90 protein-coding genes and 2 pseudogenes (1 of these 92 running past the window's edge) are annotated in these 115,343 nt (G+C 65.1%); 48 read left to right on the forward strand and 44 right to left on the reverse strand.

Annotated features, from left to right (window positions below):
* Positions 1-53 precede the first annotated feature (53 nt).
* Positions 54-563 (forward strand): SUKH-3 domain-containing protein, encoded by a 510-nt coding sequence (locus ON33_RS34120; RefSeq protein WP_040863291.1) that lies wholly within the window; start codon positions 54-56, stop codon positions 561-563.
* Between the two features lie 282 nt (positions 564-845).
* On the opposite strand, the gene ON33_RS34125 is transcribed toward ON33_RS34120, so the two are convergent.
* The 3 genes from ON33_RS34125 to ON33_RS34135 form a co-directional block, all read right to left on the reverse strand.
* On the reverse strand, positions 846-1,472 hold the full coding sequence (locus ON33_RS34125) for a hypothetical protein (RefSeq protein ID WP_051153324.1): 627 nt from the start codon (positions 1,470-1,472) through the stop codon (positions 846-848).
* Between the two features lie 93 nt (positions 1,473-1,565).
* Positions 1,566-2,585, reverse strand: coding sequence for an SEC-C metal-binding domain-containing protein (locus ON33_RS38840; protein WP_051153325.1), 1,020 nt, complete (start codon positions 2,583-2,585; stop codon positions 1,566-1,568).
* A 442-nt stretch (positions 2,586-3,027) separates the two neighbouring features.
* Positions 3,028-4,545, reverse strand: a complete 1,518-nt coding sequence (locus tag ON33_RS34135) for a plasmid pRiA4b ORF-3 family protein (protein ID WP_157184876.1) — start codon at positions 4,543-4,545, stop codon at positions 3,028-3,030.
* Between the two features lie 519 nt (positions 4,546-5,064).
* On the opposite strand from ON33_RS34135, the gene ON33_RS42015 reads away from it, so the two are divergent.
* Complete coding sequence (locus tag ON33_RS42015) at positions 5,065-5,781, forward strand: LppP/LprE family lipoprotein (RefSeq protein WP_063711137.1); 717 nt, start codon at positions 5,065-5,067, stop codon at positions 5,779-5,781.
* A 15-nt stretch (positions 5,782-5,796) separates the two neighbouring features.
* Here the strand turns inward: ON33_RS42015 and ON33_RS34145 are convergent, their stop codons facing one another.
* A complete protein-coding gene (locus tag ON33_RS34145; RefSeq protein ID WP_040863293.1) occupies positions 5,797-6,003 on the reverse strand; it encodes a hypothetical protein in 207 nt (68 codons plus the stop codon).
* 38 nt (positions 6,004-6,041) lie between these two features.
* Here ON33_RS34145 and ON33_RS34150 point away from each other — a divergent pair, with 38 nt between their 5' ends.
* On the forward strand, positions 6,042-6,347 hold the full coding sequence (locus ON33_RS34150; RefSeq protein WP_040863294.1) for a DUF2220 domain-containing protein: 306 nt from the start codon (positions 6,042-6,044) through the stop codon (positions 6,345-6,347).
* A 128-nt stretch (positions 6,348-6,475) separates the two neighbouring features.
* Here the strand turns inward: ON33_RS34150 and ON33_RS34155 are convergent, their stop codons facing one another.
* From ON33_RS34155 to ON33_RS34165, 3 genes are read right to left on the reverse strand one after another with little or no spacing between them, the layout of a single operon-like run.
* Positions 6,476-6,709 carry a hypothetical protein gene (locus ON33_RS34155; RefSeq protein WP_040863295.1) on the reverse strand — a complete coding sequence of 78 codons (234 nt, stop codon included), beginning with the start codon at positions 6,707-6,709 and terminating at the stop codon, positions 6,476-6,478.
* 33 nt (positions 6,710-6,742) lie between these two features.
* Positions 6,743-7,165 (reverse strand): hypothetical protein, encoded by a 423-nt coding sequence (locus ON33_RS34160; protein ID WP_040863296.1) that lies wholly within the window; start codon positions 7,163-7,165, stop codon positions 6,743-6,745.
* On the reverse strand, positions 7,162-7,443 hold the full coding sequence (locus tag ON33_RS34165; RefSeq protein WP_040863297.1) for a hypothetical protein: 282 nt from the start codon (positions 7,441-7,443) through the stop codon (positions 7,162-7,164). Before ON33_RS34165 ends, ON33_RS34160 begins: the two co-directional genes overlap by 4 nt.
* A gap of 371 nt (positions 7,444-7,814) precedes the next feature.
* Between ON33_RS34165 and ON33_RS34170 the strand changes: the two genes are divergently transcribed.
* The 9 genes from ON33_RS34170 to ON33_RS34200 all read left to right on the forward strand — a co-directional run bounded on the left by ON33_RS34170 (position 7,815) and on the right by ON33_RS34200 (position 19,813).
* Complete coding sequence (locus ON33_RS34170; RefSeq protein ID WP_051153327.1) at positions 7,815-8,252, forward strand: hypothetical protein; 438 nt, start codon at positions 7,815-7,817, stop codon at positions 8,250-8,252.
* An 8-nt stretch (positions 8,253-8,260) separates the two neighbouring features.
* Positions 8,261-8,911, forward strand: coding sequence for a hypothetical protein (locus tag ON33_RS34175; protein ID WP_245551055.1), 651 nt, complete (start codon positions 8,261-8,263; stop codon positions 8,909-8,911).
* Positions 8,912-14,632 (forward strand): putative T7SS-secreted protein, encoded by a 5,721-nt coding sequence (locus ON33_RS38845; protein ID WP_051153328.1) that lies wholly within the window; start codon positions 8,912-8,914, stop codon positions 14,630-14,632.
* Positions 14,632-15,009 (forward strand): hypothetical protein, encoded by a 378-nt coding sequence (locus tag ON33_RS34185; protein WP_040863299.1) that lies wholly within the window; start codon positions 14,632-14,634, stop codon positions 15,007-15,009. Before ON33_RS38845 ends, ON33_RS34185 begins: the two co-directional genes overlap by 1 nt.
* On the forward strand, positions 15,010-15,372 hold the full coding sequence (locus tag ON33_RS34190; RefSeq protein ID WP_040863300.1) for a hypothetical protein: 363 nt from the start codon (positions 15,010-15,012) through the stop codon (positions 15,370-15,372).
* Between the two features lie 254 nt (positions 15,373-15,626).
* On the forward strand, positions 15,627-15,992 hold the full coding sequence (locus ON33_RS44570; protein ID WP_169336873.1) for a barstar family protein: 366 nt from the start codon (positions 15,627-15,629) through the stop codon (positions 15,990-15,992).
* A gap of 42 nt (positions 15,993-16,034) precedes the next feature.
* Complete coding sequence (locus tag ON33_RS42020) at positions 16,035-16,439, forward strand: hypothetical protein (RefSeq protein WP_157184877.1); 405 nt, start codon at positions 16,035-16,037, stop codon at positions 16,437-16,439.
* A gap of 287 nt (positions 16,440-16,726) precedes the next feature.
* A complete protein-coding gene (locus ON33_RS44575; RefSeq protein ID WP_373281082.1) occupies positions 16,727-16,990 on the forward strand; it encodes a DUF6959 family protein in 264 nt (87 codons plus the stop codon).
* A 918-nt stretch (positions 16,991-17,908) separates the two neighbouring features.
* Positions 17,909-19,813, forward strand: coding sequence for a DUF2075 domain-containing protein (locus ON33_RS34200; RefSeq protein WP_040863302.1), 1,905 nt, complete (start codon positions 17,909-17,911; stop codon positions 19,811-19,813).
* On the opposite strand, the gene ON33_RS34205 is transcribed toward ON33_RS34200, so the two are convergent.
* The 7 genes from ON33_RS34205 to ON33_RS34235 form a co-directional block, all read right to left on the reverse strand.
* Positions 19,810-20,880, reverse strand: coding sequence for a CBS domain-containing protein (locus tag ON33_RS34205; RefSeq protein ID WP_051153329.1), 1,071 nt, complete (start codon positions 20,878-20,880; stop codon positions 19,810-19,812). The two genes, ON33_RS34200 and ON33_RS34205, sit on opposite strands and share 4 nt — an antisense overlap.
* A 5-nt stretch (positions 20,881-20,885) precedes the next feature.
* Positions 20,886-22,697: a GmrSD restriction endonuclease domain-containing protein gene (locus ON33_RS34210; RefSeq protein ID WP_040863303.1), complete on the reverse strand. Its 1,812-nt coding sequence runs from the start codon at positions 22,695-22,697 to the stop codon at positions 20,886-20,888.
* A gap of 222 nt (positions 22,698-22,919) precedes the next feature.
* Positions 22,920-25,103 carry a DEAD/DEAH box helicase gene (locus ON33_RS34215; protein WP_040863304.1) on the reverse strand — a complete coding sequence of 728 codons (2,184 nt, stop codon included), beginning with the start codon at positions 25,101-25,103 and terminating at the stop codon, positions 22,920-22,922.
* On the reverse strand, positions 25,100-26,407 hold the full coding sequence (brxD, locus tag ON33_RS34220) for a BREX system ATP-binding protein BrxD (protein WP_218001558.1): 1,308 nt from the start codon (positions 26,405-26,407) through the stop codon (positions 25,100-25,102). Before brxD ends, ON33_RS34215 begins: the two co-directional genes overlap by 4 nt.
* 67 nt (positions 26,408-26,474) lie before the next feature.
* Entirely contained in the window at positions 26,475-29,324 is a 2,850-nt protein-coding gene (gene pglZ, locus ON33_RS34225; protein WP_040863306.1) for a BREX-2 system phosphatase PglZ, read from the reverse strand.
* Positions 29,321-33,247 (reverse strand): BREX-2 system ATPase PglY, encoded by a 3,927-nt coding sequence (gene pglY, locus ON33_RS34230; protein ID WP_040863307.1) that lies wholly within the window; start codon positions 33,245-33,247, stop codon positions 29,321-29,323. Before pglY ends, pglZ begins: the two co-directional genes overlap by 4 nt.
* A gap of 534 nt (positions 33,248-33,781) precedes the next feature.
* On the reverse strand, positions 33,782-35,005 hold the full coding sequence (locus tag ON33_RS34235; RefSeq protein ID WP_040863384.1) for a DNA sulfur modification protein DndB: 1,224 nt from the start codon (positions 35,003-35,005) through the stop codon (positions 33,782-33,784).
* 271 nt (positions 35,006-35,276) lie between these two features.
* On the opposite strand from ON33_RS34235, the gene ON33_RS42025 reads away from it, so the two are divergent.
* The 4 genes from ON33_RS42025 to ON33_RS34250 all read left to right on the forward strand — a co-directional run bounded on the left by ON33_RS42025 (position 35,277) and on the right by ON33_RS34250 (position 38,074).
* Entirely contained in the window at positions 35,277-35,519 is a 243-nt protein-coding gene (locus tag ON33_RS42025) for a hypothetical protein (RefSeq protein ID WP_157184878.1), read from the forward strand.
* 597 nt (positions 35,520-36,116) lie between these two features.
* On the forward strand, positions 36,117-36,602 hold the full coding sequence (locus ON33_RS34240) for a hypothetical protein (RefSeq protein ID WP_218001554.1): 486 nt from the start codon (positions 36,117-36,119) through the stop codon (positions 36,600-36,602).
* 408 nt (positions 36,603-37,010) lie between these two features.
* A complete protein-coding gene (locus tag ON33_RS34245) occupies positions 37,011-37,883 on the forward strand; it encodes a helix-turn-helix domain-containing protein (RefSeq protein ID WP_083869527.1) in 873 nt (290 codons plus the stop codon).
* Positions 37,880-38,074, forward strand: a complete 195-nt coding sequence (locus tag ON33_RS34250; RefSeq protein ID WP_040863310.1) for a DUF397 domain-containing protein — start codon at positions 37,880-37,882, stop codon at positions 38,072-38,074. The genes ON33_RS34245 and ON33_RS34250 overlap by 4 nt, the downstream gene beginning before the upstream one ends.
* Positions 38,075-38,146: 72 nt before the next feature.
* Here the strand turns inward: ON33_RS34250 and pglX are convergent, their stop codons facing one another.
* Both pglX and pglW read right to left on the reverse strand, forming a co-directional pair.
* Positions 38,147-41,758 carry a BREX-2 system adenine-specific DNA-methyltransferase PglX gene (gene pglX / locus ON33_RS34255; protein ID WP_040863311.1) on the reverse strand — a complete coding sequence of 1,204 codons (3,612 nt, stop codon included), beginning with the start codon at positions 41,756-41,758 and terminating at the stop codon, positions 38,147-38,149.
* Positions 41,755-46,227: a BREX system serine/threonine kinase PglW gene (pglW, locus tag ON33_RS34260; RefSeq protein WP_040863312.1), complete on the reverse strand. Its 4,473-nt coding sequence runs from the start codon at positions 46,225-46,227 to the stop codon at positions 41,755-41,757. The genes pglX and pglW overlap by 4 nt, the downstream gene beginning before the upstream one ends.
* A gap of 282 nt (positions 46,228-46,509) precedes the next feature.
* Here pglW and ON33_RS38850 point away from each other — a divergent pair, with 282 nt between their 5' ends.
* The 4 genes and pseudogenes from ON33_RS38850 to rnhA all read left to right on the forward strand — a co-directional run.
* Complete coding sequence (locus ON33_RS38850; RefSeq protein WP_157184880.1) at positions 46,510-47,262, forward strand: DUF4365 domain-containing protein; 753 nt, start codon at positions 46,510-46,512, stop codon at positions 47,260-47,262.
* A 161-nt stretch (positions 47,263-47,423) separates the two neighbouring features.
* Positions 47,424-48,425 (forward strand): hypothetical protein, encoded by a 1,002-nt coding sequence (locus ON33_RS42030; RefSeq protein WP_157184881.1) that lies wholly within the window; start codon positions 47,424-47,426, stop codon positions 48,423-48,425.
* A gap of 101 nt (positions 48,426-48,526) precedes the next feature.
* A complete protein-coding gene (locus ON33_RS42435) occupies positions 48,527-48,661 on the forward strand; it encodes a DUF397 domain-containing protein (protein WP_245551057.1) in 135 nt (44 codons plus the stop codon).
* Positions 48,662-49,172: 511 nt separating this feature from the next.
* Positions 49,173-49,640: pseudogene (rnhA, locus tag ON33_RS43745) on the forward strand (ribonuclease HI); the annotation flags it as partial.
* A gap of 389 nt (positions 49,641-50,029) precedes the next feature.
* On the opposite strand, the gene ON33_RS34285 reads toward rnhA, so the two are convergent.
* From ON33_RS34285 to ON33_RS34295, 3 genes are all read right to left on the reverse strand, one after another.
* Positions 50,030-50,710 carry a hypothetical protein gene (locus ON33_RS34285; RefSeq protein WP_157184882.1) on the reverse strand — a complete coding sequence of 227 codons (681 nt, stop codon included), beginning with the start codon at positions 50,708-50,710 and terminating at the stop codon, positions 50,030-50,032.
* Between the two features lie 85 nt (positions 50,711-50,795).
* Positions 50,796-51,221 (reverse strand): hypothetical protein, encoded by a 426-nt coding sequence (locus ON33_RS34290; RefSeq protein WP_157184883.1) that lies wholly within the window; start codon positions 51,219-51,221, stop codon positions 50,796-50,798.
* Positions 51,222-51,698: 477 nt separating this feature from the next.
* Positions 51,699-53,357 carry a hypothetical protein gene (locus ON33_RS34295; protein WP_040863316.1) on the reverse strand — a complete coding sequence of 553 codons (1,659 nt, stop codon included), beginning with the start codon at positions 53,355-53,357 and terminating at the stop codon, positions 51,699-51,701.
* Between the two features lie 132 nt (positions 53,358-53,489).
* Here ON33_RS34295 and ON33_RS34300 point away from each other — a divergent pair, with 132 nt between their 5' ends.
* Both ON33_RS34300 and ON33_RS34305 read left to right on the forward strand, forming a co-directional pair.
* Positions 53,490-53,918: a hypothetical protein gene (locus tag ON33_RS34300; protein WP_157184884.1), complete on the forward strand. Its 429-nt coding sequence runs from the start codon at positions 53,490-53,492 to the stop codon at positions 53,916-53,918.
* A gap of 473 nt (positions 53,919-54,391) precedes the next feature.
* Positions 54,392-56,383, forward strand: a complete 1,992-nt coding sequence (locus ON33_RS34305; RefSeq protein WP_040863318.1) for a DUF2075 domain-containing protein — start codon at positions 54,392-54,394, stop codon at positions 56,381-56,383.
* An 11-nt stretch (positions 56,384-56,394) separates the two neighbouring features.
* On the opposite strand, the gene ON33_RS34310 is transcribed toward ON33_RS34305, so the two are convergent.
* The 5 genes from ON33_RS34310 to ON33_RS34330 all read right to left on the reverse strand — a co-directional run bounded on the left by ON33_RS34310 (position 56,395) and on the right by ON33_RS34330 (position 60,241).
* Positions 56,395-56,754, reverse strand: coding sequence for a nucleotide pyrophosphohydrolase (locus ON33_RS34310; protein WP_040863319.1), 360 nt, complete (start codon positions 56,752-56,754; stop codon positions 56,395-56,397).
* A 395-nt stretch (positions 56,755-57,149) separates the two neighbouring features.
* Positions 57,150-58,007, reverse strand: coding sequence for an immunity 49 family protein (locus ON33_RS34315; RefSeq protein WP_040863320.1), 858 nt, complete (start codon positions 58,005-58,007; stop codon positions 57,150-57,152).
* A gap of 7 nt (positions 58,008-58,014) precedes the next feature.
* Entirely contained in the window at positions 58,015-59,325 is a 1,311-nt protein-coding gene (locus tag ON33_RS34320; RefSeq protein ID WP_157184885.1) for a hypothetical protein, read from the reverse strand.
* Positions 59,307-59,762, reverse strand: a complete 456-nt coding sequence (locus ON33_RS34325) for a hypothetical protein (protein WP_040863322.1) — start codon at positions 59,760-59,762, stop codon at positions 59,307-59,309. Before ON33_RS34325 ends, ON33_RS34320 begins: the two co-directional genes overlap by 19 nt.
* Positions 59,762-60,241 (reverse strand): hypothetical protein, encoded by a 480-nt coding sequence (locus ON33_RS34330; RefSeq protein WP_157184886.1) that lies wholly within the window; start codon positions 60,239-60,241, stop codon positions 59,762-59,764. The genes ON33_RS34325 and ON33_RS34330 overlap by 1 nt, the downstream gene beginning before the upstream one ends.
* 320 nt (positions 60,242-60,561) lie before the next feature.
* On the opposite strand from ON33_RS34330, the gene ON33_RS34335 reads away from it, so the two are divergent.
* Positions 60,562-60,849, forward strand: a complete 288-nt coding sequence (locus ON33_RS34335; protein ID WP_040863324.1) for a Scr1 family TA system antitoxin-like transcriptional regulator — start codon at positions 60,562-60,564, stop codon at positions 60,847-60,849.
* Positions 60,850-61,136: 287 nt separating this feature from the next.
* Complete coding sequence (locus ON33_RS34340; RefSeq protein WP_040863325.1) at positions 61,137-64,172, forward strand: AAA domain-containing protein; 3,036 nt, start codon at positions 61,137-61,139, stop codon at positions 64,170-64,172.
* A 456-nt stretch (positions 64,173-64,628) separates the two neighbouring features.
* Here the strand turns inward: ON33_RS34340 and ON33_RS42040 are convergent, their stop codons facing one another.
* The 4 genes from ON33_RS42040 to ON33_RS42045 all read right to left on the reverse strand — a co-directional run bounded on the left by ON33_RS42040 (position 64,629) and on the right by ON33_RS42045 (position 68,894).
* The gene (locus tag ON33_RS42040) at positions 64,629-64,826 is read right to left on the reverse strand and encodes a hypothetical protein (RefSeq protein WP_157184887.1); all 198 of its coding nucleotides are present in this window, start codon (positions 64,824-64,826) and stop codon (positions 64,629-64,631) included.
* 33 nt (positions 64,827-64,859) lie between these two features.
* The gene (locus ON33_RS34350; protein WP_157184888.1) at positions 64,860-65,678 is read right to left on the reverse strand and encodes a hypothetical protein; all 819 of its coding nucleotides are present in this window, start codon (positions 65,676-65,678) and stop codon (positions 64,860-64,862) included.
* 53 nt (positions 65,679-65,731) lie between these two features.
* A complete protein-coding gene (locus tag ON33_RS34355) occupies positions 65,732-68,446 on the reverse strand; it encodes a TPR repeat domain-containing protein (protein WP_245551059.1) in 2,715 nt (904 codons plus the stop codon).
* 292 nt (positions 68,447-68,738) lie between these two features.
* Positions 68,739-68,894 (reverse strand): hypothetical protein, encoded by a 156-nt coding sequence (locus tag ON33_RS42045; RefSeq protein WP_157184890.1) that lies wholly within the window; start codon positions 68,892-68,894, stop codon positions 68,739-68,741.
* Positions 68,895-68,924: 30 nt separating this feature from the next.
* On the opposite strand from ON33_RS42045, the gene ON33_RS42050 reads away from it, so the two are divergent.
* The gene (locus ON33_RS42050; protein WP_157184891.1) at positions 68,925-69,284 is read left to right on the forward strand and encodes a hypothetical protein; all 360 of its coding nucleotides are present in this window, start codon (positions 68,925-68,927) and stop codon (positions 69,282-69,284) included.
* A 189-nt stretch (positions 69,285-69,473) separates the two neighbouring features.
* On the opposite strand, the gene ON33_RS34370 is transcribed toward ON33_RS42050, so the two are convergent.
* From ON33_RS34370 to ON33_RS34405, 7 genes are all read right to left on the reverse strand, one after another.
* Complete coding sequence (locus tag ON33_RS34370; RefSeq protein ID WP_157184892.1) at positions 69,474-71,246, reverse strand: sensor histidine kinase; 1,773 nt, start codon at positions 71,244-71,246, stop codon at positions 69,474-69,476.
* 455 nt (positions 71,247-71,701) lie between these two features.
* Positions 71,702-72,472 carry a response regulator transcription factor gene (locus ON33_RS34375; protein WP_245551061.1) on the reverse strand — a complete coding sequence of 257 codons (771 nt, stop codon included), beginning with the start codon at positions 72,470-72,472 and terminating at the stop codon, positions 71,702-71,704.
* A gap of 39 nt (positions 72,473-72,511) precedes the next feature.
* Positions 72,512-73,744 (reverse strand): DNA sulfur modification protein DndB, encoded by a 1,233-nt coding sequence (locus ON33_RS34380; protein WP_040863331.1) that lies wholly within the window; start codon positions 73,742-73,744, stop codon positions 72,512-72,514.
* A 745-nt stretch (positions 73,745-74,489) separates the two neighbouring features.
* Positions 74,490-75,107, reverse strand: a complete 618-nt coding sequence (locus ON33_RS34390; protein ID WP_040863333.1) for a DUF4352 domain-containing protein — start codon at positions 75,105-75,107, stop codon at positions 74,490-74,492.
* 301 nt (positions 75,108-75,408) lie between these two features.
* On the reverse strand, positions 75,409-75,738 hold the full coding sequence (locus tag ON33_RS34395; RefSeq protein ID WP_040863334.1) for an Rv1352/Rv1906c domain-containing protein: 330 nt from the start codon (positions 75,736-75,738) through the stop codon (positions 75,409-75,411).
* A gap of 36 nt (positions 75,739-75,774) precedes the next feature.
* The gene (locus ON33_RS34400) at positions 75,775-76,149 is read right to left on the reverse strand and encodes a DUF732 domain-containing protein (protein ID WP_040863335.1); all 375 of its coding nucleotides are present in this window, start codon (positions 76,147-76,149) and stop codon (positions 75,775-75,777) included.
* A 101-nt stretch (positions 76,150-76,250) separates the two neighbouring features.
* Positions 76,251-77,180 carry a YML083C domain-containing protein gene (locus tag ON33_RS34405; RefSeq protein WP_157184893.1) on the reverse strand — a complete coding sequence of 310 codons (930 nt, stop codon included), beginning with the start codon at positions 77,178-77,180 and terminating at the stop codon, positions 76,251-76,253.
* 158 nt (positions 77,181-77,338) lie between these two features.
* On the opposite strand from ON33_RS34405, the gene ON33_RS34410 reads away from it, so the two are divergent.
* The 4 genes from ON33_RS34410 (at position 77,339) to ON33_RS34425 (ending at position 87,453) form a co-directional block, all read left to right on the forward strand.
* The gene (locus ON33_RS34410) at positions 77,339-79,315 is read left to right on the forward strand and encodes an N-6 DNA methylase (RefSeq protein WP_040863337.1); all 1,977 of its coding nucleotides are present in this window, start codon (positions 77,339-77,341) and stop codon (positions 79,313-79,315) included.
* Between the two features lie 96 nt (positions 79,316-79,411).
* A complete protein-coding gene (locus ON33_RS34415) occupies positions 79,412-80,131 on the forward strand; it encodes a restriction endonuclease subunit S domain-containing protein (RefSeq protein ID WP_040863338.1) in 720 nt (239 codons plus the stop codon).
* Between the two features lie 29 nt (positions 80,132-80,160).
* The gene (locus ON33_RS34420; RefSeq protein ID WP_245551063.1) at positions 80,161-81,609 is read left to right on the forward strand and encodes a serine/threonine-protein kinase; all 1,449 of its coding nucleotides are present in this window, start codon (positions 80,161-80,163) and stop codon (positions 81,607-81,609) included.
* Between the two features lie 120 nt (positions 81,610-81,729).
* Complete coding sequence (locus ON33_RS34425; RefSeq protein WP_245551069.1) at positions 81,730-87,453, forward strand: PDDEXK-like endonuclease domain-containing protein; 5,724 nt, start codon at positions 81,730-81,732, stop codon at positions 87,451-87,453.
* Between the two features lie 12 nt (positions 87,454-87,465).
* Here ON33_RS34425 and ON33_RS38855 read toward each other — a convergent pair whose 3' ends face one another.
* Entirely contained in the window at positions 87,466-90,318 is a 2,853-nt protein-coding gene (locus ON33_RS38855) for a DEAD/DEAH box helicase (protein WP_051153335.1), read from the reverse strand.
* A gap of 228 nt (positions 90,319-90,546) precedes the next feature.
* On the opposite strand from ON33_RS38855, the gene ON33_RS34435 reads away from it, so the two are divergent.
* Both ON33_RS34435 and ON33_RS44710 read left to right on the forward strand, forming a co-directional pair.
* Positions 90,547-92,091 (forward strand): DUF262 domain-containing protein, encoded by a 1,545-nt coding sequence (locus ON33_RS34435; RefSeq protein ID WP_218001555.1) that lies wholly within the window; start codon positions 90,547-90,549, stop codon positions 92,089-92,091.
* Positions 92,078-92,389, forward strand: a pseudogene (locus tag ON33_RS44710) (cobaltochelatase subunit CobN); the annotation flags it as partial. The gene ON33_RS34435 and the pseudogene ON33_RS44710, both read left to right, overlap by 14 nt.
* On the opposite strand, the gene ON33_RS34440 reads toward ON33_RS44710, so the two are convergent.
* Positions 92,376-94,214, reverse strand: a complete 1,839-nt coding sequence (locus tag ON33_RS34440; protein WP_040863340.1) for an AMP-dependent synthetase/ligase — start codon at positions 94,212-94,214, stop codon at positions 92,376-92,378. The pseudogene ON33_RS44710 and the gene ON33_RS34440 overlap by 14 nt on opposite strands.
* A 505-nt stretch (positions 94,215-94,719) precedes the next feature.
* Between ON33_RS34440 and ON33_RS34445 the strand changes: the two genes are divergently transcribed.
* From ON33_RS34445 to gcvT, 5 genes are all read left to right on the forward strand, one after another.
* Complete coding sequence (locus ON33_RS34445; protein ID WP_040863341.1) at positions 94,720-95,343, forward strand: antibiotic biosynthesis monooxygenase; 624 nt, start codon at positions 94,720-94,722, stop codon at positions 95,341-95,343.
* Between the two features lie 514 nt (positions 95,344-95,857).
* On the forward strand, positions 95,858-96,385 hold the full coding sequence (locus ON33_RS34450; protein ID WP_040863342.1) for a thiamine pyrophosphate-dependent enzyme: 528 nt from the start codon (positions 95,858-95,860) through the stop codon (positions 96,383-96,385).
* A 2-nt stretch (positions 96,386-96,387) separates the two neighbouring features.
* Positions 96,388-97,653, forward strand: a complete 1,266-nt coding sequence (locus ON33_RS39170) for a 3'-5' exonuclease (protein WP_063711141.1) — start codon at positions 96,388-96,390, stop codon at positions 97,651-97,653.
* Positions 97,654-97,760: 107 nt separating this feature from the next.
* On the forward strand, positions 97,761-98,771 hold the full coding sequence (locus ON33_RS34460) for an alpha/beta hydrolase (RefSeq protein ID WP_040863343.1): 1,011 nt from the start codon (positions 97,761-97,763) through the stop codon (positions 98,769-98,771).
* 78 nt (positions 98,772-98,849) lie between these two features.
* On the forward strand, positions 98,850-99,950 hold the full coding sequence (gcvT, locus tag ON33_RS34465) for a glycine cleavage system aminomethyltransferase GcvT (protein WP_040863394.1): 1,101 nt from the start codon (positions 98,850-98,852) through the stop codon (positions 99,948-99,950).
* Between the two features lie 186 nt (positions 99,951-100,136).
* On the opposite strand, the gene ON33_RS34470 is transcribed toward gcvT, so the two are convergent.
* Positions 100,137-101,048, reverse strand: a complete 912-nt coding sequence (locus ON33_RS34470) for a DUF8017 domain-containing protein (protein ID WP_040863344.1) — start codon at positions 101,046-101,048, stop codon at positions 100,137-100,139.
* 29 nt (positions 101,049-101,077) lie between these two features.
* On the opposite strand from ON33_RS34470, the gene ON33_RS34475 reads away from it, so the two are divergent.
* The gene (locus ON33_RS34475; RefSeq protein WP_040863345.1) at positions 101,078-102,181 is read left to right on the forward strand and encodes a branched-chain amino acid aminotransferase; all 1,104 of its coding nucleotides are present in this window, start codon (positions 101,078-101,080) and stop codon (positions 102,179-102,181) included.
* 95 nt (positions 102,182-102,276) lie between these two features.
* On the opposite strand, the gene ON33_RS34480 is transcribed toward ON33_RS34475, so the two are convergent.
* Positions 102,277-102,990, reverse strand: a complete 714-nt coding sequence (locus ON33_RS34480) for an MBL fold metallo-hydrolase (RefSeq protein WP_040863346.1) — start codon at positions 102,988-102,990, stop codon at positions 102,277-102,279.
* A 115-nt stretch (positions 102,991-103,105) separates the two neighbouring features.
* Here ON33_RS34480 and ON33_RS34485 point away from each other — a divergent pair, with 115 nt between their 5' ends.
* Complete coding sequence (locus tag ON33_RS34485) at positions 103,106-103,981, forward strand: hypothetical protein (protein WP_040863347.1); 876 nt, start codon at positions 103,106-103,108, stop codon at positions 103,979-103,981.
* Between the two features lie 138 nt (positions 103,982-104,119).
* Here ON33_RS34485 and ON33_RS34490 read toward each other — a convergent pair whose 3' ends face one another.
* On the reverse strand, positions 104,120-105,085 hold the full coding sequence (locus ON33_RS34490; RefSeq protein ID WP_040863348.1) for a carbohydrate kinase family protein: 966 nt from the start codon (positions 105,083-105,085) through the stop codon (positions 104,120-104,122).
* 227 nt (positions 105,086-105,312) lie between these two features.
* Entirely contained in the window at positions 105,313-105,663 is a 351-nt protein-coding gene (locus ON33_RS34495) for a HesB/IscA family protein (RefSeq protein WP_033089671.1), read from the reverse strand.
* 213 nt (positions 105,664-105,876) lie between these two features.
* On the opposite strand from ON33_RS34495, the gene ON33_RS34500 reads away from it, so the two are divergent.
* Positions 105,877-106,548: a DUF3043 domain-containing protein gene (locus tag ON33_RS34500; RefSeq protein ID WP_169336875.1), complete on the forward strand. Its 672-nt coding sequence runs from the start codon at positions 105,877-105,879 to the stop codon at positions 106,546-106,548.
* A 50-nt stretch (positions 106,549-106,598) separates the two neighbouring features.
* Here ON33_RS34500 and ON33_RS34505 read toward each other — a convergent pair whose 3' ends face one another.
* Entirely contained in the window at positions 106,599-106,823 is a 225-nt protein-coding gene (locus tag ON33_RS34505) for a hypothetical protein (protein WP_040863350.1), read from the reverse strand.
* On the reverse strand, positions 106,820-106,942 hold the full coding sequence (locus ON33_RS44180) for a hypothetical protein (protein ID WP_281033265.1): 123 nt from the start codon (positions 106,940-106,942) through the stop codon (positions 106,820-106,822). The genes ON33_RS34505 and ON33_RS44180 overlap by 4 nt, the downstream gene beginning before the upstream one ends.
* Positions 106,943-107,028: 86 nt before the next feature.
* Here ON33_RS44180 and ON33_RS34510 point away from each other — a divergent pair, with 86 nt between their 5' ends.
* The 9 genes from ON33_RS34510 (at position 107,029) to ON33_RS34550 (ending at position 114,661) form a co-directional block, all read left to right on the forward strand.
* Positions 107,029-107,994 (forward strand): helix-turn-helix domain-containing protein, encoded by a 966-nt coding sequence (locus ON33_RS34510; RefSeq protein WP_040863351.1) that lies wholly within the window; start codon positions 107,029-107,031, stop codon positions 107,992-107,994.
* Positions 107,995-108,023: 29 nt separating this feature from the next.
* Positions 108,024-108,296, forward strand: coding sequence for an LppU/SCO3897 family protein (locus ON33_RS34515; RefSeq protein WP_157184895.1), 273 nt, complete (start codon positions 108,024-108,026; stop codon positions 108,294-108,296).
* A gap of 96 nt (positions 108,297-108,392) precedes the next feature.
* Positions 108,393-110,435, forward strand: coding sequence for a nicotinate-nucleotide--dimethylbenzimidazole phosphoribosyltransferase (cobT, locus tag ON33_RS40320; protein ID WP_083869521.1), 2,043 nt, complete (start codon positions 108,393-108,395; stop codon positions 110,433-110,435).
* 87 nt (positions 110,436-110,522) lie between these two features.
* On the forward strand, positions 110,523-111,269 hold the full coding sequence (locus tag ON33_RS34525) for an adenosylcobinamide-GDP ribazoletransferase (RefSeq protein ID WP_040863353.1): 747 nt from the start codon (positions 110,523-110,525) through the stop codon (positions 111,267-111,269).
* 434 nt (positions 111,270-111,703) lie between these two features.
* Complete coding sequence (locus tag ON33_RS34530) at positions 111,704-112,078, forward strand: hypothetical protein (RefSeq protein ID WP_040863354.1); 375 nt, start codon at positions 111,704-111,706, stop codon at positions 112,076-112,078.
* A gap of 45 nt (positions 112,079-112,123) precedes the next feature.
* Positions 112,124-112,633 (forward strand): RNA polymerase sigma factor, encoded by a 510-nt coding sequence (locus tag ON33_RS34535; RefSeq protein WP_083869522.1) that lies wholly within the window; start codon positions 112,124-112,126, stop codon positions 112,631-112,633.
* The gene (locus ON33_RS34540) at positions 112,630-113,979 is read left to right on the forward strand and encodes a hypothetical protein (RefSeq protein ID WP_051153337.1); all 1,350 of its coding nucleotides are present in this window, start codon (positions 112,630-112,632) and stop codon (positions 113,977-113,979) included. Before ON33_RS34535 ends, ON33_RS34540 begins: the two co-directional genes overlap by 4 nt.
* A 161-nt stretch (positions 113,980-114,140) precedes the next feature.
* The gene (locus ON33_RS34545) at positions 114,141-114,470 is read left to right on the forward strand and encodes a hypothetical protein (RefSeq protein WP_040863356.1); all 330 of its coding nucleotides are present in this window, start codon (positions 114,141-114,143) and stop codon (positions 114,468-114,470) included.
* Entirely contained in the window at positions 114,464-114,661 is a 198-nt protein-coding gene (locus ON33_RS34550) for a hypothetical protein (RefSeq protein WP_040863357.1), read from the forward strand. Before ON33_RS34545 ends, ON33_RS34550 begins: the two co-directional genes overlap by 7 nt.
* A 7-nt stretch (positions 114,662-114,668) precedes the next feature.
* Here ON33_RS34550 and ON33_RS34555 read toward each other — a convergent pair whose 3' ends face one another.
* Positions 114,669-115,343: the 3' portion of a DUF1254 domain-containing protein gene (locus ON33_RS34555; protein ID WP_245551065.1), read on the reverse strand. The gene runs 753 nt beyond the window's last position; only the last 675 of its 1,428 coding nucleotides appear in the window; the start codon falls outside the window, past its right edge — the gene reads right to left on this strand; the stop codon is at positions 114,669-114,671.

A 115,343-nucleotide genomic window follows, 5' to 3' on the forward strand; every position in this document is an offset into this window, starting at 1 on the left:
CAAGTCAATCAAATCGATACCTGCCCAACGCGATTCAGCACCGAATAGTCTCTATGCGCTTCTATTGGCCGAATCCAATCACGTCCCAAGCTCTCACAGCCGCCGGCTGGTCCCCGCGCCGCCGAGTAGACATCACCGAATGGATCGACCGCCTGGAAGCCGAGGGCTTCCACGTCTCCCGCCCCGCGGCATCAACCCTGGAATCCTTCGGCAACCTCGCCCTCCGCCCCCCAGACCTCGCCGGCGCCCTGTGGCCCTCCGACCCCATCTTCTTCGACCCCATCGACGTAGCCAACGGCATGTACGACCGCTACGCCGACTTCGAATCAGCCCTCGGCCACCGCATGACCCCCCTGGCCGCCAACGCCACCGGCACCACCTTCCTCCTGATGCTCGACAACGGCACCGTCGTCTCCGACGGCATCCACGCCCTCCACCTCCTGGCGCCCACCTTCCCCCAAGCCCTAGACCTCATCCTCCGCCGCCACCGCACCCCCGACCCGATCCTCACCTACCACCGTGGCCGCCCGATCCCCCCATCCCGCCAAACCCGAGCATCCTAGGTCGGCACAAGCGCAGTTGTAGCGCGTCAGCTGAAGGTGCCGCACGGCCCTCTGCGGCTTCGATCGGATGACAACTGCCTATGCCAACGTCTCGGATCTCACTGTGCCGCCAGGTAATGCGACATCAGAGACCTTCCAATGGAGTGAGCGTGACGGCCAAGGGGCAGATGTGCGGCTTGATCGGTGTCGGTCAGCCGTGGTGGCGGGTGCGGTGGGCCCGTCACCAACGTCGATGTCGCCCAGCGCGAGGCTATCTATGCCCGGCACCGTAATCCGGCAGGTTTATGCGGGGTCCTCGAAGAGACTGTCGACGGTGTTGGCTGTGATGGATTTGTCCAGCCAGTCGAGGAGTCGCTCGGGTTCTGTGCAGGACGTGATGCGCTCACGGGCCGCGGCGGTGATGGTGATTCCGTTTCGCTCCAGTGTGTGAATGACGGCTACGGCAAGCCCCTCCGCACGTCCTTCGGCACGTCCCTCAGTCCGGGCCTGGGCGCGCAGGCGCTGGGAGGTTTCGGAGCGGAAAGAGGAGAGGTCCACGGTCATCAACTGCCTCCAGAGTCGTCCGGCCGGGCTTTTGCCCAACCCGAGTTCAGTGAGTTCGGCGAAGATCAGTGCGTCGTCCTCGTCGACTTTCTGCAGTGCGGTGGCCAGCGTTTTCAGCATGTCAACGATGCCGGGGTCGTTGGCATGGGTGATCGCGGAGAGGGTGGCCAGCGGAATGCTGCTGACCGCCTCCTGTAGATCGGTCACCGGCCGCACGTTGTGCGGGCCCAGGACCAGGGGTCGGACGTCGAGGCTGGCCCACTGGCGTGGGCCGATATGTTGTGGACCGGCGGCCCACGCCGCGGTCGCGGCGTCCTGGCATACGACGAGCAAGACCGGGTGCAGGTCGTACTTCGCGATTGGCATTGGGCTCGGCGGGTTGGAGACCGGGTGCCCCGGGAAAGCTTGGGAACGTCCTCTCGCGCTCGTTCCGCGCGTCGAGCGCCCGCCGGCGGGATTTCAGTTCGGTCGCCCGCAGCACTTCTTGTACTTGCGGCCGGAACCGCACCAGCAGGGATCATTTCGGCCGGGAGGCCAGGGTGCGGCGTGGTGGGTATCGACCAACTGCGTCGCGAAGGCGGCCCGGGTGGCAGGCAGTTCGGGGTCCAGGTCGGTTCGGGTCGCGTATTCGGCGAGCTCATCCACTGTCGCGGTGACCACGCGCGGTGACAGTCCCGGTTCGAGTCCGCGCAGCGCGTGTTCCACCGCGGCGCGGTAGGCGTCGAAGCTTTCGTGCATGGCCGGCCATCGTCGAATAGCTTGTGCGAATTCGTTTTCGGGGAAGAACAGGACGGTGGTGCGTACAGGTTGTGGCGGGTGCTCGGACCGCGTCAGGTCGGTGATCAAACGCTCGCGATCCCGGTCCACTCCCAGATCGATCTCATCCTCCGGCAGTCCGAGCAGCTCACGGACGCGGGCACGACCCGCGGCCAGCCTGAAGCGCGCCATCGAGTCCTGAGGGTCGTTGCCCGCCACGGACATTCGCACCCGTTCGAGCCCCGATTCGAACCAGCGCAGCGACTCCTCCCAATCCTCGTGATCCGCGAAGGCCTCGCCCGCGACCTCGTACACCTGGTAGTCATCGGATCCCTCGGTGAACACCACGTCGAGCAGGTTCCGGGCCTCCTCTTCGGCACCGTGCTCGAGCAGGAACGTCGCGTACCAGACCCGCGCGTCGGCGGTGACCGAACCGCCATCGGCGATGGCGTCCAGATATCGCCGCCGGGCTTTGTCGTATTCACCGGCCATCGCCCAATGCGAGGCGGCCTCCGTAAGATTCTGTGCTCGCTCCGACGGTTCACCGGCCGCGGCTTCCCGCTCGAAGTCCTGGGCGATCTCCTCGGGAGGCCGCTGAAAGCCCGCGAATTCCGCCGTGACCGCCGCCAATTCCGCACTCAACCGTGCATTCTCGGCTTCCAGCCGCTCCTTCTTCCGCCGCAGAGCGGCGAGCTGACCGTCGTCGGTCGGTTCGGCGGGCATTCTTCTCCTCTGTCGATCGCGGCGGCTTCGGCTTCCGCCACCAATCGGGGAAGCATAGTGACCGGGGTCGGGTAGCAGTCTCGCCAGCGTGGTGTCCCGAGGCTCGGGATTGCGGCGGGTCAGTCGTGTATGAATCCGATCCAGAGGTAGTCGCGGGCTCGGGTCAGCGCGACCATGCGTTGTCTCGCGGCCAGATCCGCACGGTCGCGTTCGGCTGTCCGCAGTGCGAACTCGCCTGCGGATGCGATGGCCGCGCGTCGCCGGCAAATCCTTGCCGATCGGGAACAGGCGCGGCGCGTGATTCCGCGCCCGCGCACATAGAGGTCGACGCTCGCCCGAATCTGTTCTCCGCCTCGCTGTTCCATTAAGCCCGGGGCCAGGTCCGCGTAGTTGCCGTCTCATTCATCTCGCACAACAAGTGGGGTGACCATTCGTCGGACACCTACCGCAACAGTATCGACCGCGCGAACTCGGCTGCGTGTGAACTGAACTGGCGTCCGAATGTGGTGCGGTTCCGCCGTAAGAGGTTCATCCGCTCGAACACGTCGCTCAGGTGCCCGACCGCGGACGTGATGTCCACCGATTCGAGCGGGGTCCCGTCGGCGAGCCGCCAGCCTGTGGCGGTCAGGATGTCGGCGACCATGCGGTCGACGCCATCGGTTACACCGGCAGCGATTGCCACGAGATACAGCAGGGCTGGCTCGTCCCCGTACTTGCCGATCTGTTCACCGGTCTTCATTGCCAAGTGCCACCACAACGCAATCGGGTCATCGCGGAGTGCACGGCCTTTCGTCGTGGCCGACAGCTTGCCGCGGTATTTGCGCACCAGCCCCATCTGCTGCGCAGACGCTCGCAGCTGTGCCACGGGTGGCGTCAGGTCTTCGCGATTGCCCTTCCCGATCCAGTCCTCGTCCATGTTCAGCTCGCGGAAGATGGACGCCACGACGGCCGGTGGAAGATATCCGGCTCCGGTCAGGGCGATGCCGCTGGTTCCGAGATGCTCGATGAGGCAGCGATAGGGGCGTACCGCGGCGGAAGCGATTTCCTCGTCGATGTGTACCGGGATGCCGAGCTGTACACGATCGATCAGCTGTCGCAATTGATTTCGAGCTGGTGGCGGTGCGGTCCGCTGGAGTATGACGACGTCGCGCATCAGCTCAGGCAGATCGGCGTCGGTGCTGTCGATCGGCCCGGGCTCCCGGTCGGCGGGAATCTCCAGGTTGATGGCGGTGAGGCGCTCGTTGATCGTGTCGGGGTCGAAGGGGACCGGCGAGTAGTAGTTCTGATCGATGTCCTCGCCGTACATACTCCGGAACTCGGCCACCGCCCGACGATGCTCAGCATGTGCGGGATCAGTTGCCGCAATGATCAATTCGTATCCTCCGACACCGCCGCAGTCCTCCGGTGGACCTGGACGTCGGCCGTCCGTGCACACTGCGCGAGCCGCGCCGGGCTCGCGTGGTGACACGGCCTCCAACTCGATGAGGTGCTGCCAGTCGTCGCCGAAGTCGTAGAGGTAGTACAAGATATCGCCGATGTTGACCAGCACCTCATCCAAACGGACTTGCTCTTCGGGGATCCCCGGCTCACCCTCGTCGGCTTGGAACGCGCACAGGTAGTACTCCGTGCGTCGGTCGTAATACGTTGGTCCACTGCCGAACTGATGCAAGTGACTGTCGGTCCAGCCGAACGCGGCCTGGATGGCCGCATGCAGTTCGTCGAGGAACAGTTCGGACGAGAGCTCGAGCCGCCGCCACACGGGCGGTTCGGTATCCGCGAGATCGATGCGAACGCGATAGGTCATCGCCTGCTCCCGCCGCGGTCGGCGTCGAGAGGGCACCGGCACCTCTTCCGCCTCGCGGGGGCTCTCCACCAACTGCCCGATCAGCGTTTTCAGATCATCGGGATGCAGCTGCGCCAGCATTTGCTCGATGACGGGATCCATATCGCGCTGAGGCATAGGGAGCACGCTACCCGGCATCCGGCTGCCCGCTCACCCGTGGACGCTCACGGGGTCCGCCGCCCGGTTTGCGGACCCAATGCCAAGCCTGGCAATCGGCACATCGATCGAACGACAGATCGTAAGATCCTCGAAGGCCGAAGGCACGAGGTGACGGGTGGCCTTGGTGACGAGCGCCGACGCGTTACTGCGCCCACGCGGACGGTGTCGGGTTGCCAGATCCCTTGCGACCAATACGGCTTCCTCCCAGCCGAATACAACCAGCCTGGGGTGTGCGTTAGTGGTTTCGCTCGGGGTGTCCACGACGCGCTGTGGCCGATTGTTTTGTTCGGGATTGACTGTCGTAGCGTCGCTGTCCGAAGTTTCTCAGCCGTCTGGGTGAATTGTGTTCGCGCCCCTGATTTTTGGGGCATTCCGCCCACGAACGCTCCGATAACGCCTGCCTGCCTGGACCCGATGACCAGTTTGTCCTTCCGTTTGGATGGAAGTCGGGGATGGCGTATCGATGCGAGGAGAAATATGAAGGCCAGATCAGTGCTGTTCGCCGCGTTCGCCACCGTCCTCGTGGCGGCCGCGAGCGGATGCTCCGGCAGCTCGTCGACCCAGGCGGGAACAGCGAGCACGACAGTCGCCGCATCCCAGGGGACGACCGTACCGGCGCAGGGTGACCAGTCGGCTCCGCCGCCCGCCCAGGCCCCGGGCGGTCAGGGCGGCAATCCATCTGCGGGCGACGCCAATTCGCCGCCGCCCGCACCTGTCACCAGTGCCGCGACCGACACGTCGCAGCCCACGATCGTGCCGGTGACCACGAATCCGGCACCCAACGGCAGCGGCCACGGACTGTGTTTCGACCTCAATTCCGGGCTCGCCAACTCCGCGATCAAGAGTCTCGCCCCGACCACGAACGGCGGATGGGGCAACCCGTCGGCGAGCAATGACCCGATCTCGGCGGGCTGCGATGGCGTGCTGTCGTGGATGACGGTGGAGTCGGGCAATATTCACCCCTACATCCATGTCCTGTTCTTCACCAACGGCACCTACCTGGGTACCGCGACATCCAACCCCTACGGCTACACCGAGGTGATCGGAAAGACCGCGAATACCGTCTCGGTACAGTACAAGTGGGCGAAATCCAGTGACGCCCTGTGCTGCCCGAGCGGCGGCCCCAGCGTGGTGACCTTCACACTCTCGGGTGGCAAGGTGGTGGCGAAGGGGCAGTTCCCGCCGAGCAATTGAGTGTCAGGCCGATGCTCAGGGCGGGCGGACCGAATCCGGAGCATCGGCGAGTTGGACCAGCAGCGGCGTGCCGTGCAGGGATGTCGGTTCGGGCTTGCCCAGGGCACTGGCGGTGACGCGGGCGATGCCGAGGATCATCAGGCGCGCCCGCACGAAAATGAGGACGGCCAAAAGGATTTCGGCGAGACCCGCCGCCTGCGCGCCCGCGACCAACCCGAACACAACAAGAGCCGAACCGCGCAGGCCACCAGCGAGGAATCTTGGCAGCGTCGCCTCGTCTCCTCTACTGGGGCGACATAGACACCCACGGCTTCGCCATCCTCGACCGCCTGCGCCAGAGTTTCCCGCACACCGAATCCCTGCTGATGGACCGCACCACGTTGCTGGCCCACGAAAACCAATGGGTCCGTGAGGATTCGCCGAGGGTCGCGATCCTGGAACACTTGTACCCTGCCGAGCTGGATCTCTATCGTGATCTGGTCGAGGGCTCGTTCGGGCAGTCGGTGCGACTGGAACAGGAACGCATCAGGTTCTCGGCGGTGGAGGCCGTGCTGCGGGAGGGTTGAGCGGCGGGCGGCGTCGTTGAAATGCCTGCTCTGTGTCTGCCCCGCTGCTGCTCGCGCGCCCTCGTGCAGGTGAAGATCACTGGGCAACGTTCGCGCTGCAAATCCCGGTCGTGAGCATGTGGATCGGCTCAGGTCGGGATGAGTGCCGCCGCGGCCGGGACATGCGCATCATCGATGCCTGCGACGACCATGCACCGGAATTCCAGGCCCTTCATTCGGTGCATGGTGCCCACGGACACCCGGTACGCCGGATGCTGTTCTCGGTTACCGGCACGCCCCATATGCCGATCGAGGAGCTTGAAGGATTTGGTGATGTCGCAGAGCTCGACCTGGTCGTCGCCGACCCGCAGCTCGCGGAACACCCCTCCGAGGACAAGGAGCCGGCACCCAGAAGGTCAGGGTTCGTCGTTGCTGAGTTCCACGAGTTCGATGGGCCAGGGCAGAACCTGTTCCATGGGCTCCCAGCGTTTGCGGTCGTGGGTGATGATCTCCCAGTCGAAATGCCGGGCGACGGCAATGGTTTGCGCGGCAGCGGGATCGGTGTGCTCGGTTGCCGCGAGTATGTCGGCGAGCTCGTTGGTATCGGCCAGGGTCGTCAAACCGGCCAGGGCGACAGCGACGTTGTTGTCGATCATGCCGTCGAGCCCCTCACGCTGCTCCTCGTTGAGGCCGGCTTTCGTCGCGGCCAGCGCCAGCGCGGGTACGGCGATACGGATGTCCCGGTCAGCGAGGTGCGCGATGAGGCTGATGGTGGTGAGTGAGTCGTGAGCGTAGGCATGGAGCACGGTGTCGTCGAGTACGTACCCGGTGTGCGTCATCCGCGGGCAGCCCCCCGCGCGGAGGCACGGTCGGCAAGCATGTCGGCCAGACGGGCGCCGGTTTCCCAGGCTGCGGGATCGGCCTGAGCGGCGGCTTTGCGTGTCTCCCAAGCGGTTCGGGCACGGGTCTTCACCGACTGGGCGATATCCATCAAGCGATTGAGGGTCTGATCGACGGTTTCATCGGGCTCCGCGAAGTCGGCGAAGCGTTCACGTGTGGACGCCAGCGTCGACATGGTGGTCTTGGACCGCTTCGTGTCCCGGTCTTCGGCTGTCATGCTGAAACTATAGCGGTAATGGCGGAAATATTCCTCATTGGTCCGGCCGGATGGTGGTGCTCGCCTGACTGACTACCATCTGGACGAATCTCGTTCTGCGGCTTCAAGACCTGCCCGGATCTCGGTGTAGTCCGCTGCGCCGCGGTCGGCGAGGCCACAGCGCAAACATGGTCGACGCCAGCGCCGACCAATGGCGACTTCGCGATTTCGACAGACCGATCGAACTACCGCTCACCCGCTGAGAACCCGACCTTGCCGGAGCGTGGTACGTTCCCCGAGAACGGGTCGGGACGGACAAGATCAGTCACGTCGATCGACTGCGCGAAATCTGCGCGGTCGATCAAGTTGCAGACGGTCAGGTAGTCTTCGGCGTGCTGCTGTCAGCGGGGGAGTTGCCTGTTCAGGGGGTTGTTTTGACTGAGGTCGGGGATGGTCTGGCCGTGTTGCGGTCGGAGATCGCTGCGTTCTATGCCGGCTTCGGGCAGCCGGATTTGCTGCGCCGCGCCTATGACGATGCGGTGTTGCTGGTGCCGTTGATCGACGATGACAAGGTCTACACCTCGCGGGTTCGGGGAATCGGTTGGATCTGCGCGTTCACCAGCGTCGAGGAATACGCGCGCTACATGGTTGCTCGCAAAGTGCAGGAGGATCAGTCGTACCGATATCAGCTGGTGCTCGGGGCGAGGCTGATCGCATGGGCGACAGCGCGACCCGAGCCAACAGGGGTGTCGATCGACTGCGTGGGGGCGCAGCCGGTGGCGTTCCCGCCCGAGCTGTCGGACGAGGTTATCGAGGGGGCGATGGCGTGACTGATGAGTTGAAGGTCGATCCGGCGGTGCTGACGCAGGCGGCGAACGGGATCAATTCGATCATCGGGGGACTGTCGGATCTGGGGATCAAGGAGACGGGCGCGATGGGGCGCGGGTTCGCTCTGCTGGCGTTGTCGCCGTTGCAGGCGGGTAAGGCGTCGGTGCAGTCGACGTTCGAGACATTCTGTAACCGGTGGTCGTGGGGTGTGCGGTCTTTGGTGCAGTCGGCCAACACCATGGCGCAGGCGGTCGGGTTGGCGGCGGGCCGCTATCAGATGATGGATGAGCAGGCCAAGGATGCGCTCAAGGAGGTGTATTCGCACCTGTTCTCCGATCCGTACCTGACCAAAGATCAGATCGATAAGCGGTCGTTGTCGGAAACGTTGTCCGACAACGGTTTCAATGCGCTGATGCATCCGGATTACAGCGCCCAGTCGTTCCAGGACATGTCCGACAAGATGCGCCTGGACGCCCAGGTCATCAAGACGGTCGCACCGCAGGCGGCAGCCAATGTCGCGGCCCTCGAGAACCCCGGAACGATCGTGGCTCCCACACCCGGCACGACGGCGCCCGGCTGGAATACGGGCGCGCTGCAGCAGGCAGCGCAGATCCTGACTCCCGAGCAGGCGGGGCAGCAGGGCGGTAAGGAAGGCCGGTAGGTGGGGATCGGGGACTGGTTCAACAGTGTCGGGGACTCGATCGAGCACGCTGTCGATGCGGCCGAGACGAAGGCCGGCTCGATCCTGGACAAGGGCGCGCACACGGTCGCGGACTTCGCCCGCGATCACGGGGCGGGTGGGGTCGCCGATGTGCTCGACGATATCGGCGACCAGATCGCCGACGTCTTGGGCGGGGAGATCGTCGAGAAGGAACTCGGCCAGACCAAGGACAAGACCGAGCTGATCCACGGCGAACCCTCGGCCATTCACGATGTCGCCGGCAAGCTGCGATCGATGTCATCGTCGATCGAGTCGACCGGGGATGCGTTGCGCACCATCGATGTCGCGGATTGGATCGGCAAGGGCGCGAGCGCGTTTCACGCCGAGTTCGACAAGCAGCCCAAGCTGTGGTGGACCGCTGGGGATGCATTCACCAAAGCGGCCGCGCACCTGGACAACTGGTACTGGGCGCTGGAGACCGCGCAGGCCAAGGCACAGAACGCGATCGACAAATGGGAAGCTGCGGACAAGGAGGAGACGTCTAAGAAGACGGCGTGGAATGCGTTGTCGGACAAGGACAAGAAGCACACGCCGCTGGTCGACACGTGGACGTCGATGCGCAATGAGGCCCGCACGATCCTGAAGAACGCCCGTTCTCAACGGGACAACATCGCGTCCCAGGTTGTCTCTGGATTGCAGACCGAAACTCAGGAAGCACCGACAGAGCCGCCGCTGTCACAGCGGTTGAGCGCGGACTTCGACGACCTGAAAGGCGTCTACGACCACGGCAAGCTCAGCTTCGAAACCGGTCTGCTGACCTCGTTCTCCTCGATCGTGCAGTTCGCGCGCTCGACCAACATCCTCGACCCGTACAACCTGTCGCATCCGGCCGACTACTTCTCTCACATGGCCGATCTGGGTACCGGGATGGTCACCGCGGCTGCTGATCCGGGCGCGGTGGTCGATGCGATGCTGTCGGACGCGCGCAAGAATCCGTTCGAGACCGGCGGCGCGATCACCGGCAATATCATCCTGACCGTCGCCACCGGCGGCGCGGGCACCGCACCCAAACTTGCCGCGGAGACAGTGGAAGAGGTCACCAACACCGTCAGGGTCACCAAAGTCGCCACCGACGTGCTCAAAGATGCCCCGGGCGCTGTGCCCAAGGGAGTACCGCGCATCGAGGCTCCCTCGATCCCCGGCCGCACCACACCGGGACTGGATCGTCCCGTGGAACCCTCGGGCGGATCGGGAAACCCAGCGACCACTCGACCGAATGCTGTGCAACCGGGCGCTTCTGCACCGCAGTCACCGGGTGCCGGTGTGCCGAAGCCAGACGCTTCTGGCCCCAGCCCTGCCGGAAAGCCAGAGGGCGGTCCGGCGGCGGCTCCGCACCCGGACGGTGCTGCCCCGCAACCGCATCCGGCCGAACCCCATCCCGGAGTCACAGAACCGGCGGGAGCCTCACCGCTCCACGATGATGCGCCAACACATCCCGAAAATACGGTCCCGCAACCTAATCCGTCCTCAGAGCCCCGAACTGTCGATGTCAGTCACGAGCCATCCACCGCGGGTCCACACGCTGACCAGCCAGGGCAACCCGGTCTCGCGGCCGACCAGCCAGGGCAACCGGCCCTGGCGACTGAACGTGTGCCTGGTGACGGATCACCTCCGCCTCACCAACAACCCGAAGGCCTGCGTACCGAGCCCGAACCGGGCCGCCCCCACCCCGATGCTGATCCCGGCGGACCGCACCCGGACAAACCCGGTGACGCACAGCCGGAACGCCCGCATGAACTGGACCAGACAAGCCCACGTCCGGACTCGGACACACCCACGTCTCCTCGCAACGAGCCGAATTCCCATGCACCGCAAAGCGAAACACCCGACACGCCCCACTCGCCTGCTGCCGATGACCGGCAGACCCCTGCCGAGCACGACCCAGCCCACAATAGTGACCCGAACGGAACGCATCCCGGCGGGAACGATCGGCAGCCAGAGCATGTAGCGCCGTCGCATGAACACCAGCCCGAGCCCGTACCCGACGGGCAGCACCCCACCTTTGAAGACCGTGCCGGCGCCGACCAGCATGCCCCGGACCACGCACGCAGCGGCAGTCCCGAAGACACCAGCGATCTGAAGGACAAGACCTGCACCGACGATCCCGTCGATATCGCCACGGGCGCGTTCCTGCTCCCGGAGACCGACATCGACCTGCCCGGCGTGCTCGGCTTGGTGCTGCGGCGCACCCACCGTTCCAGCTACCGCTACGGTCGCTGGTTCGGCCCTTCCTGGTCGTCGACACTCGACATGCGTGTCATCGTCGACCAACAGGGTGTCGTCTTCCTCGGTGAGGACGGTGTGATGCTCGCCTTTTCACACGCCGGGGCCGGGGAGCTGATGCAGCCGGTGTCCGGAGGTCGCGGTTGGACCCTGACGCGCACCGAGGCGGGCAGCTACCAGGTGCGGGATCCCAAGCAGGAGCTGGTCTTCCACTTTGCGGCCGAACCGGGACTCGACGGTCTCGACGCCCGGTTGGGTAACTTCGCCGTGTCAGCGGTCACCGATCGTCACCTCAACCGGATTCGCTTCCACTACAACGCGGACGGTATTCCGACGGCGGTGTCGCACTCCGGCGGTTATCGCGTGAACATCGATACCGCTGCGGGCAGGGTGACCACGTTGACCGTCGTCGGCAGCGACGGAGTTGGAACCGAGATTCACACGCGCGTGCGGGAATTCACCTACAACGCCGGGAACCTGGTCGCGGTGACCAACGCGGTAGGCGCGACCATGCACTACACCTACGACGATCAGGCACACATGCTGTCGTGGACCGATTCCAACGGCAACAGCATGCTCAACACCTACGACCAGGCCGGACGCGTGGTGCGCCAGCGCGGCACCGGTGGATTCCTCAACTGCGACCTGGACTACGGCGACTTCCCAGACGGCACCGGCCAGTTCACCAGTGTCATCGACTCCCTTGGCGCGATGACCACGCACGGTTTCGACCGCGATCTACGGCTGCGCGATGTGGTCGACTCGGCCGGCGGGCACACGCATTTCGATTACAACACCGAACGCGAGCCACTGAAGGTCGTCGGTCCTGACGGTGCGACCACCCACTATGTGTACACCGGTAATGGTGATCTGGCCCGGATCGTGCGTCCAGACGGATCGACGATCGACATCGAGTACGCCCAGCCGAACCGGCCCGCCGCGATCACCGACGCCGACGGTGCCGTGCGTCGGCACGATTGGGACGCGGAAGGAAACCTCGCCGCCGTGATCGGAGCGGACGGTGTGCGCACCGAATACCGCTACCACCTCGGCGGTGCGGCCGCAGAGATCCGTGAATCCACCGGTGCGCGCACGACCATTCAGGTCGACGCAGCTGGATTGCCGATCGCTGTCACTGACCCCGGCGGTGCCACCACCTACCTCGAACGCGACGGTTTCGGACGCACCGTCCAGGTTACTGATCCGCTCGGGGCGGTGACCCGCTACGAATGGTCCGCGAATGGAAAACTGTTGCGTCGCACCGATCCCGATGGCCACGCCGAGTCGTGGACCTGGGACGGTGAAGGCAACCTGCTCACCCACACCGACCGCGCCGACAACATCACTTCCTTTACCTACGGCGCGTTCGACCTACTCGCCTCCCGCGTCGCGCCCGATGGATCGATAACCCGCTACCAGTGGGACACCGAGCGGCGGTTGATTGCCGTCACTAACCCGCTCGGGCATACCTGGAGCTACGAATACGATCGAGCGGGGAGACTCACCGCCGAAACCGACTACAACGATGCCACGACCCGCTACACCCACGACCGTGCCGGGCGCATTGCCAGCGTCACCACAGCGAACGGAGACACTCGCCGACACAGCCATGACGTACTCGGACGGGTGACAGAGATCGCCGCCAGCAGTGGCGAATGGCAACGCTACCTTCACGATCCCGCAGGCCGGGTCCTCACCGCAGTCTCTGGCATCGGTGAAAACACCATCCATACACTGGAATTCAGCTACACCGCGACCGGACAGCTGGCCTCACAACGGCTCGACGACCAGCCCCCAATGGAATTCGTCTACGATACCCACGGTCGTCGCGTCAGTCGCACCACACCGAGCGGTGCGACCACGGTCTGGCAGTGGGACTACACCGGGCGCGTCCGGGGCATTTCGTCCGACGGCCACCACTTGACCTTCGCTTACGACGTAGTCGGCCGACCGACTGGCTGGTGCGTCGGCGAAGTCGCCGTGAACCGCACCCTGTCCGATATCGGCCGTGTCACTGCGCAGCAGGTCGTTGGATTCCCCGGCTCCACCCTGAACCTCGACTCCGCCTCCGTGGCACGGCCCGACCCGCGAGACTTGCGCTACGAGAGCTTTGTCTACCGGCCCGACGGCTACCTCACCAGCCACACGATCCGCCGACCGGGAAGCTCACCGCAACAGCAGGAGTACACACTCGACGTGATCGGCCGGGTCACTGCACTCGCACAGAATGGCTCGCTGACCTCGGCATATTCCTACGACCCGCTCAGTAACATCATCAGCCACGAGCGGTCCGGCGGTTCAGGAAAAGCGGCTGTTGGCGGTACCCGATCCACGGATACACGGATTTCGGAATCCGTTGCCGAACAGACAAACTCGGCGAACGATCGCCGGAATTATCAGCGGAACCTGTTGGTCAGGGACGGACGCACCCGCTACCACTACGACGCCGCGGGCCGACTCGTTCGCAAGGTCACCACCCGGATCTCGCGCAAACCGGACGTCTGGCAGTACCGCTACAACACCTTCGACCAACTCATTGACGTCCGCACGCCCGACGGACAATGGTGGAACTACACCTACGACGCCGCAGGCCGCCGAACCGCCAAGCAACGCCTGAACTCCGACGGCACCGTCAGCGAACGCACCGACTACTCCTGGGACGATATCTATCTCGTCGAACAGGCCACCAAGGAAGCGACCACCCGCTGGCAGTATCAGCCGAACTCGCACACGCCGATCACCCAGACCACCAACCAGGCAGCAGTCGACCAAGAATTCTACGCCATTGTCACCGACCTCGTCGGCACACCGACTGACCTCGTCGATCCCGACACCGCCGAAACAGTCGCCACCGCAACAACCGACCTGTGGGGTGCAACATCGTGGCATGGCAGCATCGACACACCCCTCCGATTCCCGGGTCAAATCCACGACCCGGAGACCGGACTCCACTGCAATCTGTACCGAACATACGATCCGTATACCGGCAGATTCCTTACCAGTGATCCACTCGGGCTGGCGCCGGCCCTAAATCCGAACACCTACCCGTATAACCCCACCGTCTGGAGCGATCCGCTCGGGCTTACGCCGGAATCATGCAAGAAGCCAGAGAAAACCGAACAATCGAGTCCAACGGTAATCGAAAATGAGTATTACGACCCGAAGCCGGTTAAGCCAGACCAAGCACTGAGTCGATGGGATCAGTTCCTTGGTCCGGGTGAGCACACCAGTATTCATCCTCGAACGGGACTCCCTGACCCGAACAGAATCGTCTCGGAAGACCGGCTGCGAAGTATTCGACTCGGTCCGCACGAGATGGGAAGTAAACCGACGAAGTTTCACTACCACGAAGAGGCCTGGCAGTTCGATGCCGACTCGAACACCTGGCATATCGATAACAGAGTTGTCCGCGTCCCCTTCCCGAAAGGTTTATGGTAATGGAGATTCTGCCGATGAAAGACTCCGCTCCAGGCGAGCTGACGACTGTGCGCTCGGAAAGTGGCGAGTGGTTGGCTGTGTGGATGGGTGATCGGGATGCAAAGGCCGGATGTGCATATCAAGTCGAACTAGAAATTGATGAGGTTGAGGAGTGGATCGACGACGACGGTTTGGAATCCTTTAACGGAATTAAGAAGTTCAACGGTTCGACCATGGTGTGCGGAATGGTATCTGCATCCTATGACGACGGGGTGATCGCTCTCGATCTCAACCCTGGATCCGTCATGGTCGAATCAGATTCTGCGCCAAGGATCCAACTAGGAAAGCATGTTTGTATGATTCCGGCATCTATTGCGATCTATCCGACGGATACGTAGGTGGCATCGCCCGAACTGAGGCAGTTCCTGCTGGTGGCCATTGCGAACGGGACCTTGGAAGAAGACGCTCTTACCGGTATCAATGAACAAGCTATCGTTCAGAGCGGCAAGATCGCCACGTCCAACTTGCTGAGCACCTACGCTCGTCGGATAAAACATACGGGCAACAGGCCCGATCTCCTCGCTCAGACAGAGAAACTTGTCAACTCCCTTCGGGCCTATTCTGAAAATGAATTGTCAATGATAAGCGTCTATCTGGACGATGGCGGATATCGGGTGCTGCTCGCGGATTCAGAGGAGGTTGGTGTCATCTACTGGATGAAGATGCTTGACCGTGTCAGCTCGCATCAACACGACAAGTAGTGCGGAGATAACCCGCCAGGAGGACTGTGGCAATTCTGTTCCCGTTCCGTAGGCCAGCACCCGCGTCTCCCATAAACCCGATGTCTGGCGCTACCGTTACGACATCTTCGACCAACTCATCGAGGACGTTCATGCCATGGAATCCATAGCATCAGGTATTGTGTTCACGGCCGACCGGCCGTGGGTTCATTTCCGCGGAAGCGAGCATGTAGAGAACCTTGCTGGTATAACCCCCCGACCTTTCTGGTCTGCGCGTGTTATCGCTGGACGGGTCTGAGATGGGTGACGTAGATGGCGTCTTTGAGCAGTATTATCGAGAGTTTGAGTTTCCGACCTACTTCGGCGGAAACTGGCCAGCATTTGAGGAATGCTTGACATCCCTCGAGAATCTGCCAGCGAGAGGCTACCTCACTGTAATACATAATGCAGAGCGTGTACTCTTCGAAGATCGACTTGACGCGAGTGCGTTTTTGAGAATACTCAATGATGCCGGTCGCTACTGGTCCAACGCCCTCGGCGTGCGTCGCGAACGCGATGGTCGCTCGGTGCCATTTAACACAGTCTTTCTGTCGCAACGGTACGAGGCGGATGAGTTGTTGCTTCTCTTGACTCCACGGTAACGAACAACGCGTCAGCGGAGGAGTTTGGTTAACGTATGCTTGGTGAATTCCAGAAATGGAGAAGCAAATGATGTCGAGGTTCGTGGCATGAGGGAATACGACTCCAATCAGGTGGAAGAGCTGCTTGCGGGTTCCCGATTCATTGAGGATCCGACAGAACGAACCTGCCCGGCCTGCGGGAACCGGGCTGTTCGCACGTATGTTTACCGGAACGTCGCGGCGCATCGGACAACGCGCATCACTTACACGTGGTGTGCAGTTTGCCGACGATTCAAAGGGTGGACCGGTCCAGATCTCGGTGAGCTGGCATTCTCGGACCCACTCGGATCGCTTTCGCCGGCCGATCGGCGTGAAATGGAACAGGGCTTCGATCGATTCTTTGAAACGCTCGACAAACTTTGGAGTGCTGGAGAACTCCCGCAAAAATTTGCGCGACTGCGATCATGAATCGCTTGGTATTTATCGTACCTCACGACAACGATCCAGTGCGCCGTGGTCGACTTATCGATCGCAATGATGGTGGCTTATATGACGGTCGGAGATTTCAGATCGACGCTGTTTCGCGATGCCAGGAAGACCTTGTATCTGGTGGGTGAGGTTGAAAGGCTCGGGGTATATGCCGGGTAGGACGATATGGGTCCACCGCAAGACCCCCCGAATATCATGTGACGTTACAAACCCGAATCGCCGGATTTTGTGGCGATTCTCGAAAACTGAATTGAGAGAAAGTAATCGTGGAGGACAAGGCTCGGATACTGGACACATTGGGAAACTATTCATTGATCAAATGGGAAGGTCGAAAATTTCCTGGGTTGACAATTCAGGGCGATAGCCTTCGTATCCTGCGAGAGGTTTTGGAGAAGGCGGAATCGGAGCTTGCTCGCGGAAGCGTGGCTGATGCTCTGTTCGCTGTCAGGGAGGCTTTGGAGACGGTTGCAGGGATGGATCTCTCATACCAAGAGATGATGGAGAAAAGGGGTCTGAGGATGCCTTATTGATATTGACATGGAACGGATCGGTTGCGGTTCTTGTTGTTTCGAGGTGACGAACCGCGGTTGGACATGCGCAGGCTTTCCGGGGGCAGGAGGCGTTGCGGATGCAGTTGAGGGGAACGGTGGCCCCCGGCCGCGCAGGCCTAGCGGGCGCTCGGGGTGTCGGAGGGGTATTCGTGACTGGCGCAACAGGTTCGCCGCTGGTGGCGGGGAGGGCTTGGAGGCGCAACGACCGGGCCGCCGGTCTAGTGAGAACGCGAAGCTGCGGGCGTCGCATGCCGAGGCGCTGACGGAAGCGTTGATCGTGTTAGCCCCGGAGCAGCTCGAGGTCGGTGGGCTGTTGTGGACGTTGCGCAGGACTGCCGAGCTTGCCGGCGGTTGTTCGAGGCGTTGTTCGCCGAGCAGGACATGGGGAAAGGGCTGCGCCGCATGAGTTCCAGCGCCTGGACTGCCGCGCGCTCGAAGCGAACCCCGAGGCGATGGACGAGCGGGTGGCCCCGAGGAGCTTCTGCGCGAAACCGCGTCTGTCCTCAGCTGGACCCGGGTCGGCCCCGATATCAGGGCAACCCTCACCGCTGATCTTGCCGAACTGATCCGCACCGGGCAGGTGGCCGAAACCGAGAGCCGCCCAACGGTGATAGCAGCGGCCATTGGGGGTGCACTGAGGGCAACTGGCGCGCGGGTGCTGACCATTTGTGCCGGATTTGCAGACGGGCTCCTGCGCACCTTGCTCGACGAGGTCGACAGTGATCAGCTGCGTCGGTTGGCGCGTGGAAGGAAGAACCATTCGGAGAGCGCGGGTTCGGCTGAGTCGACATCTGTTCGGCTATGGTGATTCTCGCGGCCCGCCGGGCACCGAAGTGACGCTTCGTCGCTGCCCCCACCCGCACGTCGATTTCGCGTGCCTTCAGGTGGGGATGACAAGTGGCTCTGGTTCGGCAGGGTGCCGAGTTTTTGTTGGGTGAGGCGACTGCGGGTCGGCTGGCGCAGCAGTTGTCCGATCAGGCGTTGCATCAGTGGGAGCAGCGGATCGGTACAGGCGAGGTGAAATCCTGGATGCACAGTCTGCCGGTGTTTTTGGCGGATCTGGTAGACGCCGGTCTCGGCGATGTCGAGGTCTTGCTGGAGCACAAGCTGCCGCACAGCCCAAAGCGGGTGGATGTGGTGCTGTGTGGTGTACACCCACGTTCCGGTGCACCCAGCTTCGTTATTGTCGAATTGAAGCAGTGGTCGAAGGCGGAAGCGGTTGCTGAGGAGCTTGTCTCGATCGCGGCGTATTCGGAGCCGACCCTGCATCCGGTCGAGCAAGTGCGCGCCTATTGCCAGTATCTGACCGATTCGACGCCGGCCTTGGCGGACCGGCCGGGGCTGTTGCACGGTCTCGCATATCTGCACAATGCGCGCACGGCTGACGTTCAGTCTCTGAAACTATCCAAGGCGGATGATTTCGGCCGCTTGTTCACCATGGACAACAAGGGCGACATGATCCGCCTGCTGCGTTCGCTGCTGCGCACGGATGGCGGCCGGGATGCGGCGCGTTCGGCCGCTGACGAATTCCTCTGCTTCGAGCACGCGCCGTCGAAGCCGTTGCTGGACTTGGCTGCTCGCGAGGTTCAGGAGCGCGAGCAGTATGTGCTGCTGGACGAGCAGCGCGTGGCCTACGAACTGGTGCTGCAGGCGGCGGAGCGGGCGCGGATCGCGCGGCGGCAGACCGCGGTGGTCGTGCTGGGTGGTCCGGGGTCGGGCAAGAGCGTGATCGCGTTGAGCCTGCTCGGCGAGCTGGCGCGGCGCGGTCGCAGGGTCCATCACGCCACCGGCTCGAGCGCGTTCACCAACACCATGCGGAAGGTTGCGGCGAGCCGGAATCCGCGAGTGCGGACGGTGTTCAAGTTCTTCAACTCCTACATGGATTCGCAGCCACGGGAGTTGGATGTGCTGATCTGCGATGAGGCGCATCGGATCCGGGAGACCAGCGTGAACCGCTATACCCGGGCGGCGTTGCGTGAGCGATCACGCCGGCAGATCAGCGAGCTCATCGACGCCGCGTGGGTGCCGGTATTCCTTCTCGACGAGCATCAGATCGTGCGCCCGGGCGAGATGGGTTCGCTGCGCGAGATCCAGGCGGCGGTGACGGCTGCCGACTGTGAGCTCGAGATCGTCCGGCTGGATGGCCAATTCCGTTGTGGCGGTTCGGATGCGTTCGATACGTGGGTTCGGCGGCTGCTCGGTCTGAGCACGCCGGGATCGGCGGTGGAGCCGCCGATCAGTTGGAGCCAACTGACGGCCGGCATCGACGACGATTTCGGTGTCACCAGTGCTGCTTCTCCGATGGGTCTGGAGGCGTGGCTGCAGACGCAGCACGAGACGCACGGCGGCACTGCCCGGATGGCGGCCGGCTACTGCTGGCCGTGGAGCGACCCCGTCCACGATGCGGGCGGTAAGCGGCTGGTGGACGATGTTCGCATCGGAGACTGGAGTCGACCGTGGAATGCCAAGCCGGACAAGCGAGTTCCGGGCGTCCCGGATTCTTTCTATTGGGCTTCCGACGAGCGTGGGTTCGGTCAGGTCGGCTGTGTCTACACGGCGCAGGGATTCGAATACGACTGGGCCGGCATTATTTTCGGCGATGACTTCGTCTGGCGTGGTGATCGCTGGGTGGCGCAGCCGAAGTTCTCGCATGATCCGGCGCTGCGTCGCACCGAGTCGATGAATTTCAGCGCGCTGATCCGCAATACGTACAAGGTGCTGCTCACCCGGGGGATGCAGGGCGCCTGCGTCTATTCGACCGATCCGGAGACGCAGGAGTTTCTCGAGCGGATGGCTCGCTAGGGAATTTCCGGGTTGGGATCCGGTGGCACCGCCTTTGTCTTCAGGCCTCTGAGTAGCGTGGCGAACTGTTCGAGATCACTCAGATCATGCGTGGTCAAGGGTTTGGTGTGGAAATGCGCGACCGAGTTGCGTATTTCTCGGACTCGGTCCAGTAGCCCCAGGAAGATGGCGCGGTCGACATGCCAGCCCAGCCGATCCCAGTTCTCGTCGCCGAGAGGGCTGGCGTCTTTGTGCATCTTCTTGTTCTGCAGTAGCCGAAGGTATTGGCCGAATTGCAGGTCGGAGATCTCGCCGGTGGCCTTCTTCGACGGCTGAACGGTGCTGATCGCTTCCCTGCCGAGGCATGCGAGATGGGCCCGTAGGCGAGCTTCGATTGCGCCGACGACGAAGAACGGTCGTGCGGTTTCGCCGAAGCGGGCTGCGATGTCCGCGAGGGTGATGATTCCGCAGAATTGTCCCGTACTGCGACGGACGAGGATGTATCCGCTGTGGCAGATGCTCGCCAGGTGAGTGAATACCTCGTGATCGGGGTCGGCGACTACCGGTGCAGTGTCGCATGCCTCGGCCACTGTGGGGTAGGCCCCATTGTGGATGTGCGCGGCGGCGAGGGATCGCCAGGTGATGACGCCTTTGAGGTCGACACCGCCGTCGATGATCGGTAGTTGGGAGTAGTCGTGCGCTTCCATCAACGTGATGGCCTGTCGCAGACTGCTGCCGGAAGTGACGCTGATCAATCCATCAGTGGCGGTTCTGATGTCGCGGATCATGAAGGGCCGTTGTGGGAACGGGCTGCCTTCAGCCGTGGAATCCGTGTCGTCGGTCGCTTCCGCTTCGTGCGGCGCTTCGCTCGTCGAGGTGTCGATTTCGACGACAGATAGCTTCTGCCACTGCGGGCAGGTCGCGAACGCCGGTGAGGTGGTGAGGTTTTCGGCGCGCAGTGCGGCTTCGATTGTCAGAATGGATTCGGGGCTGCGATTGAGGTATCCGAAGAAGCGCAGCAAGTCCGGCAGGATGATGCCTGTGTGCTTCAGCTTCAGGATTTCTTCGCTACTGGGCGTGCGTTGCATTGTCACTACTCGGCCGGTCCACGAAACACGGTTCCCTTGCCCATGGCGGAAACGACGAGGTCGAGCAGCTGCCGTGAGCGGTCGGCATAGAAGGCATGGAAGTCGGCGGAGTGCAGGAATCGAGGATCGACAAAATGGGTTGCGACGATATCGTCGAACCATTCCGCACGTGTTCCGGTTTCGCTGGCCAGGACGGGAAGATAGCTGTTGGGTGCGGACACGACGCTGCGGCTCGCCCGTTGGGAGAGCAACGTCTTGTTGACGATCGAACTGGCCATCTTTTTGTCGATCCGATTCCGTTCACACCAGGTCTTCGGGAAGATTTGCTGGATGTCGACCGCATACTGGTCGAAGTCGTCGGGGCGCAATGGCGCTTGGGTGTAGTACCAGTCGATGATGCCCTGTTTGACGAGCAGTGCGTAGATTCCTTTGTAGGCAGCGCTGTTCCGGGTGGTGAGGCTGTCCAGGCGCTCGCTCACGAAGACCGCTTCGGTCACGGTGTCGGGTTGGGATCCACCGGGCTCGGCCCACTCGACAAGTTGTTCGAGGTCGCGGGTGAGTCGGCTTTCCGTTGAGCCGCTGTACATCTCACCAAGGACACCGCACCAGTACCAGCGGGTGATTCTGTCGATGACAGCCGGGTCGTCAGCCTTTTTGCCGAGGATCGTTCGTGCCGCGGCCAATGGCAGGATCTGGGTTCGATAGGGCAGGTCGCGGGCTCGTCCGATGCCTTGCCGGGTGAGGAATTCGCCGACCCAGGCGAATGCCTCCTGCAGGTCGGGTGCGAGCCGGATGAAGTCCTGCAACGGCAGTGTCAGCAGGTCGGGGCGTTTGCAGGAGACGCTCGCGGCGAGACGCTGCTGTTTGCGTTCCCATGTGTAGGCGAGAGTCACGGCCTGCAGGAAGTCCGTGCTGGTGAGGCCGTCGTCGGCGAAGTCGGGGAGGCCGAATACCGGGTATAGGTCGGCGAGATCCTTCTTGATCCGGCGCCATTCGGCCGGCAGGTGGTAGTACGTGCCGTGTTCGCGCTCGTAGTCGCGGTCACCGGCGTAGGTGGCGGTGAGCAGCTCGAAGACGTTGAGCGCCACGCCTCCGGTGTTGACACGTTCGAAGACCGAGCACACCGCGTCGCGGGTGGTCGCGGCCGGAAGTTTGATCATGGGGACGAGGAAGCCGCGGATATTTTCGAGGACCTTTCGCTCGAAGTCGGACCACAGCGGCCAGTTGTCTCGGTCGAGTTCGACGAAGCGCTGTTGCCATTCGTGGACTCGCTGGGTTTCGAAGACGATATTCAGCGGAAAGTGCTTGGCCCTGCACTCCGCTTCGATGTCGCTGAGGTCGATATCGAAGCGGTGCGGGAACCTCCCGCGAATCACCTTGATCTCGTTGGCTTTCGGCTCCGGTACGGAGATGATGGCGTCGTCGCGATCCGCCGGTGCGTTGACCGCCTTCTCCATGTCGATGTAGTACCAGCAACGGAATTCGTCGCCGCGCGAGTCGTAGGTGAGTACCGGGTTGTCGGCTTGCAGTGCCTGGAACAGTGAGGTCAGTCGCTGTTGTCCGTCGAGCAGGAGGAGGCTGGGTTCGGTCTGGGATGCGCTTGTCACGCCGGTGAGCGGCTTCGCGCGGAACCAGGATTTCCCGCCGGTCTCCAGGGTCATGACGACGCCGAGCGGATAGTCCAGTGTGACGGTGGCGACCAGTTCTCGGATCCGCTGATCGTCCCACTTCCAGTCGCGTTGGAAGTCGGGTAGTTGGATGGCGCCGGTCCCCACTTGCACGAGCACATCTTTTAGCCGCGGATTGTCGAGCGCCACATTGCCTCCCCTGGCGAACCGTACGTTGTGAGTTAATACCAACTACCACAATGGGTCTCGCATGGCTACTCGGTCACGATTCGTGCGGTCCATGAAGCCGGATCTGTGGTCCGAACTACCGCGATCTGGTGTCTCTCGGGGCGGTGGAGCTGCGGCGTGATCGTGGGAGGTTTTCACGACCATGACGTCATCCTGCACGTACTTCAACCAAACGAATGGTGTTCAGGGTGTCAGCCAGCGGCGGCGTTCGGTGAGGACGTGCCGGGCGGCGGGAAGATCGGCTAGGCGGGCGGCGATGGTGGCGGCGGCGAGGTGGTCTGGGAGGAGGGTGGAGAATTTGAGCCCGGCGGCGGCGCGGGGGTCTACGCCGGGCAGGGTTAGGGTGTCGGGCGGAGTGGATGCCGTTGCGGCCTGCCAGATTTCGGGCGTTATGTCGGGGCGCAGGCGGATGGTCAGGTCATTGGGGCGTTGGTGGGGGTCGGCTAGGGCTGACAGAGTGGCGGCCAGGGTGGCGTTGGCGCGGTAGCCGGCCCAGGTCCACCAGCGGGCTCCGGTGTCATCACGGGTGATGATGGTGGCGTCGGGGGTGAGCGTGGTGGCGCGTTCGGCGCGTTGGCGGGCCAGTTCGGCGTGGGCGCGGCGGGTGAGGGTCGCGCCGGGGTCGGCACCCAGGGCTACCGCGCGCATGGCGCGGGTGAGCTGGTAAGACAGGCCGCGTACGCCGACGCTGGACCATTTGGCGACGCCGCCGCTGTCGGCGGGTTCGACGAATGCTCGGCGGCGTTTCCAGTCGATGTAGGTGACGCGCCAGCTGCGTCCAGCGAGGAGTAGCAGGCGTGGGCCCGGTCGGTCGTCGGTGAGGACGGAGGGATCGGTTTGACCGATTTCCGCGCGTCCGGCGAGTACGGTGAATTGTGGTGGTGCGGTGAAGGAAGCGGTGAGGTCGAGGAAATTCCTTCGACCGAAGCGTTTTTCGGCTTCGGGTCCGATGAACAGCAGATTCTGGTCGTCGTCGAGAAAGCCGGCGTCGAGCATGTGCCGCAGGATCGGTTGGGCCGAGCGGTCGAAGGGGTGCAGGCCGTTCCACTCTTGTGGCCAGGTCCGGTCGCCGAGCGTGCCGTGCTGCAGGGTCACCGCGAGCAGCTGCTGGGCCACGAGGTGCCGAGGTTCTGGGGGAGCGGTGACGGGTTCGACCCATCCACGACTCCACAGCAGCAGCAGTCCGGCGGCTTGCAGGAACGCGTCCTCGCTGGTGGCGAGGAACAGGCAGTTGCGGATGCTGCCCGCCCGCCGTCCGGTGCGGCCGATGCGCTGCAGGAACGACGCGACTGTGGATGGCGAGTCGATTTGGATCACGCGGTCCAGATCGCCGACGTCGATGCCGAGTTCGAGGGTGGAGGTGGAGACGATGACGCAGTCTCGGGCCTCGGCGAAGGCTTGTTCGGCGCGGGCCCGTTCGTCGGCGGACAGGGAGGCGTGGGAAAGGAACACAGTGATCTCGCGTTCGCGCAGGGCCGCGCCGAGTTGCTCGACCTGGCGTCGGGAATCGCAGAAGACCAGGCGTTTCTCGCCGCGATGCAGTGCGGCGATGACTTTCGCGGCATTCTCGAGTGAGCCAACGTAGTCGAGTTCGACCTCGCCCGGCGGTGGCGGTGTTTTCGGCTTGTCGAGCGAGAACAACTGCGCATCAGCAGGACTCAAGGCATTGGTAGTCGTGATTGGCAGGTCGGGCGCGACCACGGTGCCGCGCCGTGACTCCACGCCTGATCCCTGCAGCCAGGTGAGCAACTCGCGTGGATTGCCCACGGTCGCGGACAATCCCACGCGCTGGATCGGCCGCCCGGTGACCCGCTGCAGCCGCTCCAACACCGCGAGCAGATGCCAGCCCCGGTCGTCTCCGGCGAACGCGTGAACCTCGTCCACGACGATGGTGCGGACCTTGCCGAGCAAATCATCGTGATCGGTTTTGATGCCGATCAGCATGGCTTCCAACGATTCCGGCGTGGTGAGCAGAATGTCGGGCGGTTCGCGGCGAATACGGTTGCGCTGAGATTCGCCGGTGTCGCCGTGCCAGAGCGCTGCCCGCCGGCCGAGCCATTGCGCGTAACCGTCGACGCGCGTCACCAGATTGTTCAGCAGTGCTTTCAGCGGGCACAGGTACAGCACCGACACACCGCGCCAGTCGTCGCGGGTCATTGCGGACAGCAGAGGGAAGCACGCTGCTTCCGTCTTGCCTCCGGCGGTGGGCGCGAGCAGCACCGCGTCATCGCCGCGCAGTAGCGGCTCGATGGCGGCCTTCTGGAGGGGACGCAGGTCCGGCCATCCCAGCGTGTTGACGATGTGGTGCACCACGACCGGGTCGAGCTGGTCGATCGGGTTCGCCGAGGCCTGCGCCGGAGTGCTCACAGATCGAGCTCGATGTCGTCGGCGCTGACGAGATTGCGCTCGGTGTCGGTCAATTCGGTGGTGCTCACAGTGAGCCGGTAGTGCTCGCGGGGATCGAAGTCGGGGAACTGGTCGATGCGGTCGAGCACGTCGCCGACGAGCTTTTTGAGGAAGAGCCGCGGCGCGACGCCGACTTTGCCGCCGAGCGAGCCGCTGACCGCGCGGGCGAGGTCGGCGATGTAGGCGTCGTCGGCCACCGAGATGATCCGCGCCGCGTCGTCGCTGCCGGACGCGAACAGGTCGCGGATCGTGATCCCCAGTGCGATAAGCGAATCTAGCGTGAATCCGGGCAGTCGCAGCTGGACCGCACGCGGATTGTCGAAGCGCGGGTCGGTGGTGAAGTCCGTCGCCAAGCGCTGTGCGAGCGGCGCGAGACGCTGCACTCCCTGCTGTCCATCGAAGAACGCCGGTGTTCCGGTGATCAGCAGATACAGCCCCGGGAAACGGCCGGAGTACACCTCGTCGATGAGCTGGCGCAGGGCGTTCAGAGCCTTGTCTCGCGCGTCGGAGCGCACTCGTTGCAGGGTCTCCACCTCGTCCAAGACAACCAGCAGCCCACGATGGCCGCTGTCGCGCAGTACCGTCAGCAGGCCCTGCAGGAAGCCCAACGCGCCGAAATGGTCGAGGTCGCCCCGCACGCCGGCGGCCCGGCGCGCGGAGGCGGCGACATTCGGTTGCCCGCCGAGCCATGCCAGCACCGCGGCCGCGGTGGCCTCGTCGCCTCGGAGTTCGGCATTGCGGTAGCCGCGCAGGGCGGTCGCGAAAGCCGGTGCGTGCCGCGATACTTCGGCGAGCCGGGCGGTCATGAGCTCGTCCACCGCGGCGGACAGCTCGTCGTCGGAGACACCGTCGGCGAGGGCGTCCTCTTCCAGCGCGTAGAACCAGGCGTCCACGACCGGTCGCAGTGCGCTGGGCGGGAAGCTGGAGGTCGTCAGCCGTTCGGTGAGCCGCCGATAGACCGTCTCCAGTTTGTGCAGCGGCGTCTCGGTCTCGGAGATCTGCACCTCGGCGACGGCGAAGTTGTGTCGTTTGGCGCGTTCGCCGAGCCAGCGCGCGAAGAAGGTCTTACCCGAACCGTATTCACCGCGTACCGCTTTGAAGACCGCGCCGCCGGAGGCGACGGCGTCGAGTTCGGCGGCGATCGCGGTTTCGAATCGGTCGAGGCCGGTGGCGAGCAGGTCCAGGCCGCTGTCGGGGACCGCGCCGCGGCGCAGCGCGTCGAGGACGGCACGGCGGCGGGCCGCGCTCACGGATACGGGCTGCACGTTACTCACGCGCGTCAGTCTCCCATTTCAGCGCGGAGTATTCGCCGATCCCTGTCCGACTGTCCCCTCATCGCAGCTGGAATTGGTCGCGCAGCAGAATGACGTGCAGGCGCAGTGTCCGGCCGTCGGCCATGGTTTCCAGTACCTGCGCGCCGTCGACATTGAGCAGTTGGCCCAGGGTGGCGGCGAAGCCGCGGGCGCGCGAGGCCGGGTCGCCCACCCGCTGGGCGATGGCCGTGGTCGACTGCGGGCCATCCAGCAACGCGCGAATGGCCTTCTCCAGCTTGGTGATCGGGGGCTTGCGTCCGAGCTGCTCGAGCTGGGCCGCGAAGGTCTCGCAAGCGAACAGGCGCGTGATCAGTGTGTCGGCCGGGGACGCCGGGGACGGCGTCGTTTCGATGGCGAGTTCGTCCGGAACCGGAATGTCCAGTGACATCTGGCTCGTCAGCGCTTCGGTCGCCTTCCTGGTAGTCCGTTTGGACCGCTCAGCCGGTGGAGTGGGCACCGGAACCGGAAGCTCGTCCGTTTCATCCTTCCACCAGGTCGGGCGCTCGTCGCCCAGTTCGTGCCATCCCTTGGGCGGTTCGGTGGTGCCGAAGGGCATGAAGGCCAGGATCGGGATGGTGATCTCCGCGAGCGCCGCGCCACCGTGGTAGCCGGCCTTCTGGTCGGTATAGCGAGAGTCGTTGTCCCACAGAGCGACAACGGACGACCCTGGTTCGGGCCAGACTACGCGCGGTCCGTGCAGCGTGATCTCGGTGTCGGCGAGGCGATCGTGCTCGCCGACCGGAACACGGTGCCGGGCCGAGGCGTAGCTGGGCGCGGTGATCTTCTCGCCGTGCCGGTCGATGACATGGCCGTGGTCGCTGGTGATCAGCACGGCCATGCCCAGTCCGGTAGCGACGGTGAGCAGCGCCCTCAGGTCGCCGATCTCCCGCAGCTGCCACTCCGGGTCGCCGAGCTTCTGTTCCTTGGACAGCCGGTCGTCGACAGTGTTGAGCACGACCGCGATATGGCAGTCCGGGTTGTTGAGGGCTGCGTGCAGATCCGCGCCGAACCGGTCGCCGGTCTCGCCGCGCAGATCGTTCTTGTGGAAGATCTTGGCGGATTTGCCGCCGCGGAACCGGTGCTGAGGGAAGAGCCGCTCCTCGTCCTTCTGGTCGCCCTTCATGAGGGTGCCCGCGAACAGCGAGGTGCGCGAGACCGCGGTGAGGCTCGGCAGCGCGGCCGCCATGGTGCGTCGGCGTGGTCCGTCCGAACCTGGCAGCGGGTCATATTCGGCGAAGCTGCCGCGCAATTGGCCGGCCAGTTCAGTGGCGATGGCCGCGCTGAGACCGTCGACGACGATCAGCATGAGCCGGTGCGAGGCGGCGACCGGGCGGGCGACACGGTCGAGGAAGGTCTCGACGGTGATCATCGCGCCTGGCGTGGTGCCGGATTCGGTCCACACCGCAAGGGTTTTCGCGAATTCGCGATCGAATTCGCGGCGTAGTTCGCGGACTCGGGCGCCGATGCTCTGGTAGGCGGTGCGCAGTGCGGGATCGTCGTCACCGCCCGCCTCGAGGTAGTCCGCAGCCCGGTCGACCCAGGCGGTGTCGCGCATCTGGCGATCCAGTGCGGCGGCCACGGTTTCGGCGGTGGGGTCGGGGGCGCTGTGCAGCCACCGGATGAGCCGTTGTGCCATCCGGACACGGCGGTAGCGCACGGTGTGGTCGGGGCGCAGTTCATGGTCGCGCAGCGAGGTGACTGCTTCGTCGATCTCCGCGAGCTGCGCTCGGGTCGGGGTGGCGGTGCCGAGTGCCCGGCCGAGCGCCTGCCCGGCGGCGTGGAAACGTGCGGACAGTCCGGCGCCCAACATCGGGCTCGCGGCCGCGGCATGTTGCGCGCCGAACTGGCGCATGAGCGTTTCTGCCTGCGCCACAACGGTGTCGGCGCTCTTGCGGGCTTGGCGGGCGTGCTCGTCGAGTTCGCCGGTCTCGGAGTCGGCGTCACGGGCTTTCGTCAGCAGCGTGCGCACGTGGTCTTCGCAGGCGCTGCCGAAGTCGGTGAGTAGGAGGTCGAGATTGTTCTGGCCGGCGGCAATCGAGTCGCCGAGCCAGCGCTCCACGCGTCCGCGCACCTGGAACACCTCATTGCTCGGCGCGGCGTGCTGCCACAGGGCCGCGCACAGCAGCCCATAGGCGACGGCTTCGGAACCGTGACCATTGTCGATGAGCGCCAGCAGAATTCGCGCGACAGGCCCGCACTGTTCCTCTTCGCTGAGGAAATCGCCGAGTCCGGCGCGCTCGGGGGCGCGCAGATCGAGCAGTAATCGCGGGCCGCCGGGGCGCTGCGACCAGTCCAGCAGCACGGTGGGCGTGATCCGGTCACCGAAATGGTCGAGCTGGAGGCGGCGGGCCGCGAGAGCGGTCAGTGCGGCGGCCCGTGGCACCGAGCCACCGAACGTCGTCGTCCACCGCCGCGTGCCGGCGGCGTCGAGCAGTGCCTCGCACGCCCAGCCCTCGCGGCGCAGGCGAGCGTCGATCTCCTTCGCGCCGAAGGTTTCCCGGACGATGTCCCAGCGGTCGACGGCGTGCACGTGGTTGCGGTGGGTGCGGGCGAGGATCGCCGGGTCGAGGTCGTGTTCCTCGGTGTCGGTGATTACCACCAGCAAGGCGGGATCCGGTTCGAGCTGCGAGACATGCTTGAGCACCGCCTCGTGCACCGCCAAGGGCGAGGGCGCCGCGACTACCCGGGCGCGGCGGCCATCGCCGAGGGCGAGCATCGGATCGCCCTCCCACGCGGGTTCGCCGCGCAACAGCATGACGTGCGGGGGGCCGGGTGCGGTGAGTTCGGCGATCTTCTTGTACGCGGAAAGGTAGGTGGTGACCGTCGATCTCGACAGGCGCAGCGCCGTCGGCACGGACGTCTGCGTCATTCCACGACCTTCCACGTGAATTCGATCTTGGCTGACGGCTCCAGCTGGGCTAGTTCGGCCAGTTCGGCTTGGAAGTCGGCTACAGCTGTCACTGCCATGGTCCGGCGTATGCCGGAGCGGGTGGTGGCTCGCCTCGTCATGCCGCTGGATTGCCGGTTCGGATCGACGGTCGGGTGGCTCGTGTCCGTGGTGAGATCGATGTCATCGACGCGGACGGGATTCCCGTTTCCGGTCGCGGTCTTGGTCGGAGATGGTTGTGGCGCAATCGTTTCGGTACCTCCCCGCCCCTGCGCCGCCTGCTCCTTCAGCTTGCGCGTCAGCAGCTTGGTGACCTCCGCATCGGTGCGTCGCAGCGCCTCCACCAGGTCGGCGCTGCGCTGATCCGATTGCGCCACCGTCCGCAGCGAGTCCAGCAGTCGCGCGCCCTCGGCACCGAGGTACTTGGCCTGGTTCAGGTTCGCCCAGGCGGCGTGGGTGAGTGCGGAGATGATCTTGTCAGCCGACTTGATCGAGGTGGCGTAGCGGTCCGGGCTGACTTCGCCAAGGTCGAAGCGGGCCAGGGCCTCGACGGTCTTCTTGGCGGCGGAAGCTCCGCCGCCACTGGCCGTCAGCGCGGTCATCAGGTCGGCAGCGCGCCGGGCGATGGCCAGGCGTCCGGTCGGTTCGGTGTCGTCGAGCCCGAGGAACTCGGCGTGCTTTTCGAGCTGCTCGACCAGGCGGGCGGCGGAATCCCCGAAAGACTTGGCCGCAGTGCCGATCTGGCGGGAGAACTGCTGCACGAGCCGGCCTCGGCGCAGGGCCGGGGCTTTCTCGCCGAAGATGGTCTGGAACCGCTCACGGGCCGTGTCCCAGTCCGCTTCCGCGGGCAGCGGCTGGCTGCGCAGCGCGTCGCCGGGCTGGATGCGGTTCAGCTCGGGGGTGTCCATGGGCACGCCGCCGCGCACCCAGACCCGGTCGTCCATTTCAGCGAAGGACGCGATGACGAGGTTCGCGATGTGCGGTTCGAGTCCGCGTTCCTGCGGCAGGTCGGTCCAATCCTTCAACGCGATCACCGACAGGTCGCCGGTTTCGCCGCGGTTCTGCGCGGTCTTGCGGAAGTGGTCGGCCCATCGTCGGTTCAGCTCGAAATAGGCTTCCTTCTGCTCGCCCAGGCCCAGCGATTGCGCCACCCGCCGCATGGTCGGGCGGTCATTCTTTGGCACTTCGACGCGGCTGTCCCGTCCTTCCGAGGCCGAACGCACGTGCGTGAGCACGATTTTGGCATCGGCGAGCTTCACCGCGGTGCCGGTCTGGTCAGGGTCCAGGTTCGGGTGCTCGGGGAACTGGTGGGCCAGCAGTTTGCCCGCGACATCCCGGATCGCTTGCTCCCAGGACGCGCCTACGGGCACCGCGAGCCCCTCGACGTCCTGCAGCGGGTGCAGAGGCTGATCCAGGTCGGTGGTCACGTCGGTGGACTTGCGCTCAGCCAGGCCATAGGCCTGCTTGAACGCACCCAGCACTTGATTGCGCAGCGTCTCGCGTTGCGATTGCAGCAGCTGCCGGGCGGTCGCGCGATTGTCCGGGTTGAGGTGCTGGGCGTACTGGGATTCGAAACGGTAGTCGTCGGCCAGCGCCTTGGTGACGACGAGCAGACGGCGGAAGTCGTCCTTGCGCGGCTTGGTCAGGTGGGTGGGCAACCAGGCCAGCGTGCGGGACTGGTTGTCGCCCTGTTGTTCCCGCAGCCGGCGGATGCGGTCGGCATCGTCCACGGAGGTGTAATTGCCCTCGTCGTAGGGCAGGTCGATGACCATGCGCCAGCGGCCGTCGATCGCGGGCTGCAGATCGTGGGTGGGGAAGTTCTCCTCGTCGGAGACATTGCCGAACACCACTTCGACGGTCCGGTTGGAGCCGCGCCAGACGAAACGCAGTTCATCGGCATCGAAGCGGCCGTCGGTGCGATCGAGGCCGAAGGCTTCGGCGAGTAGATCGCGGGCCAGGGCCGCGCGGTTGGCGGGATTGTCGTTGACCTGGGCGTTGGCCAGCACGCCCTCCACATCGACACCGGAGATTTCGAGGCGCACACCGGGATTGACGTCGGTGCCGGTGAGCTTGAACTCGGGAAAGCGCGAGGCCCAGTCCTCGACCATGCTCTTGATGGGGCCCTCTTCCCGGCCGGGGATCATGGAGATGATCGACCCGTGGTTGAGGGCGTTGAGCCGACGAATGGTCAAGTCCCGCAGGGCCGGAACGCTCGGGGCGAGCGTAGCCAGCAGCACGGTGCAGGCCAGACGGTTCTGGCCGACGAACGTCTTGCAGTTCGCGGCCAGCTTGGTGTCGGTCAAGCTCTCGGGATGATGCAGGTAGGCGTTGACGTCGTCTTCGGTGACGTCGTTGGTGCTGAGCAGATACGGCCGCAGCCGCGTCCGGTAGAGCTTGTCGGCGGACTGGAACAGCACCTTCTTCTCGGAGACGAACGGCCGATCGTCGCCCTTGGTGAGCTGCTCGTACAGATCGCCCAGCGGGACCAGATCGCCCAGACGCAGATCGTCGCGATGGTCGGCGAGCAGCTGCCCCATGAGTTTCAAACCGGTGCGCGAACGCTGCAGGGCAGACGAGATGTGGACCAGGGTATCGAGGAAGGCGGGGGAGAACGGGTAGCTGAGCCGGAAGGACGCCTCGTCCGCGCCGGTGGTGCTCTCATCGGAGCCCAGGAGCGTGTCCCAGATCTTCGGGCTGAGCTTTTTGGTCTTCTCGAACGCCGCGGCGATCTGGGCCTCGGCTGCGGCATCCTTCGGCTTCAGCAGGCGGGCGTGCGCGATCTGCGGCAGGTTGCGGTCCTCGAGAGTGATCAGTTCGAACCGGCCCGAGGCGTGGTTGAGCGCGTCCTGGATCGCGGACTCCGCGGCGCCGGCGAGCTCCTCGCCGACCAGCTCACGCAGGTCGCGCTGGCGGGCGATGAACGAGACGATCGGGATGGCGCGCCGGGCGTCGCCGCCCTCACGGAAGTTGGTGATCTTGCTGGCCTCACGCGCCACCCGCTTCTCGTCATGGATGAGGCTGGCCAACCACAGGATCAGCTCGTCGAGGAACAGCACGATGCCGTCGTAGCCGAGCGATTTGGCATGGGCGGCAATGACACTGAGCCCGGCGTCGAGGGAGATGAATCCGCTCTCGTCTTCCGCCGCGCGCTGGGTGAAACCGGGCAGCAGTGTGGTGGCGGCGTCGTGCACCAGTTTCGCGCGCAGCTCCTGCGGCGTGGTCGGGTTGACGTGGTTGAGCCCGGTGGGGTCCTGGGCTTCGGAGGCCGAAAGCGCGGTGTCGATGCGCTCGCTGGTCCAGAACAGCGCCGACTCGCCCCACTCGTCGTCCTCGTCGGCGGCGTAGTCGCGGTTGAGCGCGGCGAGGAAAGCGCCCTCGCCCATGGTGGTGCGCAGCTGCCGCAGATCGGTGAACAGGGCGTCGGTCCGGTAGACCGCCGGGGTCTGGGCTTCCGGGTGCTTCTTCAGCACGAAGTCGACATAGCCGCCGAGCACGCGCTGCTCCATGGCCTTGGCGTCGATCATGTGATACGGCACCATCAGGAACTTCTTGTCGCCCTGCAGCAGCCAGTCGTGCTTGGTGAGCAACGTGTCGAACTCGGTGCGCGCCCGAGCCGCCGGACTGCCCGACAGCAGCGCGTACAGCACCGCCATGAAGTGCGATTTACCAGCACCGAAGGAACCGTGCAGGAAGGCGGGCTTGGAGGTATTGCCCTCCAACGCCGATTTGATCAGCGACAACGCCTCATCGAAGTTGCCGACCAGGCGCTCGGTGAGCACGTAGTCCTCGACCGCCCTCGCCGCACCGGCATCGGTCACCGCGTCGGCGAGGCTGAGCACATAGTCCGATCCGGAGATGTGCTCTTTGATGTCGATGAGGTCCCGCAGCAGCGGACGCTGATCCATCACCTGTCCCCTCCCGCCGGTCCCGGCGCTGAGCTGTGAGCGTGTGACGGCTGGGCCGTCCGGTCGTCGCAACCTTATCGTGCGGGTCGGACAGGCTGCCCGTGCTCCGGAGGAGTTGGGAGGTGCGGTTGCCCGCGGCCGTGCCGCCCGAACCGGGGCGTGGCAATCTGGTCGACGTCGCCAGCGCCGCTGGCCGACATTCACACCGCAGGACCCTTCGACGGCTGTAAAGCGGCAGGCTTGCCGTGAGAATCGAGGACGATGCGGAATGTTGAATCTGAATATCGTTGATTTGCCCTGGAGTCACACGTATCGCGCGAATCGTATTGGTCTGCGCGTCGGCAGCGCGCAGACCATCGGGTTTCGGACGTTCGGCTTGTGAAGTAGGTGTTCCGAACACTGCCCAGCCCCGCTGAACGTGTGAAGCAAACGCACTAAAGGTCCTTGCCGATCTCGCAACGGTTGATGTCTGAGAACATCACTCATTGCAGCTCGGAAGGAACTCTTCTAATTCGGGAACCGTCTACCTACCGATTAGGTCCACGAATCGAGGCTTGGGGCTGCGATTCCTATTTCCTTCATGACTTTGCCAGCTGCAACTCGACTAGGCCCTCTGGTGGTAGCGATCTTTCCTTCCTCCGAGATGATGTTATGCTTCCAGATTTCTGCGTCACGCCGCCAGTCGATCTTCGTTGCGAGCTCAATATACTTAGACTTGCGCCAGTCGGCATCGCTGTTCTTCTGGATTTCATAGGCTACGTGTCCGAGGATGACAAGCCCTGTTGCTGTCATGTTGACGTAACGTCCGCGCAGGTCGGCGATCTGATTGGCCGGACCGCCCGCGATTGGAAAATCCTGGATTCGATTCCAAGGATCCATGTGTTCTGTGAGCGTATCCATCATTGACAGGGTTTCCTCGATGAATGCGTCCTGGAGATCGTGCGTGCCAATGCGTTGAGCACTTCGGGTTGGAATACTCGACTCGGCCAGTGCGAAATCATGGAAAAGCAGCTCTTTGAGTAGTCCGCGAACCTGGTTGAGGAGGAACATCGCGTGAGAATTTTTGGACAGAGTCTTCGCTGTCTCATCAACTCGCCCGTGAAGTAACCTGGATCCGTCAACAATCTTCGTCAATACGCGATTGAGTGGCTCTCTTGTGTTGAATGCCGCAAGCAGGCTTGGTGGGATTTGCTTGGTTTGTGCCGCGTCGGCAAAGTCTTGGTGAATGCGTGCGATATCTGGCTCGATGACGATAACGACCGAGATTCCGTCATTTCTAAGGTCATTCTCGGATTCTGACGAGTTCTCGAATTGTTTCGCAATTGCTGCTAGTCTATGCTGCCCATCGGTTACTGAAAACTGGGTCTCATCGCCGAACACGAGGAAGCCGGCGGTTGACGCGAAATTCCCCCTGGGGATGTGTATAGCAGGTACTGATCGAACGTTTAGTGTCAGCGGTGGGAGGATGTAGGACTGGGCATTACCTTCAAGGTATTTCGTGATCGCCCGTACATGAGGAACATCTATTGGTCGGTTTATGTGTGCTCGGGGATTGCCCCCCTTGATCGCGGAGTCTGGGACAACATGGCGTACCAGAAAAGGGTACGGAAACGCCGTTGTCAGCATCAGTCGTCCGCCCTGTCTGAATACAACGCATGTGAAGACCCGTCCGGCAGAAGCTGATGCTGCCTCGGCGGCTGCGAGTTGCGCCGCTGTCAGCGAATCATGCTCTGTCAAACCGTATTCCGCGAGTCGCATCGTCACGTCCTATGTTGATCGGGTTTGCCATCGAGTTTGCACTACCCGACTTCGTTACGTCAAAGATTCCGCGTACTACGTGGATTGGAACGCGTAAGAATCGAGACCAAATGGAATGTTTTGAGCTGCTTCGGTTCTAGCCTTGGCCGGAGCACGTCCGCAGCGTACGCTCGGCAGCGGCCTGCAGGGCGGTCCTAACGAGGACGGCCCCCCGGTTGCACCCGGGAGGCCGTCGATTGGTAGCACGCCCAACTATGAACGGAGGACGCACGTGCCTATTGTACGTGCTGCAATTGCTGGCGCCAGAGCTGTTGGTGGTAGCGGGCTCGAGTCGCTTGCCCATCTCGCTCTGTCGGGCGAGCAGGTGCTTTATGGTGCGGGGGGTTTGATTGCACTTACGGTGACGATGATTCTGGTAGCGCTTGTTCCTGCTGCATGGTCGAAAGATCGGCAGAAGCGCTCGGACGCGCGACAGGTGCTCAAGATCATCTTGGGCTTCTTTCGACGCAGGTAGAGGACCTGCAGAATACTGTAACGGCGCTGGACAAGTGAGTGGGTGTCCTCGTCGCCGGTAGTGCGACAGGTGGCTTCGTGTTGGCGGCGACGTCGCCAACACGAAGCCAGGACCAGATGTGGTTAGTGATGTGGAGTGCGGAGAAGGCCAGCGCAATGAGCAGGCGTGGGGATCGCCAGTAGCGTCAGAGAGCGACTATGTCCTCATCGTTGACCGAGTCAAGTGCTGCAGCAAGGCATTTCGACACGGACAGCCAGGCCAGGGCGAGCGTGGACAAATGGCATGGGCGCGCCAGGAACGCACCACCCCGTCCATGTCCCAATCGGCCTTTGCGCAGCAGCCACTGCATCCCGCCGGACACCTCACCAGCCCGTTCTGCAAGTATCCACTCTTCTTGCGTTCCAGTCGTGTGGTCAATCCGATCACATACTCATGCGCGCGAGCCCGCGGCTACGAATCCGCAACCCAGGTCGCGATCCTCGACATCTACGAACCCGACTCGGCTACAACACCATCAATCACCACACCACACATACCAGCGCACGCATCGCCGACTGCCGTTGCAGTACCAGGGTGTGGACATGATTGTGGGCCAGCATGTTCGGGGGTTGGCGGGTCATCACGTTCAATGGCGCACCGGTGCGGGGCTCGCGTGATGTCGTTTCGGGTGAACCGTTGTGCCGCTCTGGCATAGATGGTGTCGGCATAGGCGATGAGGTCGTTCGCATCGATTTCGGTGAGGTGGTCGGCGCTGGGGGTGATGACGGCGTCGGCGTCCTCGCCCCAGACGATCGCTCGGAGTTGGTTGATCACCGCGCCGCGCCTGGATACGTCGTAGACGATCGCGGCGACGACATAGCCGAGTTCGGCTGCGACGCGGTGTATCTCGTCTTCATCTTGCCGCCGGTTTCGGTCCTGATGCCGCGCGGCGGATGTACCCGACGGCGCTGGGTGGATGCGGCGGTTCGATTCGGGGTCGAGGGGTGGTCGGATGCGTCGTCACGATCCCGCCAGCGGTTGAATGCGACAGGTTCGGTTCCCGGCGCGGTGGCGTCCGGTGCGGTGCGGTCCGACGCGTGCTGAGTCGCGGGTGCTCACATCCTTGCGGGAAAGGCGCGGAGATGGAGGGGACGGGGGATGGCCCTCGCGGTAGATGTCTCCGATGGACCAGACGATCACCGCGAGGCAGAGCGCGGTGATGAACAGCAGTGCCCAAGTGTCCCAGTGCATGACGGCCTCCTGAATGGTGTCGCTTCATGGCAGGGGAGCGGAAAGTCCCCAGGAGTGCGTGTGCGCGTGCGAGTCCGGCTCCGAATGCGTCTCGGAGTATTCGATTGTGGGAGCCGGTGTCGATCACTATGTGACACCGGGAGGGGGCATCGTGTGAAGTGAGTGCGCCGCATCGCAGGAAAACTGCGCGTTTTCCCAGCGCGCCATCCGTTCTCGGGGCACACTTGATTCAGTCTCGGAGGCCGACACCAGGAGATGGTCATGTCGAAGCGCTCCACCAATCTGCCGCGCCGCCAACTCGGGCGGTACCTGCGGGAACTGCGTCAAGAGTGCGGGCTGTCCCTCGCGGACGCCGCACGCCTGCTCGACCGTGGGGCGGGCACGCTACAACGTCTGGAAACCGGTGAGACCGAGCGCATACAGCCGGATCTCGTCGAGGAATTGTGTCGAATATACGATTCGCCCGAGTACATCGAGCCGCTGAAAGGGCTGGCGCAGCAGGGGAATATGAAATCGTGGTGGCACGAGTACGGCGATCTGATTCCGGCCGGGTTCAACGTGTATGTGGGATTGGAGTCGGCGGCCGAGCGGTTGACCATCTACCGGCCCGATATGGTGTCCGGATTGTTCCAAACTCCCGACTACGCGCGGGGTTTGGATCGCGTGTACTTCGCGAACGAGCCGGCCGAAGCGTTGGAACGACGGGTGCAGTTGCGGATGCGGCGGCAATCGTTGATCCTGCGGAAGCGGCGGCCGGCCATGGCGCAGTTGGTGCTTGACGAGGCTGTGCTGGGACGGGTGGTCGGCGGGAAGCGGGTGATGGCCGGACAGTTGCGTCATCTGGCAGACCTGCCGGAGAACGTGACGGTGCGGGTGCTGCCCGGGGCGGCGGGGTTTCCGCTGGGGCAGTCGACGGGGCCGTTCACGATTCTGGATTTCGCGGTGAACGATCACGGGGAGCCCAGTGAACCCACCATCGTCTATGTCGAGAGCTACATGGGCGCAATGTACTTCGAGCGCCAAGCGGCGATTGATCTCTATCGGTCTGCGTTCGGCACCTTGGAAAAGGTAGCGTTGAGCGAGACGGACAGCAGGCATCTGCTGCGACGACTGGCGAAGGAGTACTCAGCGTGAAGAGTGAGCTGGCTCGAGCCGAGTGGTTCAAGAGCAGTCATAGTGCCGGTGGGCAGGACTGTGTGGAGGTCGCGTTCCTAGGCAGCGGGCAGGTCGGGGTCCGGGATTCGAAGCAATCGGCTGGACCTGCACTGGTGTTCTCCAGTAAGCAGTGGGACGACTTCCTGTCCAGCGGCGTTTGGGATTACTGAGCTGGCTCAGCTGCGAAAAGCCCTGCGTGGGTAGTGCCTTCGCCATGTGAAGGCACTACCGACATTCCGCTCTTACTCCTCCGCTGCCGGTTCGGCTGCCTTCTTCTTCGTGGCGCGTCGGCCACCGCCCCTGGTCGCGGGCTGCGGTTTCCAGTTGCGCAGATCGTCGTCGGTCAGGCTGTGCTCACCCTGCCTGTTACGACGGTCGTCCGCGAGGAAGGCGGCGGGGGACGTGCCGTACATGGGGTCGACGCCGTTGTGCCACTGGTCGAGCCAGGGTTGGAGTTCGAGCAGCCCGGCCAGGAATGGGGTGATCTCCTCGGTGGAGAGGCTGTGTTCGGCCAGGTAGATGGCGATGGCCATGGCCTGTTCGCGGTGGTCCCAGCCGGCCCAGCCGTAGAGGTCGGGGGTGGCGACGTTCGCGGAGCCGTAGGAGATGAAGCGTTCCTTGGGCACGTCGAGTTTGCCGCGTGCCTGCCAGAAGGAGGTGCGCAGGAAGTCCGCGGAGGTGTATTTGGGCGGCACCGGGATCGACTCGCGGATCTTGCGTTTCGCGGGCTCGTCGGGTGCGGCGTCTTCTTGGCGCTGCAGGTCCCAGACAGCTTCCCAGTCCTTGCGCTTCTTCAGGCCGGAAGGCTTGTAGCGCAGGGCAGAAATGAACGGTACGTGTTCGTCCGTGATCAGCTCGGCTACGACCTTTGCGAGGTCTACGCGTGGAGCGTAGAGAGCGGCAACCGAAACAAAGTCAGCGTCGCTTGCGAGGCGGTCGGTAAGACGGGAGAGGGTGACTATGTTCGGTTGGTCGTTATCGTCGAACCAGAAGTCACGAGATTCCATGCGCTGCAGCAGCCATGCGCGGAGTGCCTGCTCCTGCAGAGAATCCCAGCCCTCAGTTGACCAGCGGCGTTTGTAATCGGGGCGCTCGATCATGCCTATTGCGCGGTTGGACTCGATGACATCGATCCGACGTTGCACAACTTGTTTATAGGAGTCCGGCCAGTGTGTCGGAATATCGGTGATGGGCGTCGCCCGGTGTCGGGTGAACCAGTCGTCAGGCGCCTCGCCTTTGGCGACACGCCGGGCGAGCACAATCTCGAATGCGCGCTCGCCGAATCGAAGCGGGGGGACTTCTTCGCTCGACGCGCACAAGTCATCATTCAGCAACTTGTAGATCGAGTATGTGCGCCAATCAAGTTCCTCCTGAAGGCTGATCATGCGGGAGCGGATGGCTTCCCAAGTATCGCGGCCTTCGCGGAGGAGTCCGGCAGTCGGTGTCTCGTTGGTTGCATACGCTTCTGGAGACGCAGCCGAAAGCTCATTGGCCAGCGAATCGAGCAAGGTGGCCAGTTCCAGCGGGTATTCATCGGGTAGTGGGAACTGTTCGAGCTTTGTGCCGGTGAACTCGTAGAAGTCATCGAACGGAACGCGAGACTGCCGTGCGCCCTTTGAATCCACCGTGCTGCCCTTGTTGTGGCTCACCATCTTGAGCCAGAAGCAGGCGGTGGAGCTGTTGAGCAGCCCGAGCAGCCGCAGATGCTCCTCCTCGCTCGCCCCCTCCGGCAACTTGATCACCGGCGCGGACTGCTTGAAGACCTTTCCGCCGCGGTCCAGGACGAAATGGTTGTGGGTTGCGACGAAGGCGAAGGTGATCGATAGTGGTGTGCGATATGCAGATGGGGTGAACTGCATATACTCGATCCAGCTCAGGCCCGCATCTGCCATATCACCTTGGAAAGTGCGACGGGCTTCCAATACGCGGCGAAGCGACCACAAGTCGCGCTCGATGTCCCTTGTTGCCTGGCCGTAGGGGAAGAAGATTCGCTCGGCGCTCGGTGCCGACCAGTCACGAACTATGTCCCCTGTGATTAAAGGGCGAAGGGCTGCGGCATCGGCTACTGTCCGGAAAGTTGTCCGATTCGGTCGGATGTAAGCTTCGTCTGCACCTGCTCGAATCGCCCGTCCAATAGGCGGCTCGATCAACCCGCGGAGCCGTTTCACCCCTTTGGGTTCCAGTTTTTCAACAAGCTCAAGACCGCCATCCGTAAGGATCCATGGCTGCCGCCCGAAGTAGCGATCGCGTTCGAGATCTCCAACTGAGATCCATCCGCTACTCGTGTCGGGCCTGTCGATCTGGTCGACGATTGCGCGCCACACGTATCCATCTTCGGGATCATCTGGAGCGGATGGCTCTCCCTGGATACTGCGAGCTGTACGGATAGTGGGAGAACGTCGTTTTCCGGAGCGACGCGTGCCAATGAGGATGACGGTAGGGGTTCCGTGACCAGGAATATATGCCCCCGAAGTGTCGATTACCTCAGTTAATTCTACGGTGTTGGAGAAGAAATCGGAGATTAGTTTCGTACCAAACTCGCGTTTCATAAATGAGTTGGACGTGATTTGCCCAACTCGGCCAAATTTGCTCCCGTCGAGGTCGCCCAGCTTGGCAAGTTCAAAGAATCTTTCAGCGAAAGGAACAGATAATGCGTAGGTTCCACCGCACGAGTTGTACCGCTCTCGGTATGCTTCGTTAAGTTTCTTGTCTTTCACTGTGATATAGGGTGGGTTACCTACCACCACATTGTATCGGCCCGGTTCGAGGATACGCGGATAGTCGTGCACATCTTCTGTGGCGTAGGAGAATTCAGCCAGTGGATCACCTTTCTCACCATCAAATGTCAGCTCAAGCTGTCGTGCCTTCATTAGCGAGTCGCCCACGGCGAGTTGGATTGGCCACTCGTACCGTGCAGCTTCGGCGAGGGTCCGAACATTTGCCGCAGCCATGGCTGCAACAAGCAACCGGAACCGTGCGATGGCGATGGCGAACGGGTTGATGTCGACACCGTGGACGGATTCGAGGGCGGCGCGGACACGCTCATGGCGGTCCTTACCCGGCTGTTCGTCGGCCCAGCGCTTGGTCAAGCGCCTGAACGCTCCGAGTACGAAGTGGCCTGATCCGCAAGTGGGATCGATGAGTTCGATCTTTTCGTACCCGAATTCGCGGATGGCGGGTTCGAGGGTGCGGTCGAGGATGAATTCTTCTACGAACTCCGGGGTTTGGAGGAGTGCGTAGTTCTTGCGGGCGGCTTCGGAGAGGTCTTGGTAGAGGTCGCCGAGGAAGCGGGTGTCCCAGCCGGTGATGCCGTCGGCGTCGAGGGGGTCGGTGAAGTCGTGGATCAGGACGCCGGATTCGTCGCGCTTGCGCCAGAATTCGATGAGGTCGCGGGCGCCCTCGTGGGAGACGGGGATTTGGTAGAGGGGGTTGTGGGATGGGTCGAAGAGGAGTTTGCCGGCTTGGCCGGAGCCGAGTTCGGCGAAGGCGCGTTCGAGCCAGCCGCGGTAGGTGGGGTCCGGGTCGGTTTCGACGTAGGCGTCGTAGCGGGCCTGGGCCAGTTCGCGGCGGTCGGTGGTGGGGGCGGTGAGGTAGGGCTCGGGGATGAGGTGGTTGTCCTCGCAGAAGCGGACGAAGACGGTGCCCAGCACCCAGGCGACGGCGACCTGGGTGACTCGTTCACCTACCCAGGAGGTTTCGGTGGCGGCAGTGCGGTTGAGTTTGCGGGCGCGCGACCATTCGTCGTGCAGGCGCGCCTTCACCTCCGGTAGGACTCGCAGTTGGCCGTCCAGATTCGATTCGACCGCGTCGACCTGCTTCTTCAGGTCGGAAAGCAATGCGGCGCGGTCGATCATGCGATGGCTCCTGTGTCGGTCGAGGTTTCGGAAGCGGTGGCGCGGTGTTTGTTGCGGACCCACGCCTCGGGCACGGTGATCCACTCGTTGAGAGCGGACTGGTACGGCACGGCCATCACGCCCAGGCGGGGTTGGCGGGCCGGATCGGGCTGCGGGCACAGCAGCCACAGGCCGCCGCGGCCACGGCGGGCCAGTTCCGCCAGCCGGCTCAGCACGCCCATGGCGTCGTAGCGGGCGAAGACGGCGGTGTCGTGCAGCAGCAGGGGGCCGGCGCCGTCGAGATCGGCGGCGATCTCCGGTTCGATCCGACCCCAGGCGGTGTGCGCGTACTCGGAGAACTTCAGTGCCGCACGGGAACCGGGCTTGGCGGCGTCGGCGCGCACGATGGTCTCCCACGTGGGCTTGCCGTGTGGGGGGAGTAGCTCGCGCATGGTCTCGACGAACCGGGCCGTCACCGAGCGGGGGCGGGCATCGAAGCGGTCGCGCAGTTCCTTGATCGTCGCCATGGCATCCGTCGACCGGACGGTCAGCACCCGGAAGCCGTCCCGGTGCATGGCGCCGGACAGCCACTCCTCGACCCGCGTCGCCTCGGCCACTTCCGGGTCGTCGGCGTAACGGCCCGCCGCGTGCGAGGTGGCGGTGATGGTGGACCAGCGGCGTGCGGTGGAGGTGACGCTTGAGAACTGATCGGACTGCTCGGGCAGGTAGCGAGGCTTACGGGTGTCCGGATGCGTGGCGACGGTCAGCGCGAAACCCGCATCCTTCAATGCTCTCGTGAGCTCCGCGGTCGGCTTGTCCTGGGTGCTTCCTGCGATGGTCAGCTCCGGGAAGCGGGCCAGAATTCGTTCGAAGATCTGGTCGGCCCGCAAACCGGGCTGCCGCTCATAGGGCAGATTCGGGGTGAGCGTCATCAGACCCGCCTGGGTCAGGCGCACCGCACGGACCAGCGGCAGATCGCGGGGGTAGATCTCCAGTCGAGGGGTCACCGCCGCATTGCGAGACGCGCCGACCGCGATCTGCACCAGGCGGCGCTCGTCCCACGTCGTCCTGCCCTGCGGTGGGTCGACTGCTGTGAGCCGATCCAACACCGTCGTCGCCGAGGGCAAAGATGCCTGTGACGCCAGATCGTCTGCCACTTCACCCAGGCTCAGGGCGTATCCCATGAGGCCCTTCGCACCCGGTGTGTCAGGGGCGTCCTCGTCGAGGATCTCGAGCGCCAGCATCACCACGGGATTCGTTCCGGCATCACGCTTCTCGCCCACATAGATGCGGGCCTCGTCAGGCGTCAGCCGTTCCACTTCGTAGAGCACTCGAAGCGCGGCCAGACCGAGTGCGCGGCGCTGCTCTCGATCATCGAGGCGGCTGCCACGCTGGCGGATGAGAGCGTCAGCGAGCTCGGTCGCCGAGGCGATCCGGTTGAAACCCTCCAGCAGCACCACGACCTGATCGCGCAAGTCCGCGACCGCGGGATCCTTCTTCCACAGCTGGCGTTGCGGTTTCAACAGCTGCGCCACGCGGCCCGCGGTCAGACCCATCGAGTCCGCGACCGCCTTCTGCGTCGGCCACATGCCCAGCCCGGGCGCCGCGGCCTCACCCGGAATGCCCAGCAGGCGAATCACCGCCTCCACCTTCGAGGCGTTGGACCCGTTGTTGTTGCGCTCGGGAACGAAACGGTCGACCAGCGTATCCAAACTCAATGTCCGCAGCCCGCTGTCCGAATCGGCCTCGGCGGCGCGGATCTCCTGCTTGGCCTCTTGACGACTCTCGGGCGTCAGCGGGGGCGCGGCCTTACCCAGCGTGCGCCACAGCCGTTGCCGCTCCTGAATCTCCCGCCGGGTCCGGGCGCCCAGACCGGGGGCGTTGTAGAGGGCCTTGTTGTCGATGAACTCCCCGACCGTCGTGATGCCCTGCGCATACAGGAACTGCTCGGCCGCCGCAGTGAAACCCGCTGCGGACAAATGGGTTTCGCGGGTCGCTGCCTCGGCGGCGGCGCGGCGCACCTGCTCCGGGGTGACCTCGTCCACATCCGGCGGCACCTCGGCGTGCTTGCTCAGCGGCCGGGACGGGACCGTGCGGGTCAGGTCCAGGAACACCTTGTTCCAGGCGTCGCGCATCGGCTTGAGGTCCGAGAACCGTTGCGCCACATCACGATGCAAGGCGCGGCGGAAGAACTCCACCAGGCCGTCGCGCACCGAGGGGTCGAAGGCGTCCGCGGCGATCTGCGGGTACGGGAACTCCGCAGGATCCAACTGGCTGGGCAGCACACTGCCGTCGCCCCACTTCGGGATCTCGCCCGACGCCATCTCGTGCAAGGTGACGGCCAGGGCGTAGCGCTCGGCCTGCGCGTCGTACCGGCCGCGCGTCACCACATGCAGGAACGGGTCCAGATAGCCGTCGGTGCCCGCCTCGATGTTCTGGACCGGATACCCGGCCAGCGAGAAATCGATCAGCACCGGCTCTCGAGTCCGATTGGGACGCACCCGAATAGCGATATTGTCCGGCTTGAGGTCGCGATGCCACAGGCCCTCGCCCTCGAGGAAGTCGACCGCGGCGAACAGGTAATCGCTGTAGCGTTCCAGGCGGGCCACCGGCAGGCGGCCGTTGTCGCGCAACTCGCGCGCCACCGTCTCCTCGGTGCGCTTGGCGGATCTCGACTCCAGACCCTGCTCGTCGCCGACGTATTCGAGAACGAGGGTCGTCCGGCCGCCCAAGGTCACCATGCCCGGCTCGACCAGATTGATGACGCCGGAATGGTGACGCAGCCGGCGCAGCGACTCGGCCTCACGGACGAGGATGTCGCCGCGATCGTCGGACAACGCGACCTTCAGCACCACATACGGTTTCGCGCCCCGCTGTGTGTCGTCGAACTGCTGATCGCGCACCAGCAGCGCGCGGCTCGTCGAACCGGTGCCCAGGCGGCGGTGCACCTGCCAGCGACCGCCCAGAACATCACCGGGCACGGCTTCGAGGGGATCCTTCTCGTCCTCTGTCGGCGCGGGTTCTTCCGGCTTGGCGATCGCACCCTCGACGTCCTCGAGCAGCTCGAGGAATTCGTCGATCGAGGTGAGCCGATCAGACGGGCGGAAGGCGGTGGCGAACTCGACCAGCATGTCCAGATCCGGATGCAGAGCATCGACGAACGCGCTGGGCCGCAGCGCGTCCTCGGACTCGAAACGCGCCAGTAATTCGGCTTTGCTTGCGGCAGGGGCCTTTCCGGTGAGCAGCAGATAGGTGAGCATGCCCAGCCCGTACACGTCCATGGCGATCGGGTCGGGGGAGGTCGCCGCCATCTCCGGCGCGAAGTAAACATCCGAACCCGATGACAGATGTTGCGCCGACAAAGCGGTCGGGGCGTGCCGGGTCATGGTCGTGGCCGTGCCCGCCGCACGCTGCGTGGCGACCTGCCAATCGGAGATCTGCAGTAACGGGCGACGCCAGCGATCGGCCTCGGATTCACCCCGACTCGGAATCACGTGCACCGCATGCGCGGCCAGACCGCGGTGATACAAGCGGGCCGAATGCGCCGACTTGAGTGTCTCGGCGAGCTGACGCACCAGCGCGATCCGGTCGTCGAGCTCGAGCACGTCACCGTACCGGTTGAGATAGTGATTCAGGTGCAGGGTTTCCGGGTGGTAGCGGAAAATCAGCGCCGGTCCGGCCGAATGCCCGGACGGGTCGAACAGCTTCAGCTGCACCACACCCGGATGCCGGAACCGGTCCAGCACCGCGGCCTCCCGCCGCGCCGCCGCGTCCACCGATTTGCGGATCTCCGTGTCCGCGCCGCGCTCGCGCAGATAGATTCGGACGCGCACCTGCTCACGTAGTTCATTGTGCTTGGCCAGGTAATCCTGCCAGGTCGGGCCGGCGTCGAAAGGCTTGCGGTCCAACGTGTATGGGCCCACGACGAACTCGGCGTCGCTGCGCCGGATACCGACACGCTCGAGCGCCGCCTTGATGCGTTTGGCGCGCTGGGTGTCGATACGGTGGCGCTCCTCGTTCACCGGAGCGTTGAGACGGGCGATCAGCTCCTTGACCGTGTGCGTGCCCGTCCGGTCGCCGACCGGAAGCTCGAAACGCAACGTCGAGTTGGTGAGGCACACAGCCGCGCCCACGAACACCCGTTCGCCGCTGTCGGCGAGCAGACCGGCTAGCTCCTTGCTCTTCTGATTCACTAGATGCAGCGGATTGTTGTGGACCCGTCGGCCGCCATCGGGGAACTCTTGCACCCAGGTGCCGTTCTGCGAGGACAGCCTGCCTCGCCAGTCCTTGAGTTCGATCATGTGCACGCCGTTGGGGGAGATCACCAGCAGATCGACCTCACGGACATGTCCGGTGCGCGCGGTGAAAGTGAAGTTCGACCAGGCATACCACGGGTCCAGATCGGGCAGCCGCGTGCGGATCGCTTCCAGCCCACGCTGCTCATGCTCGAAGCTCGATTCGGTGACCGCAATCCACCGACCGTCATCCATGCGCGCGGGTTCCTGTTCTCGTGGTGACATGCCTGCCGGTCCACTCCGTTGCGGAGTGGGCTGTGCAATCCAATCGATTGGATTGCATTGAAGCAACACTATCGCGTGGACGGGACCGGCTAGGCCCACTCCGAGGCCGGTCATCGGGCAAACGGCTCACCCAGTTTCGGGTGCCTGTCCGGGCACTCATCAGCGGCCTGGCGATACGGCGTTCCGGGGCCACGTCCCCAGGGAGTCCCGATTGCCGCCACTGGCCGTGAAGGGTGGACACAACGGCTGAGTGTGTCGGGTATCGGCGTCCGGTTGCGCGTGATGGATTTCCGGAGGTCGTCGCGCGGGCATGGTGGGCGGGATCCGGGTGCCTTCCCGGCGCGACTTCTGGGACCGATCAACCGGCAAACGCTCATGAGCCTGGGTTGCGTCGTGATTGAATTGGGTCATGAGGGGGCATCGGTCGAGGGGGTGGTGGTGATGGCTTCCGCACTCTCCCATGAACTTCCGGAAGGCTCGCTGCCGGTCAGCGCGATGAAGGAGGAGATCAGCGTCGCCTACGTCCATATGCTGGCCAGCGCGTGCGGGCTGAGCGTTGGACAGTGGACGCAGGACTACGACTGCAAGGATGTCACGCTGAGCTCGAGCGTAGACTACTGTCCACACCAGTACGGGCCGAAGATCGACATCCAGCTCAAGTGCTCGGGCCAGGAATCAATCGATCGCCACGATACGATCGCCTGGTCCCTGGATTCGCGGTCGTATGACAAAATGTCTCGCCGCAATCGTTCGACACCCGCTCTGTTCTGTGTTCTGGTCGTGCCCTCAGAAGTCGGTCACTGGCTCCGGGCCGATCATGAGGGGCTGCTGGCGCGCAGCCATATGTATTGGATGTGGGGACACGAACTTCCCGCGCATCAGAAGCATCAACAGTCCCAAACTGTTCACCTGCCGAAGATTAATCTGCTTACACCGCAGTCCCTGCTGGTACTGATGGAGGAGGCGAGTAAATGGCAACCGGTACCGATTTCTTCGATTCACTGATCGAGCACGGTGAGGTGCTGACTCCCTCGAACATTGCCCAGTTCCTCGCGACGCACAACTGGACCTGCCGGGCAGATCGACAGTTCGATCAGGTGTGGGTGTTCGGTGAGCAGGTCGATGGCCGGCCCGCCTCGGTCCTGTTGCCGCGGGAGCCGTCGTTCGTGGACTACCAGAAGCGACTTCGGGAGGCGCTGGTCGAGGTCTCGCGGATCTATGACCTCGCTATTCCACAGTTGGCGGAGAAGGTCGCCTCGGTGCGAGCGGACCTGTTCCTGGTGCGAGTCGATCAGGCCATGCCGGATGGGACGATTCCACTTCGGCAGGCGACCGCCCTGCTCGAGAGCATCGACCAGATGATGCGCGTTTCCGCCATGGCGGCATACAACCCGCAGTCGACGGGGCGCGGTCGAGTACCGGACGTGGTCTCGGACTTTCTCAACGACGACGTCAGGATGGGCCACACCAAGAAGGGCAGCTTCATTGTCACAGTCGCCGCCCGCATCGATGATTCCGATTGGCGTCGTGGGGGTTCGACGACCGGGGCAGCCGCGACGCCTGATCATCGGCCGAGTTTCACTCGTCAAGTGATGACGAAGCTCGCGCAAAGTTTGGAGACGACAAGACAATTCGCTGCGGACAGCGATGCCTTTGCTGATGTCGACGACGCTATCGGACAGGGGCTGCGCCTCCCGATGGTGCAGGCATTGCAGGAGATCGGTGGTGCAGACGGGCTGCGCGCTCTGGACTTGTCATTCGAATGGGCCGCGGCCGAACCTCAACGAAGCCTGGTGCCGACACGAGTGACCCTCGACCGGGCGGTGATCGATGTACTTCCCGAGATCGAGATGCGATTGGCCCGGAAATACGAGCCCGAGCGCCTCACCGTGGTCGGTCCGGTACTGGAACTCAAGCGAGCCGACGAGATAGTCGAAGCAGCCGAGGGCGTTCAGGGCGAGATAGTTCTTCGTGCCGATGTCGGCGGACGTTCCCGGAGGATCACGGTCCCGTTGATCGGAGCGGACTACGACTGGGCGGTCCGTGCACACTTGGCGCGCCTGCCCTTCACCGCCACGGGCGAATTGGGGAAGAAGGGCAATGCCTGGCGGCTCAACGACCCGATCGAGGTGGATCGATCGTTCCTGGAGTTCCGGCTCGGGGGATGATCGAACGGCGGCTCGACATGATCACGGTGTTCGATCGTTCGCTCTGCTCGAATTCCCGCCGCTGCCAGGCAAGTTGGTCGAGCCGCCCATCGTCTATGTCGATGGCTACGAGGATCGCCTTCCTCGGAGGCTGCGCGCGCTCGGTCGGGGTTGGGGACTCGAAAGATCCGACCGGTCCCGAGCTGGTGTTCTCCGCAGACCAGTGGGACAGCTTCCTCGCCAGCGGGATCTGGTGAGGCTGACCGGGTTTCGCGACCGAACTGATGCCGATATGTGGTGGCGGCGCATGAGTGCCGACCTATGCGAGGACGAGATGGCGCGCGACGCGAACGAATCGTTCCCAGGCTGCAACGCTGCGCAGCAATCAGCGGGTTCAGCGTTGTCCGTGGCTGAGGGCCCGAAACCTTGCGTTCGTTGTGGATCAGGATCAGGTCGATGACCTCGGCGAATCCTTGACGGGTGTCGTCAACGATCCGGGCGAATGCCTCTCTGTGCTCGCCGGTCAGCTGGCGTGCTTTCCCCATGGTTCCCCGTTTCGTAAGCACCGATCGGTCGAGTGCATGCGCGACGAGGCCGTAGCAAATCGATGTGCCTGTTGTAGAGCACTTTTGGAACTGCCGTATCTCGGCGGGGGAGTTCGCGTCGCAGTGCGCCGGAACGCGAGTGGAACGAGTGGTCTGGATGCCCGAATGACGCGGAATACGCTGTCTCCGAGCGATTTCGGATGCGTGACGCTAGCCTGATGACGTGGAGGTCGAGATCTATACCGATGGCGCGTGTAGTCCGAATCCGGGTCCGGGCGGGTGGGGTGCCGTGCTTCGGTTCGGTAGCCACGAAAAGGACATCTACGGTGGGGATCCGGGGCCGACGACCAACAACCGGATGGAATTGACGGCGCCGATCGAAGCGCTCGAGCGGCTTACACGCGCCTCGAAGGTCCGGGTGTACACCGATAGCACGTACGTCCGCGACGGCATCACCGCGTGGGTACGGAAATGGCAGGCCAACGGGTGGATGACTGCGAAGAAGGAGCCTGTCAAGAATGCCGACCTGTGGCAGCGGCTGGCGGCTGCCTGCGCGCCACACGAGGTCGAGTGGGAATGGGTGAAGGGGCATGCTGGGCACCCCGAGAACGAACGGGCTGACCGACTGGCCGTTCGCGGTGCACAGGAGGCCGGCGCGGTCGGCGAGCAGCCAGCCAAGACCGTCCGCCGAGATCGCGCGGTCCGCAAACCCACCACAGTGACCGGTGAGCGCTGTCGGGCCACCACCAAGGCAGGCGTTCCCTGTCCGACCGACGCGGGATCGTCGGGGCTGTGCCACATTCACGACCCCGCTCTGCAGTGCGGGGCCAGGAATGCGAAGGGACGGCCCTGCGGTATCGCGACTGGCGGCGGCCGATGCAAGAGCCACCAGGGGGCTGAGCGCATGCCTGAAGTCGATGCCCAGCCAGAACTCGGCCTACTTGATCTCTAGAGTGATCGCCTTCGTTTGGGGCGTGAGTGCTGAGAACTCCTGCGTGGCGCCGGAAGGCAGCCTCCTCCGCGGCTTCGGGTGCATGTCGCTACCTTTCGCTTCCCGCCGGTGCTGTGGCGCAGCGTATTTCAGTTCTGCATGAGGCTGCGGAGGTTGTCGAGCCCGATCTTGGCGTCGGGGAGATTCCTGAATGCGAGAATATTCCTCGTCTGTACGGTGATCGGTTCGATGCCCTCGAGTTGGTTTCTCTGAACTCGTCTTCGATCTCGTTCCTCGTTGTCGAGCTCCTCATCGAGTTTCCAGACGACCTGGTCGAGCCGGTCCTTCGCCTCGATCAGGTCGAGTACGCCGTCGGCCTCGGCACGGGCGATGATCGCCTCGTAATCCGGGACCGCGCCAGCGGCGGCACACTCCGATTCGATTGCCGAATCGAGTTCGGCGAGTTCGGAATCGGCGCCTTCGATGTGCTCCCGCAGTTCAGCGATCTGCGTCTGGTAGGCAGGGAGTTGCCGGAGGGCGGCCTCGGCGAGCGCGATGCGTTGGGTGAATCGGCCCGCGTCGGCGTCGACACTTTCCAGCTCGTCTCCGAGCTCCGTGATGGCGGCCATGTTCTTCTCGATGGCGTCGACCACGCCGGCCAGGCTTGGGCACTCGGCGAAGTTCTGATCGAGCTCAGCCCTTCTCCGCGGCAGCCGTGTTCGGCGGTCCTGTTCTGGCCTGCGAGCAAGATCGAGCTCGCGGCTGGGCTGTAAGTCGGTCGGACGGCGTGATCGTCGAAAGCCGTTGCAGCCCTGGGGCTCAAGCGACACAGCGCAGCGCGGGACAGGTGTGGGTGTACCGGGTCCGGGACGATCACGGTTCAGTGGTATGGCGCAGTCAGAAGACGACATCAAGTCAGCGCGACATGCAACCATGACAGGTCGGGAGGCCATCCTCGGGTGCGCGCAGCGACCCGCAATAGCGGCAGTAGCCGAAGGTGCTACGGCGGATCTTGAGCAGGGAGGCGATCTGTGGGCGCAGCCTCGCCACGTCGACCGGTGCATGGATTGGGACCTCATTCGTGACGCTCAGGACACGGACAAACCCGTGCCACTCGAAAATGGTTGTGCCGAGGGAGATCGCGGTATTCGATGGTGTCGCGCTGACTTTGAAGGCCAACTGCGCAGGGGCGCCGAACAAGAAGATAGATGCATGTGTCGAATCCGCACCCTGATCGAAGGCCGCGGCATGCGCGGTCGAGAAGCCGGAGTTCCGCTGGTCCGCGTTCGTCCAATGCACACCGAACAGGTCTATGAAGGTTTGCTTATCGAGATCGGTCAATTCGGTGAGTACGGCAAGGGGTGTGTCCCCGGCATCTGGCGGCAGTATGACGACTCCGGGTTAGTGTGGGCGGCAGTCGATTTCGACATCGGAATCGTATGAGGTTGAGGTGTGCGGCTGTCCGGTTCAGGCCACCTACGAATCGGCTCGGGGATCGGAGTCGGCAACTCCAACGACCAAGCCTGGCACCACCGCTACGATGCGGCTGGTCGTCTCGTCTCTTAAACGGACAACACCGGCGCGACCACCGACTACACCGGCATATTCCCTGGTGAACACCAGTTCGCCCGAGCCTGCAACAATCTTGATCGGACCCGATAGCCGAAGTCACCCATTACCCCGGCCTGGACCGGCCATACGGGCGGTCGAGGTGGCTGAGGCGTATGACCACCGGTCGAGTTTCACTCGCCAATTGATGACGAAGCTCGACATGGATCGATCGTTTCGGGCGTTCGGCTTCGGGGATGGCCGATCGGATCAGCAACCATCCTGGGCCACGACCACGCGATACGGCAGATTGCTCGGAACCACGCGAATCCTGCTGATTGTCGTATGGTTCGAATCGCTGATCGTCCGGTCGCCGATGAGGAGTTGGCGAGTGGTCTGGCCGATGATCCAGATCGGCTGGTCCACGTTGTTGACGGTTATGCAGGCCGGGTAGCGGGTGCCGCCAGCCGTGGTGGTCTGTTCGACGGTGATGATCTGGGCTGTTCGGAGCGACGGGCCGAGACCGGCGAGGACCATGGCTGCGGCGGCGAAGGTGAGCACCATCGCGAATCCGGACCGGGTGAATCGGGGCAGCCGTGGCGAGTACAACCAGCACAGACCCAGCGGCAGCGCCGACAATGCCAGGCACACCAGGAAGACCGACGCGTTGACGAGGGCGTCATGCCAACCGATCTCGAACGCGAGCCCCGGATAGCCCAGCTTCTTGTAGAAGAGGTACGACGGCATCCGGAGGATGACACCGCCGAGCCCAGTCAGGACGATCGACAAACCGACGCGCTGGACCAGTCGTCGCACTTCGGAGCGTGGCCGAGCACGCCACATGTCGGCGGCCAATACCCAGAGCAGCAGGAGCCCGGCGGTGATCATGAGTGAGACGATGTCCTGGCGCCCGTACCAGAGATCGCTGCCAAGCACGGCCAGGACCGTGCCGGCCAGCACAGCGCAGATGGTCCCGCATAACAGCGTCCCGAGCGCCCAGCACACCATGATCGCCCGATGCCGTCTGCGGCCTATGAACATCTCGGCGTCAGCCGGGTCGGCAGCTTCCCAGAGTGAGGTTTGCCAGCGCGAGTACCCGCATGGCAGATCGGCGTCGAAGCGGTGAACCAGGATGCGGGTGAACATATTCGTTGTTCCGAGGACTGCAGCCAAGAGGGCGATGCCTCCGATCAGTACGATCAGGATCAGTCCGTCGGACTGGGGCAGACCGCTCGATCGCGTTATCCGCACACGCCACACGAAGGTGACAGCGAGGCTCAGCACGAAAACCATGAGCAGCAAGGTCAGGCGATACCGCAGGAATCCAGCGGCCTCCTTATCGACGAACGTGCGGCCTATCCTCCCGGCCCATGCCGGAACACAGCGTCGCGACCAGCCCGCGATCCACAAAGCGCCCGTTTCGAGCTTGCCGCAGAGCTTGTCGAAGCCATCCAGGACGTTGCGTGCCGCTGCCCGGCGCAGTCTGTCGAGGACGGTTTCCTCGCCCGTCGGTGAGAGCGGCGCGGGCGCAACCGCTTCCGACCTCACCACGGACACATCCGCGAGCACCGCGACCGGCCGCTCGTCGTAGACAAGCCCCTGGAGCGTGGGACTCTCGTAGGCGAATCGCATCGATGCGTATCGAATTCGTTCCAGAGCCACGCGCTCGATGGTTGCCGCCGAGTGGCAGTCGGCCAGGGCGACCTGAAGCCGCTGCGAGATCTCCTCCGCGGTCGCCCGCGTCGCGGTACCACGGACCACGCGCACGTATCTGTCCGGATTCGCACGGGACTCGTTCAGCCACACCCACCCGAGGGCCGTCAGCCGCTCACGCGCGCGGCCGCGATCGGCAGCTGATCCCGAAATCTCAACGTGGCAGCGGATTCTTGCCAGCAGCATGTCGATCAGATAATGGCCGTCATAGGCCATCGTGTTCCGAAATCCGTTGAGCCCCACTTCTCCCCCTGGGTCCTGTCGCGATCTGGGGTTCGTTTCGCAGAGGTTATGCGCAGCCACCGACAACCGGCTCGCCGCCTGCCATGAGCAGGCAGGAGCCGCAGCGTGGACCGGCAGGCGGCGACGGGCTGTGCGGCGCGCGTGCCTCCTGTGATGTCCTGTGCCGCAGGTGATGTCTGCCACACTGGTAGCGGCTCTGAAGGTGCGCTCGGGGAGGTTGTGTTGGCGGAATTCTGCGCTGTGCCGTCGGAGGCGGCGGACGAGAGGGTACTGCTCGAGTTTGCTCACACGTACGACCTGTACCGGCAGGGCCGTGGTCTCGGTGATGTCGAGGTGATCGTGCGGGAGTTGCGGGTCGCTTGGGAAAGGACGCGGGAACTGCCGGACGATCTGTCCGTGCTGCGCGGATGCCTGTTCTATCAGGCCAAGGCGCACTACTTCGACGGTGGATTGACCCGCTTCGACACACCATTCGTGCGTGGTCTCGTGGGCCGAATCCGAGCGCTCGCGGGAGATACGGTGGAGGTCTGCTAGCCGCCGCAGCGACTCCTCAGCGCTTGACGGAGTGAGCAGTGCTGTTGTGCGTGCGGACCACGGTGCGGGCGCCATGGGATTTGTGGCGCCGGTAGTTGTTCTCGCGCTCGATGCGGGAGGTGATGGCCGCCACGGTCCATGCGGCGGGCGGGGGGCGGAGGGCGGGTGAGGAGCGGCAGGAACCAGGTCAGGGCGCTGGTCAGGAAGTCCAGGTTCTCCACCGGTTCGACCAGGCAGAGCGCCGGGTTGTTCGGGTTGGGCGGAGACTATGCGGGTTCGCCCGCCGAGGGACCAGCGTGGATCGCGCGCATCCGGGCGGGCCGCGCTGAACCACGACCACCCATGGCTCCGCTGCGCGGCGATGTCGCACCCCTCCGCTACTGTGATCCACGCGGCCCGCCGGGCACCGAAGTCAGCTTCGTCGCTGCCCCCACCCGCACGCCGATTTCGCGTGCCTAAGTGGGGAATACAAGGTGGCATTGGTCCGGGGAAGTGCCGGTAAACTGCTCAATGATGCACAGCAGGGTCAACTTTCGCAGCAGCTGGTCGAACTGGCCGGATATCAATGGGGTCAGAAGATATCCGCTGGTGAGGTGAACTCCTGGCTGCGCAGCCTGCCGCAATTTCTGTCGGATCTGGTGGACGCGGGACTCGGCGAGGTCGAGGTGCTGCTCGAGCATCGGCTGCCGCACAGCCCCAAACGGGTCGACGTGATCCTGTGCGGGGTCCATCCGCGGACCGGTGCGGCCAGCTATGTGCTGGTCGAGCTGAAGCAGTGGTCCAAGGCGGAACTCATTGCCGCAGACCTCGTTTCGGCGACCGATGGCACCGACTCGGACGCGGCCGCGCAGCCGCCCGCCGACGATTCGGCCGCCGAGGACACCGCTCTGTGTGCCGCCACGTCGGAGCCCGCCGCCGTGTGGAACGGCAAGTACACCGCCCTGCACCCCGCAGCGCAGGTGAGTGCCTACTGCCAGTATCTGGTGGACGCCACCCCGGCGCTCGCCGAACGGCGCGACTGCGTCTTCGGCATCGCCTACCTGCACAACGCCCACGAAGCCGACATCCGATCCCTGCTGCAGCATCCGCCGACCGACTTCGGGCAAATGTTCACCATGGACAATCGGGCCGCCATGGTCGACCGACTACGCGCGTTGCTGTCGGTCGACGCCGGACGCGACCCAGCGCGCTCGGCCGCCGACGACTTCCTGAACTTCCACCACGCACCCAGCAAAGCGCTGCTAACCCTGGCAGCCAAGGAGATTCAGGACCGCGAGCAGTTCGTGTTGCTCGACGAGCAGCGCATCGCCTACCAGATCGTGCTGCAGGCCGTCGCCAGAGCTCGGGCCGCACGCACCCAGACAGTGGTCGTGGTGCTCGGCGGCCCCGGATCCGGCAAGAGCGTCATCGCGTTGAGCTTGCTCGGCGAGCTCGCCCGCACCGGCCGCACCGTGCACCACGCCACCGGCTCGAAAGCCTTCACCAAGACCATGCGGCGGGTGGCCGGTAGCCGGAACACGCGCGTGCAGGGCCTTTTCAAGTACTTCAACAACTACATCGGTGCCGACCCCCGCGCGCTCGACGTGATCATCTGCGATGAGGCGCACCGACTCCGCGAAACCAGTGTCAACCGGTACACCACCGCCGAAATGCGTGCGAAAGCCGGCCCTCAGATCGAAGAACTCATCAACGTGGCGTCGGTGCCGGTCTTCCTGCTCGACGAGAATCAGATCGTGCGGCCCGGCGAGATGGGATCGCTCGAGGATATTCGCGCCGCCTCGGCCGCCGCCGGATGCGAGCTCGAGGTGGTCCACCTCGACGGCCAATTCCGGTGCGGCGGATCAGAAGCCTTCGACTCCTGGGTCGCCCGACTACTCGGCCTGCACCCGCAGCCGCCGATCCCGTGGAGCACCCTGATCGCTGGCAGCGACGACGACTTCCAGGTCACCACGGCAGCCTCTGCACCCGCGCTGGAATCCTGGTTGATCACCCAGCAGAAGAAGGAAGGCGGCACCGCGCGTGTCGCCGCCGGTTACTGCTGGCCGTGGAGCGACCCCGTCGACACCCCCACCGGACGGCGACTGGTCGACGACGTCGAAATCGGCGACTGGCGTCGCCCGTGGAATGCCAGGGAAGGCAAGAAAGTACCCGACGTACCCATCTCGGACTTCTGGGCCTCCGACGAGCGAGGGTTCGGCCAGGTCGGCTGCGTCTACACCGCGCAGGGCTTCGAATACGACTGGGCCGGAGTCATTTTCGGCCCGGACTTCGTGCGCCGCGGTGACAGCTGGGAAGCACGCCAGAAGTTCTCCTACGACCCCGCCGTGAAAAGAGCTGACACACTGCACTTCGCGGGCCTGATCCGCAACACATACAAGGTGCTGCTGACCCGCGGCATGGAGGGCGTATGCCTGTACTCCACCGACCCTGAGACACAGGAGTTCCTGGAGCGAATGACCCGCTGACACACGGTGACTCAGGGCCGGTGCAACTCGGTGTACTTCACCGCCCGGCCCTTCACCGCCGCCACTGGATACCGCTCTTCGTTCTTCCTCAGCTTCTCTTCCACCGCTGCCCCGAGGTCAATGCCCAGCACATCGACCAGCCGCAAAAGGTAGATGAAGACATCGGCGACCTCCTCCTCGACACGTTTGCGGCGGCCGTCGTCTTCACATACCGCGGAACTCTCTTCCGCCGTGAGCCATTGGAACAATTCCGACAGCTCGCCGACCTCTCCGGTCAAAGCCATCACCAGGTTCTTCGGCGTATGGAACCGCTCCCACTCCCGGCGGGCGGCGAACTCGGCGACCAGTTGCTGGAGGCGTTCTACAGTCATCGCTTCTGTCTATCAGGTGGGCGCTACTCGATGCCGGACACTCGGATATCCCACCGCTTGATGATCCGATGGTGGCCGAAAGCATCGTCGATCAGGCCGTGCTCGAGCTCCATGAGGATGCTGCGCGCTCTGGTCGACCAGTAGAGCCAACATCGTCGATCGGAGGCCTTACGACGGTTGATCGAGAATGGTCCGTTTGAACGTTGAACTGCTCATGACGTTTTGCGGCTACCGCGAAGCTTTACGTGGTCTGCCCCGTGCGACTTTGGCGGGTCGCCACATACGCAGATCATTGTCGGTCAGCCCGTGCTCGCCCTGCATGGTGCGGCGGTCGGGATCGGAAGCTCACAGCATGACAACCGTCACTGGGGAGGGACTACACCCAGAAAAGCTCATCACAGCGTGAGCATCCAATCCGGGTGATCGATGAATCCCTGTGGGATGTATTCGGATTCGACGTCGATGCGCATTCCGCGGTCGTGGGCCCAGCAGGTGAGGGCGAGCAGCGGGACCGATACGAACCCGTCCGGACCGCCGCGGCGCTTCGCTGTGTCGAAGTACTTCCGATGTCGTTTGAGGGCCTTCGCCAGTTCTTTAGCAAAGACTTTCTCGTCGTCGGCGGCTATGGCCGTGAAGACGTCGATCGTCGGCTTGATCAGATGATCGATGACCGTCTGAGCGCCGATCTTGCTTGTGGTGTCGAGGCTCTTCGCGCGGTCGGCGAGGCTACCGAGGTCGTCGCGCCAGGCCGTTTGCAGAAGATCGACCCATTCGTACTGGAATTCGTCGGCGACGCCGCCGTCTCCCGTATCGCGCAAACGCTCCACAGGGTACCGGGCGAGCATGTCGCCGGCTTCGGTGTCGCGGGCGACCGTCGCCCACCAGAAGGCGGTCAACCAGCGCCCGGTGTCCGCAGCCTGGTTGGGACCCGTCGGCACCCGGTAGGCCTCGCCGCCGAACCCCAGATCTACCGAATCGCGCTCGCCTGTGACGAAACCATCGACTACCCGGAACAATCCCGTCGCAGCCTGTTCGGCAAGCTGTGCGGCCTCGAGGGTCGCGGTTGAGTCGGCGGTCGGGTCCTCGATGAGGAGAACACCGAGAAGCGCCCGTGCGAGGGTCTCGACGAAGAAAAGGTTGTCGGGGCGCTCCGGGAGCCGGGGAATATGGTCGCCGAGGTATCCCCGGTATTCGTCGGCGCGGCCCTCGAATGTCTTGGCGTCGATTGCGTGCCGTGGCACCACCGCGGTCACAGCTGGTTCACTTCCCTAGGTCGAAGGTCTTTGTCGCGTACCCACCGTACTGTTCGCCGACGACTTGCCCGTTCTTCTTCAGATCCTGGACGCGAGCGCGGACCAGGACGTATTCGATGTTGGCAGGGTTCGTTGTCAGCAGTCTGTTGGCGAGGGTTCGCTCGATCGCGGTTCCGTTGTTGGCCATTTCGGTGATGATGGCGCGGTAGTAGCCGCTGGTGCCCTGTTCGTAGCGCTTGGCGTCATCGCCGATGCGCGAGCCGAGCCGCGCCTGGGGACTCTTCTCCTCCACGATCACGATCTTGGTTTGGTTGGTCGCCTTGTCGGTGACTTCGTAGACCTTGTCGAAGCTGCCGGGGCCGGCGCGAGCCGGATCGCTGATCAGGTTGACGTTGTAGGCGCTGGACGGGTAGATGTCATCCAGGTACTGCTTGCCAGCGATATTGCCCAGCCCTTCGCCCGCATCGCGTTGCGCGACATACGCATTGGTCAAATCGGTGGCTGTCTGGTCGCTGACCTTGCCCGTCGCGGCTTTCTCGCTATCGGCCTTCGTGGACAGGGCCTGCACAAGCTGGACGGACATGTACCGTTTGACAACGTCGCGCATGGCGTCCATACGCATTTGAATGCCGGCGGGTTGCTTCTTCTCGGTGCCGGGTTTGAAGGTGGCGCCGATGAGGTTTTCATCGACAATCTCGTATTGGTTTGTCGTGGAGTTCAGTTGGATCTGGGGAACCGGGACACCGTTGAAGTCGACGGCGTGGGCGTCCTTGCGCCGGAACTCACCCAGCGAAGGGTAGAGGTTGTAGTAGGCGGCCTGGTAGCCCGAATCCTTGATCTTGTCCGTCAGCGGTAGGTTGCGGAGTTCGACCTCGGTCGGCCCGGGCGGTGCGCGCGGGGCGGAGGATGCGGCCGCCGCGGTCGTCGCGGGTGTCTGCTTGTCGCCGTTGGGCTTTGCGGATTGCGAGGGCGCAGGCGCCACGTTGGCGCCGGTGAGGATGCACGATTGAGCCTTCGCCTGGATCGCAGCGCCTTCCGAGTCGAGCTGGTCGGCTTCGGTGTTGTAGCTGTCGACTGCGGCGACGTTGGTGTTGTCGATCGTCGGCGCCGCGTTGTTGTGGGTGTCGGCGCGCTGTTCCCACGCCTGCTCTTCGGCGAGGACCTGCATGCAATCCGCGGGCCCGCCCGGCTGGGCGAAGACGACGCCGGAGGAGCCGAGGACCACAGCAACGATGGCAGTGAACAGCACCGCCAGTATTCGCGGCAACGTCGACCACATGCGTTCGGCAGATGCCCCCATCATCGGGTGTAGCGCCACTTGCCACCTTCTTTGACCAGGTAGAACATCGTGGTTTCCTCCGCCAGATCCGGAAAGCGGACTGTCACATCTGCATTCGCGAGATCACCGGCGATGAGGACGTTGCTGACGAACAGGACCTTGCCCTGATCGGATCGGATGCCCGCGGGCGGCAGGTTCGCGTTTTCGTACCGCTGCCGCAAGGTGTTGCTGTAAAGGTCGAGCACCTTTTTCGGATCGTCGGTCTCGAGCACACTGCGCAGGACAGTCTCGATTTCGGCCTCGTCGCGAGCCCGTTGGGCAGCGGGATCGGTATGGCCTCCGACCATGACGAACACCCCGATTCCGATCGCGGCGGCCACCACTGCGATGGCCACTCCGAGAAGAAGAAACTTCTTCCGCGGGCCACGCGCGCGGGGCACCGCCTGCGGATCGAATCCGCTGGGCGCGGCAGCCATCACTTCGTCGGATGAGTCGAGGCCGGAATGCCCAGGTCAGGGCAGTACTTCCATTCCCCGCTTTCCTTCTTGAAGCTGACCGGGCCGGTGTAGTCGTCGCCGCTTTCGGACTTGCCGACGGCTTCGGCGGTGGCGCTGTCGCCAGTGATCTCGACCTTGTCAAGCTTGGTGAGCTTGCCCTTCGGGCGGGTGGTCGACGCGTTCGCCATCATCTCGGCAGGCACCGACTTGATCAGATCGCTGAACTGCGTGCAGAACTTGTCCGCGACGTCACTGGGATTCTTGGCGCTCATCACAGCCCGCAGATTCGACTCCATCTGCGCCTGTTCAGGGTTCGCCGAGGTGCCGCCGGTGCTGTCACCCCCACCGCAGCCCGCGATCACTCCGGCGAGCGACACCGCACCGACCAGCGCGCCGAGCGTGCGCAGGCTGCGCGGACGTGGCTGTACTACAAGCAAATTCATAATGATTCTCCCCACTGATGCCCCCTCCGGCTCAGGATGCTAAATGACCTGCTCCTGATTTGCGATCTCGGACAGGGCGATTCCCCGCCGCGATGGTGTGATGTTCAGCACGCGCCTGAGGTCAATGGCCTTGCCTACCAGAGCTATTGGCCACACTCGTGCAATGCGGTGAGGAAGGGCGCCACGGCGCACTCGCGGCTCGTCCGCCACGGGGTCGCGACTCCGTGCGCCGCCCTGAACGTCGCCACCGGTGAGAATCCAAGCACTGCGGAAGCTACGCGGCTGCCCGCACAAGGCCGGAGCTCGACATCGACGCGCTGTGCAAGCTCTACGGTGTGCCGGAGGAGCGCACGCGGCAGATGAAGCCCCCTGCGCTGCAGGCGGATCGCCGCACTCGGCCGACTGACGAATCCCATTGGTGGGCAACGTATGAGGATCTGATTCCGGCCGAGTTCGAGACCTACATGTCGTTGGAGATGGCGGCCGAGCGGATGATCACCTACCAACCCGACACGGTGCCTGGCATCGTCCAGACCGCCGACTACGCGAGGGAGTTGAATCGAGTGTTCTTCGCCTCCGACACGGCTGAAGACCGCCTACGACCTCATCAAGTCGAATGGTGAGGATCGAACCACGCCGGGTAGGGCAGCTAGGAAACCAACCGATTGGAACTTGGGCTCGTTGGCCAGGTGCGTCAGGCTGGGGTGACTAGCTCGGCCGGGCGAGCGTCGGTGCAGGGACCGGATAGTCGCGATACCGGCATTCCGGCTTCGGTCGCGGCGATGTCCAGAAGATCGGGATATCGTTGTGCGAGTGGGGATCCCGTTGACAGAGACCATTAATCAGCGATTCGTTGCGAGAGCCGAGGCCCGGGAGTGCGTGCGGCTCGGGATCTTCGGAGGGTAACGAAATGGTCGACGAAATTCCGTTTCCGGTAGCGGATCTGATGCGTGCGGTGCGGGCCGAGATCACCGCGGATCTCCGCGGCGATGGTGGAAATGCCCGCACCGTGGCACTGCGCAATGGCTGCCATGTCGAAAGCGGCGGAGGTCGATACGAGTACACCTTCGAGACCAGAGTCGAGCAGAGTCCACTCAACAGCCCTCAGATACTGCTGCGGAGCGGGATGGCGAAGGAATGGTCTCGCGGTGAGGCTGTGTGGGAGGCCGATCGCAAAGTCCGCGTGACCACCGCGACCGACCTGGGGTCGCGGATTCGCGAACTCACGATCCGGGACGACGAGACCGCCGGGCTCGAGCAGCTGATCGAGAAGTTGAAACTCGTGGGTCGGAACGGGAGCCTCGATCTCGAGAAGTCCGGCTGGATGATGGGTGAAGGCAGCCCGGTCGTCGGTCAGGAGCGGCGGCCAGAACAGTTCGTGGCGGGCTACCGGACGCTGTCGCTGAACAACTTTCAACGTCACGCGATCGAACAGGCGTTGGGCAGTGACGCGACATTCATCTGGGGGCCGCCGGGTACCGGGAAAACGGAGGTCGTCGGCAGGATCATCGAAGGCTGCTATCGGCAAGGGCTGACGACGCTGTTTCTCGCCCCGACCAATGTCGCCGTCGACCAGGCGCTGGAGCGAATGTGCGAGTTGCTGTGCCGGGAAGCGGGTTTCGAGTTCGGCCTGGTCCAGCGAGCCGGAAAGGTCGGGACCGCGTCACTGAGCACCAGATTCGGCGACGCCATCATCACCGAGCGGGTGGTGAGCCGACTCTCGGAAGCGCTCGTCCAGCAGCAGGCCGCGGTCGCGAAGCAGCTGGAGGAGGCGCACGCCGTGCTCGCGATTCACGATAGGGCGGTCGAACTCGTGCAGGAGCAGGCGAGATTACGGGCGGTGCTCGCGACGACGCCAGGTGAAAAGGACGATGCGGCGCAACAGCACGCGAAATGCATCGCGGAAATCAACCGGTCGCGACGCAAGCGGGATCAGCTCGGAATCCCGAGCGGGATCTTCGCTCAGCGAACACAGAGCAAGCTCGACGAGCTGAATCGGGCGATTGCGGAGAAGGAGGGCGAGGCTGCCGGATGGGCTTCGCGAATCAAGGACCTGGGCCGGGATCTTGACCGTGCGGGCACTCGCCTCGATCGGGTGACGCTGGAGCTGCGATCGGTCGAGCGTCTCAGGGTCGGGTTGGTTCCCCACGCCGAGGCGCGCGCGACCGTGGACGAACTGACAGAGCAGCACCGGCAACTTGGGGAACAGCTGTCGAAGATCGAAGACGTCGTCCGAGCCGCATGCCGCGTGCTCGGCACGACAGTGGCCAAAGCCGTGCAGTCACGAAAACTACTCGACGCCATTGATGTCGTGGTGATCGATGAGGCGGGCATGGTAAACCTGCCGTCGGCCTGGTATGTTGCCGGACTCGCGCGGAAACGGATCGTGGTCGCCGGGGATTTCCGGCAATTACCCGCCGTGACACAGGGATCCGGTAACGAGAACGCGGCGCCCGCGGACCGCGCACACTCCGAGAAATGGATGGACCGCGACGTCTTTCATGCGGCTGGCCTGGTGGACAGTGCCGGGTCGGTACGCCAAGATCGGCGGCTGGTTCGGCTTGCCGAGCAGTACCGTATGCGCCCTGCGATCTGCGCACTCGTCAACCGGGTGGCCTACCGTGATGCGCCGTTGACCACCGGTCGCGACGACCGCAGCAAGGTGCCACCTTCACCGCTGTTGGAGAGCCCCTTGGTTCTGGTGGATACAAGTGATCAACGTAAGGCATTGGGGGAGCGGTCAATTCGTGGCGGCCATCGAACCAATGCCGTGCATGAGGGAGTCATCCACGAACTGGTGCGCGCGCTGCAATCGGACGGTGTGCTCCCCGCCTTTCAGGGTCGCGCGGAAGGGTCTCCCGTTGATCGGCTGGCCGTCATCGCTCCGTATCGTGACCAGGTGACAGTGCTGCAGAAGAGCATTTCGCACCGTTTCGGGGTCGGCTTCGATGGGCTCGTCGACACCGTCCACAGGTTCCAGGGCAGCCAGAGACCTGTCGTCATTATCGATACGGTGGCAGGAGCCTCCGATAGGGCAGGCCGCTTCTACGAAGGCGTCGGTCCGTCATCTCAGACAACCCGGCTGCTGAACGTCGCGCTGAGCCGGGCGCAAGATCATCTGATCGTCGTTGCCGACGTCGAGTTTCTCGAGCGCTCGCTCCCGGCGGGCAGCGAAACGGTTCAGATGCTCGCGCATCTGCGAGAGCACGCGCACATACTGCCGGTTTCCGATCTGGTGCCCGTTCGGATGGCGTCGGACTTGGTGCGGCTCTCCGATCGAGAGCTGGTCAGGCCCGCCTTCTTCCCGAAGGATGAAGTCCAGCGGGCCGTCGAATGGGACGTCGACCGAGCCATACGCAGCATCGAAATCTATTGTGCGTTCCTGGATCCCGATCCAGTCGACTTCTGGCTCGAGCGATTTCGAAAGAAGCTGTTCTCCGGGGTCAAGGTCGTTGTTCACACACGGGATCAAAAAGGAGGGTCGAAGGGCGAGAAGGCGGCTATTCGCCTGCGAGATGCCGGCTGTGAGGTCGACGCTCGCCCGTACATGCACGAGAAGGTCGTGATCATCGACGACGAGGTGCTCTGGCACGGATCGCTGAATCTGCTTGCCGGCAGCGGACCTACGGACCTGATGATGCGGATCACCAGCCGCGCGTCCTGTGCGCGAGTGCAAAAGATCATGGCCAGAGCCAGATCCGAACTCCAGTTCTCCCGAACGACATCCCCGGCGAAGAATGCAGGGCCGATCGAAGCGGCGGCACGAAACAGAAGATCGGCGGTACCGGTCAAATCGTCTGGGCCGCAGACGAATAGGTACGAGAGCAGCTGTGTGGACTGCGGTGAGCGGGTTCCGGCCGGGGGCGGTGAGCTGATCCGTAAAGTCGGGAAGAACTGGATGGTTCGCTGCCTCTCGTGTGCCCGATCGGATCCGCACAGCAGGTAGGATCGTCAAGCCGTGCGCAGCCGTCGCCTTTATCTGGGCAACGGCCCGGCACCAGCACCCGAACTGCGAAGCCAATCATGTTGCCCCGGGTGCGCATCAGCGCCTCTGCGACAACCAGCCCGCGTCGATCAACTGCTGTGCCAGGTCGTCTGCCTGGCACATGCCTGGTTGGAACGCTTCCGGCCAGCTCGCGAGAACACCGGGATCGGTTGCGTACGAGTTGAATACGACGATCGTGGTCCGCGTTGGGCTGAACTGCACGACGGCATCGGCTCCCGTCTGCTGCCCACCCCGGGGTGCGCGGACACTCATGTCAAGTTGTTGAGGCCAACCAACTATCCCGGACTATTTACGAAGGCGCCGAACAGGATTCGAATTGCATTCCCGGTCGGTGCGAAGAGTAGTGCAAGTCAGGTTGTCAACTATTCGCGCAGCAGTCCCAGCGCCGGATGCTCATCACCACGGCGGCGCCAGGATTGTCCACTCACGGTTGCGCTTCCAGTCCTCATAGCTGATGGCGTTGGTGAATTCCGGTGCCCCGATGTTGTTCTGGCCTTCGTCGTCGGTATCCGTAGTATTCGGCGAGTTACTCGATACCCCAGGGGGTTTCGTGAGGGCGGCTCTGATCTCTTCCGGTAGATTCAACCAGCTCACTGCACGCTCCGAACGAGTGACTTTGCTGATGGGCTACTGTTTGCTCCCCGGCCAGCCTGGATACGGGTCGAGTGTGGGCGCAGGCACGTCGGATCCCGTACGGGAGTCCCGGCCTCGTAATGCGGCGGGCACGGGGTTGTCGGGGCGATCGGCACAGAGGTTCTGTTCGCCATGGGAATTGGTTCCCGGGTCGGTCATCTTCGCGTCGGTGATTTTCCAGTGGCCGAACACGTCGGTGGTCGGATACCGTGCCGGACCCTCACCGGCGGAGAGACGTGTCGGCTGGCCGGTTGGCGGTGGCTGCATGGCGAGTCGAACAGTGCGGCCGCCATCTGGCAGGGTCCCGGCACCGCTGACATTCACGAATGGGTGATACTGACCATTGAACGGATCCTTCTCGGCTGGAGACGATTTCAAGTCCAGTCCGTCGACCCAGACGCACATCACGGCATGCCAGGTAGGTTGGGCCGACTGCGACTGCGACTCCGGCGGATGCGCGGAGTCGTCCGGCTTCAGCTCCAGTACATGCGCATAGAAGGTGCCCAGCGTGTGTGTGTCGCGAGGCTCGTCGAAGGGCATCGACATGCCGTCCAGGCGCATATCGGGCTTACCGCGTTGTGGAGCTGCCCGGTCGTAACCCGGGTAGGAAAACTTGTCCGGCGTCGGCCATGGGTTGCCGGTTGGATCTGTGCGGTAGGAGATGAACGCCGACTCCATGTAGGCGCGGGCGATGACCGCCGCATCAGAGGTCAGCACGATTCCCGGCACCGCGGACCAGCGAAAGCTGAACTCGAACCGGTCTGGGATTCGATACCCGGGTGTGCTCGTCGTACAGGCCACCAATATCGCCATTAGGCCCAGGCCGACCGTCGCACGTCGACAAGTTCGCAGGAAGCCCGAGGCACTCATCGTGGATGCTGCTCCGATTGGCTGTGCCCGCTGTTCCATCCGTCGTCGTAGGCGAGGAGGCCGGGAAGAAAATCTTTCATCTTCTCTTTGAACATCGGAAGACTATTCGCTCCGTTCATGCCATCGAGCCGCTTGATGTCGTAGAACGACATCAAATTGCCGTTGCTGTCGAAGTAACGGCCTATGTTCGGGTCTTTCGAGTAGTCGGGGTGGTCGGAGGTCAGCGTCATGCCTTGAAGAATGTTGTAGAACCGTTTCGACTGACTGCCGTATCCATCCAGGTCGGCGTTCGGCCCGAGCTCGGGCACGGCCCCGAACAACCAGTTCTTCACCTCCGGAGCCGCGACCTTGACACCCAGCTCGGTGAAGTCGCTGATACTGAATCCCATTGGCAGACTATTCGATCCGCCGAGCGCAGGTATACCGAGGCGGGGGATGTGCTTGCCTCCGAACGCGGCGATGTCCTTCACCGAATCGAAGATCGTCTGCTCGTATTTGAGCTGGGTGGCCTGATCCATTTTCCGGCCGTCGAGTTCGAGCTGCATGCCGGACTGGGCGGCGGCATCGATTCTTCCGGCCCATTCGCCGAGCGCGTAGTTGGTGCCGCCGTGCGCCCCGAAGGCCTGGTTCATCTGCGCGATCGACACGTACGCGGCGCGGTTGAAGTCGACGGCGGCATCCTTGTTGGAATCGATGACAGCGAAGATGTTCTTCACATTCGCCTGGTCGATCGCACCGAAACCGTGTGTGCCGAAGGCGCCCTCGGTAGTGCCGACCATGTCAGGAATATACGACGCCAGGGTTTGGCCGAGCGCCTTGGTCATCTTCGGGTCCACCATCCCGATCGACTGATCACCGCCGTCGAGGTGGAGCAGGTCGTGGGCGTGGGTGCTCGCATAGTTCGCCAGCGCCCAGGATGCCTCGCCCGATTGCTGATTCAGGGTGGGATCAGCCGAGGTGGCATATCGGCCGGCAGACTCGATGACCTTGCTGACGCCGTCCTCGTGACCGTGCCAGTCCCGACCGAGCAGGTCGGCCACGTGCGAGGGTGCGTCGTAGTGCCCGCCGTCGGTGACCGTGCACTGCATATTGGTGCCGTACAGCAGGTCGTGGACGGCCAGCCGGTCACCGCCGGCCTGATTCAGCATGCGGTCGGCGAGGTCGGTCGCGCCGTGTGGTTTCGGCTCCAGCACAAGGTTGTTCGCGGTCGCCGCGCCGATCTCCGCGCCCTGTTTCAGCAGCCCACGGTCGAGGTCGCTGCCCTGGGCCAATCCCGGATTCCCCTTACCCAGCAGATCGACGAACGTGTTGAAGTCGCCTTCGTGCGGGATGTCGATGAAATTGGCGGCGAACTCGCTGGCCGGGGCTTTCTCGCTGCGCCGGACCGGGTTCTCCTTCAGCAGTGTTTGCACCTGGGTGGGCAGCTGAATCATCCCGCCTTGGTCCTCGACCTTATCGTCGCCGACAGTCTTGATCTGAGGGTTCGACATCAGCTGCATCGCGTCGACCAAGCCCGTCTCGAGCGTTCCCCGCTTGTCCGCCGGTAGTTTGTCACCGAACTGCGAGATGTCGGAGACGCTCATCCCGTCCATGCCTCGCATCAGGGAGCGCAGGTAGTCGAATCGCTCCTGCGGCAGATCCACATCCTTGCCGTTGAGTAGATCCTGGAGCTGGTCGGGAGTCAGCTGGGTCGCCAGCTGCAGCCGCTCGAGCTGATCAGGGGTCGCCTTCCCGTTCTTCCACGCGTCCAGATCCTGCTGTGCAGCTACGGGATTCAGCCCCGCCGAGGCCGGAGTCAGCTGCTCGATCGAGGCCAGCGCCGTGCTCAGCGCGGTGGCGATGGCGTCATCGGCCGCCCCGATATCGGCCGCCAGCCGTTGCAGGGCGACCGTCTGATTCGCCGCCTCGTTCTTCCGGTCGATCTGCAACTGATTGATCTGGTCCTTCACTTGCTGGCTTCCGGCCAGGAGCAGAGCTTCCGCGTAGTTGTATGTGTCCTCGACGTACCAATCCTCGGAGACCTTGTAGAAGTCGCCATTCAGGTGGGTCACCGTTTGGCGGGCCGAGGCGACCATCGGTTCCAACGCCGACTGACCGTTTCTACACGCCGTCGCAAGATCGTCGAAGGCGTCCGCGACCACGCCCATCTGCTGGCGTTCTCGATCGACCCGTCCGTCAGCGCCGTCACGCCCTTTTCCGGACCAGTTCATGCCATCGATGGTTTTGTGCATCGACGAGGCGTTGTCCCTGACGCCCTTCGCGATCGACTCGATCGTCGGCGCGAGATTCCCGAGGTCGACGAGCCAGCCCATCACCGTAGATTTGCTGGGCGTGGCCATGCTCAGCGCGTCCCGCTGTTGAGATCTCCAAGAGCTGCGAACCGGGCTGCGGCATCCTCGTCGGTGTCGTGATAGGTGTCGGCAGACGTGCGCAGCAGCCCGGCGAATTCCTGATAGCGGCCCTTCACCACACCCATCGCTTTGGACCGCACCGCCTCGACCCTGTCGAGCTGGACCGCGGTCGCCGATCCCGCCAGATCCGAGCCCAAGGTACCCAGGAGCCCTGAGGGAGCAAACAGACCGCCGAAAGTGGGTAGCTTCCCCACCGCGTCTGCGAACCCGTCGATCGTCGTCGCGGCATCCCGCAACTCCTGCGCCGACACCTCCATGCCGCCCCCTTGTCATATTGCGTTCACCCGCAACGCTTTTCACGCATGAGCAAGATCAATCGAGCTGGAACTTTACCAGGAATCGATCACCCAGAGCCTCGGACTGGCCTGGCCGAGTGCCAATTCCCTACCGGGCAGTGGGCTCGCGGTGTCTGACCGGTTGCACCGCGGCCGATCCTGCAGAGCCGCTGAGGCTTTCGGCGGCCTGGTCATGCCCCGCGGTCTCGGATGAACTTCACCGACCGCGGAAGGTTGGCCCCGCCACCGTGCCGGCTCGCGACCCGCAAGGCGCGGTCGAGGATGCCGGCAGGGCGCGGTCTCGGTCCGCCGGCGACTCAGCGGCCCTTGATCGCCTCGCGTGCGAGATTTCCGAGTGGGCCGGCAATGCGTGCGAAATCGTTGACTACCTTCCAGTCTTCCTTGGTCGCATTCGCGGGCGAGTTTTTCACGCGAGCGATTGCGTTGCGGACGTCTTGCTCGGATTGGGCCATTTCATTCTCTCCTTTTCGCAGTCCATTTCGATGAGTCTCGACGTATCGGTCAGAGCCTGCGCCTACGGTAGGGTCGGGGCATCGACCGGGATTCCGATGCAAAGTTCATATGTCTTCGATGAAGCGCACACCTCGGCGCTTGGCCTCGATGTGCCTTTCGTGAGTGCATGGCTCCGGGTTCGCCATGGAAGGCACCGCCAGCAACAGTGGCCAAATGAACGCACGGGGCATGATCGAGATGGCGATGTTGAAAGGATTCGCGGCTACGAACATGCGAACCCGAAGGCCGTGTCGCTTCTGGTAGTTGTTATTGGCAACAACGACTCCTACCAGCAGATAGGTGACTATGAAGATGAATACGGCAAACATTCCTTCACCATCCTCGCGTGATGAGTTTTGTCGAGTTCCACAGAGTCGCGCCGACCGATCTGCGACACGCAAGTCCTCGAAACAGGGCGACGGATGCTGCCGCCTCGATTGCGCACATGCGCCCATGGTGGCCTGTGCTCTGGGCCGATGTCTGTCGGGTGTTGACCCGACAGACATCGGTTTGACGCCGGCGCAACGTGATCGGGGGGCTCACCGTCGTCGCGCGCGAACCTGAACCCAGATCTGGTCGTCGGTGTCGAGCACCGTGAGATCGCTGATCTTGCCGAGAGCGTCGAGCTGTCGGCGTGCTTTGGCGGGCTGGTCGCCGACGATGCTCACTATGACATCGAATTCGTTCGCCGAGACCACCAGTCGGGCAGTGGACGTGCTGGTGGACAAGACAATTCGGGGGCAGGCCACGAGATGGTGATCGGCGGCGACGTCAGGGAGCCCGGGGGCGACAGCGATATCGACGGTGACGCCCCGGTACTCGGCGGACTCGATATCGGTGTGAAGTTCGCGCAGCACAGGATGGTCGAGGACATCGGCCAGGACGAACAGCCGACGCAACCGGGATGCTTCCACGAGGCACGTAGCCTGCACGGCAGGGTCTTTCGGTGAGACTCTCCGGGCGGCGAAGCTTTGCAAGAGCGGTGTCACCCGCGCCATGATCTCTTCGTTGCGCCGCTGAAATCGGCGGGTCAATGCTAGATGGACGGCTTGTCGACGTGTGAGTTCGGCGTGTTCGTCTGCGAGGGCCTGGGCAGCCGTCGTTGCCCGCCGGATCGAGGTGAGGAATGTGATCGCGAGTGCCTGCATCACCGCGACGCTCGCCACGAGATAGGTGAGTCTGATCAGGTTTTCGCCGGTGGGGCTGTGCAGCAGCAGTGTGGTCCCCGAGATGAGCCAGGATAGGCCCAGTGTGCCGTAGAGGACCGCCGGGCGAGCACGGACCATCAGCGCGACGACCGTCCACCCGATATCGGCCAGTGCCCAGTTCACGCCACCGAATACATCGCCGGCGGGAAGAATCAGTATCTGGATCGGCGCGATGGCAATCACCACCGCGACAGCGAATCCTGACCACGGGATTCTCCATCGGATATTCAGTCCGGCGACGCACCCGCAGACCAGATGCCCGATGACCAACGCCAGTTGTGTGGGGAGGTGCGGCGGATGGGCAAACGGCATTCGCGCGATCGCGGTGATTGTGAGGGTGATCGAGATGGCGACCAGACCATACCCGTAGCTGGTGCGAAGTCGGACGATCTTTTGGGCTGTGCGCGATGGATCCGTTGCTGGGATCTGGCATGGTGCTGCCGCCGGCCAGGTCAGTGTGACGGTGGTACCAGCGGCCGAGGAGGCGAGGGTTGCATCGCCGCCGATGTCGCGTATGCGCGCGATGATCGACTGCCGTACGCCGTGACGTCCGCGGGCGCCGTCGGAGGATGCTGTGAGCCCAGTCCCGTTGTCGGTGATGGCGAGTCGCCCCGATTCGACGGTGACGATGACCGCGGTCGCATTGGCGTGGCGTTCCACATTGGTCAGCGCTTCTCGTGTCGCCGCAGTCAGCGCGTGGGCCGTGCGGTGGTCGACGAGTACCAGCGCACCGAGAAGGGATACGGGTAGGGCTGGTTCGGCGCAGATCGGTGCCAGCGCATCGGTGAGGTCGACGTCGGTGTGATCGTGGGGCACGGGACTGCGGGCCAGAGCGGCCAGGTCGCGCTCGGCTTGGCGAGCCAGCCGGTCGGTGTCGGACGCCGCATCGTGACCGACCATCAGCAGGGTCGCGGTGGCAGTGTCGTGCAGGAGCCGGCGTTGCTCGCAGTCATAGCTGTAGAGCTCGTCGGCCACCGCCGCCGCGAGTTGTGCGTCGTGCAGGCGGTCTTCCTCGTCGTCGACGGTATGGGCGACCCGAATCATCAAGCGGCGCAAGATAACCGCTAACACCCATTGAACGGCGAGAAAATAGATCGAGAGCACCGAGAACGGATGGGCCAGGCCATCGAGGGTGTAGCCGAGCAGGCAAGCGAGACCGGTGGCGATGAGCGTGGCCGAACCGGCGGCGCCGATGATGCCGATCCCCGTTGACACCGCGGATTGTCCGGCGACGATCTGCGCGGCATTCGGGGTGTTCGGGTCCGACAGTTCGGAACTGGCGACGACGAACGGGGTGCACACCAGGTAGGCGAGGACCGCGATGATGTCAGCGAGAACCCAGGCCGATCCGCGGCGCCGGGTCCAGAGCCGAAACGCTGACCAACTCCCGAAACCGGTGTTGAGCAGCAATCCCACCGGAGTGTGCTCCGGCTGCAGCGGGTAGATGACCGCAGCCAAGAGAAACGGTAGATGGCGCAGCAGCAGCGCCGACAGCGCGATCTCATCGGTGAGCCTGGTCGTCATCAGCTGCGGTTCGACCGCGTCACCCGCGGAACCGGTCATGGCAATTCGTCGGGACTCACGATGCCGTCCTGGATGGCTCGTGTCACGAGGGCGGCCTTGGTACCCGCGGGCCGGCCGACCGCCGCGTATTTGGCGCGAACGCGGGCGATATAGGTTTCGACGGCACTCTCGGAAAGGTATAGCTGTATGGCGACAAGGGATTTCGATCCCGACTGGAACCAGAGCAGAAGAACCTGCTGCTCGCGTGCGGACAGCCGCGGACGCACCGGCATCGACACCGACGACATCGCGTTGGCCATCGTCAAAGTCATATGCAGTTCCGCGCCGGCCGCAGCACGGACCGCTTTCAGAAGTGGTTCGCGTCCCTCGGTTTTCGCCACATAGCTCGCAACCCCTGCCTCGAGGCAGTTGCCCACCAGCCGCGCGTCGGTGTGCTGGCTGTAGATCACGACTCGATGCCCCCGATCACATAGGTCCGTCACCGAACGCAGGTGGGGCGCGCCGGTGCCGAACTGCAGGTCCAGGATGACCACATCGACCGAGCCCGCGTCATCGGTGAACTCCGTCGGCGATTGATATTCACCGACGACGCGGATGGGTGGATCGGCCACGGCGCACCAACTGGAGATGCCCTCGTGGATTACGTCATGGTCGTCAATGAGAGCGACCCGGATGATTGAGTTCAACTCTGCTGGCACAGCCTTCCTCCACCGACGGTGCGACAGTATGGCATTGAACATCGCTGTGCTGGCGTAATGGAACATTCGCCGGGTTCGCCTGGCATCGCGACCGACGATGGCGCCCATTGGTCAGACCCGCGAATCTCGTTTCCCGAACCGGATTCGCTACAGGCCCACATCCACCTGCAGGCCCAGCTGTTCCATGACGCGGTTCGCCGCATCCCGGACCGGACCACGCTGGGTCGCGACCTTGCCGTCCGCCGAGATGATGGTGTTGAGCCAGATCGACGCGCCCCGACGCCAATCGATCTCCGTGGCGAGGCGCTTGTACTGTTCCAGTCGCCAGTCGAGATCCGGGCTCTTGCGGATCTCGTAGGCGACCCGGCCGATGACGACGAGTCCGGTCGCGGTCAGGTTGATGTACTTCTGCCGGAAGTCGGCGACCTGGTTCGCGGGTCCACCGGTGGTGGGCAGCTCACAGATCTCACGCCAAGGATCCATGTGCTCGGAGAGAATATCAATGAGAGTTACTGCGTCCGTGACGAATTCGTTGCGTGCCGTCTTGTCATTGATCAGCTGTGCGCTCTGCTTGGCGACCGACTCCTCACTGAGGGCGTAGTCGTTGAACAGCAGCTCCTTGACGAACTGGCGAACCTGGTTGAGCAGGAATACCGCCTGCGACGCCTTGGGCAGTTTGCTGGAAGTGGCATCGACCCGGCCCCGGAACAGGCGCGTCTGGTCGACGAGATCGGCGAGGACGCCGTTGATGGGTTCGCGGGTGTTGTAGACCGCGAGCAGGCTCGCCGGAATCTGTTTGGTCTGTGCGGCATCCGCGAAATCCTGATGGATGCGCTTGAGGTCGTCTTCGACAACGATGAGCACAGCGAGACTGTCGTCCTCGAAACCGATTTCCAGGTCGAGCAGACCGGGGATAGCGCTGCGGCCGGTGCCGTGCCCCTTGATCGCGGTGATCCGGTGCTGGCCGTCGGTGACATAGAACCGCACGCTGTCGCCGACCACCATGAAACCGAGGCGATTCTTGAAGTTGCCCCGGGGTACGTGCAGTGCCGGCAGCTGGCGGGCGTTCAAGGTGACCGGCGGAAGGATGTAGTTGCCTCGGTTCTCGCGGACGTAGTGGTTGATGCTCTTGACGTGGTCGGTCATCAGCGGGCGGTTCGTCGTATTCGCGGGATCACCACCCTTGTCGGCGGATTCGGCGACCACCTGACGGGTGAGGAACGAATACGGGAAGGAGGTCGAGATCATCGTCCGAACGCCCTGCTGGAAGACGGTGCACGGGAAGACGCGAGCGCCGGCCGCGGCGGCATCGGCGGATGCGGCCGCCAGTGCGTGATCGAGGCCATCGTGCTCCATCAATCCCATAGGGTTGCCGGTCATCGAGAGTCCTTTCGTTCGGGAGTAATTGGGTGCACCGGTTCGGGCCGGCGTGGGTTGTTCAATCGGGGTCCGGTTCCAGCCGTTCGCTCGGCAGCACGCCGACGATCAGGTCTCCGGTTGAATTGCGGTAGCGGACTATTGCGAACCATCGACGGTCCGGCGTCTCGCGCCAGCGCACGATGCTCCCGTACCGCGTGCCCTCGTGGGTAGCGATCGTGCAGTCCCGTAGCAAGGATTCGTCGGTCCGACTGCGATCGCACACGGGGCAGGCGAGCGGTGTTGCGCGAGAACATACTTTCTTGTACCGGCGAAGTTCGATGGCTGGGCTGCCGCCGCAACGGTGAGCCAGGGCGCGGTCGACTGCGAGAACATCGCAGTCCCGAGCGGAATGGTGTACAGCGACGGCGGGAAAGCCCGGGTCTACCAGTACCCACACCACCTCGTCGGGAGAGATCGGATTGGCATGGGTGGGCCGGTAGTTTCCGAGGTCGCGTCTCGAATAGCCCCACCGTCCCGACACATACGGGCCCCAATCCTCGGGAGGTCTCCAACCCGGACCTGATACGTCCGCCCAATGATCCATCGGATGCGCCTCACGGTGAAATGTCAAGGTTGTGCAATAGTCACTGGCAGACTGAATGAAACTTCTTGCGTCGCAGTATGTTCTGAACAGCTCAGCTCTATAGATGGTCGTGAGCCGAGTTCGCCGGTGCCTTGGATGAGTTATTTCGCTGCGGCTTTGCCGCTACCGCAGCGACACCGTCGCCCCGCCGGAGAACATCGAGTCGTGCAGGACGATGTGGTCCGGGGTGGAGTCGGCGGGAAGGTCGTAGACCACCTGGGCGGTGATGGAATTGCCCGGGTTGAGGTTGGCGTAGAGGCTGGTGTCGGACTGGAGGTTCATGGCGGCTGCTGCGTCGTTGGAGAACTTGCGGTTCTGGGCGTCGTAGACGTCCTGGTCGGAGGGGGAGAAGCCGTAGGGGACCTTGCCGATATTGCGGACGGTGAGTGAGATGATGGTGTAGCTGCCCTGGGCGGTTTTGCGAAGGTAAGGGTTGGTGCCGACTTCCTTTATGCCGGTTTGGATGTCGGTGACGGTGAACTCGAATTTGCCGTCGCGGACTGGGGTGTTGAGGCCGGGCGCGGGGGGCTTTTCGGTGGTGGGGGCGGGTGCGCCCGCGGCGGGTGCCGGGGCGTTGCCGGCGGGACCGGGGGACCTGGTTGCCGAAGTCGACGGGGGCTGGGCCGTTTTGGTGTCCTTGCCGCCGAGCACTCCGCCGATGCCGCAGAGGGCGACGATGCCCGCGATGATCAGCAAGATGATCTTGAGAGCATTCGACTTCTTGGGCGGGGTCGGCGCCATGGGGTACTGCGGTGGGTACTGCCCAGGGAATGGCGCCTGGGGGTAGGGCCGTGCGGCCTGGTAGGGAGGGGGTGTGGCCGGATAGGGTCCTGGCGTGGGCTCGTTGGGCGATGGCGGGGGCTGGTAAGTCATTGGCGTTCCTGGCATTTCGGTGGATGGGCGAGGCGGGAAAAGCGGTGGTGACCGCACTTCCCGCCTCGAATGCGGGTGGGACGGATGCGGGGTGGGACGACGGATTCGCCGCAACCAACGGACATCACGGCTACGTGAGGCGCTTGGTTGTCGGAGAGGCGGGACGCCGCTATTCGAGGGTCCAGACGCAGCCTTCGACGGTGATCACGTCGCCGGCATTCAGGCGCACGTAGGACGCACCGGAGTAGGACTGGACGTCGGTGGCCTCGGAGTCCTTGGCGCCCTTGTAGGGCAGCCAGGTGATGAAGCAGTAGCCGTAGTCCTGGTCGCGAGGGCCCGGCGTGGAGTATGTGCCGGGCGCGACATCCTGTCCGACCACCTGCATGCCCTCGTGGAGCCGGGTGGCGGGGTCGGCGTGGGCGGTGCCGATGGTGGCGAGCACGGTGCAGGTCGCGGCGAGGGTGGCCGTGGACAACGTGGTGATGAGGTTGTGGCGCATGGCGTTTCAGCTCTTTCGTGTGGTTGCGGGTAAGGGTCAGAGCTTGTACTGCGGGCAGTACGCGCTGATGGCGGCGTCGAGGAAGGTGTAGGGGTACTTCAAGGTGTTGCGGGCCTTCTCGGCGAGCACGATCTGGTTGTGCGCGGAGTTGCCGTAGGCGTCGAGCCACTGGCACTGAGCCTGGGCGAGGCTGATGGCCCGGTCCTGGACTGTGCAGCTGTTTTCGTTCTCGTGGGAGGCCCGCAGGAAGCGCAGGTCGGCGGCGCTGCGGGGGCCGCAGCCGGGGCTCGAGGAGCCGTTGGAGGAGCCGCTTGCGGAGCCGGTGTCGGGAGCGGCCAGGGCGGCGGGCGCCGCGGCGGAGAGGGCGACGGCGGTGGCGCTTGCGGCGAGCAAGGTCGAGAGGGTGCGCATGATTCCTTCGTGAAACGGGGTTGATGGGGGATCGCGACGCCCGACGGGCGTGCGGGGTCGCCGCGGCCGGGAGCGCCGGCCGCGGGACGTGAGATAGCGATTCAGCTGTGGCGGAGTCGCCGCACGAGGCGGCGCAGCATGGCGCGCAGCATGTTTCGAGGCTTGGTGGGAGCAGGAGCCGGGTTCCGCTGTGTGGCAGCAGCGTTCGCCTTCGCGGTCGCCTCGGCCTGTTGGCGGGCCACCTCCGCCCGCTTGATCGGCACCGTGCGTGCGGCCACCTCGGCAGGTGATGGCACGGTGCGCGGAGGCAGAACGACATGCCCTGGCGCTGCGTTCGGTAGCGGCATTGCTGACTGCAATGAGGGCGGTGCTGCAGGTGAGGGCGACACCTCGGCAGGCACGGCAGGCGCCCGCGCCACAGTCTCGAGCGGCGTACGTGGCGTGAGCTCGGGCGATGCAGTCATCGCGAACTCGGGCCGTTCCGTTGTCGCGGACTCGAGGGGTCCAGTCGTCGTGGGCTTGGGCGGTGCGGCAGGTCCGGGCACGAGCAGCTCCGCCAGCCCTGTCTCGATCGGCGCGCAAGCGGTTCGCATGGCTACCTCGGCCGGCGTCGGGACGGCGGCAGTGTCTGCCGCGATGCTGCTCAGATTCAGTGGCTCCCTGGTGATTTCCGACGCTGGAACGTACTCCGAGAGAGGGAAAACGCGGTAGTGCGAGGCCGAGAACGCGACGGCCACATAGTCGCTGTGCTCCGCGGTCGCCCAGCTGGTGAGATGCCAGCCGTCGCACGCGGTGCACAGGTACGAATTCTTCTCCCGCCGTGCCGGATTGGTGCGGTCCAAGGTTGCCAGGACGAGATCGGCCTCGCGCTGGGTGGAGTAGCGGATCTTGCCGCAGTCGGCGCAGCGGGGGATCGCGGTGTAGTCGGGCTGAACGTTGTGAGTGCCGGCAACTCGGAGGGATAGCTCGCGGCCGTGGGCCCGGGTCACTCGGCGGTGAGCGCGGTTGCGGAGATGGCGTTGCCGAGTCATGTCTTCCTCCCCGATCGGCGAGCGGTGGTTTCACCGAGCTTGATGTGGGTGCGATGCAAAACACTAAAAGCGAGTGAAAGCATTGTCAACCAGAATCTTGAGATTGCTTTTTGCTCATCGGTCGACCAGGGTGGAGGAAGGTACACGAGAGGAGGGGCATGCCGAAGCCCGTGTCAACAGTCAGCGCTGCGGAGATCTCCCGGCTGGCGGGCGTCACCCGCGCCACTGTCAGCAACTGGCGTCGACGGCACGCCGACTTTCCAAAGTCCATCGCGGGCACTGAGGCTCGTCCGGAGTTCGACCTGCACGAGGTCCAGCAATGGCTGGCCGATCATCGGCTCGGCTCCGAAACGTCGGCGGTGAACGAGCTGCGTGCGTTTGCCCGCGCACGCACCACACCCGACGCGGCCATGCGTGTGCTGGAAGCACTGAGTCCTACCGGGGCAGGCTGGGCAGCCCCCGATCTCACGGAGGACTTCGCTGACGAGGCGGTGGACATCTTCGAGCGCGCGGCGGACACGGAAGGTGCCCGAACGGCCATCGACATCCTGGGAGAGCGAGCGCTCGAGGACACCACGGCGACCGGCTTGTATGTAACCCCGCCCCGGGTGGCGGAATTGCTGGCAGCACTGGCGAATTCCCCAGGGACGGGTGCCGCGCACGTCGTGCTGGATCCGGCTTGCGGCAGCGGCTCGGTACTGCTCGCGGCCGCCCAGGCCGGTGCGAGTGAGCTCTACGGGCAGGACGCCCTGCCGGTGCAGGTGCAGCGCACCCGGCTGCTACTGGAGGCGGAAGCCAGCGCGCGGCTGGTGGTGCGAGCAGGCGACAGCCTCACCGCCGACGCCTTTCCTGACCTGCGCGCTGATGCCGTGTTGTGCAATCCGCCGTACGGTCAACGTGACTGGGGATCAACGGAGCTGGCCTTCGACCCGCGATGGGATTATGGCCTGCCTCCCCGGGCGGAGTCGGAGCTCGCCTGGGTTCAGCACGCGCTCGCGCACCTACGTCCGGACGGGACCGCCGTCCTGTTGCTCCCGCCCGCCGTGGCGACGCGTGGATCCGGCCGCAAGATCCGTGCCAACCTGGTGCGCACCGGCGCCTTGCGCGCCGTGATCGGCCTGGCTCCGGGTGCCGCCCAGCCTTGGCATGTGGGCCTGCAGATCTGGATCCTGCGTCGCCCGCAACCGGGAGCGCCGGTGCCGGATTCAGTGCTGTTCGTCGACACCACCCGCCTTCCCTCGAGCACGGATAGTGAGGACCGCGCGCTCGGCGACGCAGTGCTCAGGGCCTGGCGAGCCTTCGGTGGCCCCAGGCCAGAGGATGCGACCGAATCGGGTTTGGCGGTCCCGGTCCGACTGGTGGATGTGCTGACCGAAGAGGTCGACCTCACGCCCGCCAGATATATGAGATCCTCGCTGGACGCGGATACCGTCTCCGATGAGGTCGAGGAGGCGATTCGCCGACTCGATAGCACGGCGTCGGAATTGTCCTCGGTGACAGGCGACTTGGGTGGATGGTCGGCCTCGCCAGGCAAGTCGTGGCGCTATATGACCATTGCCGACCTGTCGAATCACGGTCAGCTGGAATGGATTCGGTCCGAACCGCCGAGCCCGGAACCTGCAGTGCCGGACGATCAGCGCCGTATCCTCACTGCCCCTGACATCGCGACCGGCGTCCCGGCCTCGGGTACCGCAGCGTCCTCCGCACCGGCGACCAACGTTGATGTCGAAATCGGCGACGTCCTGATTCCAACCGTGCGGAGCGACCGCACCGGCGGGCGTAGCGCCCGGGTGGCAACCGCGGAGGATGCGGGGTCGATCCGTGGCCCGCACATCCACACCTTGCGAGTTGATCCGGACCGGCTCGATCCCTGGTTCCTCGCCGGATTCCTGACCGGCGCCGAGAATGTCTCGGCGACACGGACATCCACCGTTCGTTTCGATCCGTCCCGGTTGCGCATCCCGGTGCTGGGACTGGCCGAGCAGCAACGCTACGGCGAGATGTTTCGGCTACTGTTCCTGCTGCGCACCGCCGCGCGGCGTGCTACCTACGCTGCTGAGAACGTCGCGGAACTCGTGACCACGGGACTCACCGCCGGAGCGCTGCTTCCCGAGGGTGCCGAGGACCGACAATAAGTGCCATCCATCGCGCGTACCCGACGCGTGGGCTACACCGCTGCTACCGTTACTGCTGGTCGGACAGTTGATGTGGGGGTGGGGAGAGCGGCGGTCATGATGCGCGAGGCCGCGGGGCAGCAGCACCGCACCGTTGTCGAAGGTGAAGACGGTGACGCATCCGAGATTGCCCGCCGCCCGGACCCGTACGACGAGTACGCCATCTGCTGCTCGGCATTGCTGGGGCAATCAGCGTGGAGGCCACCGGTATTGGAACCGGACCCCGATTCGCATCCGTCGATTCCCCTGGAAGATCTCGTCGAGGCGGGCGTGATCGACCTCCACGAAGCACCGCCGACCGTCGGGGCCACCGGCGGAGACACTCCCATGTTGTCAGCCAAGGATGTTCGGCTCGGCCGTGCGCCGTCGCGCTGGGGTGATGCCTGCGCGCCGGGCGCGATCGAAATCCGCGTCGGCGATATCGCGGTGGCAATCAGCACCGAGCCGGCCGTCCGGGTCTGTACCGACAATGGTGTGCTGCTCGGGCCGGGCATTCGCCTGGTGCGCGCCGACTCCGACGCCATCGATCCTTATTTCCTGGCGGGGATCCTACGGGCGGCAGTCGAAGCGGCCGACGGGAACCACATCGACATCTACGAAGTCGCCGTTCCGCGCATCCCACTGGCCGAGCAACATCGGTACGGCAAGGCATTCGAGCAGTTGACCGCCCTCGAGGCCGCCTTGCAGAGGCAACGGGCGAATATCGGACTATTGGTACGAACCGGATTCGGTGGGCTGGCTCAGGGCAAGCTCCGCCCCGTAGCTGGCGACGAGTAGGTTGGCGTGTCGGCTTGTCAGGAGTCACGGTGGTAGAAGCGGTGCAACCGCAGGTTGTGGGCGGCCGGTACGAGTTGCTCGACGAGATCGGGGCGGGCGGCATGGGGCAGGTCTACGAGGGGTTCGACCGTCACCTCAAGCGCCGTATCGCCGTGAAATTCACCCACCCGAGCCTCGATCATGATCCTGACTGGGACAAGCGCTTCTTCCGGGAAGCGGAGTTGATGGCCAGGTTCAATCATCCGGGGCTACCGGTGATTCATGATGCCGGGACCGGCTCGCCGACTCCAGGTGGACCCGAACGTCCCTATCTCGTTATGGAATTCATCGAGGGCAAGACTCTCGACAAGCTGCTGGCCGAACGTGGACCGCAACCGGTCGGAGTCGTCGCCAACCTGGGTGGGCAGGCTGCGGCGGTGCTTGCGGCGGCACACCGCAACCGCATCTTTCACCGGGACCTGAAGCCGTCCAACCTGATGCTGTGCGCCGACGGCACGGTGAAGGTGCTGGATTTCGGTCTTGCGGTCGCGCCCGATTCGGATATGACCCGCTACACCATGACCGGTCATACCCTCGGTACCCCGGCGTTCATGGCTCCCGAGCAGGTCGAGGGCGGTGAGGTGGTGCCGCAGACCGACCTCTACGCACTGGGACTCGTCCTGCACGAGCTGCTCACCGGCGACCGGGTGATGACGGGCAGTTCGCCGTATGCGGTGTGGCAGAACCAGGTTCATCTGCAACCGCTCGATATCCGGCACGAGCGCCCCGAGGTACCGGTCGAGATGGCCCGGCTGATCATGAGCATGCTGGCCAAGTCGCCGGACCGGCGGCCCGACGGTGCCGCGTCGGTGCACGCGGTGTTGGTCCGGCACGCGACCGATCTCGGTGAGCTACCCGAGGTCAACGACAATCACAGCCCCGCACGAATGTACGCCCTCGCCGTCGGCTCGATGGTTTCCGCGCGCACGGCCATGACCCTGGTCACCCCCACCCACCAGCTGCCCAAACCCGAGGCGCCCCAGCCCCTTTTCGCCCCGGTAGGCGATTTCAGCAGAGCCGACCTGCAGCGGGCCGTGCGCCGGGCACGCGATTTCGCCGACGAATCCCGCTACGACCCGGCGATCCACGAGTTGCAGACCGTGATGGAAGCGGCTGTCCCGCTGCTGGGTTCGCGCGACGCGGATGTGGTCGAGGCCCGGGTGAAACTGGCCGATCTGCGTTTCGAGAGCGGCGACTACTCGTCGGCCGCTGATATGTACCGCGCGCTGATCGACGATCTGACCGCCGAGCGCGGCCCCTATGACGACCAGGTCATGTACTGCCAACGGCAGCTCGCCACCTGTCATGTGCAGCTCGGCGACACCCGCAATGCCCTGACCCGGTTGAAGCGGTTGCACAGCCAAATGGCCGTCCGTTACGGCGAACAGGATCGCCGCGTGATCGAGCTCGCCGGGCAGATAAGCCACATAAAGCCGTAGCGCAGAGAATTCGGTAGTTCCGGACCGAGCGGACATGCCGATTAGCGGATGCGCGGCGACCGTCGATAGCTTGCCGTGGCCGCGATTTCAGGGAAGTTGATGGAGGAGCAGGTGCCGAGTATGGGAGCGGACCGGACGCCCGTCATGAACGATCTCGCCGATCGCGGCGCGCGATTGTTCGAATATCTGGCGAAAGCCCAGACGCTGCGCATGTCCCGCATTCAGGACATTGCCGCGTATCAGCGGGACGGCGAGGTCATCTGGGTCGCCGAACTGCCCGAACATCCGGCCGTCAGCTATCAGCAGGCCGATCCGGGCAAGCCGTTTCTCATGGTGCAGAAGGTGACGATCGTTTCCGCACCGGAACCCGATTCGCAGCTTGCCCGCTGGCTCGACAAAGCATGGGACAACCCGGAACGTGAGCCGGGATTGCGCCTCACCCGGGATGGTGAAGCGGGCGAGGTGCTTCGGCTCGACGACCATCCCGAGATTCGCACAGCCTTCGGAGAATGGTTGCCGCGCTGGCAGGAATGGGCGCGGGAGGCGCTGCCCAAAGTGGCTGTGCGGCGTCTCTATCAGACGATGTACGAGATGTACACCCGCTACGGCGGGGCCACTGAAACCCTCGAAGCCGTTCTTGCCCTGGGCTTTCTGACCTGGCGCAACAGCGAGGTCGGTCTCGTGCGCCGGCATGTGCTCACGATGCCGGTGGTACTGGGGTTCGATTCCGACTACGGCGCGATCTCGGCATCGATCGATCCGGGCGTCACCGGGTACACCGCTGAGTTGCAGGAGATCCTCGACCCGTCGCAGATGTCGGCCGCGAGCGATCTGCAGCGTGCCGAGGCCGAGGCGCGCGACGGTCAGATCGACCCCTTCGATCGGGAGAACGTCGGTGCGCTGGTGCGCATGTTCATCAACTGCATCAACCCGGACGCGGTGTACGCCGATGACATTCGACCCGGAGATGCGGTGGCGCATCCGACGGCCGGTTATGCACCGGCTGTCATCCTCCGCAAACGTGGCAATCGGGGCATGGTGACCGCGCTGCGCACCATCGCGGAGACTATTCGGGCCACCGGTGAACTGCCCTCGGGCATCCACAATCTGGTCGACCCGAACTTCGAGCCCGTGCCGGCGCCCACCGCGGGCGATGGCGCGATCGTGCGTGACGGCGCGGATCAGTTTCTCCCCTTGCAGCTCAACGATGTTCAGCTGCGGATCCTCGAGCACGTGGACAAGCACGCGCACACGCTGGTGCAGGGTCCGCCTGGGACCGGTAAGACCCACACCGCGGCGGCCCTCATCACACACTTACTCGCACAGGGCAAGCGGGTCTTGATCACCGCGCACACCGACCGCGCCCTGCACGAGGTGCGCGCCAAACTGCCCGACCAGATCAAACCGCTGTCCGTCGCGGTGGTCGGCGACTCGCGGCGCGAACTCGAGGACCTCAAGGCCTCGGTCAATCGCATCTCACACGCCGCCGACGAGCATGATCCGGCGGCCGGTGCGGCCGCGGTCGCCGCCAACGACCAGGCGATCGCGCTGGCACGGCAGCGGCGGGCGGCAATCCAGCAGGAACTGCTGACGCTGCGTGAGCGCGATGTCACGACACACTCGGTCGGGGGCTATACCGGAACCATCGCCGATATCGCACTGCGTTGGCGCGACGCACGATCGGAGTTCGGCTGGATTTCCGAGCTGGTAGTCGACGAGGTCGAGCAGGATTGCCCGATTGCCGGCGAACTTGTCACCGAATGGCGAACGTTGTTGCTGGACAATAATCTCGACGATCCGGAAGTCGCCGCACCCGACATCGTCGCAGCCACGGCGCTGCCGCCGGCGGATCTGTTCGGCCAATGGTGCTCGGCCGAAAAGCAAGCGGCGCAATACCGCCACGGCTACGCGCACTACGACGCCGACCCGGCCGCCGCGCGGATAGCCGGGCTGTCCGGCGACGAACGCCGCCGGGTGTGCGCACTGCTCGACGAGCTCGCCGACCGGTTACGGCACCTGAGCCACCGGACCGAACCCTGGACCGCCACCGCCCTCGCCGATATACACAGCGGACGTGACTTCGAATGGCGTTCGCGGGCCGCGGCTATCGCGGATCTGCTCACGCAGGCCGACGTGGTGGTGGCCGCGCTCGCGTACGCGACCGTCCAGGTGACCGTCGATGACCCGGCAACGCTGCTCGGCCTTGCCGAAAACCTGAAGTCGCACATTGAAACCCATGGCGCACTGAAACTCCATCCCGACGGCCGCCCGAAGACCGGGCTGACTGCGCCTCGCGTGGTCAAGCTCTCCGAGCCGCTGTTCGAACAGGTCCGGATCGACGGTCGCATCCCCGTCACCGTCGAACAGCTCACCCATTTCCTGAACGCACAACTTGGTCAGCGACTCCTCGAGCAGCTCGACCTGGCCTGGCCGGGCGGCGGGCACGCTTCCGGGCCGGGTGTGCTGCGCGACCGCGTCGCCCGGCATCGTGCGGCATTCGCGGTGCTGGCACAGGTACTGGATTACGCTGGCAGGCTCGATCACACCGTGACCTGCCTGCGGGATCTCGCACTACCCGTACCGGATTGGGCCGACCCGATCGGCGTGCGCGGCGCGCGGGAAGCATTCGACGCGGTGGCCGCGCGGGAGGCGCTCGATCGCGCGGTCGTGCCACTCGACGAGCTGACCCGTCGGCTGGACGCGCTGCGCGAGGATCCCCGGGCCACCGCGACCGTGGATCAGCTCGCTGCCGCCGCCCACGACCGGGACACGGCAGCCTACCGTCAGGCCCACGACCGGCTGGCCGAGCTGAATCAATTGCGCCGCAGGCTCGCTCGCAGGCACGAGATCGACGTGGATCTGACCGCCCTGCCACTGCTGCGCGACGCGATCACTGCCGATCCCGCGGACCCGGACTGGGATGTGCGGCTCGCCGGCTTCGAAATGGCCTGGCGCTGGGCCACGGTCGGGCGCTGGTTGACCACCAACAATGTTGGCGGAGTCAACGAATTGTGCCGCCGCCTGGACGATGTCGAGGCCGAGCTACGTGAGCTGGCGGCCGCGCGTGCGGCCACCACCGCGTGGGATCTGGCGGTCGGGCGGCTGACCAATCGCGCCCGGGCAGACCTGCGGCATTACGCGCAACTTGTGAAGAGGCTCGGCCGCGGCACCGGCAAGTACGCCGACCGCGATCGGGCCGATATTCAGCGGGCGCTGGGCAACTGCCGTGCCGCGGTGCCGGTGTGGATCATGCCGATCTACCGTGTGGTCGAACAGTTCTCGGTCACCGCCGACATGTTCGACGTGGTGGTGGTCGATGAGGCCTCACAGGCCGGGGCGGAGGCGGTGTTCCTGCAGTACCTCGCCCCGCGCATCGTCGTGATCGGCGACGACAAGCAGGTGTCGCCCTCGGCGGTCGGCATCGATGCGGGCGAGCTGGAACGGCTGGCCAAGCAGTACCTCTACGACGACACGTACCTGTCTTCGTGGTACAACACCAAGCTCAGCCTGTTCGACGACGCATCCATGCGATACCCGAAGAAGCTCACACTGATCGAGCACCGCCGCTGCGTGCCCGAGATCATCGGATTCTCGAACAAGATTGCCTACGAGCCGGAGGGCGTGCCGCTCGTGCCGGTGCGCCGCTACGGTAGCGATCGGCTCGACCCGATTCGCACCGTGCATGTGGCCGACGGCCATGAGGTGTCCAGCCAGGTCAATCCGGCCGAGGCCGATCGGATCGTCGAGCAGATCGAGCGCTGCCTCGCCGATCCGCGCTACGACGGCAAATCCATCGGCGTCATCTCGCTGCTGGGTACCTCACAGGCCAAGCACATCGCGCAGAAACTCGTCGCGCGCATCGGCCCGGAGGAGATGCAGCGGCGCGAGCTGCACTGCGGCGACGCGGCCGACTTCCAGGGCGCGGAACGTGACGTGATCTTCCTGTCGCTGGTGGCCGCGCCTGGCCCGGACCGACGGCTGGCGGCGCAGACCACCGACAGCGCCGCGCAGCGCTACAACGTCGCTGTGTCGCGTGCCCGTGACCAGTTGTGGCTGTACCACTCGGTGACTGCAGAGCATCTACACAACAGCGCAGATCTCCGGCTGCGGCTGCTCGAATACTGCCAGGGCATCGAAGCCCGCACCCACGTGGACGCCGAACCGCCGCAACGGTTTTCCGACGGTTACCTTGTCGAGCCGTTCGAGTATCTGTTCGAGCAGCAGGTCTACAACCGCATCGTCGACCGCGGTTACCGAGTCACCCCGCACTACACCGAAACCGGCTACGACATCGATATGGTCGTCACAGGCGGAGGCGGCCAGCTCGCCGTGCATTGCGACGGCGATCATTGGAACGGTCCCGACCAGTATCGGGAGGATCTTGCCAGGCAACGCGATCTGGAACGGTGCGGCTGGCCGTTTCATCGAATCCGCTTGGCGGACTTCATCGTCGACCCGGATACCTGTTTGGAAGAGCTCTGGTTGCTGCTGGAGGACCAGGGGATCTATCCGATAGCCGAGGAGGAACAGCGTCGCCTGGCCAAATTGCTGGCCGCCGCCGGTCCGGAGCCGGTCGAACCGGCAAGTCCCGAGCTGCGAGAACGAGTGTCGCTGGTACCGGTCGAATCAGTGTGGACGACGGAGGAACTTGTCGATTCACGTCTGACGGTGCGGTTGGGAAGCAAGGAGGAGGCCGACCGGTCGGGCGATGATCCGGCTCCTTCCGGACTCCATCGTGAGGCATCCACCGGGTATGCAGAACCTCCGAAGACTGGCGAGCTGGACGCGTTCGATGGCGATTGGACAGTGCCAGAGGCGAGTTCGCTATCGGCCAACCAGCCAGGGGATCGGGGAGACGACGCAGATTCGATTCCCTCGTCGGTAGAAGCACCGGCTACCGGGACGGTGGGAGGCGATACTGCCGAGCCAGCGCTTCAGATGAGTGAGACCGCCGAGCCGGTAGGTGAATCCCCGGCATTCGCTTCTGCTGGCTCGAGCGGAACCGGCACATATGCGTCAGCTCGTGGTTCGTCGGAGATCGATTCCGCACCGTCGATCGTCGCCGTAGCGCTCGGCAACGTGCCCTTGGCGGCGAATGGCTGGGCCGGTTCGACGGATGAGTTTCCCGAAAGAGCATCGAGAAACGGCGGGGCTGCGGATCGTAGTGGTGAAACCACGGCGAACGGCCACAACGGTCCGATTTCGGACGGTCGGATCGACCCGGTTATGGCTGGGCACAACGGATTCGCCGACGACCACGAGCCGGTGGCCGGTCCGGGCGGTCTCGGCTCGGCAGCGAACGGTGCAATGCCGGATGGGCGGCGGCTCGTCATCGAATCCTATGTTGCCTTCGCCGAGCAGCTGAAGAGCCCGACCAGCGCCGACCATGCCACGATCGTCGGAGACTTCCTGCGCATCGTGGCCGTCGAGGGCCCGGTGACCGCGGCGCGATTGCGGGCCGCCTACGTGGCCTCGGCCCGGACCCGGGAACGGGACCACGTTCGCAAGAAGCTGGATATCGCGCTGCGCGCGGCGGTCGCCCGGGGAAACCTGGTGGTGGACAACGCGCTCGAGCTGGACGACCCGGCGCTGCTGACCTATCGGCTGCCCGAGCAGCCGGCATCCCGCTGGCGTGGACTGGGCCCCCGCAAGGTCGAGCAGATTCCGCCGCTCGAACTGGCGGAGGTGATGGCTCATCAGGCCGAGCGCCACGGATGGTCCGATCGCGCAACACTGTTCCGCGCGGTCATCAACGCCGTCGGGCAGACCCGCTTGACCGACAACACCATTGCCGCGCTCGCATTGGTGGTGCCGTTGGCGCGGCGGCTCGGCACGAACGACTGAATCGAGCTCGCGCTAGAGCAAGTCCGCCAGCACGCGTCCGCGCATGGTGGCCGCGAACCGCAGCAGCTCCGTCCGATTCGGCCCGACCTCGCTTACGGCCCGAGACACCTCGAGGAAGGTGTCGATCGGGTCGGCGGGCGAGGCCGCCCAATCGATGATGGCGCGCATGGTCCGCCGCCAGGTTGCGGTGTCGCCATCCCACGGACGCGACAGGTAATAGAGGGTGTCGGCCTGCCACTCCACGAAGCTGTCGAAGTCTGCCCGCGAGAAGGAATGGCCCGCATCTTTCCAGTAGCCGGCCACGTCGGGCACGCCCAGAAGCTCGGCCACACGCTCGCGATATGGTGGCCCGGAGGGCACCGGCCCGGCAGGAGCAATGGGCTGCGTTGACGGTCCAGACCCTCTGTACGTGTGCGAATCGGACACGACCGGAAACGAATCCGCTGCATCATTCTCGGCGTCGGCCCGGTGTGGCGCTGGGGTGTCGCAGGTAGTGGGTGGACTCACTGCGGAACGATGCGCGGTCGGTTCGTCGGCCCGATCGGCGGACGCGGCATCGGAGATTTCTGCGCCCGATTGGGATTCGAACTCCGCTGCGTGGGCTGTCTTCGTGTTTGTCCGAGTTTCGAACGCCGCCGCGGCGGCACCGGCTGCGTCGATGGCTGCGGAAGATGAGGCAGTGGAGGTTCCAGCGCCCAGTGCCTCGACCTCGCTGGTTTCGGGAACACCTGTCGCGGACCCGGTTTCGGTCCGATGAAGTGGCGGACTGAAGACAGGTGCACGTGGGTCTGTCGGCGGGGCCTTCGGTATTTGTGCTGCGGGTGGCTGTGGCGCTTGCCGGTCACCGGAGAGGTACCGCCGCGTCGGCATCTTGGCCATTGCGTCGAGCGGTGTGGGCACGCCGGCGTGCACATCGGCTGCGGGTGGGGTCGGCGCTTGTTCCCAGGGAGCACTCGTCGGTTGTTGCGGGCGGCGAGGAACTTCGCGTACCGGTGTGCGCAAGTCGGCGGGGATCGGACGCGGGGTCCGGCGCGGTTCGCCTGGGGCCGTGCCGGATTCGGTAGAAGGCTGGGGCCCGGTTGTAGGCGTCGCCGATTCGAAGGTGTGTCGAGAATCGGTGGCAGCGGTCTGCTGGGCACTCGAGTCCGACAGCCAGGAACGCAGGATCGCCGGGAGTCCGGCGGCATCGGTGGTGACGCGTTCCTCGGCAACGGATTCCAGATCGCCCAGGAACGCCTCATGCGCGCCCAGCGCGGGGTCCTCGGGTGTGCCGTAGACGTAGGCCACCACGAAAAGTGCAGCACTGCCGGTGGATTTGGGGCGTACCACCCGGCCCATGCGTTGGATAATCTGCCGTCTGCTGCGACTGGCGGCCAACACCATGCCCAGTTGGGCGTCGGGGATGTCGATGCCCTCATCGAGGACGCGTGGTGCGGCCAGCGCACGGAGTTCTCCACGCCGGAAATCGGCGATGATCCGTTCGCGCTCGGTGGGCTGCAGACCGGACCCGACGAATCCGCACGAAAGGTCCAACTGTTGGAGCGTGGACTGGATCTGCCCGGCTGTCGAAGTCCGCTCGGCGAAGAAGATCGATTGGGTAGCACGGAGTTCCGTAATGGGCAGGACGCTGACCAGATCGAGCTTGCCCTGGCAGTCGGCCAGCACCTCGCGACGTTCGGCGAAGTACTTCAGGAAGCGCTGTGCCTGGCGCGCCGCCTCACCGGTCTTCTGCTCGGCCAGGCGCTGTGCGAAGGCCATGAATTCACCGAAGGAATCCTCCGGTGCGCCGTACGCGTCGATGAGCACCGATTTGGCCTTACGTGCCGCCTCGTCCGCGCGGTCGTACCTGGCGCGTTCGCGCGGGGTGAAATGGACACCCGACAGCGCAAGGCGCACAGGTGCGAGAATGCCGTCCGCACGGGCGCGCTCGTAATCGCAGCCGGGTATCAGGCCGCCGAAATAGGGGAGCAGGATCTGCTCCACCGCGTTGTCGTTGCGTTCGAGCGTGGCGGTCAGGCCCAGCCGCCATTCATAGTGCTCGGTCAGGGCTTTCGCGTAACTTCCCGCACCGTAACGGTGCACCTCGTCGGCCACCAGCAGTGCGCCGGGCGGGACTTTGAGCGCGGTGCTGGACACCGTCTGTACCGTCGCCACCAGGACATCCCACTGCGCCGGCGGCCGAGCCGGGCCCTTGCCGCCGACCCGGTCGATCCGGTGCCCGGGCAGCGCCGAGCGCAGGCGCTCCAACCACTGGGTCTGCAGGTCGATACCGGGCACGAGGACCACGGCCTGCCGGCCCTCGTCCAGTGCGGTGGCGGCAGCATGGATCCCGACCGCGGTTTTGCCCGACCCGGTGACCGCCTCGACGATTCCACGTCGGTCCCGCCGCGCCCACTCCGTCAGGGCCTCCGATTGCCAAGCGCGCAAGGGCGGCCCAGCGTAGCGGGTCCGCGGGGCGGCCAGGGTGGCTTGCTCCGAATCCGGTTGGGGTGTAACTGATCGCGGTGTCTCCGGTTGCGCCCATTGCGTGACCAATTCGGCGGCTGCCTCACGAACTGCCCAGATCGCGGGCTGCTCGGGACCCAGGATCTCGAAGATATTCGGTTCGCTGTAGAGCAGCTGGGTCACCACGGTGGGAGTGAGGTCCGTCAGGCCAAGGCTGACGCTGAGTTGTTGCGCAGACTGGCACGGCGTGCCCAGCAGTGCGACCGCGATCCGGCGCGTCAGGGCTGCTCTCGCAGTGTTCTCGGCGGCGTGCCGCACCGTGATCTCCGGGACCATGTTCACCTTTTTCCGCCGCCGGACAACTACGCGAATACTAGCGTTGGTGAAATCGACCGATACAGCGACCGATTCGGCGACCACGCTCCCGAACTGGTGTTTTCCGGCCAGCGGTAGTCGGAAGCCACCGAATGCCCGGCAGCCTCGGTAGGGTGGTTCGGCGGACCGCTCGAACCATAAGGAAGCTTGGTGTTCTCTCCCGATCAGCTGGTTGTCGTGATACCCCGTGAGGATATCGAAAGGGGGGACCTGGGGCCCGCCCTCGAGGCCCTCAACTCGTGCTTCGTTTCGCCGGAACGCGCCCGAACCGCTATGGGCGCAGTTGAACTGGTCATCGAGGGCTACGAGCACATCCCGACCGAACTGTTCGAGATGGAACCGGTCCGTCAGTTCGTGCGACGGCTCGACGGCGAGTTTCCGTACTGGTTGTATTTCCTCGGTCTGGGTGGGCCCTCGCTGCGGCTGATCTTCGGCTGCTTCCTGCCGCCGTTCCTCGACGAGGTCGAGCGGCACCAGCAGTTCGCGCACCGTCTGGGGGCGGTGATGGAGAACCGGTGGCTGCCGGCCATGGGTGACGTCGCCGCGTTCGCCGTGCTCGGCGCGGCCGAGCTGGACGCCCGCACCGCCGATGTCTTCGACCACTACGTCCGTTCCAGCGCACCGGCAGTCGCGACATCGCCGGCCGACACCACCGTGACCTTCCGCGATCAGGCCGCGGCCGTGGTGGAGGAAGTCTTCTACGGTGAGCCGACCGGCGTCGAAATCGAGCGGGACGACGACCCGTTCGACGGACGCCCGGCGACACCCTGGGATCCCGAACAGATTCGGATCTCCACCCGCACGTTCTCCCTGCGCAATGTCCTCGACATGATCGACGACGGCGATCTCGAATTGGCCCCCGATTTTCAACGCAACCGAGTGTGGAAGGGGCGCCAGAAGTCTCGGCTCATCGAGAGCCTGCTCCTGCAGATTCCCTTGCCCGCCTTCTATTTCGCCGAGGACCGCGGCGGGATGTTCCGTGTGGTGGACGGCCTGCAGCGGCTGTCCACCGTGCACGAGTTCGTGAAGGGCGGGTTCGCTCTCGACGAGCTCGAATACCTCGACGGCGAGCGCGAGAAGACCTTCGCGGAACTGGATCCGCCACTGCGCCGCCGCCTGCACAACGCCCAGATCGTGGTGCACGTCATCGAGCCGTCCACGCCCAACCGCGTCAAGTACGACATCTTCAAGCGCATCAACACCGGTGGAGAGCCGTTGAACGCCATGGAGATTCGGCACTGCATGAGCAGCGCGCGCAGCCGGAATCTGCTCAAGCGGTGTGCCTCCGCCGAGGCCTTCCATGCGGCGACCGGCGGCGTGCTGCGAAATCACGTCCGCATGAACGACCGCGAGGCCGTCCTGCGTTTCCTGGCCTTCTACACCCTTCCGGATCTGCAGGAGTACGACTCCTACGGGTCGCTGGAAAACCTGCTCGACGCCACCACCGAGCTCATCGACGACGTCGGCCAGATCTCCGACGCGCACCTCGAATCCTGGTTCGCGGCCTTCGAACGCGGCATGATCAACGCGCGAATCATTTTCGGCGACTATGCCTTCCGGCGCTGGCCGACCGGCAACGATCGGCGCTCCCCGATCAACCGGGCGCTGCTGGAAAGCTGGGGCGTCGTCCTGTCCGGCTACCACCCCGAACAGCTCGAGCGCGCTCGGCCCCGAATCGTCGCCGAGGCTCGCGCCGCCATGGCGAACAACAACGAATACGTCGCCGCGATCAGCGCCTCCACCGCCGACCCCAAACGCGTGCGGGTCCGCTTCGAGGTTCCGCGCCGCATTGTCGAGGACGCGGTTGCGCTCTTGTAGACGCGGTGTCCGTGGTGGCGGTAGATCGGCACCACGATCGACCGCGGAGCTGACGTGCTTCGCGCGAGATCCTGTTGAGCGACTGGACAACCCGACCCGACGGCATCGTCGAAGGGTTCAGGAATGCGAAGCGAAGGTCATGCGCGCGGCCAAGATGGACCACCATCTGGGCCTGACCGAGCGGCCTGACGAGGAATCCTTCGACGACATGCTGCTACACGTCGACTGCCGGCTGTGCGAGATCAAGGACGTGCAGATCCGCTACGGCCTGCACTCGATCGGCTTCAGTGATAGAGGGCTTCGATACTGTCGGCGAGGTTCTCGATGACTATCTTGCGGCGCAGTTTCATGCTCGGTGTGAGATCGCCGGTCTCGACGGACAATTCGTGGTCGATGATCTCGAATTTCTTGATCTGTTCCCAGCGATTGAGTTGGGAGTTGAGGTGGGCGATGTAGGCCTCGATCTCGTTGTGGGTCTGCTCGTCCCGCGCGATTTCGGCGAGTGATTTGTCTGCCAGGCCGTGCTTGCCGGCCCATTCGGTGATGCTCTGCGTGTCGAGGCCGACCAAGGCGACGCAGTAGGGTCGTGTCTCTCCGTAGACGATGAATTCCGCTGCGTACGGGCACATTGCCTTGAACGTGGCGGCAATCGCGGAGGGCGCGACGTACTTGCCCTGCGAGGTCTTGAACAAGTCCTTCTTGCGGTCGGTGATGTGCAGGAATCCTTCTGCGTCGATCTCGCCGATATCGCCGGTGCGGAACCAGCCGTCCGCGTCCAGAGCCTCGGCGGTGGCCTCCGGGCGGTCGTGATAGCCGCTCATCACGCCGGGACTTCTGAGCAGGATCTCGCCGTCCTCGGCGATCTGGACCTCGGTGCCGGGGAATGGTTTGCCGACGGTTCCGAACCGGTATGCCTCGGGGCGGTTGATGAACGAGGCGGCGGCGGTCTCGGTCAGGCCGTAGCCTTCGAGCACGATGATGCCGACCGCATCGAACCACTGCGCGAGATCGCGGTCCAGAGGGGCCGCTGCCGAAACGAAGAACCGCAGCCGGCCGCCGAAGCGGGCCCGGACCTTGGAAAGCACCAGCCAGTCGGCGACCTTGTGCTGCAGGGAAACCAGCAACGATGGATGCCTGCCCGCCTGCCTGGCACGCGAGACCTGCAGGCCGACTCCGACCGCCCAGTCGAAGAGCTTCTTCTTGATCCCGCCTTCCTCGGCCATCATGCCCTCGATTCGGGCGTGCGCTTTCTCGAAGATGCGCGGGGCGGCCGCCACGATGGTGGGGCGCAGGATCGTGAGGTTGTCCACGATCTTGTCGACCCGGCCATCGATCGCCGTGGGAAAGCCGATCAGCGGTGACAGCGCCAACATCACCTTGCCGAAAGCATGGGACAGCGGCAGCCACAGGAAGTTCAGGTCGTCGGGGCTGAGAACATGCAACGCGTCGATTGCCGCGGCGCTGTACGTCCATGCGGAATGCGGCAGCCGAACACCCTTCGGGACGCCGGTCGTCCCGGAGGTGTACATGATGCTGCCCAGGTGCTCGGGCCGGATGCCGCGGATGCGGTCGGCGACCGCGTCGGGGGACGCGGCGAGCAGTCCGCGTCCGAGCTCTTCGAGGTCGTCGAGAGTGATCACCCAGTCCCCGTCGCCCTCGCCATCGATGATCACCACCTTCTGCACGTCGGGCAACTCGGCGCGATGCTCGATCAACTTGTCGACCTGCGCCTGATCCTCGGCAATCACGATGCGGCTGCCCGAGTTGGCGACGATGAACGCGACGCCGGGTGCGTTGGTGGTGGGGTACACGGTGGTGGTGGCCGCGCCTGCGCACATCACGGCGAAGTCGGCGAGCACCCACTCGTAGCGTGTGGATGACGCCAGCGCTACCCGTTCTTCGGCCTGGACTCCCAGGGCGATCAGCCCGGCGGCGAGTAGGTCGACGCGGTGACCGAACTGCTTCCAGGACACGCTGGCCCAGGCGTCACCATCGCGGAATCGGAACGCCTCCGCCGTTGGAGTCTCGGCGACGCGGTCGACAAGTATCTGGGCAACCGATGACGCCCGGCCCTCGATCTTGCTGAGATCGGGAAGTTCCTCGGGTTGCCGGAGGAACATCATCAACCAATTCTACGGAGTTCCCGGCCGATTGATGTGGCGCTTCGACGAGAAAAGGGCGTCGGGTCTTCGCCATGCGGGTCGCAGTGCACGGGGAGGGACCCGGCCTGATTCCCGAGCCGCTCCGGACCGGAAAAGTTTGGCCGAGTACAAGGGCGAGGACGGTGATCGAGTGGCCGGAGCGCCCGATCGCGGAGGTCGCGCGCGACTCGGTCACCAACTCCGAGAAACCGACGAATTATGTTGCGGTGCAGCGGCAGCGAAATTCGGTCGCCGAGTAACCGTTGACGATGCCGGAGCGCGCGGTGCCGCGGGAGCTGGAACTCGAGATTCATCGGCCACAGCGACGGTAGTCGATACAGGTCGTGGCGCCGGAGATCAGGCCGTCATGGGGCCGCCCGATGAGTGTGGGGCCGGCCCGCTATTGCCCTGATGATCGAGAGGGGGCACTGTGAGAGGCACCGGTGGCGCCGCCGGGCGCTGCCTCTGTGCAGAAAGGAGGTGGATCGTGTTCGCACGGTCTACCACAGTTCAGGCGCAACTTTCCGCTCTGGACTCCGGGATCGCATATGTGCGGGACGAGGTTATGCCGGAGCTGAAGGACATTCCCGGCTGTATCGGGCTTTCATTGCTCGTCGATCGGCGCACTGGCCGCTGCATCGTGACGACCTCATGGGAATCCGAGGACGCCATGCGGGCGAGTGCCGAGCAGGTTATCCCGATTCGCGATCGCGCGGCCGGGAAATTCGGCGGCAGTCCGATGGTCGAGGAGTGGGAGATCGCGGCCATGCATCGCACGCACCCGACGCCGCAGGGCGCGTGTGCGCGGGTCACCTGGGTGAAGACCGATCCCAGCAGGATCGACAGCGCCATCGAGGTCTACCGGGACCGCACCTTGCCCGGTATGGAACAGCAGCTCGATGGATTCTGCAGCGCGAGCCTGATGGTGAACAGATCGTCGGGCCGTGCCGTCTCCTGCAGCGTCTACGACAATGCCGAGGCGATGGAACGCAGCCGGATCGCGTCGGCCGCGTTGCGCGTGGACGCCGCCCGGCAGGCGCGCGTCGAGGCAGTCGACGTCCGCGAATTCGAGTTGGCCTTGGCGCATCTGCGCGTCCCGGAACTGGTCTGACTGACCGGTTCGACGCGGTACCCGGAGGATGATCTCGGCTCCAGCCGGTCCGGGACCTCCGAGGTTTCATGACGAACTCATAGCTGCCCGACTGTGCGCCGTCCGATCCCGCGCTCAGCGCGTCCGGTTCGGCGAGAACGTCGGTTGCGGCCCAGACCCGGTTGCGCTTGCTCTCCGACAGTAGCTCCAGAATCCCCGCATCGGTCAACCTTCCCAATGCCCGGTAAGTGCTGGCTTCGGTCGTGCCAGAGATTTGTTGTGCGGTGTCGGCGTTGAGGATCGGGGTTTCGAGCAATGCGGCCAGCAGGGACTCGTCCGCTGAGTTCGCGCGCGAGCGTCGTTCGGATCGGCTAGGTCGAGGGCCCCGTGCGGGTGAGCCGGATCCTGGCGGTTCGCAAACCCGGTCGGTTGGAACGCTTTGGCTCCGTTGATGATTCGCGTGGGGTTCGCGGAAGTTTGTCGGGGGGATGCTCTAACGTAACCCGGTATCTGTCCGCTACGACCGTGGAGCGTTATGGCTGCCTCGTTCGATCTTCAGACCCTCGTGGTGCTCGGTGGTGAGGGGGATCGGCTGGTCATCTGGCATGTGAATGTGGGGGCCGCGCTGGGGGAGTCGCGGCTATCGGGCGCTTGGGTGCTCGATTCTTCGCAGGCTGACGAGGTTGAGAGTCTCACGGCTGGATACACGGTCGTGCTGGCGGGTGACGACGCTGGAGCCGATGGGACCGTCGATGTGGCTGCCACGGTCGAAACCGTGCGTGCCGCAATCGAATCGGCTGACAGGCGGTTCACCGAGCATCAGGATGCGACGGGCGGGAAACTCGTCCGGCCGGAGTGGCCGGTGATCGTGCCGCCGGATGAGGCTGCGTCGCCGCGCCATCCGATCGACGATGAACAGATCCTGCAGGTGCTGACGCTGGCGCGGGGGATCGCGGAGCTCGCCGACGCGTGGGCGGCGTTCGAGTCGCTGAGACTTGCCCGGCCCTTTCTGGAGGACCTCGGTGGCCGGGCCGCACGGCCGTTGCCGCTCGCGGTGCGGTGAGTATGGCGGGACTGTCGTTCGCCGCCATCGATGTCGAAACCGCAAATTCCGCGCGCGGGAGTATCTGCGCGGTCGGCGTCACCATCGTGCGGGACGGGCGGCGCGGCGAGAGCGCGTCGTGGCTGTGCCGTCCACCCGCGGGACTGGACTCCTTCAACCGGCACAACACTCGCGTGCACGGGATATCCCCGGCGATGGTCGCCGGCAAGCCGGAGTTCGCGCAGCGCTGGCCGGAGGTGGAGAGCCTGGTGGGTGAGCTGCCCGTCATCGCCCACAATGTCGGATTCGACAGCAGTGCGATACGGGAAGCCTGCGCGCGCAGCGGAATTCGGATACCCACCTGGTCCTACAGCTGCAGCCTCGCCCTGTCCCGCCGCCACCTGAACCTGGACAGCTACCGCCTGCCGAACGTGGCGGCCGCGCTTGACATCGACTTCGCCGACCACCACGACGCCGGCGCCGACGCCGCCGCGGCGGCCGACATCGTGATCGCGCTGGCCGCCCGCGCCGGTGTCGATTCCCTGTCGGCGCTCGAACGCATGGTGACCGACCGCACCCTGCGAACCGATCGACCATCGCGAAAATCGATGGCCGACAAGCTGATACCCGTGGACGGGCGACGAACGACGCCGGTGTCCGGGGACCGGACGATGGAGCTGGGGTCAGCGGGCGAGCTGATCGCGACGCCAAGACTTGCGGGCCGCGCTGCGAAGGCACGGGGGCCTGCCGGGCGCGCGGTTGAGATGTCACGGGATACAGACTCGGTGGCCGGGATGTTGGGCGCGACCGGTCTGGCGGCGGGGAGTACCGGCGCTACTGGGTCGGCCGCGGAGGCGCCGGGGCCCGCAGAGCGGATTGCGCGGGCATCGGCGTCGTACGGGCAGGTCGCGTCGACTGCCGCGGAACCCCGTTCGCGCCGACCATGGTTCGGCCGTGCGGAATTGGTGCTGCCGACCGTGACCGGCACGGACCCATCTCATCCGCTGTATGGCGAAATCATCGTATTCACTGGTGATCTCGCGGCCATGACGCGGCAGGAGGCGTGGGATGCCATCGCCGCATGCGGGGCGACTCCCGCGCGGAACGTCACTCGGCGGACGACGCGGCTGGTCATCGGCGATGGATTCAAGGGCGCGGATCCTGGTGCGTTCACGACGACGAAGGCGCGTCGGGTTGCGGAGCTGCGGACGCGTGGTCAGACGATCGAGGTGATGGACGAGGCCGCGTTCGTGTCCTGTGTGGGTGGCGAGGCCGGGATGCGTGAATAGTCCGAGGCGATGGGCGACAGGTTGGGTGAGAGCAGCGCGTTGTTGCGCGGTCATGACCGGCTCGGTAAAGAGGGTGAGGGGATTCGTTGGATGAGTCAGAGGCGGATATGACGAGTGGACGCGGCCGGGGCCGGTGGGTTGCAGCGGGTTTCGCCCTGGTGGCGGGGGCTTTCTGCGGGATGCCGGGGGCTGCGGCGGAGCCGGTGGATTCCGGGACGGTGTTCGCGGCCGATGGGTCGCACATTGACCAGGTGATGCAGCGGGACGAGCGCAAATCGACCGTGTACGTGTATTCGGCGGCCATGAACCGGGTAGTCACGGTTTCGGTCATTCGTGCGGCCGACAATTCCGCGCCGCGTCCGACGATGTATCTGCTCAATGGCGCTGAGGATGGTGTAGACGGGAATGGCAATGAGGTGTCATGGGAGACCCGCACCGATGTCGTCGACTTCCTGGCCGACCAGAACGTGAACGTGGTGAACATCCTTGATGGTCGCTACACCTATTACACGGACTGGCAGTCCGACGACCTCAGGCTCGGCCGCAACAAGTGGACCACCTTCCTCACCCGGGAACTTCCGCCCGTCATGGACGCGGCCCTCGGCGCTTCCGGCCGCAATGCCATTGCAGGAGTGTCGATGTCGGCAACCTCCGCACTCGCGCTCGCCGAATCCGCCCCGAGCCTCTATCGAAGCGTCGGCTCCTTCAGCGGCTGCGCCCAGACCAGCACCGACCCCGGCCGCCGCTATATGCAGGCCGTGGTCCTCTCCGGCGGCGGCAACCCCTGGAACATCTGGGGTGTCGACGGCTCCCCGGCGTGGACGGCCAATGACCCGTCCACGCCCGCCAATCTCGAGAAGCTCGGTGGCACGAACCTCTTCATCGCCGCCGGAACCGGTGCGAATCCCGCCGCGGCGGGTGGCGGGCAGGTCGGCGCGTCCAGCACCGCGCTGGAATCCACTGTCGAAACCTGCACCCGCGCTCTGCAATCCAGCATCGAGGACCTGAACATCCCGGCGACGTTCGACTATCTCCCCGGTGGCGCCCACAATTGGCCGTCCTGGCAGATCGACTTTCACCATGCCTGGCCGGGGATCGCGCGCAGCCTCGGAGTGTGAATCGGTCACCACGCGGGTGTGACCGGCCATTCGGTTCCCCTGTCACCGGCCCGGCGCAGGACCGATAAGCTGCTTCGGGTGACCGACGAGAAACTGCTGCAGGGACCCATCCACGCTGTTCATGTCGAATTGGGGGCTACCTTCGCTCCGTTCGGGGGGTGGGAGATGCCGGTTTCGTACGCGGGCACAGTGGGGGAGCACACCGCCGTGCGCACCACCGTGGGACTTTTCGACGTCAGTCACCTCGGCAAGGCGACGGTCCAGGGGCCGGGGGCGGCGGCCTTCGTCAACTCGGCGCTCACCAATGACCTGAATCGGATTCGCCCCGGGAAAGCGCAGTACACGCTGTGCTGCACCCCCGAAGGCGGGGTCATCGACGACCTCATCGCCTACTACGTGAGCGATGACGAGATCTTCCTCGTGCCCAATGCGGCGAACACCGCCGCCGTGGTCGCGGAGCTGCAGAAGGTCGCGCCGGAGGGCATCACCGTCACCGACGAGCACCGGGGTTACGCGGTCTTCGCCGTGCAGGGCCCGCGGTCCGCGGAGGTGCTCGCCAAGCTCGGTCTGCCCACCGACATGGAGTACATGGCCTACGCCGACGCGGAATGGGACGGCCGCCCGATCCGCGTCTGCCGCACCGGCTACACCGGTGAGCACGGCTACGAGCTGCTGCCTCGCTGGGATGACGCCGAGGCAGTCTTCCGCGCACTGGTCAGCGAGGTGCAGGCCGCCGGTGGTCAGGCCGCCGGACTCGGCGCGCGCGACACCCTCCGTACCGAGATGGGCTACCCGCTGCACGGACACGAACTGTCCCTGGACATTTCGCCGCTGCAGGCCCGCACCGGCTGGGCCGTCGGCTGGAAGAAGCCGGAGTTCTGGGGCAAGTCGGCGCTCGAGGCCGAGAAGGCCGCGGGACCGCGTCGAATCCTGCTGGGGCTCGCGGCGATCGACAAGGGCGTGCTGCGTCAGGGCCAGTCTGTGATGCGAGGCGACGTCCAGGTCGGCGAAACCACCTCCGGTACTTTCTCTCCCACCCTCAAGGTCGGCATCGCCCTCGCGCTGCTGGACACCGCCGCGGGCATCGAGCCGGGCGACGAGGTCGAGGTCGACGTCCGCGGCCGTCGGCTGCGCTGCGAGGTCATCCGCCCGCCGTTCGTCGAAACGCGCACTGCCTGAGCAGGTTTGCCCGCCGATCGTAAACCGGATCGTCCGCAAAGCACACTGAACCGCTGATCCGCCGGGCGGTTCCGTGTGCGAGGTTCGGCGCACGGTTACCGTGCCGCACGACGAGAATCTCAGCCGGACCGGAGTCCGCGCTGTGTCAGCAGACACGGATATCTCAGCGGCCCAGCCGTCGGAGCCTCAGCCGCACCAGGTTCCGACGACCTCGTTGTCCTGTTTGCAGGCGGCGGCGTCGAGGCCGGCGGGGCGGAGGGTGGTGTACATCGTGCGGATGGTGTCGTCGGTGGCGATTCCGTCGGTGCCCTGGTCGGCGTAGAAGACCATGACCACCGATTGGCCCTTGTTGCCGGGGACCGCGATGGCGTGGACTACCGAGGCGGCCGGGTGGGAGCAGTCGTTGGGGCCCGGGTTGGCGAGGGTCGCGGTGACGTGAGCGGCGGGTTTGCCCTGGACTGTAAGGGTTTCGACATTACCGAGGGTGTAGGTGGAGTTGGGGCGGTCGTCGTTGGCGCCGGCGACGGTGGCCCAGTTGCCGGCCACGTCCTTGGCCGCCGCGGAGAGGTCGCCCAGTGTGGAGCCGGTCACGCCCGCGATGGCTTTCGAGTGCTTGCCGTCGCACGACTTGGGCGAGAGTTCCGCCGCACCGCTCATCACCACGCGACCGCCGCCACCCTCGAAGCCGACGATGGTGGTCGGGGTCGGCACGGTCCACTCCTTCGGCACGTCGTATACCGCGTTGCGGGAGACGGAGTAGGAGGTTTGCCAACCCGGAGTGAGCGACGCGATGGTGGCCTTGGGCGCCCCGGCCGTGGTGGTCGGCAAGGGTTTGGTGCGGGTCACGGTGTCCTGCGGCCCGTATTGGTCTGCGGGCAGCGCGGTTCCGGTCACGGTGTGTGCGGGCGTCAGCGCCGCCACCACGAGGATGGCGACGAGCCCCAGCACGCTCACGGCGATCAACGCGATCACCAGGGGCCGGTGGGTACTGGGTGGCTTCGACAGCGGATGCTCCGGGTACACGCTGTCCACCCTATCCAGGGGCGTGGACGACGGCCGGTCGGCGAACTGGTCGGTAGAGGTATCCGGCCCCAGCATGCCGATGGCGGCGAATTAGACTCCCGGTCATGACACTTGCCGCGCAGTTCACCCGTGTTCCGCATCCCGCGCCTGTCCCGGCGCAGCGGCGGCAGGAGATTCTCGCGGAGCCCGGGTTCGGGCGGTACTTCACCGATCACATGGTGTCGCTGGATTATGTGGACGGGCAGTGGACCAACGGCCGCGTCGAGCCCTACGGACCGTTGGCCATGGACCCGGCCACCATGGTGTTCCACTACGGCCAGGCCATCTTCGAGGGGCTGAAGGCCTACCGGCAGGCCGACGGCAGCATCGCCACCTTCCGGGTGGACGCCAATGCCGCGCGTTTCCGCCGCTCCGCCGCGCGCATGGCGATGGCGCAGCTGCCCGACGAGCTGTTCATCGAATCGATCCGTCAGCTGCTCGAGGTGGACGCCGACTGGGTGCCCGCGGCCGGCGGCGAGGACTCGCTGTACCTGCGACCCTTCATGTTCTCCACCGAGGTCGGCCTGGGCGTGAAGCCGGCCGCCGCCTACAAGTACCTGCTGCTCGGCGGTCCCGCCGGCGCGTACTTCCCGCGCGGTCTGAAGCCGGTCAAGGTGTGGCTGTCCACCGAATACGTGCGCGCGGCCCCCGGCGGCACCGGCGAGGCCAAGGTGGCGGGCAACTACGCCGCCTCGCTGCTGGCCCAGCAGCAGGCCGCCGAGAAGGGCTGCGACCAGGTGGTGTGGCTGGACGCCTGCGAGCACCGGTACGTGGAGGAAATGGGCACCAACAACCTCTTCTTCGTGTTCGGCAGCGGCTCCGACGCCCGCCTGGTGACCCCGGAGCTGTCCGGCTCGCTGCTGCCGGGTATCACCCGCGACTCGCTCATCACCCTGGCCGCCGACTCCGGCTACAAGGTCGAGGAGCGCAGGGTCTCCGTCGACGAATGGAAGAGCGGCGTCGAATCCGGGGAGATCACCGAGGTTTTCGGGTGCGGCACCGCCGCCGTGGTCATTCCGGTCGGCTCGGTCCGCTCCGCCGACGGCGAATTCATCATCGGCAACAATGGCGAACCCGGCGAGGTGACCATGGCGCTGCGCGAGAGCCTCACCGGCATCCAGCGTGGCACCTTCGCCGACACTCACGGCTGGCTGCGCACCATGGTCTGAGGCCCGTGAAGCGAAAAGCGCCCGCCCCGAACGAATTCGGGGCGGGCGCTCGGCATTTCGGGTGCGGATCCACATGATCCGCCCATGCGATCGGATCAGCTGGGCATGAACATGTGCCACTGCTCCAGCGTCTGCGGCCGCATCACGTAGTTGTTCTCTTTGATGTGGGTCAGCGTGGCGCTGGGCTCCTCCGAGTACCAGTGACCCGGGTACACGGTCGGGTTGGACTTCAGATCGGCCAGGTAGCGCAGGCTGCGGAACATGGCATCGGAGTCGCCGCCGGGGAAATCGGTGCGGCCGCAACCGTCGACGAACAGCGTGTCGCCCGCGATCAGCCGGTCCTCGAACAGGAAGCACTGACTACCCGGCGTGTGCCCGGGCGTGTGCAGCAGTTCGATCTCGAACCCGCCGACCGCGACCTTGTCGCCGTGCGCGTGCCCGGTCAGCTCACTGGGCGCGATGCCGGTGACATTGGCGACCCAGGGCAGTTCCTCGGCATTGACGTGCACCGCCACATCGGTCTTCTCCAGCAGCTCCTTCACCCCGCGCAGGGTGAAGCCCATCATCGTGCCGCCGACATGGTCGGGGTGGTGGTGGGTGGCCAGAACGCCGGTCAGCCGCATGCCATCCGCCTCCGCGATGTCGGCCAGCTGCCCGGCCTCGTAAGCGGGGTCGACGACCACGGCTTCACCACTGTCCCGATCCCCGATCAGGTAGGCGAAGTTGCGCATCTGCGTGGCGATCGGGTCGCCCACCGCCCAGTCGCGGCCGGACAGCAATTGGCGGAAATACAAACGGTCGGAGGCCATACCTGACAGCGTATTGCCCACGTGGCGTACATCGGCATCCGGATCCTGCCCATTTGCCCGAAATGGCTGTTTGACCAGCAGATTTCCTGTCGGGCCCAGCTGCTAACTTCCCCCCATGCCCACGGTCCTCCACGAAGTACTCATCGACCTGTTCCGGCACCGCCCGCAACTGGTCGCCGACCTACTGCCGTTGGTGACCGACACCCCACTACCCGAATTCGACCATGCCCGACTGGAATCCGGCGACTGTCCCGACATCAACCCCACGGAGTATCGGGCCGATATCGTGGTGGTCCTGGCAAACGGGGCTCATCCGGAAATGGCCGTGGTGGTGGAAGTCCAACTGCGGCCGGACCCGGGCAAGAACTGGAGTTGGCCCGTCTATCTCACCACGCTCCGTGCCCGATTGCGTTGCTGCACGCTGCTGCTCGTGATGTGCCCGGACAAGCACACGGCCGCATACTGCCGAAGGCCGATTCCCGTCGCGCCGGGGTTCACCCTGACACCCGTTGTCATCAGCGCGTCGGACGTGCCGGTGGTGACTGACACCGACACCGCGGCGGCAAATCCGGAACTGACTGTCCTCTCGGCGATCGCGCACCGTAACGATCGGCATCGGGACGCCATTCTGACCGCGCTCGCTACCAACGTGGTCGACGCGCCGAACGGTGAAATGTACATTGACCTGGTAATGGCCGTCTTGCCACGGGCGGCCCGGCACTTCTTGGAGAGCCTTATGACCGCCGGAACATACGAGTACAAGAGCGAGTTCGCTCGGCGTTACTTCAGTCAGGGCGAAGCAGAGGGGGAGGTCAAGGGAGAGGCCAAGGGGGAGGCGAAGGCGCTGCTGGCGGTCCTGCGGAGCAGGGGGATCGCCGTGGACGAGTCGACTGTTGCGCGCGTCGGGGCGTGCACCGATATCGAGCAGCTCGACGTGTGGCTCGACAGGGCAGCGACAGCGTGCTTCGCCAACGAGGTGTTCGGGGACTGACGGACCGGGTGCACTCGAGACTCCGGTGTCGACCCTCGTCCTCCGCGGTCGGTGAAGAGGGCGGACGTCCTTGCCGAGACACGAGTCTGCACGCCGATCACATGATCGGCGTGCAGACTCGGAGATTGTGGTAGTCGGTCAGCGCAGAATGGCTTCGATCTCGTCCGCGGCCTCGGTGCCGTACGCCTCGCGCAGGCGCTTCATCGCGACGTCGTGGTCGAGGCTCCAGTCCTGCGGCCCAACGGTTTCCAGGACGAGCACGGCGACCAGCGAGCCGAGCTGGGCCGAGCGCTCCAGGGACAGGCCCGCGGACTGGCCGGTGAGGAAGCCGGCGCGGAAGCCGTCGCCGACGCCGGTCGGATCGACCTTGGCGTTGTCGGGGACCACATCCACGTGTAGCTCGGTGCCGTCGCGGTCGACGATCTTGGCGCCCTTCGAGCCCAGGGTGGTGACGCGAATGCCCACGCGCTCACCGACTTCCGCCTCGCTCAGGCCGGTCTTCTGGAGCAGGATGCCCCACTCGTACTCATTGGTGAACAGGTAGTCGGCGCCGTCGATGAGACGCAGGATGGTCTCGCCGTCCACCAGCGCCAGCTGCTGGGAGGGGTCGGCGGCGAAGCGGATTCCGGCGGCGCGGCACTGATCGGTGTGGCGCAGCATGGCTTCCGGGTCGTCGGCGCCGATGAGCACCATCTCCAGATCGCGGCCCAGCGCGGTGACGTCGATCTCGCGGGCCTCGGTCATGGCGCCCGGATAGAACGAGGCGATCTGCGCCATGGTCTCGTCGGTGGTGCAGACGAAGCGCGCGGTGTGGGCCTCGGTGGAGACGCGCACGGCCGAGCAGTCGACGCCGTTGTCCTCCAACCACTTCCGGTACTCGCCCCAGTCCTGGCCGACGGCGCCGACCAGCAGCGGGGTGCGGCCCAGCACGCCCATGGCGTAACTGATGTTGCCGGCCACGCCGCCCCTGCGGATGACCAGATCATCGACGAGGAAGCTGAGCGACACGTGCTGCAGCTGGTCCGCCAGCAGCACATCGGAGAACTTGCCCGGGAAACGCATGAGGTGATCGGTTGCGATGGAGGCGGACACGGCGATGGTCACTGGGTCGATCCTTCGGTGACGTGCGGCTGCGCACCGGGATGCGGAGATGACAGACGCGGGGGGCCGGCGGTGGATTGTGCGGCCGAGGGGGCCGCAATTCGAAACTACTCTGTCCGAGACAGGGTATTCCAGATCCCGGACGACTCAGCGCTCACCACGACAGAGTGAGCACACACGACAGCGCGGAACATCCGGGGGTCGGACGTTCCGCGCTGGCGGGCGCTATGTCAGTTGAAGCTGTCGCCGCAGGCGCAGGAGCCGGTGGCGTTCGGGTTGTCGATGGTGAAACCCTGCTTCTCGATGGTGTCGACGAAGTCGATCGACGCGCCCTGCACGTAGGGGGCGCTCATCCGGTCGACCGCGAGCTTGACGCCGCCGAACTCCACGACCAGGTCGCCGTCGAGGCTCCGGTCGTCGAAGAAGAGCTGGTAGCGGAGGCCCGCGCAGCCACCGGGCTGGACCGCGATGCGAAGGGCGAGATCGTCGCGGCCTTCCTGATCCAGCAGCGCCTTGGCCTTCGAGGCGGCGGCGTCGGTCAGAGTCACACCGTGAGTGGTGGTCTCGTTCTGCACAGTCATGAACTCTCCTAAGGGACCTGTTTTCAACCCGTGAAGGCATGGCCACCGCCTCCCCGGGCCCGTCTCGATGGCTACCAACACCTGTCGGCAGGCGACTATTCCCCATCCTACGCGGCGCGTATTCCCCGGACGGCCCAGGTTGTGCAGTCGCTGACAGATAGCTGGCGAAGTGTGCGACACAACAATCCGGGAGACCGGGATTTTCCGGCGGACATGTCATCGAATAGCCTGGTCGGCGTGAAGTTCCTGCGCCGTGGCGAGTCCACCTCCACCCCCGACAGCTCCAGCACCGATGCCGTCGCCGCGGTGGAGGACAAGAACGTCACCCTGGGCAAGGGGCGTCCCACTCCGTCCCGGCGGGACGCCGAGGGTCGCCGCCGCGGTCCGGTGGCGCCCGCGCCGAGGACCGCCAAGGAGGCCCGTGCCCGCCGCAAGGCGCTGCGCGGATCCAAGGAGGACCGCAAGGCGTCCTCGGCCGAGCGCAAGGCCGATATGAACGACCGCCGCTCCCGCATGCTTGCCGGTGAGGAGCAGTTCCTGCTCCCGCGCGACAAGGGCCCGGTCAAGAAGTACGTGCGCGACATCGTGGACGCGCGCCGCAATCTGCTCGGCCTGTTCATGCCGCTGGCGCTGGTGCTGATCCTCAGCATGATCCTGTCGCCGGCGCTGCAGGCGATCGTCACGCTGGCCATGCTGGTGATGATGCTGTTCATGATCATCGAGGGCGTCGTCCTCGGCCGGATCGTGAACAAGCGGGTGCGGGAGCGCTTCCCGGAGAGCGTCGATTCCTCCTTCTCGCTGGGCTGGTACGCCTTCGTGCGCGCCTCGCAGGTGCGCCGCATGCGCGCGCCGAAGCCGCAGGTGAGCCCGGGCGACGCGGTCTGAGCGACCGCTGCTGGTAGTTGTCCACTGACGGGCGGGTTTCGACCCGCCCGTCAGTTGTGTTCGCGGTAGGTCGACAGGGCGCGGATCTCGAGTGCGACACGGTCGCGGTCACGGTCGATGACGTTCGTGGAACCCGCGAATTCCCAGTTGTGCTCGCGGTGGAAGGGGACCGCGCGGCCGGCCGCGGCCAGCAGGGCGACGATGCGGCGGAACATGGTCACTGCCTCGGGGGAGCCGGTGGTGGTGTGGAAGCGGCCGGGGGTGATGGCGGTCATGCGCGGGCCTCGCTCTCCTCGGTGGGGTCGGTGGTGTCTCCGGTCATGAAGCCGAAGGTCAGGGTGCCGAGCGCTGTCATGGCGGTTCCGGCTGCGACGATTGCGGACAGTGCTTGCATGGCAGTAAGTTTTCTCTAGGGAAATTTCGGCCAACAGTGGCTGTTCTGACATTGTTCGCAAATATCCGGCCAGAGAGGATCGGGTCATGCTCTCGAAGGTCGCCGTCGTGCTCAACGACAACCTCGCCATGTTCGAATTCGGCGTCGTCTGTGAGGTTTTCGGGCTCGACCGGACCACGGACGGGCTGCCCGCCTTCGACTACCGGGTCTGCGGCGTCGAGCCCGGGAAGCCGCTGAAGTCCAGCTCACCGGGCATACACGTGACCCCGGAGTACGGGCTGGAGGAGCTGCGCGACGCGGATCTGGTTGCCATTCCGGCCTTGCCGATCTTCGCGGGCAACCCCATCGACCCGCGCGTGGTGGATGCCGTGCGAGACGCGGCGGAAGCCGGCGCCACCGTGCTGACCGTGTGTTCGGGGGCCTTTCTGGCGGGCGCGGCGGGACTGCTCGACGGACGGAAGTGCACCACGCACTGGCGGTATGTCGATCTGCTGGCGGAACAGTTTCCGGCGGCCACCGTCGATCCGGATGTGCTGTTCGTGGACGAGGGCAATCTGATCACCAGCGCCGGGACCGCGGCGGGCATCGACGCCTGTCTGCACCTGGTGCGGCGCGAATTGGGCAGCAGCGTCGCCAATGCCATCGCACGGCGCATGGTGGTGCCGCCGCAGCGGGACGGCGGGCAGCGGCAGTTCATCGAACGGCCGGTGGTGGACTGCAGTTCCGACAGCCTCAGCGAGACCCTGCACTGGATGGGCGAGCATCTGGAGCTGCCGCACACCGTCGAGGCGCTGGCCGCGCGGAGTTCCATGTCGACGCGCACCTTCGCGCGGCGCTTCGCCGCCGAGACCGGGACGACGCCGGTGAAATGGCTGACCGGGCAGCGGGTGCTGCTGGCCAAACAGTTGCTGGAGGATACCGACCTGGATCTCGAATCCCTCGCTCACCGTTGCGGGTTCGGGTCGGGGGCGCTGCTGCGGCATCACTTCCAGCGGGTGGTGGGGATCGCGCCGGTCGAATACCGTCGCCGGTTCGGCGCTCGCGTGTCCTGAATCGGGGCTTGCGGTTACGATGCGCAACCGTGCGTCGGGGAATGATGATCGCGGTCGTGCCGTTGGTGGTGCTGATCGCCGGTGGGGTCGCCGGGTGCAAGGATCCGCGGAATGCGGCGGGGGGCTGTGTGGTGGGGACCTCGCCCGATTCGCAGGTGAAGCCGGCGGACTGTTCGAAGCCGCACGACGGCAGGATCGTCGCGAGCGTGGACCATCGCTCGGACTGCCCGCAGGGCACGGATTGGTCGTATACGGCCAAGGACCTGAAGGTCAATTGCGTGCACAACGAGAAGAGCTCCTGAGCCGCACTCGGTCGCGGGCAGCGGGACTCGGCCCGGCGCCCTGTGATGGTCGTGCCTACTCGGCCGGAGTACCGGTGCAGTTGATACCGTGCTGACGTGTCGCACACTGCTCAGACAACCGATCGGCCGCTGCGGACCCTGGTGCTCGGTGGCGCCCGGTCCGGGAAGTCGGCTTACGCGGAACAGTTGGTCGCGTCGGAGGCGGTGCGGTACGTAGCCACCGCGGTGGCCGACCCCGCCGACGCCGACTTCGCCGAACGCATTGCGGCGCACCGGGCTCGGCGTCCCGCGAACTGGACGATCGTGGAGGGCGACGCCGTCGCCGCACTCGCCGAAGCCACCCCTGTCACCCTGGTCGACGACCTCGGCACCTGGCTGACCGCGCGCCTGGACGCGCGTGCCGCCTGGGAGTCGCCGCGCGGAATCGTCGCGCCGGATATCGACGCGCTCGTCGACGCGGTGGCCGGATACCCGCAGCGCCTGATCATCGTCAGCCCCGAGGTGGGGCTCGGGGTCATCCCGGCCACCGCCTCCGGCCGGCTCTTCCGCGACGAGATCGGCACCCTGAACCAGCGGCTCGCGCAGGTCTGCGACGAGGTCTTCCTGGTGGTGGCCGGGCAGCCGGTACGAATCAAGCCGGACCTCGCCGCCATGCTCGCGACCGCGAATTCCGGCGCCGCAGTGGCGACTTCGGGCCAGGTGACCGACGCCGCCGCAGAAGGCACTGAGGTGCAGCCGGTTTCGGCCGCCGTTGCCGCCGCAAGCAGTGCGGTTTCGGCCTCTTCAGCGGCCGGGACGGGCGACGTGTCCGCTGCGGCTGCGCCGGGTGAAGGCGCGGCTGTTCTCGGAAGTGGTCCTGACAACACGGAACTCGGGATGACGGCCGCCGGGGCGATGACCGCGGCCGCTCTGGGCGCCACGGTGTCTGACGGCGCTGTCACTGCGCACGGCAACGCCGCGGCGGTCGAAGAGAGCTCCTCGACCGGCGATGCAGGTGCCACGCCAGTCGGCGCGGACGGGGCCGCGAGCATGCCCGGTGGGGCCTCTGACAGCCCGGTTCTCACCAAGCCCGTGCGGATTTCGTTCGGTCCGGTGCTGGGGCCGGATACGGCGGTGCGGCGGGCTGCCGAGGAGCGGCAGTTGCAGTTGACCAAGCCGGCGGGAGCGTTGGGGCGGTTGGAGAAGCTGGCGAACTGGGTGGCGGCGTGCCAGGGGGTGTGTCCGCCCAAGCAGTTCGAGCGGGCTCGGGTGGTGGTGTTCGCGGGTGATCACGGGGTGGCTCAGCACGGGGTGTCGGCGTATCCGAGTGAGGTGACCGGGCAGATGGTCGCCAACTTCCTGCACGGTGGGGCCGCGGTGAATGTGCTGGCGCGCTTGGCCGACGCGACGGTGCGGGTCGAGGACATCGCGGTGGATTCGGAGACCGCGCCGGAGATCTCGCGGCACAAGGTGCGGCGGTCCAGCGGCTCCATCGATCGGGAGGACGCGCTGACCGAGGCCGAGGTGCAGGCGGCCCTGGCGGCGGGCGCGACCATCGCCGACCAGGAAATCGATTCCGGCGCAGACCTTCTCATCGCCGGTGACATGGGCATCGGCAACACCACGCCCGCCACCGTGCTGATCGCGGCCATCACCGACACCGAGCCGGTGATCGCGGTGGGCCGCGGCACCGGTGTCGACGACGCCGGGTGGATCCGCAAGACCGCCGCCGTTCGCGACGCCATGTGGCGGGCGCGCCCGGTGGTCAAGGATCCGGTTGCCCTGCTGCGCACCGCATCCGGCGCCGACTTCGCCGCGATGGCGGGCTTCCTCGCCCGCGCCGCGGCCCGCCGCACCCCGGTCATCCTGGACGGCGTCGTCGTCACCGCGGCCGCTCTGGTCGCCGACCAGCTGGCTCCGGGCGCCCGCGCCTGGTGGGTGGCCGGTCACCGCTCCAGCGAGCCCTCCCACACCATCGCCCTCCAGCGCCTCGACCTCGAGCCCCTGGTCGACATGAGCATGCGCCTGGGGGAGGGTTCCGGTGCGGTCGCGGCCCTGCCGCTGCTCCGCGCCGCCGTCGCCACCCTCGGCGAAATGGCGACCTTCGACTCCGCCGGAGTCAGCACCGCCGACACGGGCACCGAAGCCGCCGGTGCCTAGCTACCCGCCGATCGCGGCATCGAGTCACGCAACGCGAGACGCGATGCCGCACAACCCGGCCGGGCGCGCCGGACTCCGGGTGACCCCGTGAACGGGGTCCGGCTGGCGGTCTCGTGGTTGACCGTGTTGCCGGTGCGGGGGCCCGAGGAGGTGGATCGTGCGGTTGCCGGGCGCGCGATCGGCTGGGCGCCGCTGGTCGGGGTATTGCTCGGGGCTGGGGCTGCCGGATCGCTGTGGGGGCTGGGCGAGTTGGGGGCCTCGGGGCTGCTGGCCGGGTTCGTGGTGGTGGCCGGGCTGGCTTTGATCACGCGGGGGATGCATATCGACGGGCTGGCCGACACCATGGACGGGCTCGGGAGTTACGGGCCGCCGGAGCGGGCCCGGGAGATCATGAAGAGCGGTGGGGCGGGGCCGTTCGGGGTGGCGGCGCTGGTGTTCGCGCTCGGGATTCAAGCGGTTTCGCTGGGAGCCTTGGCCGCGAACAGCCGGTGGCTCGCCGTGGTGATCGCGGTCGCCGTGGGGCGAGTCGCGGTGGTGCTGGCCGGTCGGCGCGGAATCGACGCCGCGCCGGGAGCCGGATTCGGAGCGCTGGTGGCTGGGACGCAGCATCCCGCGCTGGGATTCGTCTGGGGCGGGATCGCATGTCTCGCCGCGATATTCGCGACCGGAAATCCGTGGCAGGGGCCGCTGGCCGTGTTCGTGGCGCTGGCGGCTTCGATGCTGCTGGCACGGCACTGTGTCCGGCGATTCGGCGGCCTCAATGGCGATGTGCTCGGTGCCGCCCTCGAAGTGAGCGTCACCATCGCCGCCGCGGTGTTGTCCTTCGCCCGCTAGCCGCAGGCTCGCGGGGCGGTTGCCGACCGCAGGGGCCAGATCGTCGAGGTTCCGAAGGACACGCGGCGATGGTCGGGCGCGTCGGCGAGCCGGGCCGGAACCGGTGCGGAGGCGGCGCAGATCGTGCACTGCCGCGTTCGGCGATCTCCCTCCGAGGGCGCCCTGCCCAGCCGGCCTGGATCAGCCCTGCGACGGGGAGTGGGTCAATTCGATCAGCGGTGGGGCGGGTGGCACGAGTTGTCGGGCCTGGCGTGCACGCGTCGGCACGAGCGCGAGCGACAGCGGCACTTGCCCGGATCGACGGGTTGCCGGGATGCACGAATTCGAGGGAAACGCGGTGCGGGTTGCCGGCCAGAAGGAGGTAGAGGCGCGAATCCATCGCGCCGCCTCACTCCTAGGAGCTCACCATGGTACGGATGCGAGCGGGTTTGGCAGTGGTCGCGATCGCCGGGGCGGTCGTCGCGGGGGCTGGGTCCGCGTTGGCGGATACGCCCTCCTCGGGCGACACGGTCGTTCTGGTTCCGGGTGGTCAGGAGGTGCGGCCCGACTCGGTCGAGCTGACCCCGGCCGATGCGGGGGATCTTGTCACCGGCATCACCTGGGTGTACTGGGGTCACGGCAATGCGTTCGGCGTGGGGACCGAGACCGTCAAGACGTGCCGGCCCAGTTGTGTGGACGGCGGTTCCACCAGGGCGCCCGTGGTGATCAGGTTGAGTGACGCGAAGCCGCTCGCGGATCAGGGAAACAAGTACTTCGCGCGGGCTACGGTTTATGGTGTGTTCGATAGCCACAGTGTTGCTCTGCGGTAGGAGCCGGCCGCCCGAGACCCAGGACCCCCGAGCCAGGAGGCGCAGGTGCATGTTCCGGATTCGGAGCATGACTTCTTCGCGGTGGTGTTCGACGCGCACTACCGGCGCATCGTGGCGTACGCCCGTCGCCGCGTCGATGCCGCGGTCGCCGATGACATTGCGGCGGAGACGTTTCTGCGGGTCTGGCGCAAGCTCGACGACGTGCCGCGCGACGACTTTCCGGTGGGCGCCCTGCCCTGGATCTACGGCATCGCACGGCACGTCCTGCTGGAATCCGCGCGGGGCGAGCGCCGCCGTGACGGTCTGGCCGCACGCATCGGCACGGTGGATCCGCCTCGCGCCGTGCACGATCCGGCCACCGAGGACGCCATCGTCGTCGGCCGCGCCCTGCGCTCACTGCCCGAACTCGACCGGGAGATCCTGCGTCTGCACGCCTGGGAGGACCTCGATGCCGCCGAGATCGCCGCGGTCCTCGGCTGCCCGGTGACCACCGCCCGGGTACGCCTGCACCGCGCCCGCAAGCGCCTGGCCCAGCGGCTGAAGGAGACCTCGTGAACGACCGGGACCACGGCCGGAACGACTCGGACCACGGCCTCGATGACAGCGTCCTCGACCGGCTGCGTCGAGCCGATCCACTCGCCGGCACGAATCTGGACACTCCGGCCGATCGTGACCGTGCCGCAGCGCTTTTCGCCCGGATCACCGCTGAGTCCCGTGCGGCAGGCGAAGGGCCGCGGTCCGAGGGGGACGGCGACGAGCTGTCGCGGCGGCGGGGTGCGCGGTCGTCATGGGTGCTGGGGCTGGCGGCGGCTGTGGTGGTGATCGCGGTGGCGGTGGCGTTCCTGGTGTTGCCGAATCTGTTCCGGGACAACACCGCCACCGCGTCGGCGGCGGAACTGTTGCGGGACGCGGCGACGGCTACCGCGTCGAATCCGGCTGGTTTTCAGCGGATTCCGGGGCAGGCAAGTGCGTATCAGCAGGTGATGCACAGTACGGTCCACCAAGGGCCGGGGTATCGGTACAGCATCGACTCCACGGTGCGGACCGAGGTTCGTGCGGGTGGCCAGGCTGTTATCGAAACCACCACGGGGGAACCGCATTTCGTCGACGAGGCCTCTCGCAAGGCGTGGGTGGCCGCGGGGAGCCCGCCATTGACCGGGCCGGTTCCGGGTACGAGCACCGTGACGCAGCCGCTGGTGTACCAACTCGGCGGGCAGATGCTGTCCTGGGCGCAGCTCGGGGCGCTGCCGACCGGCGTGGTGACGCTTGTCGGAGCGCTGACGGCGACCGCGCTGCAGCAGTCCGTGTACCGATCGGCGGTGCAGTTGCTGCAAGCGCCCGCGGTGCCGGCGGCGCTGCAGGCGGCGTTGTATCGGGTGCTCGCGGAGCAGCCGGGGCTGACAGCAACCGAACATGCTGGGGCGGTGAGCATTTCGCGGGCGGGCGAACCCGCCTTTACCTTCGACCGGGCCACCGGGCAGCTGCTGCGCGTCGATCGGTCCACGCCCTCGGATCCGAGCACCGTCATCCAGTCGGCGGGTCTGACTCCCTGCGTCGCACCGTTGTCGGCCCCGGCACCGTCCGAGATCTACATCGGATGTGCCACTGGCGCATACATTCTCGACAAGCTGCACTGGACCGGCTGGGGCGAGAACCAGGCCACCGCCACCGGCACCGCGGGCCTGCGCGACTGCACGCCGAACTGTGCCGCCGGCCCGACCACTGTCACTCCGGTCGAGGTCACCATCGGTCAACCGCAAACCTGTGGCTACAACTTGCGCATCTACACGCGCGTGGATATGCGCTATCCGAAACCTGTCAAGGGGCTCGTGAACGGCGGTACCGGACCCGATCGTTCCGGTACCGCGGATTGGTGGAATCTGGCCTGCCCCAAGGGATGATCATGGTCGGCGTTCGTTCGTAGAACTTCGCTGGACCGGCGAACGGAACACATTCGGATGCAACGGATCTCACGATTCCCGCGCCGAACCCGACCCCGCTCGCGGTCGGGCCCGCCGCGACGCCGGCCGCCGGGCCCAATGCGCTCGGCGGCCTGCTCGGCGTGAACTCGGGCAGCGCGCTCACCGCCTGCGCGGGCAGCGCCGTGGTCGGCAGTGCCGCACTGGGATTGGGCATCCTCGCCGGCAGCGGCATGGGATCCGGCCTGATCGGCCCCGGTTTCGTGCCCGGCTCCAGCGGCCTGGCAGGTCCCGGATCGGCCGGTGCGGGCAGCGTGATGGCGGGTAGCGCCGCGACCGGCAGCGCTCTCCTGACCTGCATGCTCCTGCTGCCCGTCCCGATGCCGCCGGAACCCGGTATCCCCCTGGAGATTCCGAGCCCCCGGCCGTCGTCCCGGCCGCCGCGCCGATCCTCGCACCCGTCCCCGTGGTGATTCCACCCGCCCCCGCGCCGATTCCGCCGCTCCCACCGCCACCGCCACTCCGGGTCGAGTACGCAGCCCCCGCCCCATCGGAGCAGCGGATCCCCCTGACCGCCCTCCAGGTCATGACGGTCATGATCATCACCATCATCGCCGGTGCGCGCGCCCGTCTCGCTCGCGCGCACCGCGGCGCGGTCGGCTAACCGGAAGTCAGGAGAGCTTCTCCAGTTTCGGAACCTGCCACTTCCCGTTCAGCACCTCGTCTTTCGGCGCGTACAGCCGCAGGGTCAGCGAGAACGGGCCGGACTCCGGAATCGGCAGCCAGTGCCCGGCCGGGACGCCGGCCCCGGGTTCGGCGTTCTGGACGGCGATCTCGACGTTGCCGTCGGAGTCCGGGGTGAGCGGGACCTTGTGCCCGACCGTGTAGATGCCCGCCGGGTTCTGCGCCAGATAGCTCTCGCCGTCATAGGCGGTGAGCGACCAGAAGGCACCGACCGGCGGCAGCTCGTCCTGGGCGAAGGTCAGCCGGAAGCGGTCGCCGCTCTCGGCGGTCGCGTTGATCGTCGGATACACGGCGTCCCGGGGCAGATTCGCGCCCAGGCCGACCGAGGCGACCAGCGCGCGCAGCGCGTAATCGGTCCCGTAGGCCCCGACATTGAGGTCGAAGGTCCAGCCGTTCTGGTTCTGGGCCTTGGGATCCCGATAGGCGGCGATGCGCTTGCGGGCCTCGGTGACCGCGGCGGTCAGCACGTTCACCGTGTTCGCGGAGACCGTGCCGCCCGGTTTGATGCCGATGGCGGCGAACCGCTTCAGCACGGGGCTGTCCTCGGCCGCGGGCGGATCGAGCGCCATGAGCGCGCACATGCGGTTGAAGAACGTGGGGCC

Source organism: Nocardia niigatensis NBRC 100131, from assembly GCF_000308655.1.
GTDB classification, from domain to species: Bacteria; Actinomycetota; Actinomycetes; order Mycobacteriales; family Mycobacteriaceae; genus Nocardia; species Nocardia niigatensis.

Excerpts from the sequence above, each read along its gene's own strand:
- ON33_RS34415 (WP_040863338.1), top strand. The coding sequence starts at position 79,412 with ATGATGCGCGAGGCCGCGGGGCAGCAGCACCGCACCGTTGTCGAAGGT.
- ON33_RS34390 (WP_040863333.1), bottom strand. The coding sequence starts at position 75,107 with ATGGCGCCGACCCCGCCCAAGAAGTCGAATGCTCTCAAGATCATCTTG.
- ON33_RS34135 (WP_157184876.1), bottom strand. The coding sequence starts at position 4,545 with ATGCCTCAGCGCGATATGGATCCCGTCATCGAGCAAATGCTGGCGCAG.
- ON33_RS34165 (WP_040863297.1), bottom strand. The coding sequence starts at position 7,443 with ATGACAGCCGAAGACCGGGACACGAAGCGGTCCAAGACCACCATGTCG.
- ON33_RS34205 (WP_051153329.1), bottom strand. The coding sequence starts at position 20,880 with ATGCAACGCACGCCCAGTAGCGAAGAAATCCTGAAGCTGAAGCACACA.
- ON33_RS34500 (WP_169336875.1), top strand. The coding sequence starts at position 105,877 with ATGTCATCGAATAGCCTGGTCGGCGTGAAGTTCCTGCGCCGTGGCGAG.
- ON33_RS34495 (WP_033089671.1), bottom strand. The coding sequence starts at position 105,663 with ATGACTGTGCAGAACGAGACCACCACTCACGGTGTGACTCTGACCGAC.
- ON33_RS34450 (WP_040863342.1), top strand. The coding sequence starts at position 95,858 with ATGGCTGCCTCGTTCGATCTTCAGACCCTCGTGGTGCTCGGTGGTGAG.
- ON33_RS34310 (WP_040863319.1), bottom strand. The coding sequence starts at position 56,754 with ATGACTGTAGAACGCCTCCAGCAACTGGTCGCCGAGTTCGCCGCCCGC.
- ON33_RS34245 (WP_083869527.1), top strand. The coding sequence starts at position 37,011 with ATGTCGAAGCGCTCCACCAATCTGCCGCGCCGCCAACTCGGGCGGTAC.
- ON33_RS44180 (WP_281033265.1), bottom strand. The coding sequence starts at position 106,942 with ATGCAAGCACTGTCCGCAATCGTCGCAGCCGGAACCGCCATGACAGCG.
- ON33_RS34400 (WP_040863335.1), bottom strand. The coding sequence starts at position 76,149 with ATGCGCACCCTCTCGACCTTGCTCGCCGCAAGCGCCACCGCCGTCGCC.
- ON33_RS42045 (WP_157184890.1), bottom strand. The coding sequence starts at position 68,894 with ATGGCCCAATCCGAGCAAGACGTCCGCAACGCAATCGCTCGCGTGAAA.
- ON33_RS34235 (WP_040863384.1), bottom strand. The coding sequence starts at position 35,005 with ATGCGACTCGCGGAATACGGTTTGACAGAGCATGATTCGCTGACAGCG.
- ON33_RS34425 (WP_245551069.1), top strand. The coding sequence starts at position 81,730 with ATGGGAGCGGACCGGACGCCCGTCATGAACGATCTCGCCGATCGCGGC.
- ON33_RS34380 (WP_040863331.1), bottom strand. The coding sequence starts at position 73,744 with ATGACCGGCAACCCTATGGGATTGATGGAGCACGATGGCCTCGATCAC.
- ON33_RS34460 (WP_040863343.1), top strand. The coding sequence starts at position 97,761 with ATGACGAGTGGACGCGGCCGGGGCCGGTGGGTTGCAGCGGGTTTCGCC.
- ON33_RS34350 (WP_157184888.1), bottom strand. The coding sequence starts at position 65,678 with ATGGCGATATTGGTGGCCTGTACGACGAGCACACCCGGGTATCGAATC.
- ON33_RS34185 (WP_040863299.1), top strand. The coding sequence starts at position 14,632 with ATGGAGATTCTGCCGATGAAAGACTCCGCTCCAGGCGAGCTGACGACT.
- ON33_RS34325 (WP_040863322.1), bottom strand. The coding sequence starts at position 59,762 with ATGGCTGCCGCGCCCAGCGGATTCGATCCGCAGGCGGTGCCCCGCGCG.
- ON33_RS34405 (WP_157184893.1), bottom strand. The coding sequence starts at position 77,180 with ATGACTCGGCAACGCCATCTCCGCAACCGCGCTCACCGCCGAGTGACC.
- ON33_RS34435 (WP_218001555.1), top strand. The coding sequence starts at position 90,547 with ATGGGCGCAGTTGAACTGGTCATCGAGGGCTACGAGCACATCCCGACC.
- ON33_RS34480 (WP_040863346.1), bottom strand. The coding sequence starts at position 102,990 with ATGGCCTCCGACCGTTTGTATTTCCGCCAATTGCTGTCCGGCCGCGAC.
- ON33_RS34125 (WP_051153324.1), bottom strand. The coding sequence starts at position 1,472 with ATGCCAATCGCGAAGTACGACCTGCACCCGGTCTTGCTCGTCGTATGC.
- ON33_RS34440 (WP_040863340.1), bottom strand. The coding sequence starts at position 94,214 with ATGATGTTCCTCCGGCAACCCGAGGAACTTCCCGATCTCAGCAAGATC.
- ON33_RS34410 (WP_040863337.1), top strand. The coding sequence starts at position 77,339 with ATGCCGAAGCCCGTGTCAACAGTCAGCGCTGCGGAGATCTCCCGGCTG.
- ON33_RS34395 (WP_040863334.1), bottom strand. The coding sequence starts at position 75,738 with ATGCGCCACAACCTCATCACCACGTTGTCCACGGCCACCCTCGCCGCG.
- pglX (WP_040863311.1), bottom strand. The coding sequence starts at position 41,758 with ATGATCGACCGCGCCGCATTGCTTTCCGACCTGAAGAAGCAGGTCGAC.
- ON33_RS42015 (WP_063711137.1), top strand. The coding sequence starts at position 5,065 with ATGAAGGCCAGATCAGTGCTGTTCGCCGCGTTCGCCACCGTCCTCGTG.
- ON33_RS42435 (WP_245551057.1), top strand. The coding sequence starts at position 48,527 with ATGGCTACGAGGATCGCCTTCCTCGGAGGCTGCGCGCGCTCGGTCGGG.
- ON33_RS42050 (WP_157184891.1), top strand. The coding sequence starts at position 68,925 with ATGAGTCTCGACGTATCGGTCAGAGCCTGCGCCTACGGTAGGGTCGGG.
- pglZ (WP_040863306.1), bottom strand. The coding sequence starts at position 29,324 with ATGACGCAGACGTCCGTGCCGACGGCGCTGCGCCTGTCGAGATCGACG.
- ON33_RS34240 (WP_218001554.1), top strand. The coding sequence starts at position 36,117 with ATGTTCGGGGGTTGGCGGGTCATCACGTTCAATGGCGCACCGGTGCGG.
- ON33_RS34470 (WP_040863344.1), bottom strand. The coding sequence starts at position 101,048 with ATGCTGGGGCCGGATACCTCTACCGACCAGTTCGCCGACCGGCCGTCG.
- ON33_RS34160 (WP_040863296.1), bottom strand. The coding sequence starts at position 7,165 with ATGACGCACACCGGGTACGTACTCGACGACACCGTGCTCCATGCCTAC.
- ON33_RS34475 (WP_040863345.1), top strand. The coding sequence starts at position 101,078 with ATGACACTTGCCGCGCAGTTCACCCGTGTTCCGCATCCCGCGCCTGTC.
- ON33_RS39170 (WP_063711141.1), top strand. The coding sequence starts at position 96,388 with ATGGCGGGACTGTCGTTCGCCGCCATCGATGTCGAAACCGCAAATTCC.
- pglY (WP_040863307.1), bottom strand. The coding sequence starts at position 33,247 with ATGGATCAGCGTCCGCTGCTGCGGGACCTCATCGACATCAAAGAGCAC.
- ON33_RS34505 (WP_040863350.1), bottom strand. The coding sequence starts at position 106,823 with ATGACCGCCATCACCCCCGGCCGCTTCCACACCACCACCGGCTCCCCC.
- ON33_RS34340 (WP_040863325.1), top strand. The coding sequence starts at position 61,137 with ATGGTCGACGAAATTCCGTTTCCGGTAGCGGATCTGATGCGTGCGGTG.
- pglW (WP_040863312.1), bottom strand. The coding sequence starts at position 46,227 with ATGGATGACGGTCGGTGGATTGCGGTCACCGAATCGAGCTTCGAGCAT.
- ON33_RS34120 (WP_040863291.1), top strand. The coding sequence starts at position 54 with ATGCGCTTCTATTGGCCGAATCCAATCACGTCCCAAGCTCTCACAGCC.
- ON33_RS34375 (WP_245551061.1), bottom strand. The coding sequence starts at position 72,472 with ATGGGCGCCATCGTCGGTCGCGATGCCAGGCGAACCCGGCGAATGTTC.
- ON33_RS34485 (WP_040863347.1), top strand. The coding sequence starts at position 103,106 with ATGCCCACGGTCCTCCACGAAGTACTCATCGACCTGTTCCGGCACCGC.
- ON33_RS34295 (WP_040863316.1), bottom strand. The coding sequence starts at position 53,357 with ATGGCCTATGACGGCCATTATCTGATCGACATGCTGCTGGCAAGAATC.
- ON33_RS38840 (WP_051153325.1), bottom strand. The coding sequence starts at position 2,585 with ATGCCCGCCGAACCGACCGACGACGGTCAGCTCGCCGCTCTGCGGCGG.
- ON33_RS34510 (WP_040863351.1), top strand. The coding sequence starts at position 107,029 with ATGCTCTCGAAGGTCGCCGTCGTGCTCAACGACAACCTCGCCATGTTC.